Genomic DNA, 109,634 nt, shown 5'->3' with positions numbered 1-109,634 from the left:
TCGGCGACCTCGGCTCCCCCACCTCGGACCAGATCGACGACGGCGAGGGGCGGTCGTTCCAGGCCTTCGAGGACGGCCGGATCTACCGAACTCCCGAGCACGGCCCGGTCGCCGTCTCCCGGGTCGTCGCCGGCGCGCTCGCGACCAACCCCCGGCTGGCCCGCGAGATCGGCTTTCCGATCGCGGCTGCGCAGGCGCTCGCGGGCGGGGAGGACGACCGGGTGCAGCTGTTCGAGCACGGCGTCGTCACGGTCCGGGGCGGGGTCGCGCAGGCCTACCGGCCGACGCCCACGATCAACAGCCCGGACCGGATCTGGCTTTCCGACCACGTCGGCTACGGCTGGGCCGTCTCCCCCGACGGCCGGCTCGCCGCCGTCTCGACCGGCGAGACCGTCACCGTCCTGCGGGCCTCGGACGGCGAGCACGTCGCCGCCAGCAGCCGCCACCGGGTCCTCACGGCCTGCGTGGCGTTCCGCGCCGGCGGCCGGCTGCTCGCCATGGGCGCCGGGGGGATCATCAGACTCTGGGACCTCGACGAGAAGCTCTCGGGCGACCACCTGACCACCGGCGACGACGGCAGCCTGCGGGCGCTCGCCTTCGCACCGGACGGCACCCTCGCCGCCGCGACCAGCATGCGGCCCGCACCCGGGCCGAAGAAGCTGGCCAGCCTCGTCCGCGTCTACGACCCCGGGTCCGGTCGCCAGGTGGCCGAGCCGATGATCAGCCGGGACAGCGAGATCACCGCGCTCGCGTACGACCCCGGCCGCGCGACCTGGGTGCTCGGGCACAGCGATGGCACCGTACGCGTCGCCGGCCGCACCTTCCCGGCCCACGCCAACGCGGTGCCGGCCCTGGCGTTCACCGCGGACGGCCGGCTCGCCACCTCCGGCGACTGGCGGGTGCGGCTCTGGGACCCGGAAACGCTCGAGCCGGCGGGCGAGGTGGCCACCGGGGTGAGCGTCTACGCCATGACCTTCGAGCCCGGCGGTGACCTGGTCGCCGTGGTCCCGTCGATCGAGGAGAGGGGCGAGACCCAGCGGCTGACCGGCACCGAGCTGCGCCGGTTCCCCGCGATCTGAGCCGGCCGGCCGCTCGCTTGCGTCCGCGGGTCACCCTGGGCGCATGACCGACGAAGCCCGGCGGGCCGCGCGCCGCCAGATGCTGATGTCGGGCCTGTTCGTGGCCTTCGTGACGCTGACGACCGGCCTGCTCGACCTCTGGGTGAAGCAGCGCTGGCTGTGGCTGCTGCTCTTCGCGGCGCTCTGCTATCCCGGCCTGCGCGCGCTGGGCCGGGCGCGGGCCACGAAGCTGTCGTGGCGGGCCGAGCTCATCCCGGCGGTGGTCAGCCTCGCGGTGCTGGTCGCGCTCCTCCCGTTCCTGCCGACCGGCCTGCTGGCGGCGTCGGTGGCCGCGGTCGTGGTGCTCGCGGTATGGCTCATCAGTGCCTGGTGGTATCCCGGTCACCGGCCCTAAGCTGCACCGATGGCGCACATCGACCTCGGGGTGGACGAGAACACGTTCCCCGGCATCCAGGGCTTGCTGCAGTACCGTCCGGAGACCGCACGGCCGCTGATGATGCTGGCCGAGGTGCTGCTGCGCGGCCCGAACACGCTGTCCCCCGGCGAGCGCGAGCTGATCGCGGCCTACGTGTCCGACCTCAACGACTGCGCCTACTGCACGGCGTCGCACGGCGCGTTCGCGGCCGCCCAGCTGCCGGAGGGCATCCGCCTGGTCGACGAGGTGCGAGCGGACCTGGAAACGGCCCCGATCACCGCCAAGCTGCGTGCGTTGTTGCGCATCGCAGCGGCCGTACGCGAAGACGGCCGCGCCGTGACCGCCTGGCTGGTGGCCGACGCCCGCGCCGAGGGCGCCACCGACCGCGAGGTGCACGACACGGTCCTGATCGCGGCCGCGTTCAGCATGTTCAACCGCTACGTGGACGGGTTGGCGACGCTGGCCCCGGACGACCCGGACGCCTATCTGCGCGGGGTGGACCGCGTCGTGAACGGCGGCTACCTGGCGGGCCGCCCACCGGGCGCCTGAGCCTGTGGACTTCGACGGGAAAGTGTCATACCCGGCTGCTCTGATCGGCCCCACCCACAACGGGTGGGGTGGGGTGGGGTGGGGTAACCGCGGCATCGGGTCAGGTGCGGCGCCGGATGACCACGACCGCGGCGGCGACCACCGTGGCGACCAGCGCGACGAACACGCCGGCCAGGCCCGCACCGCTCGGCGTGACATCCGCATCGGCGGCCAGCAACGCGACGAAGACCAGCCCACACACGATTGCGCCGGCCAGCGCCACCACCGCGCGCACCGGCCGGCCCGCGACGAACCGGCGGCGGCCCGCAACCGACGGCGCGCGGGACTCGACCGACGGCGCGGGGGACCCGGCGGACGGCGCGCGGGACCCGGCGGACGGCGCGCCGGGCTCGGCGGACGGCGCGCCGGGCTCGGCGGACGGCGCGCCGGGCTCGGCGAGCCGGGTCAGGGCCAGCGCCAGCAGGGCGGCCGTCACGGCGCAGACGGCCGTGACGAAGGCGGCGTGATACCAGCCGGCGGCGGTGAAACGGTGCGGGCTGGGGAGGGTCCAGTTGGGGTGGGGGTGGTCGTCGGCCAGCCACAGGAGCTGCGACGCCAGACCGAGGGCGGCCCCGAGCACGGCGGCGAGGACGGCGAAACGGCGGTCGGCAGCGGCCGGCGGGAGGGCTCTGGTCGCGTACACCAGGAAGGCCGTCATCAACGGCAAAGCCAGACCGTCCCCCCAGGTTGCGCTCTTGAAAGCGCAGAGGCCGGGCAGGCCGGGAGGGGTGGCGCCGAGTGTCCACAATGTGGAGAGGACGCCGAAGCCGGCGGCCAGCACCAGGAGCGCGGCGGCGGCCGGTGCCTTTATCTCACCTTCTCGAGGCGCGGGGGACGCGGCCACGTGGTCAGGATCGCACACTTCACGGACGCGGCGGCGGACGGCGTGAACGGCATCGCCACGTCGATCCGGCTGCTGCGCGGGGAAATGGCGCGGCGCGGGCACGACAGCCTCGTGGTGAGCACGAGCCCGCTGTGGCGCGGCGGGCACGGCGACGCGATCGGGGTGCGTTCGGCGCCGACCGGGATGGGCGACTTCCGGTTCGCGCTGGTTCCGCTCTGGGCAATGCGTTCCCGCGTACGCGCATGGCAGCCCGATGTCGTGCATGTGCACACCCCGGGCCCGTTGGGCGCGGCCGGGCTCACGGTGGCGCGGGAGCTGGGCGTCCCGGCGGTCTACACGTATCACACGGACGTGCACGGGTACTCGGCGTTCTACCACTTCCCGCCGCTGGTGATCCGGATCGGGACGGCGGTGTACGCCCGCTCCCTGCCCCGCGGCGAGCGGGTGACGCGGCGCGGGATGTACGGCGCGGTCGAGGCGGCCAACGCGCGGGTCTTCGAGTCGGCGCGCCTGATCGTGCTGCCGACGGCCAACGCGATGCGGCATTGCGACACGGCGGCCGCCTACGCGGGGAAGACGCGGGTGATCGCCACCCCGCCCGGCAACCCCGGCGATGAGACGCTATTTCCGGACCAGGCGGCGATTCTGTTCGTCGGTCGCGTGTCGGCGGAGAAGGGCATGCCGCTGCTGCTGGACGCGTTCGCGCTGGTTCGGCAGGCGCGGCCGGAAACGACGCTCACCCTGGCCGGACCGGTCGCGCGGGGAATGCGGCGGCAAATTCGGCACAGCGGGGTACGGGCGACGGGCGTGCTGGACGGTCCGCAGGTCCGGGCCGCCTACCGGGAGGCGAGCGTCTTCGTCTTCCCGTCCACCACCGACACCCAGGGCATCGTGCTGCACGAGGCGGCCCTCGCCGGCCTCCCGATCGTGCTGGTCGACCGTGAGCTGGCCGCCGCTCACCCCCTCGGCCAGGCGGCCCGCCTGGCCGACCCCGAGCCACGCTCGCTGGCCGAGGCCCTGCTCGCCACCCTCGACGACCCGGGCGACCGAGGCAAGCGCGCCCGGGAGATCGCCCTGAGTCTGACCCCCGCGCTCTTCGCCGAACGCATGCTCGGCGTCTACCAGGAGGCGATCAGCGGCGGTCGAGGATGAGCTGATGGACGTCGATCTCGCCGGAGACGAAGCCGGCCTCGCAGTACGCCAGGTAGTACTCCCACGTGCGACGGAAGATGTCGTCGAAGCCGAGCGCGGCCACCCGGTCGGCGTTGGCCAGGAAGTTCCGCCGCCACGCGCGCAGCGTCTGGGCGTAGCTCGAACCGAACGCCCGCTTCTCGGCCAGCCGCAGACCGGTGCCGGCCGCGAGCTGCCGCTCGACCTCCTCGACGGACAGCAGGACCCCGCCGGGGAAGATGTACTTCTGGACCCAGGTGTACGTCTCCGCGTACGGCATGCGGTGGTCGGGCAGGGTGATCGCCTGGATCCCCGCCCGGCCGCCGGGCGCCAGCAGACGGTCGATCGTGCCGAAGTACGCGGGCCAGTACGAGCGGCCGACCGCCTCGATCATCTCGACGCTGACGATCGCGTCGTAGCCCTGCTCGCTCTCGAGGTGGCGGTAGTCGCGCAGCTCGATGGTGACGCGGTCGGCCACACCCGCGTCGACGACCCGCTGCTGGGCCAGCGCCGCCTGCTCGGTCGAGATGGTGATGGTGTGCACCCGGGCGCCGCGGCGGGCGGCCCGGATCGACAGCTCGCCCCAGCCGGTGCCGATCTCGAGGACCCGGGCGCCGTCGCCGACGCCGGTCAGGTCGAGCAGGCGGTCCACCTTGCGGCGCTGGGCGGCGGCGAGGTCGGTGTCCTCGGGGCCGGTGAAGATGCCCGAGGAGTACGTCATGGTCTCGTCCAGAAACAGCGCGAACATCTCGTTCGACAGGTCGTAGTGGCGCTGGATGTTGCGCCGGGCGCCGTCGACCGTGTTCTCCTCGTCGGCCTTGGGCGCGGCGCCGTGCAGCGACCGCAGCCACGGCACGTGCCGCATCTTGGCCAGCTTCCGGAAACCGCCGAGCGAGCCGCTCATCGCCGCCGCGGCCGCGGTGAGCAGGCCGGCCAGGTCGTCGGCGTACCAGTCGCCGGCCTGATAGCCCTCCCCCAGCCCGATCAGGCCGGTGGTCCCGATCCGGCGGTGGAACGCCTCCGGCCGGCGCAGGCGCAGCACGGGCGGCCCGGGCGGCATCGGCTCGTCGTGGGTGACGACGCGGATCGGCATCCGGCCGGCGATGAACCGCAGCGCGGCCGCGGCGGCGGTCCCCCGCAGCGGCGCGCGGGGCACAGTGTCCACATCGGGCCAGCGGCTTTCCCGGCTCGTGACGTCGGTGTCCGTCATAATCAGCAGCTTCGCGATCGTTGGGGCGCGGCGCAAGACCCACGGACGCAATCAGATGTTGAACTTGTCGATGCGGGAGGTGGCCGATTTGTGGAAGAGGCTGTGGCGTGCGGCGGGCACGTGGAAGGGCTTCACGCCGCTGGCCAAGAGTCTGGTCGGCGTCGACCGATGGCTGGGCCGGCTGACCGGCGGGCGGGTGGTGGCGCTGGGCATGGCGCCGTCGCTGCTGCTCACCACCGTCGGGCGCCGCAGCGGGCAGGATCGCACGGTGCCGCTGCAGTACGTGCGGGACGGGGCCGACTACGTCGTCATCGCCTCGAACTGGGGCGGCGAGAGCGACCCGGCCTGGGCCCATAACCTGCGGGCCGAGCCCACGGCCCGCATCACGCTGGGCGGCCGCGAGCTGCCGGTGCGGGCCCGGGAGACCGACGGCGACGAGCGGGACCGGCTCTGGCGGCTGATCGTCGAGCAGTGGCCGGGCTACGAGCGATACCGGGAACGGGCCGCGCATCGACGGCTGCGCATCTTCCGGCTGACGCCCTGATGCGGGCGATCATGGCCGACCTGTCGGTCCCCCGCTACCTGGCGACGGCCGCGGCCCGGCGGATTCCGGGCGGCGGCCGGGTGAGCCCGCTGCTGTCCCGGCGCGACGATCTGCCCGCGCCGGAGCTGCCGCGCGCGCCGGGATGGGTGCTGCTGCGGACCGAGCTGGGCGGCATCTGCGGCAGCGACACGGCGGTCGTGCACGCCAAGTCGTCGACGGTGCTCAGCGCCTTCTACACGGCCCGGCGGCAGATCCTCGGGCACGAGATCGTGGCGGTCGTCGACACGGCCGGTCCGGGGGTGACGGCGGTCCGCGAGGGCGACCGGGTGGTGGTCGATCCGGTGCTCTCCTGCGTCCACCGCGGGTTCGAGCCCTGCCGTTCGTGCCGGGAGGGTTTCCCGTACGTGTGCGAGCGTTTCGACCAGCCCGGGCTCACCGGGTGCCGGTCGCCGACGCAGGGGTTCGACGCGGCGCTCGGCGGCGGCTGGGGTGAGCTGGTCGCGGCCCACGAGTCGCAGCTGCACCCGGTGGCCGGGATTCCGTCGCGACGGGCCGTGCTCGCCGAGCCGGCCTCGATCGGGCTGCACGCGGCCCTGCGCTGGCACCGCCGCGGCGACCGGGCCGTGGTGCTCGGGCCGGGCACGATCGGGCTGCTCACCACGGCCGCGCTCCGCCGGCTGCACCCCGACCTCGACATCACCGTCGTCGGCCCGGGCGCGTTCAGCCACGAACGGGCGCTGGCGGCCGGCGCGACCCGGGTGATGGACCCCGGCCCGCGGGTGGTCGAGGCCCTGGCCGAGCTGCACGGCGGGCGGGTGATCCGGCCGCGGCTGACCCGCACGCCCATCCTCGAGCGGGGCGTCGACGTCGTCTTCGACTGCGTGGCCCTCACCGGCACCATCGACCTGTCCCTGCACCTGTTGCGCCCGACCGGGATGCTGGTGCTGGTCGGCGGCGCGGGCCGGCAGCGGGTGGACTGGTCGCTGGTCTGGAACCGGCAGCTCACCGTCCAGGGCACGGTGAATTCCGGGCCGGAGGAGGACGGCCGCACCACGATGGCCCGGGTCACCGAGTGGCTGGCCGACCCCGCCTACCCGGTGGACGACCTGGTCACCCACACGTTCTCGCTCGACGCGTGGCGGGCGGCGCTGGCCACCGCCACCGCCGGGCCGCGGGCGAGCGCCGTCAAGGTGGCGTTCCGGCCCGATCCGGGCGTGCCGCTGGTGGAGTGATCCCATGGCAGGGCTGCCGGTCGAGCTCGCCGTGCCGCGGAACGCCAGGAAGTCAGGCGGCGCCGGAGCTGTCCGGCGCTTGTCCGGAATTGATTGATCGGGGCCTGCCGGCCCGCCGATCTGCGCCGGAAGACCCGATCCTGTGACGGATGTGGCGCTTCTTCCGGGAGGACCTGTTGAGACGCATTCTGTTCCCAGCCCTGGCATTGGTCGTCGCGACCTGGGCGGCGGTCTTCGCCGGCCCGGTGGCGGCGCAGGCCACCACCGCGGGCGCGGCCACCCTGGCCGCCGCGAACATCGGCAAGAGCGCGGGCACCTGCGCGCAGAGCCCGACGACGAACTCGCTCGGCGGCTCGCAGTACGAGCACAGCTGCGCCGGCGGCTACTCGGGCGGCCCCGAGTACTGGTGCGCGGACTTCGCGAAGTGGGTGTGGCGCAACTCGGGGCTCAACGTCTCGGGGCTCACCGCGGCGGCGCAGAGCTTCTACACGTACGGCCAGTCGCACGGCACGTTCCACAGCAAGGCCGAGCCCGGTGACGCGGTCGTGTTCTCGTCGAGCCGCGGCGGCTACGCCAACCACGTCGCGATCGTCACCGCCGTCAACTCCGACGGCTCGGTGGTGACCGCGAACGGCGACTGGGGCGGCGACAGCGGCAGCATGGCCCACTTCGCCGTCACCTCGTCGGTCGTCCGGATCACGATCCCGGCCGGGTCGGCGTCGACCGGCTCGTGGGTGGCGGCGGAGAGCTACTACATCACCGGCTTCGTGGGCGCCTCGGGCAGCGGCGGCTCGTCGCCGCCGGACACCTCCGGCAACCCGTACTCGGCGGTCACGCTGTGCGGCAGCGGCTACGGAGTGGTCGACTCACACGACCTCGGCTCGGCGACCGTCTTCCTGCTGTACGACGACGACTCCGGCAAGAACTGCGTGGTGACCCTGGCCGACGCCGACGGCGGGGCGGTCGCCATGAACGCGACGCTCACCGTGCAGGGCGGGTCGGCGGTCTCCGATCCGGGCACCTACCACTGGTATGCGGGGCCGGTCACCGCGTACGCGCCGAACTCCTGTGTGAAGTGGGGCGGCACCTACAAGACCGCCTCGTGGACCAGCGACTACGGGCACTGCGGCAGCGGGGACGGCTCGCCGGCGCCGTCCGGCTCGAACCCGTACACCGCCAACCAGGTCTGCGGCGACGGCTACGACGTGGTCGACCACCACGCGCTTTCCGGGGCCACGGTCTACCTGCTCTACAACGGATCCAGCGGCAACAACTGCGTGGTGACGCTCTACACCGACATCGCCGGGGCGGTCGCGGGCAAGGCGACGCTCGCGGTGCAGGGCGGGGCGTCCACCAGCGACGCCGGCTCCTACACCTACTACGCGGGGCCGATCTACGAGTACGCGCCGAGCTCGTGCGTGAAGTGGGGCGGCGCGTACAAGACGTCGTCGTGGACCAGTGACTACGGGCACTGCGGGTCGGGGTCGTCGACGGCCAACCCGTACACGCCGGCCGGGGTCTGCGGTTCCGGCTACGGTGTCATCGACTCGCACAACCTCGGGCCGGCGACCATCTACCTGCTCTACAAGCCGGGCTACAACTGCGTGGTCACCATGGCGCACAGCGGCAACGGGGCGGTCGGCCTCAACGCCACGCTGTCGGTGCAGGGCGGCTCGTCGGCCGGCAATCCGGGCCTGTTCCAGTGGTACGCCGGGCCGGTGCGGCTGGCGGCGGCGAGCGCGTGCGTGAAGTGGGGCGGCTCCTACCAGAGCACCTCGTGGACGAGCGACTGGAGCCACTGCGGCTGAGCGACCCCCGTCGATGGCATGATGCTCCCGGATCCCGGCGGCGGGCCGGGAGCATCATGCCGGGAGGGCCGCCGTGGCACGCCAGGAGAGGGCGGTGGATCCGCTGGGCGGACCACTCCCGGCGTTCGCGTTCGAGCTGCGGAAGGTGCGGGCCGAGGCCGGGAACCCGACCTACCGGGTCCTGGCCAAGAAGGCCGGTTACAGCGCGACCACCCTGTCCGAGGCGGCGGGCGGGGTGCGCAAGCCCACGCTCGACGTGGTGCTGGCCTATGTGGGCGCCTGCGGCGGCGACGTCGATTCCTGGCGTACGCGGTGGATCGCGCTGTCCGAGCCGACGCCTCCCGCTCCCCCGCCTCCTTCCGCCCCGCCGCCTTCCGCCCCGCCTCCGCCCCGGCGGCGGTTTTTGATCCCGATCGCCGCCGCCCTGCTGCTGATCGCCACCGTCGGCGGGTTCGCGCTGCACCGCCACGGCGCGCACGGGTGCCCCGCCGGGCCGAGACATCCGGCGTTCACGGCGCTCACCTACGGCGCCGGCGCGCGGGTCCACGATGGAGCCGCCCGGGACGCGCCGGTCCTGCGCACGATCCCGGCCGGCTGCACGCTCGGGTTCACCGGCTACTGCCTGGGCGAGAAGATCCACGACAACACCGGCGGCACCCCCGATGTGCGCTGGTTCAAGCTCTCCGGGGCCGAGGTCGTCGCGTCCGGCATCGTGCACGGCAACCCGCCGGCCGGGCTCGCGCCGTCGCACTGCACCGACGACCACCCCGGGCCCGGCGCCGTCGCGCTGACCGTCTCCGGGACCGGCCGCCTGAGCCTGACCGCGACCGGGCAGCGCCTCGACGTCGTGGGGTTCGCGGCGCTCTACGACCCGGACGGCGCCGGGCCGGGCGAGCGGCGATGGCGGCAGATCGGCTTCACCGAGCGGACGGACGGCCATCCGGCCTTCGCGGTCCGCTGGACGCCGGTCGGCGGCGGCTCGGCGGTGCTGGCGGCCGCGGCCTGCTTCGGCGGCGACGGACCGGCCGGGATCGTGGCCGCGCGGGCGGCCGGCGCCGGCTTTCCGGGGGCCGCATTGAGCGTCGCGGACCGGAAAGCGGCGGCCGCGGCGGCATGTTCGTACCCCGCTTGATTGTCCCACCGGGCGCGGCCGCGCCGTGCCGAAACGCCGGTTCGCCAGACTCTTCGGCCGGCGCGTGATGGCCTGGTTCAGGTCATGACATCAGCGGGGAGGAACGACATGAACACCACGGCACGAATCACGGTGCTGCTCGGTGCCGGCCTGCTGGCCGGCGCGGTGGCGGCGGGACCGGCGCAGGCGGCTCCGGCGCCGCCTCCGCACAACCAGGGAGACGTGGTAGGCGTCTTCCAGAGCAGATCCGACTGCGACTGGGCCGGCCGTGCGGGCGAGGCCATGCACCGGTGGAACGACCCGAGCTGCGACCCGGTCGACTTCGGCCCCTACCGGGGCTGGTGGATCCTGCGCGTGGAGCGGTTCGGCAGCACCGGCTGGCCGGGCGACGACCACGGGCACGGTCACGGGCACGGTCACGGCGGCGGCCACGGCCACTGAGTTTTTCCGACGGTCGAAGGCCGGGCGCGGGCGCGCCCGGCCTTCGCGCTAGGCGGACGAGCCTCGCACGATCGCCGCGTAGACGCCGGCGCTGGCTTTCGGCGTACGGGCGAAGGTCTCTCGATCCACCGCATGCAGGCCGAGCTTGGGTCCGTAGCCGAAGACCCACTCGAAGTTGTCCATCAGGGTCCAGTGGATGTAACCGAGCACCGGCAGCCCGCCGGCGACCGCCTCGGCCAGGCCGTCCAGGGACGTCTCGATGAACTCGGCCCGGCGGGCGTCGTCCTCGGTGGCGATGCCGTGCTCGGTCACCAGCACCGGCACGCCGGTCTCGTCGTGCGCGTAGCGGGCCGCACCGGCGAGCGAGCGCGGGTCGACGCCGGAGAACAGGCCCTGCTCCCCCACCGGGCCGTTGCCGTCGTAGTAGAGCCGCTCGTAGTTCTGCACGCCGATGAAGTCGTCCTCGCGGGCGAGATCGAGCCACCGCTGGTAGACCTCGGCGCGCTTGCGGTCGCGGACCGACGGGTCGTCGCCCTCGACCTGGTCGTCGACGAGGGCCAGCGAGAAGCCGACCGGCAGATCGGGGCGGCGGGCCTTGATGGCGGCCCGGGCGGCCCGATGCCCGGCGGTCATGCCGTCGCCCATGGCGTCCATGTCCTCGGGCAGGATGACGTTCGCGAGCCGGTAGCGGGGCACCCCGGCGTCCTTGGCGGCGGCTTCGAGGGTGGCGCGCTCCAGATCGCGTACGAAATCGGGAATTGCCACCCAGGTGAGCAGGCGCGGCAGATTGGGCTCGTTGAGGGTGACCGCCACCGCGATCTTGTCGCCGAACGCGGCCATCACCCGGTCGCAGTAGCGGGCGAACTGGGCCGGCGCCTCCGGGTCGAGCCAGCCGCCGCGGGCCGCGAACCAGTGCGGCGAGGTCATGTGGTTGAACGTCACCACCGGCGCCATGCCGCGCTCGCGGGCCCGGTCGGCGATCGCCTCGTAATGGGCGAGCTCGTCGTCGTGGAACTCGCCCTCGCGCGGCTCGACCCGGGCCCACTCGACCGAGAACCGGTAGGCGGTCAGGCCCATCGCGGCGGCCAGGTCGACGTCCTCGCGCCAGCGGTGGTAGCCGTCGCAGGCCATGCCCGACGGCTCGCGGAAGACCGTCGGCGTGACGTTCTCGGCGAACCAGGTGTCACTGCTCGTGTTGCCGCCCTCGGTCTGGTGTCCGGCGCTCGCGACGCCCCAGAGAAAGCCGGCCGGGAAGATCCGTGGCATCCGCACATTCCCTCAGTCCGGGGCGGCGCGGTCAAGAGCGACGTTTTAGTCTGACCAATCATGATGACCGGGGACGCACAGCACGACGCCTGGCAACGCCGGGTGCTGCCGCCGGTCGAGGAGCCGCGCCCCGGGGTCTGGTCGATCCCGGTGCCGATCCCCGACAACCCGATGCGATACACGATCTCGTACGCGTTCGTGGACGACGCCGGCGTGACGGTGGTCGATCCCGGCTGGGACACCCCCGACGGCCGCCAGATCCTGACCGACGGGCTGGCCGCGGCCGGGGCGACGCCGGCCGACGTGACCGGGATCGTCGTCACCCACATCCACCCCGACCACCACGGCATGACCGGCTGGCTGCGCGAGGCCGGCGACGCGTGGGTGGGCATGCACCCGGTCGAGGCGGCGACGCTGCCCGGGCGGGCGTGGCGCGGCCGGCATCCCGGCACCGACCCGGCGTGGCTGGGCCGGCACGGCGTGCCCCCCGACGAGGCGGCGAAGCTGATGGTGCGCCCCGAGCGGCTGGCGGCCCTGCTGGCGATGGCCGAGCCCGACCGCGACATCGAGGACGGCGACCTGCTGCCGCTGGCCGGGCGCACGGTGCGGGCGATCTGGACCCCCGGTCACACCCCCGGCCACCTGTGCCTGCACGACGATTCGGCCGGATTCCTGCTCACCGGGGACCACCTGCTGCCCCGCATCACCCCGAACGTCGCGGTGCTGCCCACGTCGGCCGGCGACCCGCTCGGCGACTACCTTGCGTCGCTCGACCGGGCGGCCGCGTTCGACACCGACGAGGCGTTCCCCGCGCACGAGTGGCGTTTCCGCGGCATCAAGGACCGGGCCGAAGCGATCGTCGCCCACCACGCGGAGCGCTCGGCCGAGATTCTGGCCGCGGTCGACCGGCTGGCGTCGCCGACCGGGTGGGCCATCGCCGGGGCACTGACCTGGTCGCGAGGCTGGGACTCGCTGCAGGGCATCCTGCGGCGGATGGCGCTGGCCGAGACGCTGGCCCATCTGCGCCACCTGGAGGCGGTCGGGGAGCTTCGCCCAAGCGGTGACGGTCCGGTCCTGTGGCGGCGCCCCGGCGCCTGACGCACCGGCCGGCCTGGCGATCGATGTCGGCGGGCGGCGCGCCCGTGACGTGGCATTCTCGTCGGTTTCATTTGCGTGTGCGGCCGTTTCCGCGTTGCCTTTCCGGGCAGCGTTCGGTGGTGGCGATCGCGGCGAAATAGCGCGGTCCGGAAAGGCGGGAATGCACGCCCCGGCGGCGAATTGTGGTGCGGCGATCTGGTGGGGGTCGCCGATTCGGCCGTCGCTGTTGCCGTCACCGTCGCTGTTGCCGTCACGGACGCTGTTGCCGTCACCGTCGCTGTTGCCGTCACGGTCGCTGTTGCCGTCACCGCGGCCGTCGTCGTCGCCGTGGCCGTGGAGGTTTGTGGCACCGTGGCCGGCGGCAGTTGCCCATCCGGCATGGATGCCGCGGCGGACTCAGCCTGCGCCGCGACCGCTGTCGGCGCCGATCCTGCGGGTATCGCGGTGGGCGTGGGCACGGTCGCCGAGCTGTCCACTCGTGGCCGGGACTCCGCCCGCCCGGCAACGATCAGCGCACGGCTCACCCGCGATTCACCGTCGACGCCGACCGACCGGCAAGTATCACGCTCAACCACCCCGCCAGTCTCAGCCGCCCGGCGCAGACGGGCGGCATGCCGGCGCGCCAAACCCCACTCGCGATCCCGCTCATGCACACGCCGAAACCGGTCACTCACCGGCGACCAGGCCCGAGATCTGCGGCGGTCACGCATCGCGGCCAATTCAACTGAACTGAACAATTGCATCTGCCGCATACCTGAATTATCCCGCCTCCCAGCACCGCGCGGTAAGTATTCGATCATGCCATTCGCTGAACTCGCGAAGCATCTCCCGAATACGCGATCGGAACATTTCGCCGGCGCCTCGGAGGGCATGCTCCCGGGCATCGACCGAGCACGTGCCGGCACCGCTTTGGCACCATCCGTGAGCGATGCGCGGATCGAGCACGAACGCAGCCGGCAAAGTCCCGGCCTCGGACGGCCCACCCGATGCGGCTCGCGGGGACGGCTCGCGGGGGCGAATTTCGGCGCGGGCGCGTTCTCGTCCGGGCGGGTCGGCGGGCGTATGGTCGGGCGATGCCCATCGACGATCGTCTCGACACACTCGACGCGCTCTGGGCGGTGTGGGCCGCCATCGGCAAGGGCCTGAGCGGCGATGACTGGGCGCGTGCCACCCGCCTCGACGGCTGGGACGTGCGCGCGCTGTGGGCGCACGCCGCCGGCTGGCCGTTCGGGTTCTCGATCCTTGTCGGCCGGGTGACCGACGCCGTGCCCACGCACGAGACGGCCGCGGCGCTGCTCGCCGAGTTCAACCACCCCACCGGCATCGCCAACACGATGCGTGACCGGGTGGCCGACTCCGGCCGCGAGGACGCCCGCAAATACACCCTCGACCAGCTCGTCGACCAGTTCAGCGGCACCGGCCCGGCGGCCATCGCGGTGGCACGGGAGCTGGGCGACGTGACGGTCGACTACTTCGGGCGGGCGGTTCTGCCGCTGGCCGAGGCCGTCAGCATCGGCATCTCCGAGGCCGTGATCCACCTGCTCGACCTTCAGCAGGCGCTCGGCCGGGAGCCGGAGGTGCCGGCCGCCGGGCTCGCGCACACCGCCGTCGTGCTGGCCCAGATCGCCCCGCCGATCGACTTCATCGAGGCCGCCACCGGGCGGGCCTCGACCGACCTGTTCCCGGTGCTCTCCTGATCTCGCCCGAAAGGTCCCTTCAAAGAGGACACACCGCGAGCGCGAAGAGCGTAATGTGCCCCCGTGCCTTCGTCGTGGAGGTTGTTCCTCACGTACGCCGGGGCCAGCCTGATCCCGGTGGTGCTGCTGGGGCTCGTGTTGTCGATGGCGCTGTCGATGGAGGCCCGCGATCGGGGCGTCCGCGAGGGGCAGGCGCAGGCCTCGCTCGTCGCCCGGACGGCGATCGAGCCGCACCTCGACGGCCGGCCGCTGAGCCGGCCGATGCCGGCCGACGAGCTCGACGGCCTGCGTAAGCTGACCGATCGCGTGATCGGGTCGGGTTCCGTCGTACGGCTGCGGTTGCGTGATACCGCCGGTCAGGTGATCTTCTCCGACGACGGCTCCGGCTTCAGCGAGGAGACCGAGGACGAGGCGATGGAGGCCGCCCGCGGCGAGGTGGTGGCGCATCTGACCCGCCTCAACACCGACCGCAACGACTCCGGGCCGGTCGGGCAGCGCGTGGTCGAGGTCTACCTGCCGATCAGCGTCGGCGGGCCGGTGCTCGGCGTACTCGAGGTCTATTTGCCGTACGCGCCGATCGCCCGCGATGTCAGCTCGGGCCTGCGCACGCTCTCCGTGGTGCTGAGCGTGGGCCTGGCGGCACTCTGGGTGATCCTGGCTGCGATCTCGGCCTCGACCATCCGCCGGATGAGCCACCAGGCCGGGCACGACGCCCTGACCGGCCTGCCGAACCGGGCTCTGTTCCAGCGGCGGGCGGCGGCGGCCATCCAGGCGGCCCGGCGCGACGGCGGCACGGTCGCGGTGGTGCTGGCCGACGTCGACCGGTTCAAGGAGGTCAACGAGACGCTCGGCCACCACAACGGCGACGCTCTGCTGCGCGAGCTCGGCGCCCGGCTGGCAGCGGCCGTACGGTCGAGCGACACCGTGGCCCGGCTCGGTGGCGACGAGTTCGGCATGGTCCTGCCCGCCGTCACCGAGGACGAGATCCCGCCCCTGCTCGAGCGGATGCGCGAGGTGTTCGAGGGCGAGGTCGTGGTGGACACGCTGCCGCTGTCGCCGGAGGCCAGCTTCGGCTACGCGCTGGCGCCCGCCGACGGCACCGACGTCGACACCCTGCTGCGGCGCGCCGACATGGCGATGTACCTGGCCAAGGGCAGCCGCAGCGGCACCGCCCGGTACGACCGGCGCCGCGACCATTTCGACCCGGCCCAGCTGGCCCTGGTCGCCGAGCTGCGGCGGGCCGTCGAGACCGACGAGCTGGTCCTGCACTACCAGCCCAAGGCCGAGCTGCGGACCGGCCGGGTGTGCGCGGTCGAGGCCCTGGTCCGCTGGCGGCACCCCGAGCGGGGCCTGGTGCCGCCCGACGCGTTCCTGCCGGTCGCCGAGCAGACCGGGCTGATCGACTCGCTCACCCGCTGGGTGCTGGCCGCCGCCCTGGCCCAGATGGTCGCGTGGGGCGACACGTGCGACCGCCTGACGATGGCCGTCAACGTGTCGGCCCGCAACCTGGCCCGCCCCGACTTCGCCGACACCGTGCTGGCGGCGCTCGACACCGCCGGGATCCCGCCCGCCCGGCTCGTCCTCGAGATCACCGAGACCGCCCTGATGACCGATCCCGAGACCGCCGCCGACGTCCTGGCCCGCCTGTCCGAGGCCGGCGTCCGGATCAGCGTCGACGACTTCGGCCAGGGCCAGACCTCGCTGGCCTACCTGGCCACGCTCTCCCTGCACGAGTTGAAGATCGACAAAAGCTTCGTGGGCGACCTGCCCGGCAATCCCGCCCACGCGGCGATCGTCCGCTCGGTGATCGACCTGGGCCACAACCTGGGCCTGCAGGTGGTGGCCGAGGGTGTGGAGAACCGCGAGATCACCGCCATCCTGACGGCGGCCGGGTGCGACATCATCCAGGGGTATTTGCTGGCCCGGCCGATGCCGGGGGATGACCTGCCGTCGTGGCTGGAGGGGCATCGGACGGGGGCGTTGGCGGTCGATCGGTAGGCGCCCGGGGGCGTGGCTGTGGATGGCCGGGATGGAATTGTCGTACCGGCGGGCTAATCTCGCCCCACCCAGTCACGGGGTGGGGTCGCGTCGGCCGGCGGCGCCGGGTCGGTGGGGGCCCTGGGCGCGGGCGGATCGAACGGATCCGGAGCGGCCGCGCTGGGCGGCGAAGGGAGCGAACCGGGAACGGCCGCGCCCGGAGACGCGGGCCACGGATGCGCACCCGGAATGGCCGCGCCCGGAGACGCGGGCCACGGGACTGAGCCTGGAACGGCCGCGCCCGGCGGCACGGCCCACGGGAGCGCCCCGGACACGACCCGCGGAGGCGGCGGCGACGGAAGCGGCCCCAGACGGGCCTCCCCACGGCGACGGCGCAAAAGGACGATGACGGCCGCATAGGCCAGCAAAACCACGAGGTCGACCGCCGCGTACTGCCACGGCATGTCAGCAGCAGTCTCGTCGACGGTGAGAGCGCCGGACGCGGCGGCCAGCATGCTGGCGATCACGTTCGTGGCCACGTGCAGGGCGATCGACGCCTCGAGGCCGCCCGTGCGGATGGTCAGCCAGCCCGTCACGACGCCGAAGACGACGAGGTCGGCGAAGCCCCACGGAGTGCCCCAGCCGTGCAGCGCGGCGAAGATGACGGCCTGCACGGCGATCGGCAGCCACGGGCGGCGGGTCCACGAGCCCACGGCCTGGAGGAGCCAACCCCGGGTCAGGTATTCCTCGGCGGCGGCCTGCGCCGGGACGACAAGAAGCAGCAGCGCGGCGGTCAGCAGAAACGGGCCCCACCCGGCCGTGAACGAACCGCCCGCGGACGAGCCGGACGCCAGCGAACCGCCGGCGATCAGCAGCACCACCGCGACGGCCGCGGGCGCCAGGCACGTGGCCAGCCAGCGCCGGCGCAGGCGGCCGGTCACCGAGGACAGGGTGCCGGGCGGGCGGCGCTGGATCAGGCGGGCGGCGAGCAGCGTGATCGGCAGGAAGACGGCGATCGCCAGGAAGGTCAGCGCCAGGTCGCCGCGTGGACCGAACGACGGCAGGCCGTCGGGACCGGACGGGCGGCCGGCGATCACAGCCACCGCCGCGACGACGCACGCCCCCGCCAGGCCGGCCGGCACGATGGCCAGCGTGGCCAGCACCGTGCGGTGAGCGGGAACGGCGGCGGCGAGGCGGTGGTACGCGACGTCCTGCATGCCGACGATGGTGACGGGTGAGCGCCAATGAACCAGCCGGCAAGCTAGGCGGAGCTCAGGTCCGACCCGTGCCACGAACGCCACAGGGCCGCGTACTCGCCGTCCGCGGCCACCAGCGCGTCGTGGGTGCCGAGCTCGGTGATCCTGCCGTCGCGCATGACCGCGACCTCGTCGGCGTCGTGGGCGGTCTGCAGCCGGTGGGCGATCGCGATGACCGTGCGCGAGTGCAGCACGGCGGCCAGCGCCCGCTCGGCCGTCCGCGCCGCCGTCGGGTCGAGCAGGGCGGTCGCCTCGTCGAGGATCACCGTGTGCGGGTCGGCCAGCACCACCCGGGCCAGCGCGAGCTGCTGCGCCTGCGCACCGTCGAGCGGAGAAGCGCCGAGGTCACGGTCCAGGGCAGAAGGGTCGGCGGCCCAGTCGGCGCCGACCGTACGCAACGCTTGCCGCAGTTCCTCGTCGGGCGCGCCCACCATGAGGTTGTCCCGCAGCGTCTCGCGGAAGACGTGGTGCTCCTGGGTGACCAGCACGACCTGGCGGCGCAGCTGATCGGGCGGCAGCTCGGCGATCGGCACCCCGCCGACCGTCACCGAGCCGGACGAGGGCCGGTCCACCCCCGCGATGAGCCGCCCCAGCGTCGACTTCCCGGCGCCGGAGAGGCCCACGATGGCCAGCCGCTCGCCCGGCCGGACGGTCAGCGTGACGTCGTGCAGAACATCACGTCCCTGGTCGTACGCGTACCGCACGTCCCGGATCTCGATCCGATCGTCGGCCGGCGACGCGGAGACGAACACCGGCTCCGGGATCGCGGCCAGCCCCTCCAACCGGGCGAAGGAGGCGCTGCTCGACTGGAGCTGCTCGATCCAGATGAGCAGGGTGTCCAGCGGCCCGACCAGCTGCCGCAGGTAGAGCACCGCCGCCCCGACCGTGCCGAGCGTGATGTGGTCGCCGAGGTAGAGCAGGCCGCCGAGCGTCAGCACGAACACGGCCGGCACCGCGTACGACGTCTCGACCACCGGGAAGAAGACGCTGCGCAGCGCGAGGGTGGCCATCCGGGTCCGGCGCGTCTCGGCGATCGCCTCGTGGCCGGCGTCGAGGCGGCGCTGCCGCAGGTCGAGTGCCTCGACCGTGCGGGCGCCCTCGGTGGTGGCGCCCAGCTCGTCGGCGAGCCGCGAGTTCGCCGCGCCCTCGGCCAGGTAGGCACTGCGGGCGCGCCGCAGGTACCACCGGGTGACGAACACGATCCCGGAGAGGCCGACCACGCCGACGCCGCCGAGCAGCGGGTCGAGCAGGAACACCGCGGCGATGATGAAGATCATCTGGACGAAGCCGATGAGGATGTTCGGCAGGATGTCGCGCAGCGTGGTGGCCACGGCGTCGACGTCGGTGGTGCCGCGGGCGGCCAGGTCGCCGGCCGGCACCCGCTCGATGACGGCGGCGGGCAGGGCGAGCGCCCGGCGCAGATAGTTCTCCCGGATGCGGGCCGCCGTGCGCTCGCCGAACCGGTAGGCGATGGCCAGCGCGAACCGGGAGAGGATCATCTGGGCGACGGCGCAGGCGAGGACGCCGGCCGCGAGCTTGTCGATGTCGCCGGGCCGGCCGCCGGTGACCGCGTCGATGACCCGGCCGAGCAGCCAGGGTCCGCCGAGGGCGGCGAGCGCGGCGAACGCGTTGAGGATGGTCATGGCGACGATCGAGGGGCGGTCGGCGGCGATCAGCCGGAGCGCGGCCCGGCCGACGGCCCGCTGGTCGGCGATCGGGAGGGTGGTGGTCACTCGTCCGCCCCGAAGGTCCGGGCGACGAGATCGCGATATCCAGGCTGACCGGCCAGCAGGGAAGAATGCGTCCCGGTCGCGACCACGCGACCGTCCACCAGGTAGTGCACGACGTCGGCCTGGTCGAGCAGCACGGGCGAGGTGGTGACCACGACGGTGCCGCGGCCGGCCCGGGCCGCAACGAGCCGGGACGCGATCGCCGACTCGGTGTGCGCGTCGACGGCCGAGGTCGGCTCGAGCGCGAGCAGCATCTCCGGGTCGGCGTAGACCGCGCGGGCGAGCCGCACCCGCTGCCGCTGCCCGCCGGAGAGGTTGCGCCCGCGCCACTCGATCTCCCGGCCGAGGTCGGTGGCCGCATCGTGGGCGACCGCGGTGTCGATCGCGTCGCCGACCCGGGAGTCGTCGGGATCGGCGGGCCCGGCCACCACCGACCGCAGCGGTCCGGCGAACAGGTCGGCGTCCTGCTGGGCGACCAGGATCCGCCGCCGGATGGAAGGCTGGGCGATCTCGGCGAGCGGCACGCCACCCCAGGTCGCGTCCGTCGGCCCGTACGCGCCGAGCCGGTCGACGATGGCCGCGAGATCACCCGTCCCGGCCAGCGCCGTGAACCGGCCCGGCTGCACGGTCACGCCCGACGAAGGATCGGCGAGCGGCGCCGGAGAAGCCGGCCCGGCAAGGCCCGACGGCGAGTCGAGCGGGATGCGCAGGAAGTCGGTGACCCGCCGGGCGGCGACCAGCCCGTGCGCCACGTCGAACCCGCAGAAGATCAGCACGTTGGCGGGGATGACCAGCATGGCCGTGTAGCCGTAGACCGCGATGAGCTGACCGACCGTGATCTCGCCGGTGGCCGCGAGCCGGGCCGCGAGCCAGACGACGACCGCGAGGAAGACGACCGGCAGGCCGTCACCCAGCGCGCCGATCCAGCTGGACGGGGTGCCGACCCGGTATCCCTGGTCGCGCAGGGCCGCGGACTCCCGCTCGTACCTCCGCTGATGGGTCTCCTTGCCGCCGAGGCCGTTGAGAATGCGCAGGCCGCCGAGCACGTCGACGAGACGGGCGTTGAGCTCGCCCTGCCGTTCCCGGTAGCGCGACCCGGCCTTCTGGGTGCGCCGCAGCAGCGGGCCGACGGTGAGCGCGAGCACCGGCGCGCCGATCACCACGACGGCGGCGAGCTTGGGCGACGTGTGGTCGAGCAGGGCCGCGATGACGATGAAGGCCAGGGTGGACGCCACGCCGACGCCGCCGACGTTCATGGCCCGGCCGATCGTCCAGACGTCGGAGATGCCGATGGTGACCACCTCGCCCGCGGTGACCCGCCGGGGCAGCGCCGAGCCGAGCCGGGTCGCGTGGGTCATCACCAGGTCGGCCGTCTGCAGGGCCGCGGCCAGCCGCAGCTTGGTCATGCTGCGGTGGCGCATGATGCCGAGCACGGCGCTGGCGACGCCGGTGACCAGCACGGCGGCCGACCACAGCAGCAGCGGTTCGAGCTGGTGGGGACGCAGGCCGCGGTCGATCGCCTGGGCGATGAGGTACGGGGTGAAGGCGAGGCTCATGAACCAGACCGACCCGAACATGGCGCCGAGCCCGACCCGCCTCCGGTTCTCCCGCGCCAGCCACCACAGATATCGAACCGGTCCCCGTGTCATGTGGCAATGCTGCCAAATCGGGCCGGTCCGGTGTCACCCGATTTCCGTGGCGTCGGCCACCCCGGGTTAACGGACTGTTTCGAAAACTCTTCGGAATTCATCGACAGGCTTCATAGCGTACGGGCATGGTCCCCCGCCTCCTCGCCATCCTCGCCCTGCTTACGCCCGTTGCCGCCGCCCCCGCGGCGACGGACGGCCGCCTTCTGCTGGTCGGTCAGTCGACCACGGCGGCGTGGAACGACTACACGTCCGTGGCCCCGGCGCCGGCCGGCGGCTCGGTCTACTACGAGCTCAAGTCCGGCGACTGGGTCTCGCCCGGGCACCGCGACTACGCCACCCTCCTCGCCCGCCGCGGCGGCACGATCGAGGTCGGCATCTCCTGGAAGGACAACCCGCCCGGCTTCACCGGCGGCGACGAGAACGCCAAGGCGGCCCGCTCGCGCCAGGTGACCCAGGAGCTGGCCCAGGGGGCGTACGCGTCCCAGTTCGCGAAGGTGATCGGTTTCGTGAACGCGTACCCGCAGCAGTACGTGTTCCACCCGGTGCGCGGCGAGTTCGAGCAGCTGTACCCGGCGGCAAACCGATGATCGCCGAGTCGGGAATGATGAACTTCACCGCCGACGGCTCGGACACCCGCGGCCTCGAGAGCGCCCGCGGCGACCTCTGGGTCCGGCGGCTGTTCGCCCTGATGAACTACCGCGGCCCGATCCCCGACCTGGCCGGCACGTACGACCTGAGCCGCGTGATCCGCGCCGCCGTCTACATCGACCTGGACTTCCGGTACGGGTGGGACGGCGTGACCGACGGCAGCTTCGACTTCCCGGTCAACTCGACCTGGTTCGTCGACGGCCGGCTCTCCCAGTACCCCACGGCCCGCGCGTCCTTCTGTCAGGGCCTGCGGGACCGGGGCTTCACCACTCCCTGTTGAAAGGTCCCCTCCCCCATGCTCAAGAAGACCTTGCTCACCCTGGCGGCGGTGACCGCGACGGCCGTCCCGCTCGCGGTCGTCGCCGCCCAGGCCGACGCCGCCATCCCGGCCGGCCGGATCACCTTCGTGGCCGGCCAGAGCACGCCCGACCTGTCCGCGTTCAAGCAGCAGGTCCTCGACGCCGACGCGAGCTTTCCCCGGCCCGGCGGCGTCACCCTCTACACCAACATCACGCCGGGGGTCTGCAACGGCCTGACCTCGACCTGCAACCTGAACGGGAACGTCAACAACTTCAACCAGACGCTGTCGGAGTACCCGGGCGCGGCGGTCGCGGCCGGGCTGTACCTCGCCGACGGTCCGGGCTGCAACAACCAGCCGCTGCGGGCCGTCATCGGCCGGCCGGACGCGGACATCGCCGGCGCGCTCGGCCAGCAGTACCGGACGAACCTCGACAACACCATCACGTACCTGAGGAACACCGGCCGGACCGTCTACCTGCGCGTCGGCTACGAGTTCGACGGGCCGTGGAACTGCTACAACATCGACTTCTACAAGCAGGCGTTCCGGGTGGTGAAGCAGCGGATCGACGCGCTCGGCGCCGGCAACGTCAAGACGGTCTGGCAGAGCGCCACCTACCCGAAGGACGGCGCGGCCCAGTACAAGTACGACTACAGCAGCCCCAGCCACCTGACCGACTGGTATCCGGGTGACGACGTCGTCGACTACGTCGCCCTGAGCACGTTCTACTGGGACGCCACGTTCCGGCAGTACCAGTGGGCGTGCGACACCCCGACCAGCCAGCCGACCGTCCTCTACGACCGGGTGCTGAACTTCGCCCGGCAGCACGGCAAGCCGGCCATGATCGCCGAGGCGACCCCGCAGGCGTACCGGACCGCGAACCTCGACGCCTCCTGCACGGTGACCAACAACCGGGTCTCGCTCAACGGCGACTGGACCAGGATCGGCTCCTGGTACGACCAGTACTTCGGCTACATCAACCGCAACGCCGACGTGCTGCGGGTGGCCGCCTACATCAACAGCAACTGGGAGGCGATCGCGCAGTTCGCCTGCCCGCCGGGCGCGACCGCGGGCCAGCCGAACTGCACGGACGGCTACTGGGGCGACAGCCGGGTGCAGGACAACCCGAACATCTACGCCAACTTCAAGCGCGAGCTGCAGAACTCGGTCTTCGTGAACGGGACGCTGTCCGGCCGCGGCGCGAACTGGGGCGGTGGTAACTCCCCGACCACCGCCCCGACGACCACTCCCCCGGTGACGCCTCCTTCCGGCGGGGGCAATCGGAACGCCTTCTCGACGATCGAGGCCGAGTCGCGCGACAGCCAGAGCGGCACGACCGTCGTCTCCGCGAGCGGGGCGAGCGGCGGGCGCGAGATCGGCGGCTTCGGCTCCGGTGACTGGGCGCGCTTCGATCAGGTCGATTTCGGCGGCCGTACGGCGAACCAGGTCGTTTTCCGGTATTCGTCGGCGCGTTCGACCGGGCAGGCGTTCACGCTCGAGTTCCACGCCGGGTCGGCGACGGGCCCCGTGATCGCGGCGCCCGGTCTGCTCGGCACCGGCTCGCTCACCGCGTACCGGGAAATCGCCTTCAATGTCTCGAACCTCCCGGCCGGCACCTCGTCGATCACCGTGGTGCCGCGGGCGAACGACACCGCCGACGTGCTGGACCTGGACTGGTTCCGGTTCGTCTGATGACCACCAACGGCCGGCCGACGCTGGCGGCGATCGCCCGGGAGGCCAACGTCGCGATCTCCACCGTGTCGAAGGTGCTCAACGGGCACACCGACGTCGCCGCGTCGACCCGCCGGGACGTGGAACGGCTGCTCGCCGACCGGGGCTACCAGCGGCCCCGGTCGTCGCGCCGGTCGGCCCGCCCCGACCTGATCGACCTGGTGATCAACGAGCTGGACAGCGTGTGGGGACTGTCGATCCTGACCGGGGTCGAGGAGGTCATCGAGGCGGCCGGGCTGAGCCTGGTGGTGTCCTCGGTGCACAACCGGCAGTCGCTCACCCGCCGCTGGCTGGAGTCGCTGCTGGCGCGCGGCTCGTCGGGCGCGATCCTGGTGCTCAGCGAGCTCAGCGACCGCCAGCGCGGCGACCTCGACCGGCGCGGCATGCCGTTCGTGGTGGTCGACGGGGTGAGCGCGCCGCCGCCGGACGTGCCGTCGATCGGGGCGACGAACTTCGCCGGCGGGTACGCGGCGACGGCGCACCTGATCGCGCTGGGGCACCACCGGATCGCGATGATCGGCGGCCCCGAGCAGCTGGAGTGCACCCGGGCCCGGGTCGCCGGCTACCGGGCCGCGCTCGAGGCGGCCGGCCTTCCGATCGGCCGCGACCTGGTGCGCTACAGCAACTTCCACCACGACGGCGGCCTGCGCGCGGCGTCCCGGATGCTCGCGCTGCCGTACCGCCCGACGGCCGTCTTCGCGGGCAGCGACCAGCAGGCCACCGGCGTCTACGAGGCCGCGCGCCGGGCCGGCCTGACCATCCCCGGCGACCTGTCGGTGGTCGGCTTCGACGACCTGAACTTCGCCGAGTGGACGGCGCCCCCGCTCACCACGATCCGCCAGCCCCTGCACGAGATGGGCGTGGCCGCCGCCCGTACCCTGTTGCGCCTGGTCAACGGCGAGCGCCTGGAGTCGGCCCGGATGGAGCTGGCGACCCGCCTGATCGTCCGCGCCAGCACCTCCCCCTTCTCCGAGGATCATCGATGCGGTTCCTGAGCCTGCTCGGGCGCGGCGGTCAGTCGCGCGGCGCGTAGGCGGCGCACTGCTTGCGCATGATCTCGCGCATGTTCGTGCCGCGCGGCACGCCGTAGGCGGTGCCCGGGAAGTCGAGGCCCTTCTGCACGGCCCACAGCTCGTCGTGACGGTCGGGCGAGAAGAGCTCGGCCGGGTCGCCGGCCGCGATCCAGCCGATCGGCACCACGGTCTCCGGCGCCAGCACCGAGTTGACGTGCAGGACGCTGTTGATGCGCAACTCGCTTCGCGCGCCGGCGCGCGAGCCCGGGAACAGCGAGGCCCCGGTGGCGATGAAGACCTCGTCCTCGACGGTGGCGCCGTTGAGGTGGGTGTGCGGGCCGATCAGGACGAAGCTCCCGATCCGCAGCGGGTGGTCGGCCCGGCCGCGCAGCAGGGCGTGCTCCATCACGAGCACGTTCTCACCGATGGTGATCGGGCCGTGGTCGCCGTTGAGGACGGCGCCGGCGAGCACCCGCGAGTTCGGCCCGATCGTGACGTCGCCGGTCACCACGGCATGGGGATCAACTGTCGGTTCCATGTGTGTGGTCTACCCGATGCGGGCTCGGCAATAAAGGGCATCGGGCGTACGCGATCGGCCGATCCTTCCGGTGTAGGCGATGCCGGCGGCGTACTCGTCGAGGTTGCATTGGCCCTTGTAGTTGCCGGTGGCGAAGTCGCCGCCCGGATTGCCCGCCGGACGGCTGTCGCCGCGGTCGAACCAGACCGTCCGCCCGGCGCCGCCGAGCTCGGTGGCCGGGATCGCGCAGAGGACGCTGGACATCGCCGCGCCTCGCACCGCGTATCCGGTCAGGTAGCCGCCGTCGGGGCATTGCAGTTTCGTGTAGCCGCCGGCCCAGTCGGTCGTTACGTAGCGCTCGTCCGTCACCGCGACCGTCTCCGTCCGCACCCCCGTCACCGCGCCCTCTCCCTTGCCCGACATTTCTGGAATTTCGGTACAAAGGCCCCGATTGCCGGCGTGGGCGATGCCGGTCAGACCCTCGCCGTCGGGGCAGGCCGCCTTGCGCGCGCCCACGTCCCAGTCCGGCTGGGCGGACGACTCGATGAAGTCGCCATGATCGGGGCTGAGCATGTCCCAGGTTCGGACAATGGGGGCAATGCTCTGCTGCGGCGCGCTCACCAGGCGGGACCAGATGTCGGCCTTCCACTGGTCGGCCGTGCTCCGGTTGCCGGCGCGGTCCCAGAACAGCAGCGCCCAGTTGTTGCCTCCCCGCGTCTCGCCCCAGCCGACGACCGGCCAGTACGCGAAATCGGCGTCCTGCCGGATCAGGTAGTCGGTGAAGTTGACGAACCAGTCGCGCTGCCTGGTGCCCACCGCGGAACCGCCGTCGATGCCGAACTCGCTGATCCAGACGGGCGCGGTGAAGTGCTGACCCCCGTCCTCGACGAAGAACGCGTCCCGGTAGAGCACATCGAACAGATCGGCTCGGTCGAAATCGCGGTACCGCGGGTCGCTCGTCTCGCCGATGCCGGTGGCGCCGCTGTGGTTCGGGCCGGTGTAGTCGTAGAAGTGGGCCGAGTAGACGAGCTTGTTCGACGCGACCAGCGTGTGCGACAGGGTGCGGGCCGGGGTCAGCGTCGGGCGGCCGTGCGGGAAGCCGTCGACCGGGATCCCGTACCAGTTGATGCCCTCCACGATGATCAGCAGGTTCGGGTTGGCCTCGCGCAGGATGCGATCGCCGAGATGTTGCGAGGCGGCGAACCAGTCGTGCTCGTCGCCGCCACCCCAGTTCGGGTCGTCCCAGACGTCGCGGCGCACCTCGTTGTACAGGTCGGCGCCGACCACGCGCGGGTTGTCCCGGTAGCGGCGGACCATGGTCAGCCAGTTCTCCTCCCACTGACCGGTGGACTGGCTCGCGTTCCAGCGCTCGTTGCCGTCGACGCCGCAGCACCAGCGGGTCGTGTTCGTGTGGTTGTTCAGGATGACGGCGAGTCCCTGCGCGGTCAGTTCGGCGACCACCGCGTCGTACACCTGAAGTGGTGTTCTGCCCTTGAGTTGCGGGTTGGCGGCGACCGCGTCATCGGTGACCGGGACGGCGTCGGTGAGCATCTCGTCGGAGAACGGCAGGCGCACGCTGTTGAGGCCGATCTCGCGGAAGCTCGCGGCGATGCCGGCCAGGGGCGCGCGGTCGAGGCCGAGCGGGATGCGGTGCGCGTTCTCCCCGGCGTGGTGGTTCGCGTCGGCGGCCGGATCGCCGTCGCCGTTCCAGGTGCCGCTGGCGCCGTGCCAGTTGCCGGACTTGAGCTTGAAGCGCTTGCCGTCGGCGTCGACGATGTAGCGGCCGCGGGTGCTGAGCGGCGCCGCCCAGGTCTCCGCCTGCTGTTTCGCCGGGACCGCCGGGATCACCAGGAGCAAGGCCACGAGGAGCGCACGCATCATTCATCGACCTCCGCCCATATCTAAGCGCCCCACCCCGGCCTTTGGCGAGACTTATTCACGTTTTCCCGCACGGCTAGGGTGATTCCGTGAACCCACGCGAGGCGGTGGCGGCCGTGGTTGCGGCCGGCTATCGCGTCCACGACGTCGCCCCGCTCGGCGAGGGTCAGGACAACCAGGCCTTCCAGATCAACGGCGATCTGGTCGTACGGTGCGGAAAGGCCCCTTCCCCGACGGCGCTCGACCGCGAGGCCCGCCTCCTGACGTTCGTCGCCGCGATAGCCCCGGTCCCCGTGCCGGCGCCGGTGTTCGTCGACCTCGAGCGGGGTTGTCTCGCCTATCGCCGCCTGCCCGGCACGCCTCTTCTCGACCTGCCGCGCCCGTTCCCGGTCGCGCCGATCGCCCGCACTCTGGGCCGTCTGCTCGCCGCCCTGCACGCCGTGCCACCGGCCGAGGTTCGCGACCTGGTCGAGGTGGACGACCAGCCCCTGCCGGAGTGGCTGGAGGAGGCCGCGGCCATGTATGCCGAGGTCGCTCGGGTCGTCCCGCCGCGGTTCCGCCCCCGGGTCGAGGAGTTCCTCCGGTCCGCTCCCCCACCGCGCGGCGACACCATCGTGTTCTCCCACAACGACCTGGGCATCGAGCACGTGCTGGTCGACCCGTCATCCTTCACCGTCACCGGCGTGATCGACTGGACCGACGCCGCCCTGGCCGACCCCGCCTACGATTTCGGCCTGCTCCTCCGCGACCTGGGCCCCGCCGCCCCCGTCCCGGCCGCCCTGCTGGAGCGCGCGACCTTCTACGCCCGATGCAGCCTGCTGGAGGATCTCGCCTACGGTGTGCCGCGCTACGTCAGCAACGCCCTCGCCGGCTTGGAGTGGCTCTTCCCGGAGTGACCCGCTTCCGGCCCCGCGCCGCCCCGGCCCCGCGCCGCCCCGGCCCGGCCCCGCGCCTCCCCGGCCCCGCGCCGCCTCGGCCCCGCGCCGCCTCGGCCCCGCGCCGCCTCGGCCCCGCGCCGCTTCCGGCCCCGCGCCTACGCCGCTCCAGGCGCGCGCCCCTCCGCTTAGCTCGGCGGAGCCGGTAGCTCGGCGAGCACCTTCTCCAGCGCCTTGGCCACCGTCCGCCCCTCCGCCCCCGTCATCCGCTCGGTGAAATGCCGCCGGATCCCCGCCAGATAGACCGGCGCCGCCGCCCGCAGCCTCGCCCGCCCCTTCTCGGTCAGCACGGCATAGGCGGACCGGCGGTCCTCCGGGTTGCTCTCCCGCGTCACCAGCCCCTCCGCCGCCAGGTGATCGACCACCCGGCTGACCCGGGTGCGGCTCACCACCGCGACCTGCCCCAGCTCACCCATGCTCAGCCGCTTCTGCGGCGCCGCGTTCAGCTCGAGCAGCACGTCATACCAGGTCAGCGGGAGCCGGCAGGCCGCCTGCAACTCGCGGTCGAGCAGCGGGACCAGCCCCGCGTGCACCCGCAGCAGCGCGGCCCAGGCGGCGGTATCGGTGTCGCTCATCACGTCATCGTACCCAACTCTTGTGCGTGCGCACGCATCCGACTAATAATGTGCGTGCGCACGCATTCTTCCTACCTAAGTCTGGAGTTCCGATGGGCAAGCTGCTGCACATCTCCGCTTCCCCGCGCGGCCCGCGTTCCGAGTCGCTCGCGATCGCCACGACGTTCCTCGACGCCGCCCGCGAGGCCGACCCGCACCTGCCGATCGAGCAGTACGACCTCTGGGACGGCACGCTGCCCGCCTTCGGCCCCGACGCCGCGGCCGCCAAGATGGCCGTCTTCGCCGGCGAGCAGCCGCGGGGCGCGCAGGCCGTCGCCTGGCAGGCCGCCATCGACACGTTCCGCCGCTTCGACGAGGCGGACCGCTATCTGTTCTCGGTCCCGATGTGGAACGCCGGCATCCCGTACATCCTCAAGCAGTTCATCGACGTGATCAGCCAGCCCGGCCTGGTCTTCGGCTTCGACGCGGCCGAGGGATACACCGGCTTGCTGCGCGGCAAGCGCGCCGCGGTCATCTACACCAGCGCCGTGTACGGCCCGGACCGCGCCCCCGCCTTCGGAGCCGACTTCCAGGCACCGTACGTCGAGGACTGGCTGCGCTGGGCCGGCGTCACCGAGATCAGCACCATCCATTTCCGCCCCAACCTGGCCACCGCCGACGCCGAAACGCCCCGCCGCCGGGCCCACGCCCAGGCCCGCGACGAGGCCAAGCGTTTCGTCTCCTGAGCCGTCAGCGATCGCCCACCGGACGCCCCGCCACCGGGCCCAGGCCCGACGTTTCGCCTCCTGAGCCCGTCAGCGATCGACCACCGAGACGCCCCGCCGCCAGGCCAAGCGTTTCGTCGCCCGAGCCGTCAGCGATCGCCGACACCGACACGCCCCGCCGCCGGGCCTACCGTTTCGTCTCCCGAGCCGTCAGCGATCGGCCGGGACGTGCTTGCCCAGGAACGCCCTCATCAGCTCCGCCACCTCGGCCGCCGCGGTCTCCAGCAGGAAGTGACCTCCCTCCAGCAGGTGGATCTCGGCGTCGGGGAGGTCGCCGGCGAAGGCCTCCGCACCCGCCGGCCCGAAGATCTGGTCGCCGCGGCCCCAGACCGCCAGCAGCGGGACCTGTGACGTGCGGAAGTACTCGTGCAGGCGCGGGTACAGCGGCGGGTTAGTCGCGTAGTCCGCGAACAGGTCGAGCTGCACCGCATCGTTTCCGGGCCGCGACACCAGCGCGAAGTCGTGCCACCAGGTCGTCGGGTCGACCAGCGTCTCGTCGGCGACGCCGGTCAGGTACTGCCAGCGAATCGACTCCAGCGACAAGGCCTCGCGCATCGCGTCCTCCGTCGTGCGATTGCGATTGCGGTGGTACGCCCACACGCCCGCCCAGAAATCGGGCTGGAACCCGGCGTCGTAGCCGTTCCCGTTCTGCGTCACGATCGCGGTGATCGCGCCCGGGTCGCGCAGCGCGAGCCGCCAGCCCACCGGCGCGCCGTAGTCCTGCACGTAGATCGCGTACCGCTCGACGCCGAGCTCGGCGAGCAGACCGGCGGTGAGATCGGTGAGGGCATCGAAGGTGTACGCGAACTCGTCCGCGCCCGGGGCATCAGACAGCCCGAAGCCGAGATGGTCCGGGGCGATCACGTGATAGTCGCCGGCCAGAAGCGGAACCAGGTTCCGGAACATGAAGGAACTCGTCGGGAAACCGTGCAGCAGCACCAGCGCGGGCCGCGCCGGGTCGCCCGCCTCCCGGTAGAAGATCCGCCGGCCGTCGACCGTCGCGTAGCGGTGATGAATCTCGATCATGACCTAACCTCCTTGAGTGGTTTTGATGGTTAGCATCCTGGCGTGCGATCCTATAACCTGTCAAGCGAGCTTCGGAGGTTAGGCATGATCGACGAGACGGCCCTGCTGGCGTTGCTCAACAGCGCGCCCGTGATCGACGGCGTGCGCACCGACGAGCTCGGCGACCCCCAGGCCGCCGAGCGATGGCTACGGGCCCACAAGATCCCCGCGAAGGGCACGGACGCGGCGATCCTGCGCGAGGGCCGCGACCTGCTTCAGGCCGTGATCCGCGGCGCCCGCCCCGCGACCGCGCTGAAGCCGCTGCTGGAGGGCGTCGTCTCCCGCCCGTCGGTCACCGCCGCGGGCCTGACCTGGACGGTCGACCTGACCGGCCCCCGCGCGGTGCTGGTCGACGCGGTGATCGCCTGGGACGAGCTCGCCCGCACCCGCCCCGGCCGGCTACGCCCGTGCGCCAACGACGAGTGCGCGCTGTTCCTGCTCGACCGCAGCAAGTCGAACAGCGGCCGCTGGTGCTCGATGTCCGCGTGCGGCAACAAGCTCAAGGCCCGCCGCCACTACCAGCGCGCGAAGACGACCGAGGGCTGAACAGCAAGCGACCCGGTCACTCCAGGCGGGGAGCAACCGGGCCGCGCTCGGGGGACCTGACACACCGCGCCGGCGCGGTGCTCGATCAGGGCGCTTCGGGGAACGGTGCTGCGGGAACTGCGCTTCGGGGAACGGAAACTCTTCATTCCCGCCGGGCCCAGGGGCAAAACGCCACCCAAGCAGAGCGCCCCACCCGGTCAGCGCGCCCCACCCGGTCAGCGCGCCCCACCCGGTCAGCGCGCCCCACCCGGTCAGCGCGCCCCACCCGGTCAGCGCGCCCCACCCGGTCAGCGCACCCCACCCGGTCAGCGCACCCCACCCGGTCGGCGCGCCCCACCCGGTCAGCGCGCCCCACCCCGTTTAGTGGGTGGGGCGACTTTACGGCGCCGGTATGACACTTTCCGCCAGCAATCCACAGGCCGCCCGCCCGGGTACGAGCAGACAGGCGTTCCAGCGGCGGCCGGTGTTCAGACGCCCGGCGAGGAGGTCGGCGGTCCCGCATCCGGGGAAGACGCGGACGACCCCGACGAGGTCGTCGCGCCGCCCGAGGAGGCAGGGCCGGCGGGTGCGGCAGCAACGGCGGGGGCGGCGCCAGCAGCGGGAGCGGCGGCGGCAGCGGGGGCGGCGCCAGCGGCGGCAGGAGCAAGCGAAGAATCCGCGTCATCGTCGAGCATGGTGGACTCGTCGAAGGGGAAATCGCCGGCCAGCACCGCAGTAACGCGGACTCGGTCGATCTCGCCGGTCCAGGTGCCGATCAGGACCGTGGCCACCGCGTTGCCGGCGAAGTTGGTCAACGCCCTCGCCTCGGACATGAAACGGTCGATGCCGACGATCAAACCTACGCCGTCCACCAGGTCGGGACGGTGGCTCTGCAAGCCGCCGGCCAGGGTGGCCAGGCCGGCGCCGGTGATGCCGGCGGCGCCCTTCGAGGCGATGATCATGAAGACCAGCAGGGAGATCTGCTCGCCTACCGACAGTGGGTCGCCCATCGCCTCGGCCACGAACAACGATGCCATCGTCAGGTAGATGGCCGTGCCGTCCAGGTTGAACGAGTAGCCCGTCGGCACCGTGATGCCGACCACCGACTTGCTCACGCCCAGGTGCTCCATCTTGGCGATCAGCCGCGGGAACGCCGACTCCGACGACGACGTGGACAGGATCAGCAGGAACTCGCGGGCCAGGTAGCGCAGCAGCAACAGGATGTTGACCCGGGCCACCTGCCACAGGATCGTGGCCAGCACGACGAAGACGAAGATCGCGCAGGTGACGTAGAAGCCGAGCATGATCTGGGCCAGGCTCTTGAGCGCATCTACGCCGGTGGCGCCGACCACGGCCGAGATCGCGCCGAACGCGCCGATCGGGGCCAGCCACATGATCATGGCGAGGATGCGGAAGACGATGCGCTGGGTGGTCTCGATGGCGCGCAGCACCGGCTCGCCGCGCCGGCCCAGCGCCTGCACCGCGAAGCCGACCAGCAGCGCGATCACCAGCGCCTGCAACGTGTCGCCGCTGGTCAGCGCCGAGAACAGGGTGTCCGGGATGATCTTCAGGAAGTAATCGCTGACGCCCTCGGTGGCCGTCGCGCTGACCTGCTTCTGGCCGGCCGCCGCGACCGCGTCGCTCAGGTGCAGGCCGGCGCCGGGGTGGATGATGTTGCCGACCACCAGGCCGATCGCCAGCGCGACCGTCGACATGACCAGGAAGTAGCCGAGCGTCAGGCCGCCGACCCGGCCGACCTTGGCGGCCTGCCGGATCGAGCCGATGCCCAGCACGATCGTGCAGAAGATGACGGGGGCGATCATCATCTTGATCAGCCGCACGAACCCGTCGCCGATCGGCTTCAGCTCGACGGCCACGTCGGGGAACAGCAGGCCGACCGCGATGCCGGCGGCGACGGCGACGATCACCGCCAGGTAGAGGAAATGGGTCCGGTCCCGCCGGGATGGCGTCTGGGTGTCCATGACGGAGAATGTGTCCCACGTCTCACCGAGAGGGCACCATTGCGTTCATTCTGGTCACCGAAACGACGACACAGCAGCATCGCCCGCCAGCTCTTCGTGCTCCAGGTGCTGGTCGTGACGATCCTGGTGGCGATCGGCACCACGGGCGCCGTCCTGCTCGCCCGGGACGACGCCGAGCAGGCCGCGATCGGCCAGGTCACCGGCATCGCCGAGGCGGTCGCCCGCTCCCCCACGGTGATCGCCGCGGTCCGCACGCCCGACCCCACGACGGTGCTCCAGCCGTACGCCGAATCGATCCGCATCGCGACCGGAACCGACTTCATCGTGGTGATGGCGACCGACCGCACCCGCTGGACCCACCCGACCGCCGGCCTCATCGGCAAGCCGTTCATCGGGTCCATCGACGCGGCGCTGGCGGGCGGCCGCGTCGTCGAACACCACATGGGCACCCTGGGCGAATCGGTGCGGGCGGTTCTTCCCGTACGGGATGAAACCCGCGCCGTGATCGCGCTGGTGTCCGTGGGCATCACCACCGAAGCCATCAACCAGCGCCTGCTGAGCCGGGCGCCGGCCGTCCTCGTGCCGACGGCTCTGGCCCTGCTCCTGGCGGCGGCCGGCTCGTGGCTGCTCAGCCGCCGCCTGCGCCGCCAGACGCACGGCCTCGGCCCGGCCGAGATGACCCGGATGTACGAGTACCACGACGCCGTCCTGCACTCGGTGCGCGAGGGCCTGCTCGTGGTCGACCGCGCCGGCCGCGTCACGCTGGTCAACGACGACGCCCGCAAGCTGCTGGGACTGCCCGGGGACGGGACGATCGACGAGGCGGGACTGCCCGCCGAGGTGCGCCGCCTGCTCGCCTCGGGCGCCGTCGTCGCCGACGAGCCGATCCTGGCCGGCGACCGGGTGCTGGTCGCCAACCAGCGGGTGATCCGCTCCGAGGGCCAGCGGGTCGGCGCCGTGCTCACCCTGCGCGACCACACCGAGCTGCGGGCGCTGACCGGCGAGCTCGACTCGGTCCGCGGCCTCACCGAGGCGCTGCGGGCGCAGGCGCACGAGGCCGCGAACCGCCTGCACACCGTGCTCACCCTGGTCGAGCTGGGCCGCGGCGGCGAGGCCGTCCGGCTCGCCACCGCCGAGCTCGCGGTCGCCCAGCAGCTCACCGACCAGGTCGTCGGCGCCGTCGGCGAGCCGGCCCTGGCCGCCCTGCTGCTCGGCAAGTCGGCCCAGGCGGCCGAGCGCGGCGTCCAGCTCGTCGTCGACGACGCGTCCCACCTGGACGGCACGCCGGTGCCGAGCCGGGACCTGCTCACGGTGGTCGGCAACCTGGTCGACAACGCGCTCGAGGCGGTCGCCGCCACCGAGCCGCCCCGGGTCGTACGCGTGCTGATCGCCGAGGAGAACGACGAGGTGCGCATCCGGGTCAGCGACAACGGCCCCGGCATCGCCGACGGTGACGCCGCGTTCCGCCGGGGCTGGTCGACCAAGCAGGAGGGCCGCGGGGTGGGATTGTCGCTGGTGCGGCAGGTCGCCGACCGGCACGGCGGCAGCTACGCCGTGTCGGTCGCGGCCGGCGGGGGCGCCGAGGTGTCGGTCCGGCTGCCGGTGCCGTCGTGAGCGCGATCCGGGTGCTCGTGGTCGAGGACGACCGGCTGATCGCGGAGGCGCACGCGGCGTACACGGAAAGGGTCGAAGGTTTCGAGGTTCTGGCCGTCGCGCACACCGCCCAGCGCGCGCTGGCGTCGCTGCGGGTGACCCCGGTCGACCTGGTGCTGCTCGACCTGCACCTGCCGGACATGCACGGGCTCGAGCTGTGCCGTTCGCTGCGCGCCGCCGGCATCGCGACCGACGTGCTGGTCGTGACGTCGGCCCGCGACCTGGCCGTGGTGCGCGCGGCGGTGTCGCTGGGGGTGACGCACTACCTGCTGAAGCCGTTCACGTTCGCGGCGTTCCGGGAGAAGCTGCTCGGCTACGCCCGCTACCGCCGCCAGGTGCTGGGCGCCTCGCCGGTCGCGGCGCAGCACGAGATCGACCGGGCGTTCGCGGCGTTGCGCGGGGCGCCCCCGGACTCGCTGCCGAAGGGGCTGGACCAGTCCACGCTGGATCTCGTGCTGGGCGTCCTGCGGTCGGCGTCGGCGGGGCTGTCGGCGGCCGAGGTGGGCGCGCGGATGGGCGCGTCGAGGGTGACGGCACGGCGGTACCTGGAGCATCTCGCCGATGCCGGCCGGGTGGCTCGAAGCCCGCGCTACGGCGGCCCGGGCCGCCCCGAAGTGGAGTATCGCACCGTGTGACCGGCGGCTCCGCCGCTACGGCATCCTAGGAGGCTAGGTTGAAGACCGTGCCGGGGTGACGTGTTGCTGCTCACATGAACACGCACCGGGGTCGATCCGGGCGAGAATCGCGGAGGTGGCAACCGGGGGCGGCGGCGCGGCGTTGATCGGGCGGGACGAGGAGTGCCGGGCACTCGACGGTCTCGTGGACGACGTCGTGTCCGGCACGAGCCGCGTCCTGGTGCTGCGCGGCGAACCGGGCGCCGGCAAGAGCGCGCTGCTCGCCCACCTCGAGTCGCGCGTCGACGGGTGGCGCCGGACCACCGCCGTCGGCGTCGAGTCGGAGATGGAGCTGGCCTACAGCGGCCTCCAGCAGCTCTGCGCTCCCCTGCTCGACCACCTCGACCGTCTCCCGCCGCCGCAGCGGGATGCGCTCGCCACCGTCTTCGGCCTGGCCGGCGGCCCGGTCCCGGACCGGCTCATGGTCGGGCTGGCCACGCTCTCGCTGCTGGCCGAGGTGGCCGAGCCGGGGCCGCTGGCCTGCGTGATCGACGACGCCCAGTGGCTCGACCAGGCCTCGGCGCAGGTGCTCGCGTTCGTGGCACGGCGGCTGCTGGCCGAACGGGTCGCGCTGGTCTGCGCCGCCCGCACCGGCCGCGGCGACGACTTCCTGCCCGGCGCCGACACGATGAGCGTGACCGGGCTCGGCGAGGGCGACGCCCGGCGGCTGCTGCTGACCCGGATGCACGGTCCCCTCGACGCGGCGGTCACCGATCAGATCGTGATGGAGAGCCACGGCAACCCGCTCGCCCTGCTCGAGCTGCCGCGCACCTGGTCGGCGGCCGACCTGGCGGGCGGCTTCGGGGTTCCGGGCAGTCACCACGTGGCGGGCAAGATCGAGCAGAGTTTCGTACGCCGATTGGCCCAGCTCCCGGCCGGGACCCGGCTCCTGGTGCTGGCCGCCGCGGCCGAGCCGCTCGGCGACCCGGTGCTGCTGAACCGGGCGGCCGGCGCCCTCGGCCTGGAGATGGCGGCGGCCGCCCCGGCCGGGGACGCCGGCCTGTTCCGGGTGCGCGGCCGGGTCGAGTTCGCCCATCCGCTGGTGCGCTCGGCCGCGTACCGGGCCGCCACCACCGCCGACCGCTACCGGGTGCACGCCGCCCTGGCCGCGGCCACCGACGAGCGGGCCGACCCGGACCGGTACGCCTGGCACCTCGCCCACGCCACCGCCGGCCTCGACGAGGAGGTCGCCGCCGAGCTCGAGCGCTCGGCCGGACGGGCCCAGTCCCGCGGCGGGCTCGCGGCGGCCGCGGCCTTCCTCACCCGGGCCACCGAGCTCACCCCGATCCCGGCCGCCCGGGTGCGCCGGGCGGTCGACGCCGCGTTCGCCAACGTGCGGGCCGGCGCGTTCGAGGCGGCGCGCGACATGCTGGCCGTGGCCCGCGGCGGTCCGCTCGACGAGCGCGAACGGGCCCGCACCGAGCTGGTCCGGGCCCAGCTCGCGTTCGCCATGAGCAAGGGCAACGAGGCCACCCCGCTGCTGCTGGCCGCCGCCCGCCGGCTCGAGCCGGTCGACCCCGAGCTGTCCCGCGCCACCCATCTCGACGCGCTGCTCGCGGCCCTGTTCGGCGGCCGGCTCAACGACCCCGCGCTGACCCCGGAGGCGGCCCGCGCGGCCCGAGCCGCCCTCCGCCGGCACAAAAGCGGGCAAAAGGCGGAACAAGAAGCCGGGCGCGAGGGCGCGCGAGAAGGCGGACGCGAGAGCGGGCAAGCGGCGGCGCGGGAAGCCGATCCCGACGCCGGCGACCTCCTGCTGGAGGCGTTCGCGGCGCTCGCCGACGACTACGCGACCGCGGTCCCCCTCTGCCGGGACGCGCTGCGAGCCCTCCGCGACGACGACGGGACCTGGCTGCGCCGGCTGTGGCAGGGCGTCGTGCTCGCGCTGGAGGTGTGGGACGACGAGGACTGGCACGCGCTGGCCGGCGAGCACCTGCGACTCTCCCGCCAGGCCGGCGCGCTCACCGACCTGCCGATGGCGCTCGGCTCGCAGATTCACGTCCTCGCGCTCTGCGGCGAGCTGGGTGCGGCCGCCCGGCTGGTCGACGAGGCGCGCTCGGTGCTGCACGCTACCGGCAAGAACCTGGAACCCAACGGCGCGCTGCTGGTCGCCGCGTGGCGAGGGCAGGCGGGCGAGGCCAGCGAGCTGATCGAGTCCGGCATCGCGGACGGGACGGCCCGCGGCGAGGGCATCGCGGTCGGGGTCGCCCACTACGCGCACGCCCTGCTGTGCAACGGCCTCGGCCAGTACGAGGAGGGCCTCGCGGCGGCGACCCTGGCCACCGCCCACCCGCGGGACCTGGCCGCGCCGAACTGGGCGCTGCCCGAGCTGGTCGAGGCCGCGGCGCGGCACGGCCGGCCGGACGTGGCGGCGGACGCCCTCGACCGGCTGACCGAGCGCACCAAGGCGAGCGGCAGCGACTGGGCGCTCGGCATGGACGCCCGCTGCCGGGCCCTGCTGGCCGAGCCGGCGGAGGCCGAACCCCTCTACGCCGAGGCGATCGACCGGCTCGGGCGCACCCGGCTGCGGCCCGAGCTCGCCCGGGCCCACCTGCTCTACGGCGAGTGGCTGCGCCGGGCGGGCCGCCGGGTGGACGCGCGGCGGGAGCTCACGAAGGCGTACGAAATGCTGAATGTCATGGGTGTCGATGGTTTTGCCGAGCGAGCCCGTCGCGAGCTGCTGGCCACCGGCGCGTCCGTGCGCAAGCGCAATGCCGAGAGCCGCAACGACCTGACCGCCCAGGAGACGCAGATCGCGCGGCTGGCCCGGGACGGCCTGTCGAACACCGAGATCGGCGCCCAGCTGTTCATCAGCGCCCGGACGGTCGAGTGGCACCTGCGCAAGGTCTTCGGCAAGCTCGGCATCAGCTCACGCCGGCAGCTGCGCGGCGCCACCCTCCGATAGCGGGCGGCGGTCGTAGCCGTGGAACAGCGAATAGTCGCCGGCCTCCCACGCCTCGCGCAGCCCCGGCGCCGACAGGTCCCAGTCCGGGCGCGTCTCCCGGGTCGCCGCCCGCAGGTCCAGCCACAGGTCGTCGGTCGAGGGCCGCCCCCAGAACCAGTAGCCGTTGTAGATCGTGTGGATCACCAGCCCGGGCTTGAGGACCAGGGTGTGCGGGATCATCGGGTTGTTCCCGGGATCGGTGTACTCCTGGATGTCCAGGTCCTGCTGGACGGTCCGGCCCGGGTCGGACAGGAACGGCCACTGGGCGCCGACCGAGGCGCGGAACTCCTGCGACGTGTGGTGGTCGTCGGTGGAGATCGTCGCGATCTGGGTGTAGGCCACCGCGACCTTCGGCTGGAAGGCGGCCAGCGCCAGGTGCTGCTGGTGCTCCTTGGGGCAGTAGTGCCCGCGGGCCAGGGTGAGGATCATCGGGTCACGGCCCTGGATCTCACTCAGCCGGCGGACCGTGCCGGTGTGGTCGGGCAGCGCGTAGTCGGGAAAGATCCCGCCGGGAACGATGTCGGAACGCATGCCACGACTCTGGCTCCCGGGCAAGCCCCATCGCGCCCGTGAGATCCCCTGGTGTGGGACCAGTGCTTTTCCCTGGGTCGAAGGGCGCCGCGGCCGTGCGAGGTTGTTGGGGCGGCGCCGACCAAGCGCCGACCATCCGCGAGAGGTGCTCCGATCATGGACTTCAAGCTCGAGGTCATCGTCCTGCCGGTCTCCGACGTCGACCGGGCGCTGGCGTTCTACCAGAGCCTGGGCTGGCGGCTGGACGCCGACTTCAGCACCGACGCCAAGTTCCGCGTCATCCAGCTGACCCCGCCCGGGTCGCCGGCCTCGGTGATCTTCGGCACCGGGCTCAGCAATGCCGCGCCGGGCAGCTTCCAGGGTCTGCACCTGGTGGTCGACGACATCGCGGCGGCTCGGGCCGAGCTGGCCGGCAAGGGCGTCGAGATCAGCGAGGTCTTCCACGACGCCGGCGGCGTCTTCCACCACGCCGGCACCGACGGCCGGGTGGCCGGTCCCGCCCCGGACAACGCCAGCTACGGCTCGTTCGCCTCGTTCCGCGACCCCGACGGGAACGAGTGGCTTCTGCAGGAGATCACCACCCGGCTCCCGGGCCGGTGACCGGATGACCGCCGACTACGACGTGATCGTGCTGGGTGGCGGCGCCCCCGGCGAGCACTGCGTCGGCGACCTCGTCGACGGCGGCCTGCGGGTCGCCGTCGTCGAGCGTCGCCTGGTGGGCGGTGAGTGCTCGTACTTCGCGTGCATCCCGTCCAAGACGCTGCTGCGGCCCGGCGAGGCCGTACAGGGCGCCCGGGAGGCGGCCGCCACCGCCGAGGTCGACGTCAAGGCCGCGCTGGCCTGGCGCGATTTCATGGTGTCCGACTACAACGACGCCGGGGCGGCGCGCTGGCTGGAGAACAACAACGTCGATCTCGTACGGGGTCACGGCCGCCTCGCCGGTCCGGGAGCGGTCGAGGTCGACGGCGCCCGCTACACCGCCGAGCACATCGTGCTGGCCACCGGCTCCGACCCGGCCATCCCGCCGATCCCGGGCCTGGCCGCGCTGGAGGGCGTCTGGACCAACCGGGAGGCCACCGCGATGCGGGAGGTGCCGTCCCGGCTGATCGTGCTCGGCGGCGGCCCGGTCGGCGTCGAGCTGGCCCAGGCCGTGCGCCGGTTCGGCGGCGAGGTGGTGATCGTGCAGTCCGGCGATCACCTGCTCTCCCGCGAGCCGGCCCCGCTGGCCGACGCGCTCGCCGGGGCGCTGCGCAAGGACGGCATCGAGATCGAGCTCGGCGCCCGCGCCACCGCCGCCCGCAAGGACGGCGACGAGTTCGTGCTGACCCTCGGCGACGGCCGGGAGCTGCGCGGCGACCGGCTGCTGGTGGCCACCGGCCGCAAGATCCGCATCGAGGACATCGGCCTCGAGACGGTCGGCGTCACCGCGAGCCCCCGCGGCATCCCGACCGACGCCCGCCTGCGCGCCGCCGACAAGCTGTGGGTGATCGGCGACGCCACCGGGAAGTTCCTGCTCACCCACGTCGGCAAGTACCAGGGCGAGGTGGTCGCCTCGAACATCCTCGGCGAGCCCCGCGAGGCCGGCTACGAGGCCGTCCCGCGGGTGGTCTACACCGATCCGCAGGCCGCCGCCGTGGGCGCGGTCGAGGCGCGGTTCAGCGCCACGGTCCCGCTCAACGAGATCGCCAAGACCGAGACCTACACGCGGGCGTACGCCGAGTCGACCGGCTTCCTCACGCTGCTGAGCGACGGCGAGCGGCTCACCGGGGCGTACGCGCTCGGTCCGGAGGCCGGCGAATGGCTGCAGCAGGCGACGCTGGCGATCCGGGCCAAGGTGCCGCTGGACGTCCTGCGCGACGTCATCCAGCCGTTCCCCACGTTCTCGGAGATCTTCGTGGGCGCCCTCAAGGCGTTGCGGCGCGAGACCACGCGATGACCACGACCCCACTGCGCAGCCCGGTCGGGTACGCCCTGATCGCCGCCACCGTGCTGTCCTCGATGGTCGGCTTCCTCGACGCCAACGTGGTCAACGTCGCGGTGCCGGCGATCGGCGCCGACCTGGGCGCGGGGGTGGTCGCGCTGCAGTGGACGCTGACCGGCTACCTGCTGACCGTGGCGTCGCTGCTGCTGCTCTCCGGCGCGCTGGCCGACCACTTCGGCCGCAAGCGCATCCTGGTGATCGGCCTGCTGGTGATGCTGGTGTCGTCGGTGCTGTGCTCGCTGGCGCCGACCCCGGGCGCGCTGATCGGGGCCCGGGTGCTGCAGGGTGTCGGCGCGGCCCTGGTGGTGCCGACCAGCCTGGCGGTGCTCAACGGCACGCTGCGGCGGGAGGACCGGGCGCGGGCGATCGGGATCTGGGCCGGCCTCGCCACGATCGGGACGACCGTCGGCCCGTACGCCGGGGGATGGTTGATCGATCATGCCGGCTGGCGCTGGATCTTCCTGTTGAACGTGCCGCTGATCCTGCTGGCCCTGCTCGCGCTGTGGCGGGTGCCGGAGAGCGACGACGAGCCGCGGCCGCTCTCGCTGGACCTGGCCGGGGCGGTGCTGGCCGTGCTCGGCATCGGCGGTGTGATCTTCGCGCTGACCCGCGGGCCGTCCTCGGGCTGGGCCGACACCGCGGTGCTGGTCGCGGCGATCGTCGGGGTGGCCTCGCTGGTGGCGCTCACCCCGGTCGAACGCCGGGTCCGCGCGCCGATGGTCCGGCTCTCGCTGTTCCGGTCGCGGCAGTTCGACGCGATCAACGCGACCACCGTGCTGTTCTACGGCGCGCTGGCCGCCTCCGGCTACCTGCTGGTCATCCAGTGCCAGCTGGTGCTCGGCTACTCGGCCGCCCAGGCCGGCGCCGTCTCGATCCCGAACTCGATCCTGTTCCTGGCGCTCTCCCCGGTCAGCGGCGCGCTGGTGTCCTGGATCGGGCCGCGCTGGCTGATGACGGCCGGGATCGTCGCGACCGGGATCGGCTTCGTCTGGGTGTCGGGGGTGGGCGCCGGCGATCACTACGCGACCGCGCTGCTGCCCGGGATCCTGCTGCAGGGCCTCGGCCTCGGGCTGACCGTCACCCCGCTGACGGCCGCGGTGCTGGCCGCGGTCGACGACGCCGACCTGGGCGAGGCGTCGGCCGTGAACGACGCCGCCTCCCGGATCGGCGGGGCGGTCGCGATCGCCTGCGTCCCGCTGCTGATCGGCGCCGGCAGCGGGAGCCTCGCCCCGGCCCTGGTCGACGGCTTCCGCCCGGCGATGCTCGTGCTGGCCGGCCTCTGCGGGCTGGCGGCCCTGGTCACCGCCGTCTTCGTCACCGATCGCAAGCCCGCCGCCGAGGTGCCCATGCTCGCCCCGCCGGCGCCACACCGCGGCTGCGCCCTGCCCGCGACCACCTAGGAGGTTCTCATGCCCCAACTGGACGGCCAGACCGTCGTCGTCATCGGCGGCAGCGCCGGGATCGGGCTCGCGACGGCACGCCTCGCCCGCAAGGAGGGCGCCGACGTCGTGCTCACCGGCCGCGATCCCGATCGGCTCAAGCAGGCCGCGGCCGAGGTCGACGCGCTCAGCACCGCCGCCTTCGACGCCGATGACCCCGTACGGATGGAGGAGTTCTTCGCCGGTCTTCCCGGCCCGGTCGACCACGTCCTGCTGACCGCGGGGCGCCCGTTCTACGGCCCACTGTCCGAGATGGACTTCGAGGAGGCGCGGACATACGTGGCCAACGAGCTCGTGCAGCCGCTGGTGATCGGCCGCGCGGCGATCGGCAAGGTGAACCCGGGCGGCACGCTGCTGTTCGTGAGCGGCACCGGCGCCCGCCGGCCCGGGCTCGGCCTGATCCTCACCACCGCGATGAGCGTGGCGCTCCCGCCGGTGATCGCGGGGCTGGCGCTGGAGATCGCGCCGATCCGGGCCAACGTGATCGCCCCTGGTTTCGTCGACACCCCGCTGTCGGCCCGGCTGCTCGGCGACGACCTGGAGAAGCGGCGGCAGCAGCTGCGCGACACGCTGCCGATCGGGCGTGTCGTGCAGCCCGAGGACGTGGCGGCGCTGGCCGTGCACATCATGGCCAACACGGCCCTCAACGGCGCCACGTTCGACATCGACGGCGGTCAGCAGTTCGTGCGGGGAGCGTGAGCGCCGTACCGATCGCGTCGCACGCGATCCTCTCCGACTGCCACTCGGCGGCGCTGGTCACTTCGGCCGGGTCGGTGGATTGGCTGTGCTGCCCGCGATTCGACAGCCCGTCGGTGTTCGGGCGGCTGCTCGACGACGACGCCGGGCACTGGTCCATCGTCCCGGCCGGCTTGATCGACTCCAGCCGCCGCTATCTCGACCGGACGCTCGTGCTGGAGACGACCTTCGTGTGCGCGGACGGGACGGTCGTGCTCACCGAGGCGCTCGCGATGGGTGAGGGCAACCGCGGCCACGCCCTCGGCCGGGGCGCGCCGCACCTCCTGATTCGTTCGCTGACCTGCACCACCGGATCCGTCGAGGTCAACCTCGAGTACGCGCCCCGGCCGGAGTACGGCATCCTGCGGCCCCTGCTGTCGGCCGTCGACGGCGGGGTGACCGCCCGGGGCGGCGCCGAGTGGCTGGTCCTCAGCACGCCGGTCCCCCTGGTGCTGGGCCAGAGCACGGCCGCCGGCAATTTCACGATCACGGCCGGGCAGACGTACGCGTTCGGGATGCACCGCTCGACGCTGGAGCAGACGCCGGCGCACGTCTGGGAGCAGGCCGCGCTGCGGGACCGGCTGGCCGGGACGATCGAGGCGTGGCGGTCGTGGTCGGCGCTGCACCAGAAGTACGACGGGCCCTGGCGGGAGATGGTCCACCACAGCGGGCGCGTGCTCCAGGCGCTGACGTTCCAGCCCAGCGGCGCGATCGTCGCCGCCGCCACCACGTCCCTGCCGGAGTGGCCGGGCGGCGAGCGCAACTGGGACTACCGCTACTCGTGGGTGCGCGACGCCAGCTTCACGATGGACGCGCTCTGGGTGGCGGCCTGCCCCGACGAGGTGAGCGACTTCTTCGCGTTCATGACCACGGCCGCGGCCGCCGAGATCGGGCCCGGCTCGCCGTTGCAGATCATGTTCGGCGTCGGCGGCGAGCACGACCTCACCGAGCGCACGCTGCCGCACCTGAGCGGCTGGCGGGACAGCCGCCCGGTGCGGGTCGGCAACGGCGCCTGGCGGCAACGGCAGATCGACGTGTACGGGGAGCTGCTCGACGCCGCCTGCCTGCTGGACGACAAGATCACCGAGATGGACGAGGACATGCGCGCCTTCCTGGTGGCGCTCGCCGACACCGCCGTGTCGCAGTGGCGGGAGCCGGACCAGGGCATCTGGGAGGTCCGCGGCGAGCCCCGGCACTTCCTCTACTCGAAGGTGATGTGCTGGGTGGCCGTCGACCGGGCGATCCGACTCGCCGACCGGCTCGGCGCCGCCGGCCGCGTGGACGACTGGAAGCGCACCCGCGACGAGATCCGGCAGACCGTCCTGGACCGGGGCTGGAGCCCGACGGCCGGCGCGTTCACCCAGTCCTTCGGCGCCGACGTGCTGGACGCCTCGGCGCTGATGATGCCGATCGTCGGCTTCCTGCCCGCCGGCGACCCGCGGGTGCTGGCCACCGTCGACGCGATCGCCGCCCGCCTCACCGACCGGCGCGGCCTGGTCTACCGCTACCTGGCCGCCGACGGCCTGTCCGGCGGCGAGGGCACGTTCCTGCTCTGCACGTTCTGGCTGGCCCAGGCGCTGGCGCTGGCCGGCCGGGTGGACGAGGCTTCGTCGGTGTTCGAGCGGGCGGCCGCCCACGCGAACGACGTGGGCCTGCTGGCCGAGGAGGTGAACCCGGAAACCGGCGAGGCGCTCGGCAACTTCCCCCAGGCGTTCAGCCACATCGGCCTGGTCAACGCCGCGTGGGCGATCAGCCAGGCCCGGGCCTGACGCTTGCGAGGGTCGCCGGCAGATCGAGCCGGTAGGCGTCGGTGGTGAACCTCGCCACTACGCTGATCACCCAAGACGTCGCATGGAGGAGCCGCCGATGCCCAGGAGGAAGGGGAACGCCCAGCGGAACAAGCGCCGGGCCGATTCTCCGGCCAGGGGCGCCGCCCGGCCGGGGAAGCAGGGCAGGACCGGACCGGCCATGGCGAAAACCGGAGCGAAAACCGCCAGGAGCCGAGAGGGTCGATTCCGGCCCGTTCCGCTGACGAGCTATTTCTCCTACGGCTTCGACACCAAGGATCTTTCCAGGACCGTCACGCTGCTGGACGACGAGTCGATGACCCTGCGATGGGCAAGAGTAGGGGGAGACAGCCTCCAGGCGTCCTTCCGGCTCGGTCCCTACTCGGTGGCGGATCGGGCCACCTGCGTACGCCAAGCGGGCCAGTATGCGCAGTCTTCCTGTGGGACGACCCGCGGATCAGATCGCTCGGGATTGCCCGGGAGTCGATCACCTTGCAGTACCAGGGACGCTTCGCCGCGGACCCCGCCGGACGATTCGTCCCGGCGGACGCGGTGGACGTCAAATACGACACCTCCCGATCGAGCCGGCGGTCGGGCCTGGATCAGGGCGTCTATCTCGGCTACCAGTCGCGCGACGACGAGCAGGTCACCGAGGCAGCCCCGGAGCCGGACGCCGTCAGCGAGGAACAACGGACCTGGGTCTCCGATGCCGGCCATCCCACCTACATCGTGACCGTGCACAGCGAGGACACCCGATGGCGCCGGACGTTCGATTGGCTCGGGCAGGGCTGGTTTCTGGTGCTCGGCGGGGCCATCGGCGCCGTTTTTCCGCGACTGCGGCGGTCCCGGACGCCCACGGACGAGGACTCATGACTTCTCCCAGGACAACGAGCGGCGCCGGCGAGGACTGCCCGATCTGCGCGAAGCACCGGGGTGCGGGCCCGCTCCTGGGCGGGCCCCTCATCTGGCAGGACGACCACGTCCTCGTCTTCCACAAACCGCCCGGCGCGGACGGCCGGGCCTTTCCCGGCCACCTGTTCGTCGAGACCCGCCGGCACGTCCCGGCCATCGACGAGCTGACCGACACCGAGGCGACGACCGTGGGCTGGGCCGCCGCCCGGGCCGCCCGGGCGCTCCGGCACACCCTCGACCCCGAGGCCGTCTTCTCCGCGGTCGTCGGCCGCGCGGTGCCCCACTTCCACCAGCACGTGTTCGCCCGCCACCGGGGCACGCCACCCGAGCTCGACTGGATGGCCGGCGATCAGTGGGCCGGCGCTCCGCACGGCGACGCCGCCGGGCTCGCGCACCTGGCCGACCGCCTGCGCCGCCACTTCACGGCCTGACGTTCACCCCTGCGTGCCGGGCGGCACGCGCCGGGTCTTGCTCCGGCGTGGGAGGATGCCTGTCGCCTGACCGCACTGGGGAGCGAGGACGATGCCGTCGCTGTATGTGGCCTACGACGACAAGCTCGTCATCGTCTCGACGCTGCCGCTCGAGGTCGTCGGGGGTCCGGCGGATTCGTTCGGCTGGGGCAGCGTCCTCGAGGTCACGCCCGCCGAGCCGCCCCGGGACGGGAGACCTCTGACCGGTGTTCTCTACGGCCTCGGCCTGATCTTCGGCCTGATCGGCGGACTCCTGCTCCTGGGCGACGCCGTCGCGGGTGGCTTCCTCCTCCTCGTGGGCATCGCCTGCGCCGGCGGGGGTGCCCTGCACGGGCGGCGGCGGCAAGGCGTCATCTCGGCGCCGCGGCTGCAGAGCGATCGGCAGCAGCACCGCGTGCTCGTCGAGGACCGGGACCGGATGGTGTTCTCGGACGCCATCGATCTCGGCCAGCGCGCCGCGGAGACCTGGCCGGCACTCGGGGCGCTGGTCGACGTGCCGGTCGCGGAGCGGCAGCTCGCGCAGGCCTTGTTCGATCTGGCCGGAGCGCTGGAACGGCGGCAGGAGCTGCGGGAGTTGCACGCCGACCTGGCCGAGCACGACGGCGCGTTCGAGCTGGCGCCGAGGATGGTGAAGGTGAGCTCGGCACTGGCCGAGCTGGACGGCGAGGTGAGCCGGCGGCTGGCCACCCTGAGGGCCGTCGCGGTGGCCGGTGCGGAGTTCCTTCGCGAACAGCAGATCGACGCGCTCGGCCGGGAGGCCGACGAGGTGCTCGCCCGGCTGACCTCGACGGGGCTGCCGGCCACGCCGGATGCCGGCTCGGAGCTGGCCGAGCGCACCGACGCGGTGCTGCGCGCCTATCGCGAGCTCACCTGAGGTCGCGGGACGGGAGTCAGGACGCCCGGGTCAGGCGGGCGACGGCCCGCTGCCGTAGGGCGAACGCCTCCTTGGCCGCGTCGCGCAGGCCGGCCACCAGCGGCGAGCGCGAGCGCCGCGCCCACGGGACCGGGACCTCGGTGGTGCCGTATTTCTGCTTGTATGCGTTGCCCCCGACGAAGTCGAACTCGGTCACGCCGCGGGCCCGGGCCGCGCGCAGCGCGTGCCAGATCAGCGCCTCGTTGGGGCGCAGGTGCTGGTCGGGGCGGTAGCTCGCGCCGCCCCAGAAGTACATCGTCCGGTGGTACCAGGGCAGGACCGCGGTGGCTATGCAGCGGCCGCCGGGATCGCGGGCCCGCAGCAGCAGCAATCGGCCGGGCGGCTCGAGGTTTCGGATGAGGGACCGGACCCGCTCGATCGAATATGTCGGCACCAGATTCTGTTTGGCGAATACGTCGCGCAACTGATCGTAGAATTCGCCGGCGAATTCCGGATCATCGTGTGCCTCTTCGACGACGACGCCGGATTTCGCGGCCTTGCGGATGTTGCGGCGGCAGGCCGGGGCCATCGCGGCGAACAGCGAGTCCTCGGGCGGGGTCAGGTCGATGACCGCGGTGGGGGCGTCGGACCAGCGCAGGCCGAGCCCGCCGAGGTCGGCCGGCGCGCACCCGCGGTCACGGATCTCCAGGTGGGCGCACCCCAGGTCGCCGAACGCGAACGGCATCAGCGCCTGGACGGCGGACCGGCGTGAAACCCCGGGGCGCAGGCAGAATCCCTGGTAGGAGGTGGTCCAGCCGGCCATCGGGCTGCCCAGGATGCGCAACCCGAAGCGGCGCGTCACGAGGCCGGTGAAGTGGCCGACCACCTCGTCGCCGTCGTGCACGGTGGCCAGCACGGGCTCGGCGTGCTGCGCCTCGGCCACGAAATCCAGCCACGCCCGGGTATGGAAGATCAGGCGATCGTCGTACGTCTCCCGGTCGCGCCAGAGTGCGTCGGACGGCCTGGCCCGTTCCAGTCGGAGCATCCCCAGTCCCCTCGGAAAGAAGTCCCGCAAGCCGGATGATGCGCCACGGTAAGTCCATTCCGCAAGGACGTCATATTTGATGTGAATTTCCCTCACATTCAAGATGACAATTGCTACTGACGCCGCCCGCCTCGCCTTTGTCAGCCTGAATGACATGCGGCCGCCGACGGAGATGAAACGACGCCTGAACGAGCTCGGGCTGCGCAGCCGGCTGCGAGCGAACCCTCGTCTGCAGGGCCGCATCCTGGCCCCGGCCGGGATCTTCCGGCGGCTGCCGGCCACCGCGGGCCTGTACTTCCCCTTCTACCACGACGTGCCGCCGGAGTACGCGTCCGGCCTGCGCCGCCACCTGCTGGCGTTCCGCCGGCTCGGCCCGATGGTCTCCTGGGACGCGGCGCTGGAGATCCTGGCCGGCCGGCGCCCGCTGAACGGCCCGATGTTCTGCCTGTCCTTCGACGACGCCCACCGCAGCTGGCGCGACGTGGTCGCCCCGGCCCTGGCCGACCTCGGGGTGCCGGCCACGTTCTTCGTCACCACCGCGCTGGTCGGCCGGCCCGGCAACCTCACCTGGGACGACTGCCGGGAGCTGCTCGCGGCCGGGCACGGCATCGGCTCGCACTCGGTCACCCACCCCCGGCTCGCCGACTGCGACGACGACACCGCGCTGCGGGAGATCGCCGAGTCCAAGCGGGAGCTGGCGGACGAGCTCGGGTCCGAGATCCGGGACTTCGCCGCCCCGTACGGGCATCCGGCCGTCGATTTCACCCCGCGCGACGTCGCCTTCGCCCGCGAGGCCGGCTACCGCAGTTTCGCCACCACCCTCCGCCCGGCCATGCACGCCGGCGGGCCGCCGATGGCCATCCACCGGCAGGGCCTGCACCCGGCGTGGCCGCTCCGGGCAGTCAGGACCCGGGTTCATGAGTGACACGCGCATCTTCCTCTCCCCGCCCGACGTCAGCGACATCGAGCGCAAGCTGCTGCTGGCCGCGTTCGACTCGAACTGGGTCGCGCCGGTCGGCCCCGACCTCGACGCGTTCGAGGCGCAGGTCGCCGAGCTGGTCGGCGTGCGGCACGCGGTCGCGCTGGCCAGCGGCACCGCCGCGCTGCACCTCGCGCTGGTGGCGGCCGGCGTGCGCCGCGGCGACACCGTGCTGGTGCCGTCGTTCACCTTCGCCGCGACCGCGAACGCCGTGATGTACCTCGGCGCCCGCCCGGTCTTCCTGGACAGCACCCCGGACAGCTGGAACGTCGACCCCGGCCTGGTGGCCGAGGAGCTGCGCGCCCGCGCGCAGCGTGGACAGCTCCCCCGGGCGGTCGTCGCCGTCGACATGTACGGCCAGTGCGCCGACTACCAGCCGCTGCTCGACGCCTGCGACCGCTACGGCGTGCCGCTGATCGAGGACGCGGCCGAGGCACTGGGCGCTTCCTACCGCGGCCGCCCGGCCGGGTCCTTCGGGCTCGCCGGAGTGCTCTCGTTCAACGGCAACAAGATCATTACGACCGGCGGGGGCGGCATGCTGCTCACCGACGACGGCCGGGTCGCGACCCAGACCCGGCACCTGGCCAGCCAGGCCCGCGAGCCGGTGGCGCACTACGAGCACCGGACCGTCGGCTACAACTACCGGCTGTCCAACCTGCTCGCCGCCGTCGGGCGGGGCCAGGTGCAGCGGCTCGACGAGATGATCAAGGCCCGGCGGGAGACCGCCCGCTACTACCGGGAGGCGCTCGCCGACCTGCCCGGCGTCACGTTCATGCCGGTGGCCGGGTACGGCGCGCCCAACTGGTGGCTGACCTGCCTGCTGGTCGACCCGGACGAACGCGACCCGATGCTGGCCCGGCTCGCCCGGCACAACATCGAGGCCCGGCCGGCCTGGAAGCCCATGCACCTGCAGCCGGTCTTCCAGGACTGCGTCATGCGCGGCGGCGAGGTCAGCGCCGGCCTCTTCCGCCGCGGCGTGTGCCTGCCCAGCGGATCCGCGCTCACCGCGCGCGACCGGGAACGCGTCGTCGAGGCCGTGCGGGAGGCATGAGCGGGATGCGCATCGTCTACATCCATCAGTACTACTGCAACCCTCGGATGACCGGCGGGATCCGGTCGTACGAGCAGGCCCGCCGGCTGGTCGGGCGCGGTCACACGGTCGACGTCATCACCACCGACATCGCCGGCGGCCCGCGACGGGTCACCGACGACGACGGCGTCACCGTCCACTGGTTCCCGGTGCCGTACTCGAACCACATGTCGTACGCCCGCCGCCTGCGCGCCTTCGCCGAGTTCATGGCCCTCGCCGCGGCCAAGGCCGCCCGGCTGAGGGCCGACCTGGTCTTCGCCACCAGCACCCCGCTCACCGTCGCCGTCCCCGGGGTGATCGCCGCCAAGCTGCGCGGCGTGCCGTTCGTCTTCGAGGTGCGCGACCTGTGGCCCGAGGTGCCGATCGAGATGGGCGCCCTGCGCAACCCCGTCGCCCGCCGGCTCGCCTGCGGCCTCGCCAACTTCGCCTACCGCAACGCCACCGAGGTGGTCGCGCTCTCCCCCGGCATGGCGGCGGGCGTGGCCGCCCGCCGTCCACAGACCCGGGTCACGATGATTCCCAACGCGGCGGACATGGCCATGTTCGAGTCCGTACGCCCGGAAGCCGTGCACCGCTTCCGGCAGGAGCACCGCTGGCTCGGCGACCGGCCGCTGATCGTCTACACCGGAGCGCTCGGCCAGGTGAACGGCGTCGAGTACCTCGTGCGCGCCGCCCGCCGGATGCGCGAGACCGACCCCGAGTGCCAGGTCCTCATCGTCGGCCACGGCAAGGAGTGGGCGTCGACCAAGGCGCTCGCCGCCTCGGCCGGCCTGCTCGACGTGACCGTGCGCATGTGGGAGCAGGTGCCCAAGGCCGACCTGCCGGTGATCCTCGGCGCCGCCACCATGTCGTCGAGCTTCGTGCGGCCCATCCGCGCGCTCTGGGACAACTCGGCCAACAAGTTCTTCGACGCCCTCGCCGCCGGCCGGCCGATCGCCATCAACTACGGCGGCTGGCAGGCCGACCTCATCGAGGAGTCGGGGGCGGGGCTGGTCCTCGACCCGTACGACGCGGACGCGGCCGGGGCGCTGCTGGCCACCCGCTGCCGGGACGAGCCGTGGCTGCGCCGGGCCCGGGCGGCCGCGCACTCGCTGGCCGTCGAGCGCTTCTCCCGCGACCTTCTCTTCGAGCGTTTCGAGGCGGTACTCACCCGGGCCGCCGGCCTCACCACTCCCGCGGGAGCCGACATTGGAACTGCGTGAATACGTACGGGCATGCCGCCGCCGATGGCTCTGGCTGCTCGTCCCGGTGCTGATCGCCACCGCGGCCGCGGCCGGGCTGAGCCTCTCCTCGCCGCCGGCCTACCGCTCGTCGATGGTCCTGTTCATCACCACCGCCTCCGGGGACCCGGACTCCAAGGCGAGCCGGCTCAACTCGTACATCGCGCTGCTCACCGGCCCCCGCGTGGCGCAGGGCGTGGTCGCCAAGCTCGGCCCGCCGCTCACCGCCGACCAGGTCGAGCAGAGCCTCTCGGCCCAGGTGCAGGACGGCACCGACCTGCTCGTGGTCACCGCCAAGGACCCGTCGGCCGCCCGCAGCCGGCAGATCGTCACCGCCGCCACCGCCGCCCTGGTGCAGCTGGCCAAGCAGCTCGACCCGCCGAGCGCGGCCGCGCCGGACGGGCCGAAGCCGTCGGTCACCATCGCCCAGGACCCGGTCACCACCCGCGAGCCCGGCAACCTGGTGCGCAACCTCGCCTTCTCGGCCGTGCTCGGCCTGCTGGTCGGCGCGATCGCGGTCGCCGCCCGGGAGGCCACCCGCAGGACCGTCAACGAGGAGGACGACCTGCGCCGGCTCGGCCTCGGCACGGTCGGCGTCATCGCGCTGCCCCGCGCGGCCGGACCGCCCGGCGAGGTTCTGGCCGAGGCGTTCCGGCGCCTGCGCAGCCTGCTGCCCGAGGTGACCGGGGGCGGGCCCGGGGACGGGCGCGGCTCCTCGCTGCTGCTCACCGGCAGCCACCCCAAGGAGGGCACCACCGCGATCGCCTGCGGGCTGGCGATCGCGATGGCCGAGACCGGGGCCCGGGTCGTGCTGGTCGACGCCAACCTGCGTACCCCCGGCGTGGGGCGGTACCTGGCCATGGACGCCGGCCCGGGCCTCGCCGACGTGCTCGCCGGTCGCTCGTCGGTGCGCGAGGTCCTGCGCGACTCGCTCGACGGGCGGCTCACCGTGCTGCCCTGCGGCCGCAGCGGATCCGACCCCGGCGAGCTGCTCGCGTCACCCCGACTGGGCGCGGCGATGAGCGCGCTCACCGAGACGTTCGACGTCGTGCTGGTGGACGCGCCGCCGCTGGCCGGCGTCGCCGACCCGGTGGTGCTGAGCAAGGTGACCGACGGCGCGCTGCTGGTCGTGCGGGCCGGCCGCACCCGGGTCGCCGACGTCGAGCGGTCGAAGGACCTGCTCGAGCGGGTCGGCGCGCGGCTGGCCGGCGCGGTGCTCAACGCGCTGCCGCGAAAGCTGCCGACCGGGACCGGTCTGCAGCCGCCGCCGTCGCTGGAGAACTCCGTCGGACTCGGGCTGGTCGCCGAGACGATGGTCATCGTGCCGCCGGAGACGAAGCCGGAGACCAGACCCGTGCGCGCCACCGCCACCGTGCGGCCGCCGCGCGGGCAGGCCAAGGTGATCAACCTCGAGCCGGACGGCGAGCCCGAGCCCGAGAACCTGCCGGTGCCACGGCCGGAGGACGACGATGAGTGAGCTGGCCGAACGGCGCGCCGACCCGATCGCCTGGCTCGGCGACCGGCTGCGCGAGCCGTACGTCCAGCTCGTCGCCTCGCAGCTCCTGGTCGGCGCGGTGGCGCTGGCCGCGAACATCATGATGGTCCGGGCCCTCACCCCGACCCACCGCGGCGAGGTCGCCCTGATGCTCCAGGTCGTCTACCTGGCCACCCAGGCGCTGCTGCTGGGCACCGAGCGCAGCTTCGTCGCGGCCTACCACGAGGCGCCGCCGGCCGCCGCGGTCCGGGCCTACGGCAAGCTGCTGATCGTCCCCTTCGGACTCGGCGCCGCCGTCGCCGCCGCCTACGTGCTGATCGCCGACGAGCCCGGGCCGGTGATCGTGGTGCTCATTGCCGCCTACGCGATGGTCGAGGCGGCCAGCCTCGCGAGCCGGGCCGTGGCCATCTCGATCGGCCGGGTGCACGACTTCCTCGCCAGCCGGGTGGTCGAGTCGATCCTGCTGCTCGCGGTCATGGCGGTCCTGTTCACGGCCCGGGTCGACAGCCCGGCGCTCTGGCTCGTCGCGTACCTCATCGCCTGTCTCGTTCCGACCATCGGCTATCTGGTCTTCTGGCTGCGGCTGCCGGGCGGGACGCTCGACGACCAGAACCGGCTGGTGCGCCGGCAGGGCGCGGCCCTCTTCCCGGCCGCCATCTCCAACATGGCGATGCTGCGCTCGGACCGGCTCGCACTGCCGGTGCTCGCCTCGACCACCGCGCTCGGCCTCTACGCCAGCGTCGCCACCATGACCGAGCTGCTGGCCTGGCCGCTGCGGGCGTACGCCGACTCGCGGCTGGGCCGGTGGCGGCAGGCGCACCAGGAGGGCCGGCTGCGGTCCCGGTCGATCGTCGCCGGAACGATCCTCTACGTGCTGGTCGTCGCCCCGATCGCGGCCGCCGCCCTCTACCTGCTCATCGTCCCCGTCTTCGGGCACGCCTACGCGCCGGCCAAGGCGGTCGTGGTCCCGCTGATCGCCGCCGCCGGGCTCTACGCCATCTCCCGGATCATCCTGGGCCTGCTCGTCGCCCGCGGGCACGGCACGCTGGTGTCGGCGGCCGAGATCGCCGGGTTCGCGGTCAGCTTCGCCGCCTACGTGCTGCTGATCCCCGGCCACGGCATCGCCGGCGCGGCCTGGGGCTCGCTGTTCGGCTACGGCGCCGGGCTGATCTTCGCGCTCGCGGCCACCCGGTTCGCCCGGGCCCCGCTCGAGGCGGCGACGGCATGACCTGGTGGCGCACTCCGCGCGTCTTCCTCGCCCCGGCCATCGTGCTGATGCTGGTGGCGATCGGCGGCCGGTTCACCCTCGACCGGGCCGGCTTCCCCGACCTGGCCTGGGTCGACCTGCGGGTGGTCGGCCTGGCCGGCGCGCTCGCCCTGCTCGTCGTCGACATCGCCCGGCGGCCGCCGGTGGAGACCGCGACCGAGCGGCGCGAGGGCTGGCTGGTCGCCTCGGCGCTGTTCTTCCTCTACCAGATCGCCTCCGGGCTGTGGGCGCCGCACGCGGCCCGGGTCGGGCCGCAAACGCTCGACCTCGTGCTGATGGCGGCGCTGACGATCGCCTTCTACCTGTACGCGATCGGCGACCCGGACACGGTCGTGCGCACCACCTTCCTGCTGTTCTACGTGGCCGGCATCGTCTTCGCCCTGGCCGCGCTGTTCGTCAACGGGCCGGGCGAGCAGGGCCGCTACTCGGCGTTCGGCGGCGGCCCCAACGTCTTCGTCCGCGTCCAGATCCTCGGCATCATCAGCGCCGTCGCCCTGGTGATCACCCGCCGCCGCAAATGGCCGCTGCTGGCCGTGCCGCTGTTCGTCCTCGCCGCCGTGCTCTCCGGCTCCCGCGCCGGCCTGCTCGCCGGGCTGGCCGTGGGCGCCGCCGCCCTGCTCAAGCTGCGCCACCGCCTCAAGGCCGGCCCGGTCGTCGCGGCGGCTCTGCTTCTGACAACGGCCGGGGCGGTCATCTGGCAGTTCGCGCCGCCGCAGTTCACCAGCCTGTTCCAGGAACGGTTCGTCCAGCAGACCGTTCAGCAGCACTACCTCTCCGACCGCACCAGCATCTGGCAGTCGGCGCTGAAACTGGCCGTGGACCACCCGTTCACCGGCGCCGGGCTGGACGGCTTCTACGGCCTCATCGGCGTCAACCAGGGCGTCGAGTACCCGCACAACTACCTGCTCGGGGTGGCGGCCGAGGGCGGCCTGATCGGGATCGGCCTGCTGGCGGCGGCGGTCGTGCTCTGGTCGGCGACCGTGCGCGGCGGCGGGGCCCGTCCCCAGCTGACCGGGCTGGCCGTGGCCGCGGCCATCTTCGTGGCGCTGAGCAGCCTGTTCTCCGGCGACTACTACGACGCCCGGCTCGCCTGGCTGTTCGCCGCCATGGCCGCGGCCGCCGCGACGGTGCCGTCGGTGCGCAACGAAACCCGGGAGCTGGTGCCAGGATGACCCGCCGCCGAACCGTTCTGCTGCTGGGCGCGGCCTCGCTGCTCGCCGCCTGCGGGCACGACGACGACGTCCCGGCGATGATGAAGCCGCTGCCCGCGCCGCCCGCCTCGACGCCGCCGCAGGCGAAACTGCGGCCGGTCGCCGACTGGACCGGCGTCTTCCAGCAGAGCTGGGACTACCAGTGGCAGAACAGCCTGCCGCTGAGCCGCTCCGACGACAGCTGGGACCACTACGACCTGTCCTACTCGGTCGACTCGTGCGTGGCCATGTTCCGGGCCACCGACGAGGGCCGCTACCTCGACCGGGCGCTCACCTTCGTGGAGAACGTGGCCACCGCTGCCCGGCCGTCCTCGTCGCTGCCGCACTCCGGCTTCCACGACCGCTACCTCGGCTGGGCGTCGTCGAAGTCGGGCGAGGGCGGCGACGAGGTGCCGCTCTACGAGAGCTACTTCTGGCGGTACGGGACGGCGCTGCTGGTGGCGATGCGGGACGGCCGCGTGCAGAACGACCGCTACCGGCGGCTGCTCGAGTTCGCCGAGGTCAACGTCTTCGAGAAGTGGTACGCGCGGGGCACCGACAACCTCAACCGCGAGCGCACCCACATGGCCGCGCACTGGGCGCTCATCGCCGACAACCTGGCCCAGGTCACCAACGACGCCGGCCGCAAGGCCCGCTACACCGAGGTGGCCGGGAGCATCGACACGAGGCTGCGCAAGCAGATGCGGCGCAACCCGGCCGAGCCGACCGCCTACTTCTGGTCGGACAAGTGGGGGTCGGCGAAACGGCCGGGACAGGACGTCAGCCACGGCAACGGCGTCATGGCGTACGTGTCCGAGTCGCCGAACTGGTCCACCACGGACATGACCGCGTTCTGCTCCCTGCTCACCCACGTGGTCTGGCCCGGCGGCACCACCTACCGGGCGTACGTGGACGGCACCGGCGCCGACAACGGCTGGCTCTCGGACGGGTTCGTGAAGCTGGGCCGCTTCGACCCGGCCACCCAGATGCGGCTCGACGGCCACCGCGTCGTCAACGACCAGTTCGCCGCGAACATGGCGCTGAACGCCCGGATCCTGAAGTCGGGGCGGAAAGAGGGGGGACGATGACCGCATCGCTCGTGGACCCGGCATCTTCGGCGTGGGCCGGGGCGCTGGGCCGTCTCGATCACGACATGTATCACTCGCCTTCGTATGTGGCTCTGGACGCCGAGCTCTACGGCGGGTCTCCACGGGCGTTCGTCTTCGAACGGTCCGGGCATGTTTTGCTGATGCCGTTGATCGTGCGGGACATTCCGGACATTTCTCTGCGGGACGCGCTGTCTCCCTACGGCTACCCGGCGCCGGTCGCCGACACGCTCGACCCCGCCTTCTGGTCCGACGCGTGCGATGCGCTGGTCGAGACGCTGCGCGAGGCCGGGATCGTCAGCGCCTTCATCCGGCTGCACCCGCTTCTCGCCGTACCCCTGCCGGTGTTGTCTTCGAAGGGCGGGCTGGTGCGGCATGGCGAGACCGTCTCGATGGATCTGACCGTCCCGGTCGAGGAAATGTGGCGCCAGACGCGGTCCGACCACCGCAACCACATCAACCGGGCCCGCCGCGCCGGCACCAAGGTGGTTTTCGACGACTGGGACCGGCTCGGCGAGTGGGTGGCCGTCTACCACGACAACATGCGCCGGGTCGGCGCCGGCGACTACTACTTCTTCACCGAGAGGCACCTGGCCACGCTGCACGACGCGGTCGGCGACCGGATGCACCTCGCGGTGGCCCTGGAGGGCGACGAGGTGGTCGGCGGCAACACGTTCTTCGAGCACGACGGAATCGCCACCGGCTACGTCTCGTCGACCCGCCGCGCCCGCAACCGGTACGCCGACGAGATGCTCTACGACGAGGTGCGCCGCTTCTGCAAGGCCCGCGGCGACCGGGTCTTCCACCTCGGCGGCGGCAAGGGCGGCAGCAACGACTCGCTGTTCTTCTACAAGTCGGGCTTCTCGCCGAGCCGGCACCCGTTCCACACCTGGCGGGTGGTCGCCGACCCGTCCGCGTACCGGGGGCTGGTCTCGGCCCGCCGGCCCGGCGCCGACCCGGACGACCTGACCGCCACCTTCCCGAGCTACCGCTGAGGAGCCACCATGCGGATCACCTGCGTCGGCGGCGGACCCGCCGGTCTCTACTTCGCGGTGCTGGCCAAGCTGGCCGACCCCGATCACCAGGTCACCGTCCTCGAGCGGAACCCGGCCGGGGTCACGTACGGCTGGGGGGTCGTCTTCTGGGATGACCTGCTCGACGACCTGTTCGCGCACGACCCGGTCAGCGCCCGGCGCATCTGGGACGCGGCCTGCAAGTGGGACGAGTACGAGGTGCGCGCCACCGGCAAGGCCACCACCCACCAGGCCGGCTACGGCTACAGCCTGGGCCGCCACAAGCTGCTCGACATCCTCGCCGAGCGGGCCGTCGAGCTCGGCGTCGACCTGCGCTACCGCGCGCCGCTGGACGTGATTCCCGACGCCGACCTGGTCGTGGCCTGCGACGGCGCCGGCAGCCATTTCCGCGCCGAGGAGGCCGGCCACTTCGGCGCCGAGGTCGCGGAGGGCGAGAACAAGTACATCTGGATGGGCACGCCGTTCCGCTTCGGCACGTTCACGTTCGGCTTCGAGAAGACCCCGGCCGGCTGGATCTGGTTCCACGCCTACCCGTTCAGCGACGAGGCCAGCACGTTCATCGTGGAGTGCCGGCCGTCGACCTGGGCCGCGCTCGGCTTCGACCGGTCCGGCGGCCGGGAGAGCTCCGACCGCCTGGCCCACATCTTCGCGGCCCACCTCGACGGCGCCCCGCTGATCGACCAGCGGGCCGAGACCGGCGGCACCGGCTGGCTGAACTTCCGCCGGGTGACCGCCCGCCGCTGGGACCACGGCAACGTGGTGCTGATGGGCGACGCCGCGCACACCACGCACTTCGCGATCGGCTCCGGCACCAAGCTGGCCATGCAGGACGCGATGGCGCTGGCCGCGGCGATCGGCGGGGGTGGCGACCTGGCGGCGGCGCTCGAACGCTACGAGGACACCCGGAAGGCGGCGCTGGCGCCCCTGCAGCGAGCGGCCAAGGCGAGCAGCGAGTGGTTCGAGCGGATGCCGGCGTACGGGGACCTGCCCGCGAAGCAGTTCTCCTACGCCCTGGCGAACCGCCGTGGCGAGTACCCGCTGTGGCGCTATGCCCTGCACATGACGACGCAGTTCCCGCCGTCGCGGGCGATGCTGCGGCGGGCGCTGACGCTGCGCCGCGCGCTCCGGGCCCGGCGCCGGGCCAAGGCCTTCCCGCCCGGCCACCCGGGCGCCGCCACGGTCAGCGGTCAGGCCACGCCGGCCGCGACCGGCTGACGATCCCACCCGGCGGGCGGCAGGGCGGGCACCGGCCAGCCGGGATCGGGGCGAAAGTCGCGCCACGTCCCGTCGAAGGGGAACGCGGCGGCCTCGATGTCCGCGACGACCCGCTCCCCCTCGGCGCGAATGCCGGCCGCCTCCTCGGCGGTCCAGTAGCCGGGGTGGCCGACGCGCTCGAGGTACTCGCCCTCGTCCTTCCACCGCCACGCGCGGCCGGGCGTGACCACGATGTCGAGGGCATGGTCGAACGTGTCGACACCGACCAGGCCGTCGGCGGCCCAGAGCGCGGGCGGCGCCTCGAGATTGACGTACCACCGGTCGAGGGCGAAATCGCGGTCGAACATCCACCACACCGAGTGCGCGCGGCCGGGCCGGAACAGGTGCAGCACATGAAGGCCGCTCCACGTCAGCGGGGCGAGCCGCCATTCGACGGTGTGCCGCAGCCGGAACGGGATCTCCCGCCGGTCGCGGCCGTCGGCGGTACGGCGGAAGAGCCACGGCGTGCCGATCGGCCGCCACGTCAGCAGCCCCCGCTCGTCGTGGGAGACGACGCGCTGCGGCATGACACCGACGAGTTGCCCGTTCCCGCGGAAGTCCCGATAGAGCACGTCGCGCCCGGCACTGAAGTTCATGACCGCCGACCGTATCGGGGGTTGTCGAGCGCGAAGGCTTGACGTTGTCGCAGCGTCAAGGTGTCTGCTGGACGCATGCGGATCGGAGAACTCGCCGACCTGGTCGGTATCAGCACCCGGGCCATCCGGCACTACCACCGGATCGGCCTGCTGCCCGAGCCCGCGCGCCGGGGGAACGGCTACCGCGAGTACTCGCTGCGGGACGCCGTCGAGCTGGCCCGCGTGCGGCGCCTCGTCGAGGTGGGCCTGAGCCTGGGCGAGGTCGGCGACGTGCTGGCCGGCGACGCCGAGCGGGATCTCACCGAGATTCTGCGCGAGCTCGACGCCGATCTGGCCGGCCAGGAAGCCGACATCCGCAAGCGCCGGGCTCGGCTGGCCCAGCTGCTGCGGCAGGCCGAGGACGGCATGCCGTCCGAGCAGGCGCCGGTCTCGCCCGGGCTGGCCGGGTTCTTCCACGGCATGCCCGAGGGGGACGGGCCGGGCCCGGCGGCGGGCTCGGCGGCGGCGAAGGACCGCGAGGTGATGGCCCTGCTGGAGACCGTCTCCACGGCCCACGGCGCCGACTGGATGGACATGCTCACCGGGACGCTGGAATCCGACCCGGCCGCCGCGGAACGCGCCTACGGGGTCTACGCGCTCCTCGACGAGCTGGCCGACGCGGAGACCGACGATCCGCGGGTCGAGGCGGCGGCCCGGGCGGTCGTGGCGGCCATCCCGGAGCCGGCCCGGCAGGCCATCCAGATCCCGGACGGCTTTTTCGACGCACCCGGCGAGGGCTTCGCGGCCGCCTTCTTCGCCGATTTCACCCCCGCCCAGGCGGCCGCGATCCGACGGGCCACCGAGTTGATGAGGAGACCATCATGACCAACATCGAGCTGGTACGCGCCGCCTTCGACGCGTTCAACGACGGCGACGGCGACGCGTGCATGGCGCTCACCGCCCCGGATCTGATCATGAACCTGGCCGAGATGCCGGAGCCCCGGCACGGGAGCAAGGAGTGGCGGGAGGGCTTCGAGCTGATGCGGCGGGCCTTCCCCGACCTGCGGGCACAGATCGAGGACATCGTCGCCGACGACGACAAGGTCGCGCTCCGGCTGCGGTTCCGCGGCACCCACTCCGGCGAGTTCCTGGGCATCCCCGCCACCGGCCGCGCCATCGACTACGTCAGCTTCGAGTTCTATCGCATCGCCGACGGGCTCATCGCCGAGGAGTGGATCTGCTCCGACATGGCGACCCTGTTCCGTCAGATCAGCTGACGGGGCCGGATCGGGGCCCGGCGCGCGTCAGATCAGCTGACGCGGCCGCACCGGGGCCGGGGCGCCGGCGGCGAGCAGGACGGCCGCGAGACGGCGGACGTCACTGGGCGAGCAGCGGTGGTCGACGGGGACGGTGAGCATGCGGGCGGCCAGGCCGGCCGCCTTGCCGTCCCCGCTCCACAGGCCGCCGCGGTCCTGCCGCCAGTGCACCGGCGCGTAGATGCCGTGCGCGGCCAGGTGGCGCACCAGCGCGTCGCGACCGGGCTCGGACGGGCAGACCAGCTGGAGACGGAACGAACCGGCGCCGAGCACCCGCCACGCCGACGTCGAGGGCGGCAGCAGGGCGCGGAGCGAGGCGGCGTTCGCGGCGGAGCGGTCCCGCAGGCCCTGGGCGTCCAGCAGCGGGAGCACGGCGGCGGTGAAGGCGCTGGCCGGGCCGGCACTGCCGAGCAGCGTGTGCTCGCCGTTCCGCTGGAGAGCCCGGAAGTCGTCCTTGGGCACCGGTCGGCCGTCCAGCCAGGCCGACTTGAGCAGCATGGCGGCCAGCTTGAGCTGGGCGCCACCGCTCTCCTCGCCGGCCGGCCGCGGCAGCTCCTGCGACTGCGGCGACCACAGCAGGCCGCCGTCGGGCACCGGCAACGTCTTGCGGAGCGAGGCCACGGCGTACGCGGCGCGGCTGTCCGAAGCCCACGCGCTCAGCGGGTCGTGGGAATGGTCCTCGATCACCACCACCCCGGGATCGGCGCCGGCGAACGGGTCGTCACGGCCGAACAGGTTCTGCACCAGCACCACGTCACCGGGGATGGCGCGCAGCGTCGGCCGGCGCGGGCCACCGTCGTCGGGCAGGTGGCGGTACCAGGCGATCGGGACCTCGGCCGAGAGCGCCTCGGCCACGCCCATGCAGAAGTACGACGGGAGGTGCAGCCGCCCCCGCGGGCGCAGCATCCGCAGCAGCGAGATCAGGGCGCCGCAGCCGGTGGCGAACAGCTCGTGCCCGGCCGGCAGCCACGGGGCGGCCGCACCGACCGAGGCCGGATCCCAGTGGAACTCCGAGCCGATCTCAGGCGGCATTGCGCTGGACGTTGAGCTGGTCGACGTGGACCGGCGGCTCGCCGCGGTGCAACGAGGTCGCCGTACGCCACAGGATGCGCAGGTCGAGCGCGGGCGACCAGTGGTCGATGTACCAGCGGTCGAGCACGAACCGCTGCTCCCAGTGGATGTCCTCGCGGCCGTTCACCTGCGCCCACCCGGTGATGCCGGGCCGGACCTCGAGCCGGCGGCGATCGTCCGGGGAGTAGTGGGCGACCTGCGGCAGCACGTCCGGGCGCGGGCCGACCAGGCTCATCCGGCCGGTCAGCACGTTCACCAGCTGCGGCAGCTCGTCGAGGCTGGTGCGGCGCAGGAACCGGCCGCAGCGGGTGATCCGGGGGTCGTTCTCGAGCAGGCCGAACGGGTCGGCGAGGCCGATCTCGCGGGCCATCGCCACCGAGTCGTGCACCATCGTCCGGAACTTCCACATCCGGAACGGAACGCCGTCCTTGCCGGCGCGCTCCTGCTTGAACAGCACGCCCCGGCCGTCGGCGACCCGGATCCAGGCGGCGATGACCAGGATGACGGGGGCGAGGACGAGCAGCGCGACGGCGGCGGTCATCACCATCAAGAGGTTCCAGGTCTTGCGGGTCATAGCGACTCCACATTCGGTCCGGTGAGGCGGCGCCGGGTGTCGAGCACGTACCCGGCGTGCTGGAGGACGAGGTCGAGATCGAAGGCGTCGTGGTCGGCGAGCAGCAACACGGCGTCGGCGTCGGCCAGCTGCGAAGCGGTCGGCTGGACGCGGGCGACCCGGCGGTCGACGTGCGCGTCCTCGACGACGTGCGGATCGGCGGCGCGGACGTCGGCGCCCATTTCCAGGAGCAGCGCGGCGATCCGGCGGGCGGGCGACTCGCGCGCGTCGCCGGTGTTCTTCTTGTACGCGAGCCCGAGCAGCAGAATCGTGGACCCGTTGACCGCTTTCCGCCGCGAATTCAGGGCCGCGACCAGGCGGCGTACCACGTAATCGGGCATGTGGTTGTTGACGTCGTTGGCGAGCTCGACGAACCGGAAGCTCTGCCCGAGCGTCCGCTGCACGCGCCAGCTCAGGTAGGACGGGTCGATCGGCAGGCAGTGCCCGCCGACGCCGGGGCCGGGCACGAACCGCATGTAGCCGAACGGCTTGGTCGACGCCGCACCGATCGCCTCCCAGACGTCGATGCCGAGGTCGTGCGCGAACACCGCGAGCTCGTTTACCAGCGCGATGTTGACGTGCCGGAAGGTGTTCTCGAGCAGCTTGGCGAGCTCGGCGACGCGCGTGTCGGAGACCGGGATCGTGCGGTCGACGACGGTGTCGTAGAAGGTCTGCACCGCGCGCAACGAAGGCTCGTTGATGCCGGAGACGACCTTCGGGGTGGTGACCAGGCTCCACTCGCGGTTGCCGGGGTCGATGCGCTCGGGGCTGTAGCCGAGGAAGAAGTCCGTGCCCGCGAGAAGCCCGGAGCCCTCCTCGAGCAGCGGCGCCACCAGCTCGGCGGTGGTGCCGGGATAGGTGGTGGACTCCAGCGCGACGGTGGCGCCGGGGCGGAGGAAACGGGCGAGGGTGCGGGCGGACTCCTCGATGTACGTGAGGTCGGGCGTCCCGTCGCGCAGCGGGGTGGGCACGGCGATGACCGCCACGTCGAAGCCGGCGCACGAGCGGGGATCGGCGGTGGGATGGAAGGAGTCCAGGGAGCGCAGCACCGACGAGGGGACGTCGTCGACATAGGACTCGCCGGCGGCGAGGCGCTTGATGCGCTCGTCGTCGATGTCGAACGCCACCACGTCGTGGCCCACCTGCGCGGCCCGCACGGCGAGCGGCAGGCCGACGTAGCCCTGCCCGCAGACGACGACCTTGGTCATGTCAGTGCCTTCCGTTGCTGGTGTGGGCGGCGGACAGGGCCGGGCTCTCGGCCAGCCAGCGCAGCACCGCGATGAGGTCCTGGCGCGGGGCGGTGGGGTCGAGCAGGGAGAGGACCGCGCCGTCCAGCGGCGGCACCGGCACCTGGGACAGCAGCGGGTGGTGGGGCCGGCGGTCCTCCTCGCCCGGGCCTAGCAGCACCTCGCAGAGCTTCTCGCCGGGCCGCAGCCCGGTGTAGACGACCCGGATGTGCCGGTCGGCCGCGTCGGCCAGCCGCTTGGCGACGTCGGCGATGCGCACCGGCTCGCCCATGTCGAGCACGAGCACCTCGCCCGCGCTGTGCACGGCGCCGGCCTGCACGACCAGCCGCACCGCCTCCTGGACGGTCATGAAGAAGCGGGACACGTCGGGGTCGGTGACGGTGATCGGGCCGCCCTTGGCCACCTGCGCCTCGAACGCGGTCAGCACCGAGCCGCGGCTGCCCAGCACGTTGCCGAAGCGGACGCTGCAGTAGGTGCCGCCGGCCGACTCGTCGGCGGCCGCGGTGAGCCGCTCGGTGATGCGCTTGGAGTAGCCGAGCACGCTGCACGGGTCGGCGGCCTTGTCGGTGGAGATGTTCACGAACCGCTCGACGCCGTGCCGCAGCGCGGTCTGGAGCATCTGGTAGGTGCCGATGATGTTGGTCTTGAGCGCCTCGGACGGGTGCATCTCCAGCAGCGGCAGGTGTTTGAGGGCGGCGGCGTGGAAGACGACCTGGGGCCGGTGCTCGCGGAACACCTCGTCGAGGCGCTGCTGGTCGCGGATGTCGGCGACGACCAGGTTGCGGTCGTCGAGCAGGCCGCGGCCGTCCATCGAGAGCTGCACCGCGTGCAGGCCGGACTCGTCGCGGTCGAGCATCACGACCCGCTCCGGGCGGAACTGGGCGATCTGCCGGCACAGCTCGGAGCCGATCGAGCCGCCGGCCCCGGTGACCAGCACCCGGCGGCCCTCCAGGTAGCCGGCGACCGCGGCCAGGTCGATGCCGATCTCGCGGCGGCCGAGCAGGTCGGCGTGGCTGACCGGGCGGATGTCCTCGATGCTGACGGCGCGGCCGAACAGCTCGACCACCGGCGGCACGACCTGCACGCCGACGTTGAGCGCGCCGGCCAGGTCGCTCAGCTCGCGGACGAGGTCGGCGCTCGCGCTCGGGATCGCGATGAGCACGGCGTCGGCGTCGTACCGGCTGATCACCTGGGCCAGCGCGTGCCGGTTGCCGGTCACCGGCACCCCCATGATCCGCAGGGCGCGCTTGCGGGGGTCGTCGTCGAGCAGGGCGACCGGGACGTACGGGCTGGACGGCGTCCGCAGCATCGCGCGGACCACCTGGGCCGCCCCCTCGCCGGCGCCCATCACCACCACCCGGGTGCCCTCGTCCGGCGACGGCCGCAGGCGCTGGTCGTGCAGCAGGCGCACGGCGTAGCGCACCCCGGCCGCGAGGACGAGGGCGATCAGGCCGGACCCGATGATCGCGGCGCGCGGCACGAGCCGGCCCAGGAGGGTGTCGAGGACGAAGACCACCGGCGTGGTCACCGCGGCGGTCTTGGCCAGCGCGGCGATCTCCTCGAAGCAGCCGTACGACCACCGGCCGGTGTAGAGGCCGAAGTGGATGCCGGCGAGGGTCTGCACCACGGCGGCGACCGCGGCCAGCTCGAGCAGGCCCGAGCAGTTCAGGTACTGCAGGTGGCCGTCGTGGCGCAGCAGCGTCGCGATCAGCATGGCGGCCGCGAGCGCCAGCGCGTCGGCGCCGGCCCGCGCCGCTCGTCCGGGGAGGGCGGCCCAGAGCCATGGCGTGGGCCATGAGCCGCCCGGGCGCCAGTCGCCGGGCGTAGTTTCGTCCATGGTTCCGCCGGACACCGGCCGAGCCTCCATGGTCCCCCCTCGCGACAATTTCCGTCCCTTTTCCGGAGGGTGTCAGTCGCGCCGGGCAGGCCACAGTAGCAATTGTCATCAGCAACGCGAGGAAGCCTCATGTTGCCTATGACATGGCCTTCACCTGGTGTTTTGCCGTCCGAAAAAAGTGAATGACCATCGCATTACCCGTGACATTTGCTTCTTTTATTGGCACCGCACCGTTTGGCAGCGTCGAATTCCGGGTGTGCCGGAATGGAGTCCGCGATGAGAGTGCTGCACGTCATCACCGCGCTCGACGAGGGCGGCCCCGAGCACCAGCTGCGCCTTCTGGTGGACCGCCTGCCGCACGAGAGCGAGGTCGTCACGCTGTCCCCGCCGGGCGCGGTCGCCGACGCGCTGCGGGCCGGGGGCACCACCGTGCACGAGGTCACCGGCCGCCGCGGGCTGGCCGTCGTCGGCCCGCTGCGCCGCCTCATCCGGCACGGCCGGTTCGACCTCGTGCACACCCACGTCCACCGGGCCTGCGTGCCGGGCCGGTTCGCCGCCCGCCTGGCCGGCGTCCCCCGGGTCGTCGCCACCGAGCACCGCCTCGGCGACACCGCCGGCCGCCTCTACCTGGCCGGCGAGCGGCTCGGCCAGGTCACCATCGCCGCCTCGGCCGCGGTCGCCCGCCGGCTGGCCGACTGGGGCGTGCCGGACGAGCGCATCGAGGTGATCCCCAAGGCGGTCGCGCCCGGCGAGTTCCGCTACGACCCGCGCCTGCGCGCCGCCGTCCGCTCCCGGCTCGGCATCGCCCCCGGCGCGGCCGTGGTCGGCGGCGTCGGCCGGCTCGAGCCCGGCGAGCGCTTCGACCGGCTGGTCCGGGCCGTCGCCGAGGTGCCGGACGCGACCCTGCTGCTGGTCGGCGACGGCCCCGCCCGCGACGCCCTGGAGAAGCTGGCCGCGATCGAGGGCATCGCCGGCCGCGTCGTGTTCGCCGGCCCGGTCGGCCACGCCCGCGAGATGCTCTGCGCCATGGACGTCTTCGCCTCCCCCTGCGAGGACACCTTCGGCCTGGTCGTGCTGGAGGCCATCGCCGCCGGGCTGCCCGCGCTCTACGCCCGCTGCCCGCCGCTGGAGGAGCTGGCCGCGGCGCGGGCCGCGGTCGAGGGCGCCCAGCGGCTCACCCCGCACGACCGCGAGTCGCTCCCCCGCGGGCTGCGGGCCGAGCTGCTCTGCGTGGCCGAGCGCCGGGGCGCGCGCCTGCCCGCCCGCACGGCCGGCCCCCGCTATGACGCCGATCACCTGGCCGACGAGGTGGACCGGGTCTACTCGCGCACCGGCCGGTGAACAATGGCGGCATGGCGACGCTGCGGTCGGTGAATGTCGGCAAGCCCAAGGACGTCGAGTGGCGCGGGCGCACGGTCTTCACCGGCATCTGGAAGTCACCGGTCGCGGGACCGGCCATGGTGCGGCGGCTCAACATCGACGGGGACGGGCAGGGCGACCTCGGCGGGCACGGCGGCGAGATGCGGGCCGTCTTCGTGTACCAGCTCGACTCGTACCGGTACTGGCAGAAGTTCCTCGGCCGCGACGACTTCACGTACGGCCAGTTCGGCGAGAACTTCACGGTCGACGGCCTGCCCGACGACGAGGTACGCATCGGCGACCGCTACCGGATCGGAGCGGCCCTGTTCGAGGTGACCCAGCCGCGCGTCACCTGCTACCGGGTCGGCATCCGGATGGACGAGCCCCGCATGCCGGCCCTGCTCGTCCAGCATCACCGGCCCGGCTTCTACTTCCGGGTGATCGAGGAGGGCGAGGTCCGGGCCGGGGACGAGATCGTCAAGGTCGCCGACGGCCCCGAGCCGCTGACCGTGTCCGAGGTGGACGCCCTGCTCTACCTGCCCGGCCACCCGCGCGAGCGGATCGAGCAGGCGCTGCGCGTCCCCGCCCTCAGCCCCGGCTGGCAGGGCTCGTTCCGGGCGATGCTCGACGAGCCGGAGTCGGCCACCGGCAACGCCGGCCTGGTCGCCGCCGCGCCGCCGCCGGCCTGGGCCGGGTTCCGGCCGCTGCGGGTGACCGCGGTCGAGGCCGAGAGCAGCACGATCGCCTCGGTGCGGCTGGCCGACCCGGACGGCGCGCCGATGCCGGCGGCGCTGCCCGGGCAGTTCCTCACCGTGCGCCTCGGGGCCGGCCTCATCCGCAGCTACTCGCTCTCCGGGCCGCCCGGCGACGCCGGGTACCGGATCAGCGTCAAGCGCGAGCCGCACGGCCGGGCCAGCGGCTACCTGCACACCCACATCCACCCGGGCGACCTGGTCGAGGCGGCGGCGCCGCGGGGAACGTTCGTCCTCACCCCGGGGACGGCGCCCGTGCTGCTGGTCAGCGGCGGCGTCGGCGCGACGCCGGTGCTGGCCATGCTCCACGCCCTCGCCGCCGGGAAGTCGCCGCGCGAGGTGTGGTGGTTGCAGGCCGCCCGCGACGGCGCGGACCGCCCGTTCGGGGCCGAGTCGGCCGCGTTGCTGGGCGGCCTGCCCCGGGCGCACTCCTACGTGGTGCTCAGCCGGCCCGGGCCGGACGACCGGGATTTCGACGGCACCGGCCGGCTCACGGCGGACCTGCTGCGGACGCTGCGGCTGCCGGCCGGCGCGGACGCGTACCTCTGCGGCCCGGCCGCGTTCCTCACCGACGTCTCCGCGGCGCTGGCCGGGTTGGGCGCGCGGGTGCACACCGAGATCTTCGGCGCCCGGCCCGGCCTGACCCCGGGCATCGGGGCGACCCCGTCCCGGCCGCCGCACCCGCCGGCCGGCGAGCCCGGCGCCGGGCCCGCGGTGTCGTTCGCCCGCAGCGACCTGACCGTGCCCTGGCCCGCGGACGCCGGCAGCCTGCTCGACCTGGCCGAGGCGTGCGACGTGCCGGTCCGCTGGTCGTGCCGGGTCGGGGTGTGCCACAACTGCGAGAGCGGCCTGCTCGCCGGCGACGTGGAGTACACGACCGAGCCGGTCGATCCCCCGGCCGAGGGAAGCGTGCTGATCTGCTCCAGCCGCCCGCGCGGCCCGGTCGTGCTCGACCTCTGAGCCTGTCGGTTTTCGGACAATCCTCGGCCTTGCCGCCGTCCCGCGGTCCTGATCGGATCACGTGATGGCCGCAGCGGACCACCTCCTCGGCCTCCTGACGGAGTGCGTCGTCAAGATCGTCGGAGCCCGGGGCGTCTGCGGAAGCGGCGTGCTCGTCGCGCCCGGACACCTGGTCACGTGCGCCCACGTGGCGGAGTCCGACGACCTCGTGGCGATCGAGTGGAACGGCCGCGCGTACGACGGCTTCAAGGTGGAATTCGTGTCGCCCGAGACCGCGGCGCGGACGGCCGTGCGCGGCTTCCCCGACCTGGCGATCATCTCGGTCGACATCCCCGGGCACCCCTGCGCCAAGCTCGACTTCCGCGTCCCCCGGCTCGGCGACGACCTGCACGCCCTCGGCTACGCCGACCGGTACCGCCAGGGGTGGTCGATCGTCGGCGCCACGCCCGCCTACGACGGGCGGGACGGCCGGTTCCTCCAGGTGGCCACCGGCGAGCTCGCCCCCGGCATGTCCGGCGGGCCGGTGCTCAACCTGCGCACCGGCGGCGTCTGCGCGCTGGTCAAGACCACCCGCGACGACCGGGCCTCGCGCGGCGGGCTGCTGACGCCGCTGGCCGGGCTGCGGACCGCCGACGGCGATCTCTACCGCCGGGTCGTGCGCGGGCACGACCGCCACCACGCCGACACCACCCGGCCCTGGTCGCGCCTGCTCGACGAGCTCGGCGAGGACGAGGAGGGCGCCGCCGGGCGGCACCGCCGCCGCCGCTGGGAGCTCACCCCGGCCGAGGACCGCACGCTGCGCGGGCTGCTCGCCGGCCTGCCGGTGGCGGGCGGTCACGCGGCCCGGCTCGAGGCCGCCCGGCCCTGGCCCGCGCCCCCGGACCACCTGCCGCTGCACGACCACGGCGACGTCGCCACCGAGCTGGCCGAGCTGATGCCCGGCGACGGCCTGCCGTACCTGCTGCGCTACGTCGCGGGCCTGGTCGCCGACGCCGCGCCGGGAACCGCCGAGCCCCTCAACCGGTGGCTGCTGCTGACCGCGGGCGCCATGCGGCGCGGCGACGAGATGACGGCCTGCCTCGCCGCCCCGGAGCGGCCGGCCGAGGTCGAGTCGGTGATGATCCGGCTGCGGCCGTCCGGGCGGGACCACGCCCGCTACGAGCTCACCATCTGGCACCGGCTCGCCTCCGGCGAGGTCGTCGCCCGCGTCACCGACCCGCGGGCGCTGCCGTTCGACGAGGTCAAGCGGCGGATCTTCGAGGTGCTGCCGGAGCAGATCGAGGCGCTCGCCGAGACCGCCGGCGACCTGCCCGTCATGATCGAGTTCCTGGTCCCGGCCGAGCTGATGGACGAGGCCTTCGAGGCGTGGAACCCCTGGCCGCAGCCGTGGTCCCGGCTCGGCCGCCGCCACCCGACCGTCATTCGCGACGTCGACCGCGCCGCGCCCGGCCGCCGCGCCGGGGCCTGGGAACGCCGGTTCCAGGCCCTCCAGCGCGACCTCGTCGGCTCGGTGATGGACGTGGTCGGCTGCGACGACGACGCCGACCACGAGGCGATGGAGGGCCGGCTCCAGCTGCGCGGCGACCTCGCCGTGCTCGCCCTGTCCAGCTCGCCGCTGCGCTCGGGCACCGGGCCGGCGCTGGAGGTCGGGCTGCACGCCGGGGTGCCGGCCGTGCTGTGGCAGCGGGTCGGCTGCGCCGGGCCGGCCGACTGCGCGTGCGACGGGCGGCGCTTCCTCGACGCCCTGGGCCGCGAGGTGGCCGGTATCCGCGGGCCGGAGCTGCCGCGGCGGGTGTGGGAGCTGCGCAACGAGGCGGCCGGCCGGCGCGACGACGGGCACTGCGGCGCGCGGCTCGTGCTGCTGTGGGACGACCCGCGCCGCCGCCCGCCGCACGATCGGATGGTCGACCCGCAGGAGGGGACACGGGATGTCTGACTGGTGGATCTACCGCGGCACGGCCGAGCCGCACGACGGCATCGACCGGCTGCCCGAGCCGCCGCCGTGGCGCACCTTCGACGGCGGGCCGCCGCTCGCCGTCGACCGCGACGCCATCGCGTCCCGCCGGCGGCGGCTGTCGATCGCCACCACCTACCGGGTCGACGAGAAAGCCGTCGACCAGGTCAACACGGCCCTCTACCTGCGCCGGCCGCTGCTGGTGAGCGGCGATCCGGGCACCGGCAAGTCCACCCTGGCCTACGCCGTCGCCCGGGAGCTGCGCCTCGGGTCGGTGCTGCGCTGGCCGATCAGCAGCCGGTCGACCACCCGGGACGGGCTCTACCGCTACGACGCGGTGGGGCGGATCGAGGAGGCCAGCGCCGGGCTCGAGGTGGAGGCCGACCCGGGCCGGTTCATGCGCCTCGGCCCCCTCGGGACGGCTCTGGCCCCGTACCACCTCCCCCGGGTCCTGTTGATCGACGAGATCGACAAGAGCGAGATGGACCTGCCCAACGACCTGCTCGACGTCTTCGAGGAGGGCGAGTTCGAGATTCCAGAGCTGGCCCGGATCGCCGACACCCACCCGGAGGTACGGGTGCGGCCCGCCGACGACGGACCGCCGGTGACCGTGGCCGGTGGCCGCGTCGAGTGCCGCGCGTTCCCCCTGGTCATCCTCACCAGCAACCGCGAGCGCGAGTTCCCGCCGGCGTTCCTGCGGCGGTGCGTGCGCCTGGAGCTCGAACCGCCCGACCAGAGCCGCCTCGAGGCGATCGTCACCGCGCACCTGGGCCGCGCCGAGGCGGCCTCGGCGGCCGACATCATCGACCGCTTCCTGGCCCGCCGCGACCACGCCGAGCTCGCCACCGACCAGCTGCTCAACACCGTCTACCTGATCGCGAGCGCCAACGGCCACGCGCCCGGCACCCGCGAGCACCTCGCCGAGCTGGTCCTGCGCAGCCTCGACGCCGAGGGCTGAGGTGGACGCCGACCGGCTGCAGGCGGCGCTGTCCGCGGCCGGCTGCCCGCTCACGCCGCTGGAGATGTCGGAGGCACTCTGGCTCGCCGCCCGCATCCCCGGGCATCCGGGCGCCCGTCCGCGGCCCGCTCCCGCGCCGGTCGCGCCTCCGCCGGAGAATCGACCCGCGCCGGTACGGCTGATCCCCGTCCCGGAGCAGGCCGGCGACGACACCCCGCTGCACGTCCCGCAGGCGAGCCCCCGGCCGGCGGTGACCACGGCCGAGCGCCCGATCACGGCCGACTACGTGCGCGCCCGCACCGGCAGCGCCCTCCGCTCGGCCCGCGAGGTCATGCGCGCGATCCGCCCGCTCAAGCGCACCGTCACGTCCCGCCGCGACGTGGAGTTCGACGAGGACGCGACGGCCGAGCGGTTCGCCGAGTGCCGGCGCTGGCTGCCGGTCATGCGCCCGGCCGTCACGCCCGCCTTCGACCTGCTCCTGGTGGTCGACCGCGGCGAGGCGAGCCGGATCTGGGAGCAGACGGCGGCCGAGCTCGCCCTGGCGCTGGCCCAGAGCGGCACCTTCGGCCGGGTCCGGGTCCGCTACCTCGCCTTCGCGCCCGGCGGCGAGCCGCGCGTCACCGCCGTCCGCGATCCCGGCCGCCGCCCGGCCCCGGACGAGGACGTCACCGCCCGCGACCTGGTGCTGCTGCTGACCGACGGGGTCGCCGCGGCGTGGCAGGCCGGCCCGGCCCGGCGGGTGCTCGCCCGATGGGCCCGGCACGGCCGGCTCGCCATCGTGCAGCCGTTGCCGGAACGACTCTGGGGCCGGACCGGCCTCCCGCCCGTGCGCGGCCACCTGATCGCCCGGCGGACCCTTCAGTTCCGCGGCTACGGGTCGCCGGGCGGCGCGCCGGTCACCGGGGTCGTGCCGGTGCTCGAGCTCGACCCCCGCTGGCTGGCGCGGTGGTCCGGGCTGATGGCGGAGTCCGCCCCCGACGGCGTCGACGCCGCCGTGGTGATCCTCGACGCCGCCCGCACGCCGGACCCGGCCGACCCGGCGCCGGCCGGCCTGACGCCGCCCGAGCGGCTGCTGCGGTTCCAGGCCGAGGCCAGCCCGGAGGCGTTCCGGCTCGCCCGCTACCTCGCCGCCGTCCCGCTGACCCCGGCCGTGATGCGCGTGGTCCAGGCCGCGATGCTCCCCGAGGCCCGCCTGTCGCACCTGGCCGAGGTGTGGTTCAGCGGCCTGCTGACCCAGATCGGCGCCCTCGGCCAGCCGGTCTACTCGTTCGCGCCGGGCGTGCACGACATCCTGCTGGGCATGCTCCGGGAGTACGAGTACGAGGAGATCCAGCACCGCGTCTCGCAGTACCTGGAACGGCAGGCCGGGATCGGCCGCGGGAGCCTCCTGCTGGCCCGGCCGTCGAGCGGCGGCGCGCACCGGCTGCTGCCGATGAGCCGGCCGTTCGCCCGGATCCGCGCCCGCGCCCAGGCCCGCGGCACCGGCGAGCCGGACATCGTGGAGACGGTGCCGCGCCCGTCCGGAACGCTGGTGCTGACCGGCTCCGGCGTGCACGATCCGCTCTGGGGCCCGACCGTGCTCAGCAGCTCCGACGACCACGCCCTGCTGATCGGCCTGGACGGCGACGCCCGGTCGACGACGCAGGGCGAGCTGGTCGCGCTGGGCGAGGCGCTGGTGACCGCGTCCGGCCTGCCGCCCGCGAACCTGCGCGTCGTCATCAACCCCGACCGTCCCGAGACGCTCCTGCGCGAGGTCACCGAGGCCGCCGGGCGCACCACCGGGACGCTGCTGCTCTACTACTACGGCCACGGCGAGCGGACGGAGCCGGGCGAGCTGCGCCTGGCCGCCGCCGAGGGCTCGATCGCCTACGCGGATCTGCGGGCGGCCCTCGGCGACCTGAACCGGCCGGCCATCGTCATCCTCGACGCCTGCGTGCCGGGCGGCGCGCCGCTGCCGCCGGAGGGCGGGGCACTGCTCTATCTCGACACCCCGCCCACCGCCGCGCACCAGGCGCACGAGACCTTCGCGGACCGGATCGCCGACCTGCTCCGCGGTCCCCCGCCGGGCGCGGCGAACTGCTGGACCCTCCGGCAGCTGCAGGCCGTGCTGCCGATGAGCTTCGCCACGACCGACCAGGCGAGCCGATGGCTGCCCGCCGACCTGAACCTGACGCCGGTGACCGAGCCACCCCCGCCGCGTCCGTCGCCGGCCGCGCCGAAGCCGTCCGACCACGCGGTCACCTCGGCCAAGATGATCATCAGCGGCGGCCCGGCCGACGCGAAGGCGTCCCTGATCGGCACCGTCTCGGAGATCACGCCGCTCACCACCGAGGCCGTCATGACCGGGACCGGCGGCGGAAGCACCACGACCGTCGCGATGGACTTCGGCCGGATCACGGTCGCGCCCGAGATGGTCCTCTATCTGTTCGCCACCCCGAGCCAGACCCGGTTCTGGTTCATGTGGGACGAGCTGATCCGGGGCGCGATCGGCGCCATCGTGCTGGTCGACACCCGGCGCCTGGCCGACTGCTTCGTGCCGCTGGACTACTTCGAGAACCGCGGGCTGCCCTACCTCATCGCGCTGGAGGCGGCCGACGCCGACATCGCGGACGTGCGCAACGCCCTCGCCGTGGGAGCGGACGTCCCGATCGTCCACGTCGACCCGCGCGACCGGGAGTCGGTGCGGTCCGCCATGGTCGGCCTCGTCGAGCACGCGATGGCCACGATTCTCCGGCGGGTAACTTGACCACATGCGTCTGACGAAACACGGCCACGCCTGTGTGCGCCTCGAGAGCAGCGACGGAGTGCTCGTGATCGACCCGGGCACCCTGTCCGGCACCGGGTTGCTGGCCGGCGCCACCGCCGTGCTCATCACCCACGAGCACGACGACCACATCGATGCCGACGAGCTCCGGGCGGCGCGGGACGCCGACCCCGCCCTCGCCGTCTACACGCACGCCGAACTGGCGGCCACCCTCGGGGTGACCGCCGTCGGCGTCGGCGACACGTTCACCGCGGCCGGCTTCGGCGTGCGTGTCGTCGGCGGGGAGCACGCCGAGATCATCGACGGCCTGCCCGGCTGCCCCAACGTCGGCTTCATCGTCGACGGCCTCTACCACCCGGGCGACTCGTTGTTCGTGCCCGCCGAACCGGTCGACACCCTGCTGGTTCCGGCGTCCGGCCCGTGGCTGAAGCTCGGCGCGGCGATCGAGTTCGCCCGCGCGGTCAAGCCGGGGCGCGCGTTCCCCATCCACGACGCCCACCTCAGCGAGGTCGGCGTCGACTCCTTCGACTGGTGGCTGGACGCGAAGGGCGGGACCGACTACGCCCGCGTCCCCCTCGGCGAGTCGGTGCGCATCTAGCTCATCGCCTCATCGTCGCGAAGCGGCCACGTCCGGGGGCAGGACCACGTTCTTGACCTCGGCCATGTAGTCGTCGGCGGCGGCGACCGCGGCCTGCGGGGCGCCCCCGCGCTGCCGGGCGTCCAGGTAGGCGGCGTACCAGTCCCACCAGTCGTGTTTCGGCGCGGCCGCCTCGAAGGCGCCGTGCCGCTCGGAGGTCTCGTGCAGGAGCTCGGCGAGCTCGGCGACGTCCTTGCGCGTGTCACTCATGGGAACACCTTCGCGCACGTACGCCGGGCATCGCACCCGTGGGAGACCCTGGCGATCACCCGGGGGCGGCCGGTCCTGACTCGGCGTGCTCACGTGCCCGAAGCCACGAGGGCCGGATGACCGTCACGTGACCGGGCGCGGACGCCGACGATCAGCAGGTACCCGATCATCCAGAACTCGCCGATCGACGCGGGCACGGCGAGCACGTCCTTGACCGGGCCCGGCAGCAGATAGGCGGCGAAGGCGCTCAGCACGTACCCGACGCCGCCGGCGATGAGCACCCAGCCGAGCGCCCGCGGCATCCAGCCCGTGCTCAGCACGCTCTGTCCCATCGGGATGAGCCACAGCCCGAAGAAGATGCCGCCGGCGGTCCACAGGTGGCCGCTGATCAGATAGAGGAGCTGCACGCTGGTGGCGGCGTCGCCGAACGGGTCGGCGGCCACCGCCGCGGCGGCGCCGAGCAGGGCCGCGCTGACCAGGATGACCGCGGCGTTGACCAGCCCGAACGCGGCGATCCACGGTTCGCGGAACAACCGGTGGAAGGACAACGCGGCGAGCGCCTGGGTCAGCACGACGAGCAGCTCGACCGCCACGATGACGCGGGCGAGGGAGGCGTGGTCGGTCAGGTGCTGCAACGTGGCGACGGGGCTGTCGGCCGCGTACAGCATGGGCCGGAGGGTGAGGAAACCGGCCGCGCCGGAGATGGCGAGGCCCAGATAGAGAAGTCCGGTGATGCGTGCCTTACGTTGTAAGGTAGCCATACGTTGTAAGGTAACGCACGATGTCAAGGGAACCGCTGAGCCGGTCGCGCACCCTCGCGGCCGCCGTCGCGCTGGCCGACGCCGAGGGCCTCAAGGCGCTCACGATGCGCCGGCTGGCGGCCGAGGTCGGCGTCGAGGCGATGTCGCTCTACTACCACCTGCCCGGCAAGGAGGGCCTGCTCGACGGCCTGGCCGAGTCGGTCATCGGCGAGATCACGGCCGCCGTCGGAGAAGATCAAGTTCCCGATTGGCGTACGAGCATCCGGCGCCGATTCCTGACGGCGCGCGAGGTGATGCTCCGCCACCCGTGGGCCCCCGGCCTGATCTCGTCGCGGCCCTCGATCCCGCCCGCCGTCTACGCCTACTACGACGCGATCATCGGCACCCTGCTCGAGGCCGGCTTCCCGGCGAGCCTGGCCCACCGGGCGATCCACGCGTTCGGCACGATGACGCTGGGCTTCGTGCCCGAGCTGTTCGGCGTGAGCGCCGGCGACACGGCCGACGAGGAATTGGCCGCCCTGGCCCCGACGCTGCCGCACCTGACCGCGATGGTCGCCGCCGAGCTGCACGCGGCCGGCGACCCCACCCTCGGCTGGTGCGACAGCCAGACCGAGTTCGAGTTCACCCTCGACCTGCTCCTCGACGGCCTCGCCCGCGCCCGCGAGGGCTGAAAGGGCCGGTCCGCTGCCGGACATGAGCGAAGGTGGACCTTGTGAACGTGGACGCGCGCCGGCGGCGGTTCGAGGCGCTCGCCCCCGGGGTGATCGACGCCGTGCGCCGCTATCTGGCCCGGCGCACCGACCCGGCGACCGCCGACGACGTGCTCTCCGAGACGCTGCTGGTCTGCTGGCGGCGGCTCGGCGCGATCCCGGACGACCACCTGCCCTGGGTCTACGGCGTGGCCCGCCACTGCCTGGCCAACGCCGAGCGCGGCCGCCGTCGCCAGCAAAGGCTGGCCGCCCGCATCGCGGCCGCCGACCCGCCGCCGCGCGCCGTCGACGGGCCGGCGCCGCCCGACGACGACCTGGCTGTGGCGCTGGCCGCGCTGCGCGCCGAGGACGCCGAGCTGCTGCGGCTGTGGGCCTGGGAGGACCTGGCCGCCGGGCAGATCGCCGTGGTGCTGGGCATCTCGGCGAACGCGGCGAGCATCCGGCTGCACCGGGCCAAGGGGAGATTGCGCGCGGAGCTGCGAAAGGTGACCGACCCGGCCGGACATGACGAGACGAGAGAGGGGAGGCGGCCATGAGCGACGACGACCTGCGTTCGCGTCTGCGCCGTGCGGATCCGGCGGCGTCGCTGCCGCCGGCGCCTCCCGCCCGCGTCACGCATCTGATCGGAGAGACCATGAGCAGCAGCGTCACCGCGGTGCCCCGGAGCCCGGCGCGATGGCCGCTCGCCGCGGCCGCCGTCGTGCTGGTCGTCGCGGGCGGCGGCTGGTGGCTGGCCCGTCCGCCGTCGTCGTCGACGGCGCCGATCGCGGCGGCCTCGACCCCGGCCGCCGGCCCGTCCACCACGGTCGGGCTTCCCGGCGTACGGGCGAAATGCCGTGAACCGGAACCGGCGCTCCTGGCCGCCACCGCCGATGTCGCCGTCGAGGGAACGGTGACCGGCATCGCCCGCGGGATGGTCACACTGCGGGTGACCACGGTGTTCAAGGGCGCGCGGTTCGCCGAGATCACGGTGGCGCAGGTCGACGACAGCTCCGAGCAGCTGCTCGGCGGCAGCCCCTTCGCGGTCGGCCGGGCCTATCTGATCGCCTCGGCCCAGGGGAACGTGATGATCTGCGGCTACAGCGGCGAGGCTGCCACTCCCGGCCTGCGGGAGCTCTACGACGCGGCGTTCTAGCCCCAGACCTCCTCGGCCGTCTCGACGATCAGGCGCAGCTTGGCGACCTCCTCGTCGTAGCTGAGCACGTTGCCCTCGACGGTCGAGGAGAAGCCGCACTGCGGGGAGAGGCAGAGCTGCTCGAGCGGGACGTACTTGCTCGCCTCGTCGATCCGGCGCTTCAGCGTGTCCTTCGACTCGAGGACGCCGCGCTTGGTGGTGACGAGGCCGAGCACCACCATCTTGCCGGGCGGCACGAAACGCAGCGGGGCGAAGCCGCCGGAGCGGTCGTCGTCGTACTCGAGGAAGAACCCGTCCACGGCGAGCTCGCTGAACAGGGCCTCGGCCACGAAGTCGTACCCGCCCTCGGCCGCCCACGACGAGCGGAAGTTGCCCCGGCACATGTGGGTCGTGACGTGCAGCCCGGCCGGCCGGTCGGCGATCGCCGCGTTGATCTGCTTGATGTAGCGCAGGTGCTGGTGCTCGGCGTCGTCGCCGCGCTCGGTGAGCAGCCGCCGCTGGGCCGGGTCGTTCAGGTAGGCGAGGCTGGTGTCGTCGAGCTGGAGATAGCGGCAGCCGAGCGCGGCGACCCGGCGCACCTGCTCGGCGTAGGCGGCCGACAGGTCGGCCCAGAACTGCTCGTGGTCGGGGTAGACGGCCGGGTCGATCGCCGCCATGCCCCCGCGGTAATGCACCATGCTCGGCGACGGGATGGTCAGCTTGGCGGTGACATCCGGGCCGACCGTGTCGGCGAGGAACGCGAAGTCGTCGCCGAAGATGGTCTCGTTGAGCCGCACCGGCCCGTCGATCGCGAGCGCCGCCGACTCGAAGTCGAGCTCGCCGTCGGCGTTGCGGAAATGCACCTGGATCTTGTCGTCGGTCGGGTGCACGCCGCCGAGGCGGTAGATGAAGTCCATGTGCCAGGAGGTGCGCCGGAACTCGCCGTCGGTGGCCGAGCGCAGGCCGGCGTCGCGCTGCATGCGGACCACGTCGCGGATCGCGTCGTCCTCGATCGCGCGCAGCTCGCCGGCGTCGATCTCGCCGGTGGCGCGTCTGCGCCGCGCGTCGAGCAGCCGGGCGGGCCGCAGCAGACTGCCGACGTGGTCGGCCCGGAACGGGGGATTCTCGCGGGGCGCCATGCCGGGCAGCTTACGCCCGGGACCCGGCCGTCTGTCCACGATGTCGCAAGAGGCAATCGCCGAAACACTGTTCCGCGTCGAATTCGATGCCATTTCGGCTGGGCGACGCGAAGATCCGCTAAATCTGCCTCGGTCGATCGGCTATCGATCGTGTCGGGCTTGCTTCCGAACGGTAAGTTGAGCAGGTGCGGCGGCGTCGACAATTGATCCGCACAAATCTCTGCTGAGCAGGAACAACGGCGTACCCATCCGGGCTCGCCCCGGCTCCGAAGCACACGTGGGCGGTAGAGAGGGGTGGTGTCATGATCCGGGTTCTGGTGGTGCGGGACGAAGGATATTTCGGGGTCCCGGTGCGCGCCCTCATCGAGTCTCAGCCCGGCATGCACTACGTCGCGACCCTGCCGCTCGCCGGCGACCTGGTCGAGCGGGCCGCCCAGCTCTGGCCCGGCGTCATCGTCTTCGACACCGAGTACATGGTGAGCCAGCTGCTGCCGTTCGCCGCCGACCTGCACGCCGCCATCCCGTCCTGCGCCATGCTCGTGCTCTCCGACCCGGCCAAGCGCGGCATGCTCCCGCCCCGGCGCCGGGCCAACGGCCTAAACTTCCTGGTCAAGGGCGCCTCCGAGACGCTGCTCGCCGACTCGGTGCGCCGGCTGGCCAACGGCGAGCGGATCGTCTCGCCGATGCTGCAGGCCGCCTCGCTCAACGCCGAGCGCTCGCTGAGCACCCGCGAGCTGGAGGTGCTGGGGCTGGCGGCCGAGGGCGAGTCGGTGAAGGACATCGCGAACCGGCTCTACCTCTCCGGCGGCACGGTCCGGAACTACCTGTCGGCGATCATCTCGAAGACCGGCGCCCGCAACCGCCTCGACGCGATCCGCATCGCCCGCAAGGATGGCTGGCTGCACTAGGGCCTGTCCTGGGCACCCGGGTGGCGAGCGGCCGACGTACCGTTGGCCGGGATGCGAGACGATCCGGTCGTCGTGCCCGCGCTGCCGATCCTGCTGCCGCTGGGCGTACTCCTCATGGTCGTTTCCTGGTTTCTCCTGCGCCGCCGCGGCCTGCTGACCCCCGTCCGGCTCACGGCCTGCTGGCTCGCCGGCTGGTACGCGGTCGCCGTCCTCGGCGCGACGTTCCTGCCGATGCATCTGTCGCCCGGGTCCGCGCCCCAGCTTTTCCGGATCAACCCCATTCCCCTGTACGACGTCCGCCCCAGCGATTTCGTGCTCAATGTCGTGATGACGCTGCCCTTCGCCGGCGTGCTGCACGTGCTTTTCGGCATCCGCGACAAGGCCCGGGTAATCCGTCTCGGCCTGTTACTGAGCGCAAGCATCGAAATCACCCAGTCCGTGCTGATTCTGACCATGCACGACAACCGCTGGGCCGAGGCGAATGACCTGATCTCCAATGTGCTCGGGGTTTACCTCGGTTATCTCGCTTTGACCAAACTATTACGGTCAGACAATTTCCGGGCCTTGATCGAACGGGCCGAGCTGCACCCGGACCTCGAACGCCTCCCGGGCTAGACCCCCAGGACCGAAGCAAAGTCTGCGGCCAGCGGTGATCCGCTCGGACAGCCAGCCGCCGATGAGCTGGTCGAGCACGTCCGCCTCAGCCGAAGGTGAAGCTGTAGAGCTCGGCTCCCGGCGTGAGGAACGTGATCTCGGCGGTGCGGTCGGCGACCCGGCCCGGGTGGCGCAGCAGCTGGTAGAGCCGGCGGTCGCCGACCGTGCCGTAGCCCTCGGCGTCGAGGTCCGCGCCGGCCGCCTCGCCCGGGGCCGCGCCGTCGAGCTGGACGCGGAAGCGGACCGGGGTGGCCGCGCCCATCACCGCGTTGAGGTCGCGGGCGTGGAAACGGTACGCCACGCTGCCCGCCGCCGTGTTCAGCGTGGTGGCCTGCTCGCCGACCGTCCAGTCGCCGTTGAGCGCCCACGCGTTCAGGCCGAGCCGGTCGGGGACGCTGTAGAGGCCGGGCTTGTCGTACTCCACGCCCTCGGGCGACGCCAAGCGCTCGCCCCGCGCGTAGCCCGCGTAGTTCTCCGGCGACCGCAGCGTGTTCCAGTCGGCGGCGACCTCGGCGCCGGCCGGGGCGACGGTCACCAGGTCGCGCGCGGGCGAGCCGAGCAGCTCCTGGATCACCATCTCGGTCATGCCGTACTCGCCCTCGCCGAAGTGGTGGTACCGGATCCGGCCCTCGGTGTCGGCGGCGTAGAGGGCGGGCCAGTAGTGGTTGGCGAACGCCGTCCAGATCGCATAGTCGTTGTCGAGCGGGACCGGCCAGTCCACGCCGCGCGCCGCGGCCTCCCGGCGCACGTTGCCGGAATCGTGCTCGAACGGGAACTCGGGGGTGTGCACGCCGACGACGACCAGGCCCTCGGCGGCGTACTTGCGCGACCACGCCCGCAGGTACGGGAGCTGCCGCAGCCAGTTCACGCAGGTGTAGGTCCAGAAGTTGACCAGGACCACCTTCCCGCGCAGGTCGTCCGGTGCGAGCGGCGACGAGTTGAGCCACGTGGTGGCGCCGTCGAACTTCGGCAGGTGCCCCTCGACCGGGAGGCGGTCGGATGCCCGGTGCCGCCGGGCCGGCATGGGCCAATGCGCTGTCATGCCTCCACCTTCCCGGCCCGGGCCGCGCATCGCACCCGTGATTGACCCTGGCGTGCCCGCGGTCTCAGCCCCGGCACAGCCCCGCCGGGCGAGGATGCGGGCATGACGACGCTGGCACAACGTCCCGCGGCCCTGCTCGTCGCCGTGTCCCGCCCGTGGTTCTGGCCCGTCTCCTGGGTGCCGGCCTACCTCGGCACCGTCCTCGCCGGCCGGTCCTGGTTCCCCGCCGACCCGTTCCGCTCGGTCGTGGCCCTGCTGGTGCTGGGCCCGCTCATCTGGGGCGCGGTCCTGGCCCAGAACGATCTGCACGACCTGCCCAGCGACCGGGCCAACCCGCGCAAGGCCACCGCGCCCCTGGTCACCGGCGCGGTCACGGCCGCGCGCCTGCGCCGGTGGTACGCGTACCTCGCGCTCGCCTCGCTCGGCACGGCCCTGCTGGTCGGCCCCCTGTTCGTGCTGGGCGTGGCCGGCGTCCTGGCGCTGGGCTGGGCCTACAGCGTGCCGCCGCTGCGCCTGAAGACCCGCCCCGGCTGGGACGTCGCCGTCAACGCCCTGGTGGTGGGCCTGGTCTCCCCCGCCGCCGGCTGGTCGATCACCCGCGCCCCCTGGGAGTTCCCCTGGCCGTTCGCGGTCATCGGCGTCCTGTTCGCCGCCGCCCTCTACGTGCCGACCACGGTGACCGACCTGACCGCCGACGAGGGAGCGGGAGACACCACGTTCGCCGTACGCTTCGGCGCCCGCCCGGCCTACCGGCTCGGTGTCGCCCTCTGGTCGTCGGCCCTGGCGTTCTCGGTGCTGTGCGCCGCGCTCGGCCTGCTGGTCCCCCGCTCGACGCTCGTACCGCAGCTCCTCACCGTCCCCGTGCTGCTGGCCGGCTACGCGCTGCTGACCCGCCGCCCGACGATCACCCGGATGGCGGCCGTCTCCGTCCTGTTCGGCATCCCGACGATCGGTTTCGCCCTGGCCTACATCGGGTCGTGACGCCCGGAAACTCGGTGGGCTCCCCGGCTCGTGCCGCCTACCATGGGTCCATGGACGTCAGCATGCGGACCACCACCGCGACCGCGCGAGCTACCGGCTCGACGGTCGCCGCTGCCTGACTTCATTCATCCGCCGGCGGACCGGGAACGGGCCTGCCGGCCGATTTCCGTCCCAGGCCCCTTTCCGGTCGCTTCCGACCCGAAAGGTCCACTGCCATGTCCATCGACGACACCGTTCGCACCTTCGTCGACTTCTACTCCGATCGCGGCCACGTCGAGATTCCCGGCCACTCGCTCGTGCCCCCGTCCGGGGACCCGGTCCTGTTCACCACCTCGGGCATGCACCCGCTCACCCCGTACCTCCAGGGAAAGCCCCACCCCCGCGGCCGCCGCCTGGTCGACGTGCAGCGATGTCTGCGCACCACCGACCTCGACGAGGTCGGCGACGACACCCACCTCACCGTCTTCGAGATGCTCGGCTCGTGGTCGCTCGGCGACTATCCCGGCACGCAGAGCCTGACCTGGGGCTACGAACTGCTGCGCGACGGCTTCGGCATCGAGCGGGACCGCCTGCACGTCACCGTCTTCGACGGGGACCGGGAGTCGGAGCGGACGTGGCGGGAGCTCGGCGTCCCGGTCGAGATCACCACCGACGACAACTGGTGGTCGAACGGGCCGACCGGACCCTGCGGCCCGGACTCGGAGATCTTCGTGTGGACCGGCGACGGGCCGCCCGGCGGCACCCCGACCACCGACGACCGGTGGACCGAGGTGTGGAACCACGTGATGATGCGCTACCGGCGCCTCGGCGACGGCACCCTGATTCCGGTCGAGCCGGAGAACATCGACACCGGGATGGGGCTGGAGCGGCTGCTCACGGTTCTGCAGGGAAAGCGGTCGGTGTTCGAGACCGACGTCTTCGAACCGTGGACGAACCTCTGGGAACTGGACGAGCCCGACCGGCGCCGCGTCGTCGACCACCTGCGCTCGGGCATCGTGGTGATCGGCGACGGCGTCCGCCCGTCCAACACCCGCCAGGGCTACGTGCTGCGGCGCCTGATCCGCCGCGTCCTGACCACCCTGTGGCGCACCGATCCGACCCGCACCCTGGGCGACCTCCCGCCGACGCCGATCGAGCACACCATCGACCACTTTCACCTTCAAACCCTTCCCTCGCCCGTACGCGATGTGCTCCGCACCGAGGAGAAGACCTTCCGCGAGCTGCTGCGGCGGGGCCGTCCCGTGGTGTCGCGGCGGCGCGAGCGCGGGCCGCTGACCGAGGAGGACTACCGCTTCCTGCACGACACCCACGGGCTGCCCCGCGACCTGGTCGACCAGATTCCGGGTTGACGGCTTTTACTCAGGCGAGTAAAACTTTACTCATGCGAGTAAACGATACGGTGACGCTGGCCCGCCGGGCGCAGATCGTCACCGCCGCGATCGACACGATCGCCGAGCTCGGGTACGGGCACGCCTCGTTCGCCCGGATCGCCAAGCGCGCCGGGATCAGCAGCACCCGCCTGATCTCGTACCACTTCGACGACAAAGCCGAGCTGGTCCGGGCCGTCGTCGCCGCCGTGCTGTCGGAGGCGGCCGAGCACATGGGCAAGCGGCTGCGGGCGGCCACCACCCGCCCGGAGCGGCTGGCCGCCTACATCGAGTCCAACCTCGAGTTCATCGCCGAGCACCCGACCGCGATCCGGGCGGTCATCGAGATCGCGCAGAACGCCCGCACCGAGGACGGCGCTCCGCTGGTCCGCACGCAGGACGTCGACGACCCGGTGTCGCGCCTGGCCGCCGAGTTCCGCGACGGCCAGGCGGCGGGCGACTTCCGCGCGTTCGACCCGGTCGTCATGGCGGTGACGCTGCGGGCGGCCATCGACGCGGCCGCCTCGGCGCCCGAGCTCGACCCGCACGCGTACGCCGCCGAACTGGTTTCGATCTTCGCCCGTGCCACCGGGAAGGACCCGTCGTGACCGTGACCGCTCCCGCCCGGACCCCGAGCCGCGCCTCGATGCTCCGGCCGCTGATCGTCGACTTCGGGCTGCCGATCGCCGTCTACTACGGGCTGAGAGCCGCCGGCGTCGACCAATGGTGGGCGCTGCTGCTCTCCGGCGTCGTGCCGGCGGCCGCCGTCGTGGTCCGGCTCATCCGCAGCCGTACGGTCGACTTCCTCGCCCTTTTCGTTCTGTCGATCGTGGCGCTCAGCCTCGGCATCTCCGCGATGACCGGGGACGCGCGCACGATGCTGATCCGCGACGCGTGGGGCGGCCTGTTCGGCGGCCTGATCGCGGTGTGGCTGCTCGCGTCAGTCTTCGTCGGCCGGCCGGCGCTGCTCTCGCTGTACCGGACGTTCGTGCTGGCCAAGGTCGGTCCCGAGGGCCTTCGCGCGTGGGCCGGCCGGTGGGACACCGACCCGGGGTTCCGGCACGGCGTGCGGGTGCTCACGTTCGTCTGGGGGTGCGCGGGACTGCTCAACGTCGTGGTCACCGTCGTCGCCGCGTACGCGCTGCCGATCGATCTCGCCACCGGCGTCCTGAACGTCTCGTGGCCGGTGATCCTGGTGCCGGCCCTCGCGTTCCACCTCTACTACACCAAGAAGTGGGACCTGCGCGCATGAGCGACCCCGACGTCATCGTCGCCGGGGCCGGCCCGACCGGCCTGATGCTGGCCGGCGAGCTGGCCCTCGGCGGCGCCCGGGTGGTCGTCCTCGAGCGGCTCGCGGCCCGCACCGGCCAGTCCCGGGCGCTCAACCTCCAGCCCCGCTCGGCCGAGGTGCTGGCCTCCCGGGGACTGCTCGACGACCTGCTGCGGGTGGCGCCGGCGCTGCTGCCGCGCGGGCATTTCGCCGGCATCCCGCTGGACTACTCGGAGCTGCCGACGCCGTACCCGTACCAGATCGGGATTCCGCAGGCGCGGGTCGAGGAACGCCTGGCCGACTGGGCGCGCTCGCTCGGCGCCGAGATCCGGTACGGCGTTCCGGTCACGTCGTTCGCCCAGTCGGCCGGCGAGGTGACGGTCGACGGCCTGCGCGCCCGGTATCTGGTCGGCTGCGACGGCGCCCGCAGCGTCGTCCGCACCGGGCTCGGGGTGCCGTTCCCGGGCCGGGACGCGCGGGTCTGCGCCCTGGTCGCCGACGTCACCCTGCACGGCGAGGGACCGGCCGGCTGGGAGCTGCCCGCGCCCGAGGGAGACGGCCTGCTCACCGTGCTGCCGCTGGGCGACGGCGTGTTCCGGGTGCTGGCCGCCGGCCCGGTGCAGATGGCCGCGGGCCGGGACGACCCGATTCCCGACGCCGAGATCGCCGATGCCCTGTCCCGCGACGGCCTGACCCTGGACACGGTCCGTTGGGCGAGCCGGTTCACCGACACGACCCGGCAGGCCGCGCGGTACCGGACCGGTCGCGTCTTCCTGGCCGGCGACGCCGCCCACGTGCACTCACCGGCCGGCGGGCAGGGCCTGAACCTCGGCCTGCAGGACGCCTTCAACCTCGGCTGGAAGCTGGCGTCCGTGCTCCGCGGCGCCGGCGACTCGCTGCTGGACACCTACCATCTCGAGCGGCATCCGGTCGCCGCCCGGGTGCTGGAGTCCACCCGCGCCCAGGGCGTCCTGCTGGTGCCGGACGAGGACGTCGCCGCCCTGCGCGAGGTCTTCACCTCGCTGGTCGACACCCGGGCGCTCGCCATGCGGGTGGCCGGCCTCGACCACGGCAACCGCATCCCCGGCCTCGACTTCTCCCTGCTGCACGACGGCCGCCATCACACGGTCGGCGGTGTCACCGTCCGCCCCGACGGTTTCGCGGCCTAGTCCTCAGCCGACCTCGATGCGCATCACGCAGTTCTTCGTTCCTTTCGGGCGCACGTACGCGAACCCGGCCCGCTCGAAGAGACTCCGGGTGCCCGTGTAGAGCACCGACACCTTCTTGCCGTCGTTGTCGTGCGGATAGCCCTCGACCGTGCCCCCGCCGGCCCGCGCGATCAGGTCGAGGGCCCCGCCGAGGGCGACCGCCAGCACGCCCTTCCGCCGGTACTTCTTGTCCACGAACATGCACGTGATCCGGTAGTCGGGCACGAGGTCGGCCTCGGCGTCGTACTGCTTGCGGTGATAGATGTTGGGCAGCTCGGCCGGCGACCCGTACTGGCACCAGGCGACCGCCTCGTCCCCGTCGAACACCAGCGCCGCGTGGGCCCGCCCCTCCCCCACCAGCCGCCGCTTCAGCTCCCGATTGGCCTCGGCGCTGAAGGTCTTCTCCTCGTGCAGGGTGTGGAAGTAGGTGCACCAGCACCCGCCGAAGACGCCGTTGTGGCGCTCCATGAGCCGGGCGTAGGCGTCCCAGGTGTCCGGGCCCAGCGCCGCGATCGTGTAGTCCATCGCCCCTCCTCCACGTTGCGATGATCGACAATATCGGCCGCCGCATAACTGGCAAAAAATACACCTAAATTGCTGTTCGATGGCCGCCATAACATGTCCGTTCAGCACGGCAGAGGCATCGAACGAGCGATTGCCGGCGATGTTGCCACGGCGTTACGCTCCATTCTCTACCCGGCGGAGGGGGATAGTCGTGGCCGATGAATCGGTGGAATCGCGCATTGCCGAGCTGGAAGCGGAAATCGCTCAGCTCCGGCAGGGCCAGGACGTCAGCGACGGCATGCGCAGCCTCAACCTGACCGTCGAGAAGGCGCGTTCGCGGGACGAGGGACCGCTCGAGGCGGCGGCCTCCACCTGGTCGTCGTTCTGCTGCGTGGCCACGCTGTCGAGCGCGTCGTCGTACTGCGTCGCGCAGGAAGTGGCCGAGTCCGACCCCGAGCTGGCGCAGGCGTTCGTCATCCTGCACCGCCGGGCGGTCGAGGTAATGGGCGACGACGGCGCCGCGGATGCGCTGATCGCACAGGCGAACAACCACGAGGTCCTTCAGGTCAAGCCGTCCGTCAGTTGACGGATGGAACGGATGAGCAACCGCGATTTGCTCGAACGGCTCGCCCCGATTATGGACCCCGAGTGCGGTCTGTTGAGCGGGCTCGAACCACTTACCTTTCCGGCCGGATACGAAGGCCACATGCATGGCTTCTCGGCCGCCGTCGGCCGCGTCGCGGCGCTTCACCCCGGACCGGTGAGCGCCGACGCGGATCTGGCCGGATACGGCACCTCGTGGGACGAGACCACGGCCCGGATCCGGGCGTGCTGCGAGGGCGTGGAGCGATATTGCTCGACGATGTACCCCGTCTCCGGCGTTCGCGTGGCGACCGCGGCCGAGCTGGGCGACCGAGCCCTCGACCCACGGCGGCTGCCGCAATGCTCGGCCCGCGAGCGACGGCGGGCCGACCCGGCGCACCGGCTGCGGGCGCCCGACCCCGGCGCCGAGGAGCGGTGGGTCCGCGGCTTCTCCCTCACCCGCGGCGAGGAGGCATGGATTCCGCTGACCGCCGCCTATCTCGGCCTGCCCGAGCCGCTCACCGCTCACCTGGTCTTCCCCGAGTCGACGGGGTTCGCCACCGGGTCGAGCTACGAGGGCGCCATCCTGTCCGCCCTGTGCGAGGTGATCGAACGCGACAGCCTGGCGCTCTGGTGGCTGCATCAGCTGCCGCTGCCCCGGATCGAGCTCGGCGCCCCGCCGGATCCCGTCCTGGCCGACCTGCTGGATCGGGCCCGCCGGGTGGGGATCCGGACCCATCTCCTGGACCTGACGAGCGATCTCGGCGTTCCGGTGGTCGGGCTGGTGCAGACGTCGGAGTCGGGCACGCCACGCCTCGTCACCATCGCCGCGTGCCGGCCGACCGGGACCGCCGCCGCCGTCCGCGTCGTCGAGGAGGCGGCCAGTCTCCGGGTGGCGCTGGCCTGGTCCCGCGGGCCGGTCGACCGGGCCGCCCTCCGGGCCGGCGCGCCGCATCCGCCGATGGCGTTCGGGCTGCTCTACGCGGACGAGGAGGGACCGGGACGGTTCTCCTTCGCCACCGACGACAATCGCACCCGGCCGGCGCTCCCGGCGCCGGTCGGCGACGAGCGTCCCCTCGAGGCGATCGTCACGGCTCTCGCCGACCGGGACGCCGAGGTGTTCGTCGTCGACGTGACCCAGCCCGAGGTCCGCGAGGTGGGCCTGGTCGTGGTGCGGGTCATCGTGCCCGAGCTGATGCGGATCAGCTTCTGCCACAGCATCCGGTACCTGGCCCACCGGAGGCTCTACACGGCGCCCGAGGCGATGGGCCACGGGGCACGAACCGAGGCGATGGTCACCGATGACCCGATCCCCTTCGCCTGACCGGCCCGGCGTGCTGGTGATCGGCGCCGGCCCGCTCGCCGATCGCGTCGTGGCGCTCCTGTCGGACGGCGTGGCCGTGACGGCGATGCCCCGGCCCGAACCGGCATTCGACGATCCGGCGCGCTTCGCCACCGTCGCGCTGGTCGGCGAGCGCCCGCTACCGGCGTTCGAGGCCGCGATCGACGAGGCGTCCTGGCGAAGCGGCACGCCGTGGACGTCGGCCCTGCTGCTGGCGCAACGGTTCCGCGTCGGTCCGGCGATCGTGCCCGGACGCACTCCCTGCCACGACTGCTGGCGCCGGCGCGTCCGCTCCCAGGCGCCCGACATCGCCGTGCACGACGCGATCGACCACCACGGCGCCACGACCGGCGCCGGCCCCTGGTTCGCCGGGGCGCTCCCGGCGCTGCGCGAACAGATCGCGGCGCTGCTGGCGGCCGAGGTGCTGTCGGTGGCGACGGGCCGCTACCCGTTCCCGCCGGCAAACCGGGGACGGTACTGGCAGGGCGACGCCGTCTACGGGGGCCTGCGCGCTCATCAGTTCGCCGGCGTCGGCACCTGTCCGCGCTGCGTGACCGAGGAAACCCGCGCGGCCGGCGCGGCGGCGCTGGGACGTTTCGTGGCCGGCCGCTTCCCGGCGCGGACCCGGTCGGCCGCCGGGCGGGAAGGCTAGCGGATGCGCCGGGACGTGGAGCGCTACGACGCCGAGGGCCTGGGGTTGCGGACGGGGCAGATCTGGGAGATGCGGCTGCCCCGGCGCCCCCGGTTCGTCCGCGATCTCGTGGCCATCCCGGTCGGCGGCGGCTTTCATCTGCTCGGCGCCGAGGGACTGACGCTCGGCGGCGAGTCGGCGGGATGGATCCTGCGCCATCTCGTGCCGCTGCTGGACGGCACGAGGACGCCGGCCGGCCTGATCGCCGAGCTGCCCGGCGTGGCCGGGAGCTCGGTGCGGGACGTCCTGTCCCTGATGCACATGCACGGCCTGCTGGAGGACGGCGAGGACCCGTCCACGCCGGACTGGCGGGCCGAGGCCGATCGGCGGTTCGGCCCGCAGCTGGAGTTCTTCAGCCGCTATCTCCGGGTCACCGGGTACTGCCGCAATCGCTACGAGGCGCAGCGGGCGTTGCAACGGGCGCGCGTGAGCGTCGTGGGCGACCCGGAATGGACGTCGCTGCTGGCCGGTCAGCTCGACGCCGCCGGTGTCGGCCTGGCCGCCGGCGGGGGCGACCTCGTCGTGCACATCGGCGGCGGACCCGGCCCGGACGCGACGGCGCGGGAATGCCGGGACGCCGGCGTGGCGCTGCTGTGCGTCGACCCGGTCGCCCTCTCGCTCGGACCGCTGACCTATCCCCGGGAGTCGGCGTGCCCGCGGTGTGCCCGGGGCCAGCTGCCGCCCGCGGAGAGCCACACCGGGGCGCCGCCCGAGGTCCGCCGGCTCTGGGCCGTCGCCCTCGTGAGCCGGGCCGCGCAGCACGTCGTGGGGCACCTGACCGGGCTGATCCCGTCACCGGTCGTCGGCGGCGTCGAGACCTGGTCGCCCGGGCGGGGCGAGGCGGTCAAGCAGGAGGTGCTCCGGCTGCCGTCGTGCGACCTGTGCGGCGACGACGCCGCGCCGCCGACCGTCACCCTGCCCGGCGGCACGCGCGAGAACATGACGCTGCTCTACCACCGCAACGTGGCCGTGCAGCCGTGGCACCTCCGGCAGCCGGCGGGCATGCAGCATCACCTGAGCGCGGGCGTGCGGCGGCTGACCCGCGGCGCGTACCTCGGCCATTCCTGGGCCGCCCGGCTGCCGCTGCCGGACCCGGCCGGCGGGCCGGCGGCGGAGCCGGATCTCCGGGCGTTGTCGTACCTGCTGCACTACAGCGTCGGCGGCCGGAGCACACCCACCGGCGACGGCGGACATCACCTGACACGCCACATCGCGTCGGGCGGAAACCTGGGCTCGACCGAGATCTACGTCGTCGCCGCAAAGCAGCCGGGCCTCTACCACTACCTGATCGTCGGCCACTCGCTGGAGGTGCTGCGAAGCGATGACCGCGCCGGAGCGCTGGCCGGCTGTCTGCCGGACGCGGGCGACGCGGGGGTGTTCGTCGTGCTGGTCGGCGCCGTCGGCCGCCTCCGGGCGAAGTACGCGGACCGGGGATACCTCTACAGCCTGCTCGACGCCGGGCTCGTCGCCCACCGGCTGGAAGCGCTCGCGGCCCGGATCGGCCTGCCCCTGCGGATGATGTGGGAGTTCGACGACGAACGGCTGGCCGGGGTTCTCGAGGTCGACGGCGTCGGCCTCGCGCCGGCCGTGGTCGTCGCCCTGGGCCGGGCCGGGAGCCGTCCATGACGCACGACCCGCCGTGGCCGGCCGGTCTCGCCGCGCGCATGGTGGCCGCCACCCGGGCCACCCCGGAGGCCGTGCCGGCGCAGCCGGCTCCACCGCTGCCGGGCGACCGCGGACGCCCCTGTCCACTGCCGCGCCCGCGCGAGTTGCCGGACCCGGACGGAGCCTTGACCGACGTCATCGTTCGCCGGCGGAGCCGCGGACCGCGCCCCGGCCCGCTCGGCGACGCCGACCTGAGCACCCTGCTGGCGTCGACCGCGGCTCCGCTGCCCGAGGCCCTCCTTCCGCATCCCGGCCTGGCCCCGATCGTCTTCGCGCTCGTTCTGGACGTGGCGAACCTTCCGCCGGCCGTGTACCGGCACGTCCCGGCCGGCCACCTGCTTCTGCCGGTGAGGGACGTGGAGCGGGAAGCGGTGCGCGACCGGTTGCTGCTGCAGCGGGACCACGGCGACGGCGCGGTGATCCTGCTCGTCGCCGTGCCGATGGCCCGGTGGCTGCACCGGTTCGGCGACCGCGGGTACCGGGGTGCGGCGTTGCAGGCCGGATATCTCACTGATCGCCTCTACCTGGCGGCCGAGGCGCTGGAGCTGACCTACACGGCGTCGGGCGGGTTCGCCCCCGCGCGCGCCGACGAGCTTCTCGGGCTGGACGGCTACCACCACACCGCGATGTTCTCGTTCGTGGTCGGCGCGCGGCGGGCACATGACCGGTGAATGGCACATCGAGCCGTGGGCGGTCCTCCGCGTGGCGGGGCTGCCCGCCGAGGTGCTGTCCGGGCTCCGGCTGACCCGCAGCGCGGAAGCGGCGACGAGGCTGGACGAGGCGGAGAGCCGCCGGGCCGCGCTCTGCGCCGGGCACGTGCCGGATCTCTTCGCGGCGATCGGCGGATGCGCGGACGTGCCCGAGCGCCGCCTGCTGCTCGCACTCAAGCGCCGGATGCACAACGGGCAGCCGATCGCCGCCCTCGTCGGCAAGCACCGGCTTCCGTCCCGGGTTCGCGACGGGCTGGAGCTCGTCGTGGCCGCCGAGACCGAGGCCGGCGCCCTGGCCGACGCCTATGAGGCGACCTATGCCGACGAGCGGCGGGCGATCGGCGCGGCCCTGCGCCGTCGCGTGGCCGGCACCGGCTGGAGGAGCGAGGTCCTGCTGTCGAGCGGCGACCTCTACCGGGCATCACGATGGATCGAAGAAGCCCCGGACACCCCACCGGCCGACGCGCGGCAACGGCGGCAGGAGGCGGCGCTCGCCCGGTATCTCTACCGCTCGGCCACCCGCACGGCGCCTTTCGGCGGGTTCGCCACCGTGTCCCACGTGGTCCTTCCGGCGCAACCGCAGCTCCCGCCGGCTGGCGAAGCGCCCGTGCGCCGGCAGGACTTCACCCAGGTCAACGTCGGAGCACTCCGGCAGTGGATGCTGCGACACCTGGACGACACCGCGGCGCGGAACCTCCCCCTGCGGGTCGCGCCGCTGCGGAAGACCACCGAGGACGCGCTGATCTTCGTGCCGTTCCCGCCGGGCGGAGACGTGCGGACCGCGCCCCGCGGCTCGTTCGTCGAACAGGTGCTGACCGTCGCCGAGGGCCGGTCGACCGATCAGGTCGGCGAGCTGCTGTCGGCGACCGCCGGCGAGCGCGACACCTGGCGACGGCTCGTCGATTCGATGGTGGCGATCGGGCTGATCACCCGGGACCTCCCGCACTTCGCCGCCGACCGGGCCGGCCTGGAGGAGCTGGCCGATCAATGGGCGCGCCTCGGCGATCCCCACCTCGCCCGGCGGGTACGGGAGATGGCCGGCCAGATCGCCTCCGGGCAGCGCGCCGAACGGGTCGAGAAGCTGCACCGCCTCCTGGAGAGCCCGGCCGGCACGACGCCGATCTACGTCGACCGGACCCTGCACGGGATCACCGGCGAGGCGCTGGGAGTCGGCCTCGACCAGCTCCTGGAGGACCTCCGGCCCGCGTTGACGCTGGCCGCCGCGAGCCTGTCCGATCGCCCGCACCGGTGGGTGCGCGACGCGTTTCTGCGGCGCTTCGGCCCGGAGGGTGTCTGCACCGACGTTCCCGCGTTCCTGACCGACCTGCGGCGGGACGCGCGCCTGATGGCCGGCCTCGGCATCGTCGACGACCCGATTGCCTGGATCGACTCGCCGGTGGGCCGGGCGATCGGGGACGGCGACGGCGGCCGGGTGGCCCTCGACGCCGCGCTCTTCGCGACGCTGCCACCACCGGACGGTCCGCTGGCGTTCGCCGTCTTCGTCCAGATCTCCGCCCGGGATCGGCGAGCGGCGGCGGCCGGCGACTACCGGGTGGTGCTGAACGACATCCAGAGCGGCCGGCACAAGTACGTCTCGCGGTACCTCGGGGCGCCGGACCCGGTGACCGCGTCGGCGCTGGCCGAGGCCCGGCGGACGTTCGCCGCGCCGGCCGGCCCGGAACCGGTGGAGATCATGCCGGTGCTGGGCCTCAACTTCCAGCTGCACCCGCGGCTGACGCGATGGACCCTCGAGACCCCGGGAGAGGCCGGCCCCGATCCGGAGAAGACCATTCCGCTGTCCGATCTGGTCGTGCGTCTCGACCGCGCGACCGGCCGCCTGACGGTCGCGTCGGCCCGGCTCGGGCGCGCCGTCGAGCCGGTCCACCTGGGGTTCCTGCGTGACCTCAACCTGCCCGGCGAGCTGCTGCTGATCCGCGCCCTGTCGCCGCGGATCGCCGAGGACACCGTCTCCGAGCGTGCCGACGTCTACGGGGTCCTCGACCGGTCGGACGCGTTCCGCCGCCGCCCGCTGCGACGCTTCCGCCCGCGCGTCGAGGTGGGCCGGCTGGTGCTGGCGCGAGCGCGCTGGGCCCTCCCCCTGGCCGAGGTGCCGGCGCCGGGCCCACGCGAGTCCGATGCCGCGCACTTCCGCCGGTTGTCCACGTGGCGCCGGGACAACGGGCTTCCGGAGCGGGCCTTCGTCCGGCGCCTGCCGGCCGGCGGGACGGGCCCGGAGGCGTACGAACCCCGGCAGTACCTCGACTGGGCCGATCCCCTGGCCCTCGCCGCGCTGCATCGGCTGCCGGCCGGCGGGGAGGGCTGGCTGCTGGTCGAGGAGCTGCTGCCGCTGCCCGAGCACGCCGTCCTCGGCGTCGGCGGCCGGCGACACGTGTCCGAGCTGCTGATCCAGGTCCGCGGGGAGCCCGGCCATGGCCGATGACCACTGGCTCTACCGGAGGCTGTTTGTACGCCCGGAGACTGCGGACGACGTCGTGGTGCGCCACGTCGGGCCGGCGTCCGACGCGCTGCTGGCCCGAGGCTGGATCGACCGCTTCTTCTTCCTCCGGTACGGCGAGGGCGGCTTTCATCTCCGCCATCGCGTCCGGCTCACGGGCGCGGCCGGCGCGGCCGACGTGCGCGCCGCCCTGCGGATCGGGGAGGACGACGGGAGCGTCGTCCGGGTCGAGGACGCCACCTACGAGCCGGAGACGGACAAGTACGGCGGGCGTCGCGGGCTGGACGTCTGCGAGCGGGCGTTCTGCTCGTCGAGCCGGTTCGCGGCGGCGTGCCTGGGACGGACCGCCGGGCGTCCGCACCTCCGGATGATCGCGGCGGTCCTGGCCTTCGAGTCGCTCCTCGCCACCGCCGGGCTGCGCGCGTCCGACCGGGCGACGCTGCTCGACGCGTACGCCCGCTACTGGGACCGCCTCGTCGGTGGGACGACCGGGACCGAGCCGAGCCCGAGGCTGGTCGCGATGCTCGCCGATCAGATGGCCGCGCCGAACCTGTTCGGGCCCGAGCTCGATCGGTGGCGGGCCGATCTGCGCGACCACGTCGCCGAGCTCGACGCCCTGGCCCGGGACGGGCGGCTCACGGCATCGCGCGCCGACATCCTGTGCAACCTGGCGCACACGACGAACAACCGGCTCGGGATGAGCCCGAGGGACGAGGTCCTGGTGGCCGGCCTGCTGCGGCGGATCGACGGACATGGCGCCTGACGTGCTCGGCTGGCCGGCGGTCTCGGCGGCGCTGGCGGCCGGCGAACCGATCGTCGTCGCGCTGGAGGGCGATGCCGCGCGCGAGCTGCCGGCGTGGCGTCCCGCCGCGCGGGAGACCGGCGTCCGCTGGCTGGAGCCGGCCGCCGAACCGGACGAGGAGACGCCGTTCCGCCTCTGGGTGCGGCTGGCCGGCGCCGATCCGTCGGGTGCTTCGCTCGCGCGCCGGCTCCGGCACGGTCCGGGCCGCCCGGACGACCCGGACAGTCCGATCCTGCCCGGCCCGGCGGGCGCCTACCGTGCGATCCACCGGTGGCTCGCCGACCCGGCGCCCCGCCCGGTGGTCGCCGTCCTGGAGGCCGTCGACCGGGCCGACGACGATTGCCTGGCGGCGCTGGCCTACGTCGTCCGGGCGCTGAGCAACGTTCCCGTGGCGCTGGTCCTGACGACGGCGGGCCCCGGCCGGCCCGGGCCGTGGGCGGAGCTGCGCGACCGCCTGGTCGACGAGGGCCGGCTGACCCGGGTCTGCGGCCGCGGCGACGAGCCCGCTCCGGCCCGGGGTTCGGCCTCGGCGGCGTACGGGATGGCCTGCTGCCGGGCGGGAGCGCTCCGCGAGGGCAGCCGGGTGCTGGCGCGGGCGCTCGCGGCGGGCGACGCGCCGGTGGCCGGGTGGACGTACCTGGCCATGGCGTTGCTCAACACGCGCCGGTTCGGCCTGGTGCCGGAGGTGGTGACGGCCGCCCTGCCGCGGACGACCGACCCGCGGCGGCGTCGCCTCCTTCGCCGCATCCAGATGATGGCGCTGCACGGCGACGGCGACGCGGCCGGTCTGTCCCGCCTCGGCGCCGAGGCGGGACAGGAGCTCGCCACCGCCCGGCTCGAACCCGGCGAGGAGGCCTGGCTGCGGCTCGATGCCGCGCTCGGCTGTTCGCGGGACGATCCGGAGCGGTGGCACGAGCGCCTCCTGCGGGAGATCCTCGACCTTCCGGACGGCCTCGCTTCCGCGCAGTGCCGGGTGGCCGCCCACCTGTGGCTGGCCGCGTTCCTGACCGTCGAGGGCGACCCGGCCGGCGCCCTCCCCCACCAGCGGTCCGGGCTGGCCCTGCTGGAGGCGCTGGGCGACGAGGCGCGCGACACCGGGACCCGGGCCCGGCTCGGCGTGTCGCTCTTCGGGCTCGGGCACTACGCCGAGTCCGTCGTGCACCTCGAGGCCGCGGCCGAGCGGGCCGCGCGATCCGGCGACCGGGCGACGACCGCCGAGTGCCGGTGTTACGCCGCCCGGGCGTACGCGGCCCTGGGCCGGACGACCGATGCCAGGAACCTGCTGGCGGAGCCGGACCGGGCCCGGGCCGTGGTCTGGGCGAGCCGGAAGGCCGGCCTGCTCCGGCGGCACGCGCGTGGCGTGGTGGCCCTGGCGAGCGGGGATCCGCGGGCGGCCGAGTCGGCGGTCGCGGCGTTGCTGAGCGACATCGACGTCGCCCGCGAGGGCCGGATCGACTGGGTCGCCCGGCTCGTCAGCGAGTGCGCCTACCTGCTCGCCGACGCCGCCGCGGCGCGCGGGGACACCGAGGGAGCCCGGCGACGGGCCGAGCAGGGCCTGCGGATGGCGCGGGACGCCGCCGCGGAGGAACGGGCGATCCTGGTGGCGATGGGGCGGCGACGGCTCGAACCAGCCGGAAAAGAATGTGGCGGCCGTGTCGATCGGGGCCGGGACCGTTCGACCTTGGGATGAGAGGGTCGGACGACGACCCGCGAACCGAGGAGAAGTTTCATCATGGCGAAGTACATGCTCATCATGCGCGGCACCGACGAGGCGATGGCCACGATGATGGAGACGCCGTTCGAGGAGATGCTCGAGACCATGGGCCGCTTCAACGACGAGCTGATCCGGGCCGGCGTGCTGGTGGCGGCCGAGGGGCTGGACGACCCGTCGCAGGGCGTGGTGGTCGACTACACCGGCGAGGCCCCGATCGTCACCGACGGGCCGTACGGGGAGACCAAGGAGCTGTTCGGCGGCTTCTACATCCTCGACGTCGCCTCCAAGGAGGAGGCCGTCGAGTGGGCCAAGCGCCTGCCGGCGCTGCCGGGCACCAAGACCGAGATCCGCCGGGTGCCGAGCATCGAGGAGTTCCCGCAGGACAACAAGTGGGTGCAGAACGAGAAGGCCTGGCGCGAGCGGACCGGCCAGATCTGATGCACCCGGTCGAGGCCGTCTGGCGGATGGAGTCCGCGCGGATCGTGGGCGCGCTCGCCCGCTACACCAAGGACTTCGCGCTGGCCGAGGACGTGGCCCAGGAGGCGCTGGCCGAGGCGCTGGTCTCCTGGCCGCGCGACGGCGCGCCGGCCGACCCGGTGGCCTGGCTGCTCTCGACGGCCCGGCGGCGGGCGATCGACAGCTTCCGCCGCCGGTCGGCCCTCGACGACCGGTACGCGACGCTCGCCGCGACGAACGAGACGGTCCTGGACGACGATCTCCCGTGGGACCCGGACCGGATCGACGACGACGTCCTCGCCCTGATGTTCGTGGCCTGCCACCCGGTGCTCTCCCCGGAGGCCCGGGTGGCCCTCACCCTGCGCGCGGTCGGCGGCCTGACCAGCGAGGAGATCGCCCGCGCGTTCCTGGTGCCGGTGCCGACCGTGCAGGCGCGGATCACCCGGGCCAAGAAGACGATCGGGGCGGCCGGCGTCCCGTTCGAGCTGCCGCCGGCCGAGGAGCGGCGGAACCGGCTCGGCGGGGTGCTCAGCGTGCTCTACGTGATCTTCACGGAGGGCGCGACGGCGACGGCCGGAGATCAACTGCTGCGGACCGATCTCGCGTACGAGGCGATCCGTCTCGCCCGGATGCTCGGCTCGCTGCTGCCGGCCGAACCCGAGGTGCACGGCCTGCTGGCCCTGTTCGAGCTGACCGCCTCGCGGTTCCCGGCGCGCACCGGCCCGGACGGCGACCCGATCCTGCTCGAGGACCAGGATCGCCGGCGCTGGGACCGGTCGGCGATCCGGCGTGGACTGGCGGCGCTCGGGCAGGCGGCGAAGGCCGGGCGCGGCCTCGGCCCGTACGGGCTGCAGGCCGCGATCGCCTCCTGCCACGCCGCCGCCCCCTCGGTCGCCGAGACCGACTGGGAGCGCGTGGTCCTGCTCTACGAGGCCCTGGGCCGGGTGGCGCCGTCGCCGGTGGTCGAGCTCAACCGGGCGGTGGCGGTCGCGATGGCGAGCGGCCCGCGGCCGGCCCTGGAGATCGTCGACGAGCTGGTCGCCACCGATCGGCTGGCCGGCTCGCACCTGCTGCCGACCGTCCGCGGCGAGCTGCTGACCCGGCTCGGCCGCCGCGCCGAGGCCCGGGCCGAGCTGGAGCTGGCCGCCCGCCTGTGCGGCAACGCCCGCGAGCGCTCGGTGCTGCTGCGGAAGGCCGCCGCGATCAGCGACGGTTGAGCGCGACCACCGGGATCTCCCGGCCGGCCGCCTTGACCTCGTGGTCGGCGAAGAACGGGTACGCCGCCTTGATCTCGTCCCACGCCCGGGCGCGGTCGTCTCCGGTCAGCGGCGCGGCGGTGGCGTCGTAGGAGGAGTCGCCGATCTCGACGGTGACCTCCGGGTCGGCGACCAGGTTGCGGTACCAGTCGGGGTCGGCCGGCGCGCCCGCGTTGGAGGCGATCACCAGCAGCCGGTCGCCCGAGCGGTGGAACATCATCGGCGTCGTGTGCCGCCGGCCGGTGCGGGCGCCGGCGGTGGTGAGCAGCAGCAACCGGTCGCGGTGCATGCCCTCGATCTCGCCGCCGGCCCGGAACTGCTCCACGACCCGCTTGTTGATCGCCCGGACGTCCATCAGCCGAGCGCCTTGAGCTGCTCTTCGAGGCGCTCGCGGCGCTGGGTCAGCACGTCGATGACGGCCTCGTTCTCGGCGATGCCGGTCAGCTCGGTGGCGATCTCCTCCGGCTCGATGTAGCCCTCGGAGGTGTCGGAATCCTGCCCCCGGCGTGCCTGGGCGTCGCCGCCGAGCCGCCGGAGCTCCGCGATCTCCGCGTCGACGTCCTTGATTTCCTGCCGGAGCTGCTCGGCCGTGGTCTCGTCGCTCATTCCGACATCCTAAAACCTTGATGATCCGGTACGCGGCGCAGGTGCCCGGAACGGCGGACCGGTCCCGCGCCGACGGCCACCGCGTTGGCCGTCACCACCAGTGCCATCCCGGCCCACTGGTGCGGGCGCAGGGGCTGGCCGAGCAGCGCCACCCCGGCCAGCGCGGCCATCACCGGGTGCACGCTCATGAAGACGCCGAACAGTCGCGCCGGCACGTGCCGCAGGGTGATCAGGTCCGCCGCGTAGGGCACCACCGAGCTGAGCACGCCGGCCACCACCGCGTACCCGATGCCGGCGAGATCGAACGGTCGCAACGCGACCACCGGCAGATAGAGCAGGGCCGAGAGGGTGGTCGCGGCGGCGGGACCCTGCAGGCCCGCGAGGCGGGCGCCGACCAGACGATTCAGGAGGATGTACGCCGCCCAGCACGCGGCCGCGAGCAGACCGAGACCGACTCCGGCGTAGTCGCTCGACGGTCCCGGGCGGACCAGAACGTAGACGCCGAGGCAGGCGGCCGCGGCCGCGACCAGGTCGAGCCGGGTGCGCGACCCGGCGATCGCGACGCTCAGCGGCCCGAGGAACTCCAGCGTCACCGCGAGGCCGAGCCCGATCCGGTCGATGGCCGTGTAGAGGCTCAGGTTCATGGTCGCGAAGACCAGCGCGAGCAGCAGCGCCGGCCACCACTGGGCCCAGGTGAAACGGCGCAGCGACGGCCGGGCCACGGGCAGCAGGACGGCGGCGGCGACGAACTGGCGCACCGCGACCACGCCGGCCGGGCCGATCATGGGGAACGCGTGCGCGCCCACGGCGGCGCCGACCTGGTTGCTGGCCGCGCTGCCGAGCATGGTGGCGATGCCGGCGGTGGTCCGGGCGTTCATGCTCCCAGCGTCGGCGCGGGCCGCGGCGAAGAGAAATGCACCGGCCGCGCCACCTATACGCTGCACGCATGAATGTGCGGCTGCGGCAGCTCGAGGCGCTGGTCGCGGTGGCCGACGCCGGCACGTTCACCGACGCGGCGGCGGCGCTCGGCCTCTCCCAGGCCGCGGTGTCGCGGTCGATCGCCGCCCTCGAGGAGACGCTCGGCGCCCGCCTGCTGCTGCGCACCACCCGGCACGTTTCGCTCACCGCCACCGGCGCCCGGGTGCTGCCGGCCGCCCGCCGGGTGCTCGAGGAGGTCGCCCACCTGCGCCGGACCGTCGAGCGGGCGGAGACCGAGCTCCGGGTCGGCTACGCCTGGGCGGCGCTGGGCAAGCACACGAGGCGGTTGCAGCGTTCCTGGGGGACGGCGCATCCCGGCGTACCGCTGATATTCGTGCAGTCGGGAACCGTGACCGCCGGTCTGGCCGAGGGTGTCGCGGACGTCGCGGTTCTCCGGAGGCCGCTGGCCGACGGGCGTTTCGAGAGCGCGCCGATCGGGTCCGAGGCCCGCTGCGCGGCGGTGGCCACCGACAACGCGCTCGCCCGCCGCCGCTCGGTGCGGATGGCCGACCTGGCCCGCTACACGGTCGCGCTGGACAGCCGCACCGGCACCACCACGCCCGAGCTGTGGCCGCCGGGCGCCGGGCCGGCCTCGACCCGCGAGTCGCACGGCGTCGACGAGTGGCTCACGCTGATCGCCGCGGGCCAGGCCGTCGGCGTGACGTCGGAGGCGACCGCCAACCAGAACCCGCGCCCGGGCGTGGCCTACCGGGCGGTCCGCGACGCCCCACCGATCGAGGTGACCCTGGCCTGGTGGCGCGACGACCCACCCCGCCACCTGCCCGAGCTGCTGGCCCTGGCCCGCGCCGCCTACGCCTGACCCTGCGGCGGCGTCGGGTCCGGCCGGCCGGCGGCGGCGAACGCGGCCCGCACCTCGTCCGCGCCCTCGGTGAAGTGCGCCCAGCTGTCGATGTGCGCGGCGTGCACCTCGCGGGCGCCGAGGATGCGGGCGGCCTCGACCATCCCGGCGGCGTCGAGCGTCAGGTTCGCGCCGGGGATCAGCGGAGTGCGGGCCGCGCCGCCGAACAGGATCGCCACGTCGATCGACGGGAACCGGGCGGCGATCTCCCCGACCACCCGCAGCGAGGCGTTGTCGCCGCTCACGTACACCGTCGGCAGCCCTTCGCCGTGCAGCACGAAGCCGGTCACCGCCCCGACCAGGTGCTCGGAGCCGTCCGGACCGTGCTGGGCCGGCACCGCGGTCACCGTCACGCCGCCGTCCACATCGACCGCCTCCCACGGCGACAGCCCGCGCGCCCCCATCCGCGCGGCCGCGGCCGGCGTGCTCAGCACCAGCGGCGCCGACGCGGCGAACGCGCGGCCGGCCCGGTCGAGGTTGTCCGGGTGCTGGTCGTGCGAGAGGAGCACGACGTCGACGGTCCCGGCGTCCGGGGGCGGCAGCAGCGGTGGGGCGGTCCGAGTCAGCTTGCGGTCGCCGATCGGGTAGTCGCCCGGCTCGTCGAACGTCGGGTCGGTCAGGAACGTGACGCCGCCTACCGCGAACTGGACGGTCGGGCCACCGTACCGGCGAATCTGGAAGGTCATGCTCCTCATTTTGTGCCCCTCGCCCACCGCGCGGCCTTCAAGATCGACTGGCCTCGCTATGATCGCGCTCACATCGGCCGATGCAGGGAGGCGCGGGCTATGGGCGACACGGGGACTCCGGGCACGCTGGACACGGGCGTGCCGCACGGCGCTCGCATCTGGAACTACTGGCTCGGCGGCAAGGACAACTTCGCGGCCGATCGGGCCGTCGGCGACCAGGTCAAAGAGGTCTACCCGGACGTGGTCGAGGTGGCCCGGGCGTCCCGGCAGTTCCTCGGCCGGGCCGTGCGGTTCCTGGTCGGCGAGGCCGGCATCCGCCAGTTCCTCGACGTCGGCACCGGCCTGCCCACCGCCGACAACACGCACGAGGTGGCCCAGGGCATCGCCCCCGAGTCCAAAATCGTCTACGTCGACAACGACCCGCTCGTGCTCGTGCACGCCCGCGCCCTGCTCACCAGCAGCCCCGAGGGCGTGACCGACTACGTGGACGCCGACGTCCACGACCCCGAGAAGATCCTCCGCGCCGCCGCCGGCACGCTCGACTTCTCGCAGCCGATCGCCCTGATGATGCTCGGCATCCTCGGCAACGTGGCCGACGAGGACACTCCCGGCCCGGCCGAGATCGTCAATGCTTTCGTGAGCGCCGTGCCGTCCGGCAGCTACCTGATCCTCAACGACAGCGTCATCACCGCCGAGACCGCCGAGGCGGTGAGCACCGCCCGCAGCGGCGGCGCCGACTACCACCTGCGCACCCCGGCCGAGATGACCGGCTTCTTCGCCGGCCTCGAGCTGGTCGAGCCGGGCGTGGTCTCGACCCCGTTGTGGCGCCCCGGCGCGGGCGAGACGCCCCAGCACCTCAACGTCTACTGCGGGGTGGCCCGCAAGCCGTGACGCGTCCGCTCACCCGGCCGTTTCGCACGTCCCCCGTCCGGACACGCCGCCGGACCGGGCCCGCGATCGGTCGCGATGTCACGGCCGAGGGCTCACCCGCTTGAGGTAGGCGTGGACGAGAGCGTTCCGCTGCTCGTAGGTGACCGTCCCCTTGAACCGGTCACCGTCGATCTCGATCTCGACGTCGGCCGGTTGCCGGCGCAGCCAGGAGGCGATCACCTCGAGCACGGAGGTCACGACGATCGGCGCCAGCGTCACCACCAGGCTGCCGACGGCGATCACCTCGCCGGCCTTCGCCCCGTCCGGCCGTTCCCGGGCCGGCGCCATGGCGATGTCGTCGACGTCCAACTTGATCAGTTCCGCGCGGAGGTCCCGGGCCAGCTCCGCCACCTGGGAGTCGTCGAGTCCGTCGCCGTGCAGGGTCAGCCGCAGATCGTTCGCGCTCACGTTTCCTCCGGCCGTCAACGGGTGCTCGATGCCAGGGCCGCGAAGGCGGCGGCGAACGCGGCGCGTCGACGATTCATGGCCTTCACGATGGCGGCGCGCGCCGAGGTCCGGGCATCACCCGGACGGATCGATCCGCCCGCCCGGACGCCCCATTGCGCCGCGCCGGGGTGGTTACGGCGCCGGCGCCCGCAGCTGGAAGACCGACCAGCGATCCACCGGCTCGAAGCCGAGCAGCGCGTTGACCGCTCGCATGTGGATGTTCTCCTCGGCGTTCCACGCGTCGATGACCCGCAGCGAGGGCTCGCCGGCCCGGGCGTACGCGTGGTTGGCCGACTTCACGCTCAGGCCGAGACGCCGGCCCCGGTGGGCGGGCTCCACGATCGTGGTCCGCTGCCGCGCGTGGGTGTCGTCGTCGGTCTCGAACGCCAGCTTGGTGCGGGCGACGATCCGGCCGGTCGCGTCGTGCCGGGCCGCCGTCGAGTACCAGTGGTGGCCGCGACCCCGTTCGGCCGCCTCCTGATCGCGGATCCGGCCGGCGTCGTACGGCTGCTGCTTGACCTTCAGGTTGCCGGTCGGCGCGTCGAGCATGAGGCGGCTCTGCAGGGCGGCGACGTCCTCGATGATCTCCTCCGGCACGGCGTCCCGCCACCGGACCAGCGAGTAGCCGTCCGCGGTGACCGGGCCCGGGACGTCGCCGACGCGGCACCGGGAGCGGATGCTGGTGAGGCCGGGCCGGTGGCCGCGGCAGGTGAGGTAGCGGTAGCCGGCCTCGTCGCGGACCGTCTCGATCTCGAGCAGGCGCCGGCGGTGGGCCGCGTAGACCTCGTCCAGCAGCGCCGTCCCGACGCCGCGACGCCGGTGCCGCGGGTCCACGATCAACTCCACCTGGATGTTCTCCACCCCGGTCAGCAGGCACGACGCCGCCCCGATCACCCGGTCGCCGTCCCGGGCCAGCAGCACCTGCTCGGTCGACGCCGGCCACGGGTGCTCGAAGCGGGCCAGGTGCGCCCGCCGGCCGGGCGCCGGGAAGTCGGGCCGATCATGGCGGGTGACCGCGACCGTCAGCTCGTACCACCGGGCCATCGCCCCGGAGTCGGCCGGATCGAGCCGCGTGATGGTCATGCCCGCATCGTAGGGCGGGCATGACCGATCATCGCGTCTCAGGCCGGGACGGCCGGCAGGCCGGCCAGCGCCGCGGCCACCGCCTCGTCCGACAGCTCGTGGTCGACCATGTCGCCGGCCAGGAACTTCCCGTAAGCGGGCAGATCCAGGTGGCCGTGGCCGCACAGCGCGGTCAGGATCACCTTCTCCTCGCCGGTCTCCTTGCAGCGCAGCGCCTCCTCGACGCAGGCGGCCAGGGCGTGCGTCGGCTCGGGGGCCGGGATGATGCCCTCGCTGCGGGCGAAACGGACGCCCGCCTCGAAGCACTCCTTCTGGGTCTTGGCCACCGCCTCGATCAGGCCCAGCTCGTAGACGTGCGAGATCAGCGGGGACATGCCGTGGTAGCGCAGCCCGCCGGCGTGGATCGGGTCGGGAATGAACTCGTGGCCGAGCGTGTGCATCTTCATCAGCGGCGTCATACCCGCGGTGTCGCCGAAGTCGTACGCGTACGTGCCCTTGGTCAGCGACGGGCAGGACGCCGGCTCGACGGCGCGGATCGTCGGCGCCATCCGGCCGGCCAGCTTCTCGCGCAGGAACGGGAACGCCAGGCCGGCGAAGTTGGAGCCGCCGCCGGTGCAGCCGACGATCACGTCCGGCACGTCGCCGGCCTGGGCCAGCTGGAGCAGCGCCTCCTCGCCGATGATCGTCTGGTGCAGCAGCACGTGGTTGAGCACGCTGCCGAGCGCGTAGTTGGTGTCCGCGTTCTGGGCGGCGACCTCCACCGCCTCGCTGATCGCGATGCCGAGCGAGCCGGGTGACGCCGGGTCGTCGGCGAGCACCTTGCGGCCCGCCGCCGTCAGCGGGGACGGCGACGGGTGGATGGTGCCGCCGAACGTCTCGATCATGATTTTCCGGTACGGCTTCTGGTCGTACGACGCGCGGACCTGCCACACCTCGCACTCCACCCCGAACTGCGCGCAGGCGAACGCGAGGATCACGATGTGACGTGTCTAGACACAGTGTTACATTGCCTGGTCGTTGGCACGTCGGTACAAGAACTTGAGGTAGTCGATCCACCGATCGCGGTCTTCGGGCGGTAGGCGCGGGTCCTCGAGCATGGCTAGGACTTCCTCGACTTCTGGGCGCATGTGCGGCCCGTCGACCTCGTCCGCCGCCAGGTAGCCGAGTGCGACAGCGGCGCGCCTCGGGTCGACGCCGAGTGCCTTGCAGACGATGCGCACATGCAGGGGCTCGGGCCGGCCGGCCTGTCCTCGCTCCCATCGGGAGATGGTGCTGACGCTGATTCGTTCGCCGCCGTTGTCGGCGATGGCTTGTTCCAGTTGTTCCTGGGACCACCCTTTTGCTTCTCTGGCGTTGCGGATCAGGCTGGCGAAGGTCTGCGTCGACGCCGCGTCATTCATGACGTCATCGTAGGGGTTTGGCAGAGGCTCGATTGCAGGCAAGTGTGTTCTGGTCACATGTGACATGCGCTGCCTCCAGCAGCCTGGGGCCGAACTGTCGCCCCCGCCAACGGTCATCATAGACAGAGGTAAATTTACACCCCCAAGGCGTCGTCGCTCGCACGTCACTATTGACGTGCGGCGGATCCACTGCCAGTATTTCCGTCATGAGTGACGTGAAGACCGGCCCGAAAGCCGCCACATATGGCGCCGTGCCGGTGAACCGCGACCTCTTCGTCGAGGCATGCGCGGCCAAGGGTGCAACCACCGATGCCGCCCGAGCCGAACTGCTCGGAACGACCCCGAAGATGGTCTACCTCTACCAGTACGGCCACACCGCGCCCAACCTGTTCAAGGCCCGGCACATCGCTAACCAACTCGATGTCGACGTCGACGACCTTTGGCCGGCCGCATGACCGGGGACAAAGCCGCGCAGGCGCATATCCGGCGGCGAACGCTGGCGGCCCCTCCGCTCACCGAGGACCAGATCTCGCGCCTGCGCCTGCTGTTGGCTCCGACCGACACCTCGGCGGCAGTACGTCAGGCGGGAACCTCCGCTCGCAGGACAGCCGCGTGACCGCCCGCCCGGAGGCCGACCGGATGCGCGCGGCAGCCGACAGCGAGGTGGACGGCTGGGCGAAGTTGTCGCCTGAGCAGCGCCGCGAGCTGAAGGCGCTGTCCCGGAACCAGCCGTCGATCACCCCGCTGAAGTCGGGTGGGGCGATGTTGAGCGTGAACGGTGTGGACCGCTGGTTCCCGTCGCATCGCGACGCGCTCGAGGAGCTGAACTCGCGCAACCCGTGAACGTGCAGGAGCCCCAGATGTCGCAACCACCTGGGGCTCGCTTCCTGATTCAACACCACGACCCGACCTTGGGAGCGACGTTGATCGATACACACTCTAACGGTGCCGTGCTGGCATCGACTACCCCCTCCCCTGCTTCTGACACGGCGGTCACTCTGAAGCTGGACCCGGAGGTGTTCGCCCGGGCCTGGCACGCCGAGCACGTCCACTCCCTGGACAACCCGGTTCCCGGGTGTGTGCTGTGCGGTCCGCTCCAGTCGTCCTACCTGCTGCCGACCTGCGCGTGTGGTGCCGGCCTGCTGGGTGAGTGCTGCTGCGAACCCGAGCCGGGCGATGACGTATCCGGCCTGTTCGCCCAGCCGCTCGTGCTTGACCTGCGCGGCGAGGTAGCGGCCTGATGCTCACGATCAGCGACTACTTCTGCGGCGGCGGCGGCTCCAGCCAGGGCTTCCACCAGGTTCCTGGCGTACGTGGCATCATGGCCGCGAATCACTGGGACTTGGCGATCGAAACCCACAACCAGAACTTCCCCGACATGGATCACGACCGGGCCGACATCGCCGAGATTGACCCGCGCCGGCACCCCAAATCAGACCTCGCCTGGTTCTCCCCCGAATGCACAAACTGGTCCATTGCCCGGGGCAAGAAGGTCGACTACGACGGCAAACCGGTCCAGCTCGAGCTCGGCGAGGAGTACGCGGAGCCACTGCCGGACGAGGCCGCCCAGCGGTCCCGGATGCTCATGCAGGACGTGCCCCGGTTCACCGAAGTCCACCGGTACCGGGCCGTGCTGGTGGAGAACGTCACCGACGTTCTGATGTGGGAGCACCTGGACGAGTGGCTCCTGCGCATGGACAAGCTCGGCTACGACCACCACATTCAGGTGCTCAACTCGGCGTTCGCCGGCGCACTCGGCCCTGGTGCCCCGCAGCTACGCGATCGCGTGTACTTCGTCTTCTGGCGCAAGCAGTACAAGCGGCCGGACTTCGCCAAGTGGTGCCGACCGCTCGCGTGGTGCATGACATGCGGTGATGTGCGCGGCGTGATGATGACGAAACCCGGCAAGCGGCGCGCGATGCGGTACGGCCAGCAGTACCACTTCGTCTGCCCGTCGCTGAGCTGCCGCGGGGCGAAGGTGCACCCGTATGCTCTGCCCGCGGCCTCGGCGATCGACTGGTCGATCATCGGTCAGCGGATCGGAGATCGGACGAAGCCGTTGCAGCCGAAAACGGTCGCCCGGATCGAGGCCGGCCTACGGCGCTACTCGCGGCCCGTCACGCTTGAGGCCGCGGGGCACACGTTCGAACGTCGTCCGGGTGTTCGTTCGTGGCCGGCGGACCGGCCGTTGACGACGCTGCACACGTCGATGTCTAAAGCGGTGGCCTGTCCGCCGATGCTTGTGCCTTCCGGTGGCACCTGGAACGACTCGGCTATGCCGACGGATGCGCCGATGCGGGCGCGGACGACCCGCGAAACCGAGGGTGTTCTTTGCCCCCCGTTTCTCGCGCCGCTGCGTTCGGGTCGTCCAAGAACGTCGCTGGCTGGCTCAGATCCGCTGGCGACGATCGTGGCGGACGGCGGCAATCATGCGCTGATCGAGCCGATGCTGGTGCCCATGGAGGGCCGGGAAGGCAAGCAGGCCCGGCCGGTATCTCAGCCGCTGCGAGCGCAGACCGCCCGGCACGAGAACGCCCTGGTGATCCCGCTGCGCAACAACGGTGTGGCGAAGCCCGCAGCCGACCATCCGCTGTTGACGTTCGCGGCGAACGGCACCCACCAGGCGTTGCTGATGCGCAACAACACCGCTCGCGGCGACCAAGGTCAGATGTCCACGCCGCTGGACGAACCGATGCGGGTGCTCCTCGCGGAGGGTCCGCGGCAGTCACTTGTCCGCTGGGATCACGTGCTGTTCCCGTACGACGGCCGGTCGCTGCGTCCCCTGGATGTGCCGATGCCGGCGCAGACGACGGTGCAGGGCGACGGTCTGCTGGGTGCGGCGATCGCGGTGGAGGACTGCACGTTCCGGATGCTCGAGGTCGATGAGATCCGGTCGGGGATGGCTTTCGCCGACGGCTACATCCTGCTCGGGACGAAGCGGGAACGCGTCCGAATGCTTGGGAACGCCGTTACTCCGCCGGCCGCCCGCGACCTGGTCGCCGCTGTTGTTGAGGCGATCACCGGCGACGATCTGGAGCTGGCCGCATGACCCGCTCGCGCCTTCTGACTGGCCTGGCATCTGCCGCTTTCATCTCGCTGGTCGTCGCGTCCAACTGGCTAACCGCCCGGTTCGGCCTCGTCGGCGGGTTCGTCACCGCCGGCACTTTCACCGCCGGGCTCACCCTCGCCGCCCGCGACATCGTCCGCGAAAGCGCCGGCCGCACCTGGCGGCTGTGGGTGCTCGGCTGCATCACCGCCGGCGCCAGCTTGTCGGCGCTGATGACGTTCGCCGCGGGCAGTTTCCCCGGCGGCCCATCACCGCTGCGCCTCGCCCTGGCATCAGGTGCCGCGTTCCTGCTGTCCGAACTGGCGGACACAGCGGTTTACGAGCCGCTGCGGGCGCGGAATCGGCTGCGGGCGTTGGCTTGGTCGAACCTGGTCGGCTCGGTCGTCGACAGCCTGCTGTTCCTCGCCCTGGCTGGGTTCGCGATTTGGCCGGCGGTCGTCGGGCAGGTCGCCGTCAAGTGGGTGGTCTGTGTAGCACTGCCCCTGCTCGCCCTGGGGGTGGCCCGTGCGGTACTTCGCGACCGCGTCCGGACCGAGGGTGCGTGAAGCGATGCGTAACGGACTCCTCGACCAGATCACCACACCGGCGTCGCAGAACCTCCTCGAGCCGGGAACCACCTGGTGCGCCGACAACGGCATCTACTCCAACGCCTACCCCGGCGACGGCCAATATCTGGGCTGGCTGTCCCGGCTGCCCGACCCGTTGCGTTGCCGGTTCGCGGTCGCCCCGGATGTGGTGGCCGACCACAACGCCACCCTGCAGCGGTCGTGGCCGATGCTGCGCCGCATCCGCGAGGCGGGTTTGCCGGCTGCGTTGTGCGCCCAGAACGGCGCCACCGCCGACGACCTGCCGTGGGACTACCTAGACGCGGTTTTCCTTGCTGGCATCGTCGAATGCGCCACGTGCGGCTATGTCCCCGATGTTGCTGACCTGCCGCTCGAGACGTGCCCGTTCGGTCACCAGCTCGCCGAGTGGAAGACCAGCGAAACCGCTGCGGCGATCACAGCGGAGGCGAAGGCCCGCGGTAAGTGGGTGCACATGGGCCGGGTGAACACCCGCAGCCGGATGCTGGCGGCTAAGCGGATGGGTTGCGACTCCGCTGATGGCACGTTCCTGGCGTTCGGCCCGGACACGAATCTTCCGCGGTTGTTGTCGTGGCTGTGTGAGCCGGTCGATAAGCCGGCGGTTCAGGCCGAACTGTTCCCGCTCCCGGCGCCGTCTTCTTTCATGTCCCGAGAGGTGGTGCCCGCGTGAAGCCGTCGAATGAGCGT

106 protein-coding genes and 1 pseudogene (1 of these 107 running past the window's edge) are annotated in these 109,634 nt (G+C 72.9%); 76 read left to right on the top strand and 31 right to left on the bottom strand.

Annotated features, from left to right (window positions below):
• The 3 genes in view from ACZ6TB_RS40825 to ACZ6TB_RS40815 are tightly spaced (at most 43 nt apart) and all read left to right on the top strand, a layout consistent with a single transcriptional unit that may run on beyond the window.
• Window positions 1-1,079, top strand: the 3' portion of a protein-coding gene (locus ACZ6TB_RS40825; RefSeq protein ID WP_465564589.1) for a hypothetical protein. 757 nt of this gene lie to the left of the window's left edge; the window shows 1,079 of its 1,836 coding nt (coding positions 758-1,836); the start codon falls outside the window, past its left edge; it ends in the stop codon at window positions 1,077-1,079.
• Between the two features lie 43 nt (window positions 1,080-1,122).
• The gene (locus ACZ6TB_RS40820; RefSeq protein WP_465564586.1) at window positions 1,123-1,473 is read left to right on the top strand and encodes a hypothetical protein; all 351 of its coding nucleotides are present in this window, start codon (window positions 1,123-1,125) and stop codon (window positions 1,471-1,473) included.
• Between the two features lie 9 nt (window positions 1,474-1,482).
• The gene (locus tag ACZ6TB_RS40815) at window positions 1,483-2,043 is read left to right on the top strand and encodes a carboxymuconolactone decarboxylase family protein (protein WP_465564584.1); all 561 of its coding nucleotides are present in this window, start codon (window positions 1,483-1,485) and stop codon (window positions 2,041-2,043) included.
• Between the two features lie 100 nt (window positions 2,044-2,143).
• On the opposite strand, the gene ACZ6TB_RS40810 is transcribed toward ACZ6TB_RS40815, so the two are convergent.
• A complete protein-coding gene (locus ACZ6TB_RS40810) occupies window positions 2,144-2,926 on the bottom strand; it encodes a hypothetical protein (protein WP_465564581.1) in 783 nt (260 codons plus the stop codon).
• Between ACZ6TB_RS40810 and ACZ6TB_RS40805 the strand changes: the two genes are divergently transcribed.
• The gene (locus ACZ6TB_RS40805) at window positions 2,927-4,078 is read left to right on the top strand and encodes a glycosyltransferase (protein ID WP_465564578.1); all 1,152 of its coding nucleotides are present in this window, start codon (window positions 2,927-2,929) and stop codon (window positions 4,076-4,078) included.
• On the opposite strand, the gene ACZ6TB_RS40800 is transcribed toward ACZ6TB_RS40805, so the two are convergent.
• On the bottom strand, window positions 4,059-5,306 hold the full coding sequence (locus ACZ6TB_RS40800) for a class I SAM-dependent methyltransferase (protein WP_465564575.1): 1,248 nt from the start codon (window positions 5,304-5,306) through the stop codon (window positions 4,059-4,061). The genes ACZ6TB_RS40805 and ACZ6TB_RS40800 overlap by 20 nt on opposite strands.
• 55 nt (window positions 5,307-5,361) lie before the next feature.
• Between ACZ6TB_RS40800 and ACZ6TB_RS40795 the strand changes: the two genes are divergently transcribed.
• From ACZ6TB_RS40795 to ACZ6TB_RS40775, 5 genes are all read left to right on the top strand, one after another.
• Entirely contained in the window at window positions 5,362-5,850 is a 489-nt protein-coding gene (locus ACZ6TB_RS40795) for a nitroreductase family deazaflavin-dependent oxidoreductase (protein ID WP_465564572.1), read from the top strand.
• Window positions 5,850-7,082: a zinc-dependent alcohol dehydrogenase gene (locus tag ACZ6TB_RS40790; RefSeq protein WP_465564570.1), complete on the top strand. Its 1,233-nt coding sequence runs from the start codon at window positions 5,850-5,852 to the stop codon at window positions 7,080-7,082. Before ACZ6TB_RS40795 ends, ACZ6TB_RS40790 begins: the two co-directional genes overlap by 1 nt.
• A 176-nt stretch (window positions 7,083-7,258) precedes the next feature.
• Window positions 7,259-8,890, top strand: coding sequence for a CHAP domain-containing protein (locus ACZ6TB_RS40785; RefSeq protein WP_465564567.1), 1,632 nt, complete (start codon window positions 7,259-7,261; stop codon window positions 8,888-8,890).
• Window positions 8,891-8,984: 94 nt separating this feature from the next.
• Complete coding sequence (locus ACZ6TB_RS40780; RefSeq protein ID WP_465564564.1) at window positions 8,985-10,022, top strand: helix-turn-helix domain-containing protein; 1,038 nt, start codon at window positions 8,985-8,987, stop codon at window positions 10,020-10,022.
• A gap of 108 nt (window positions 10,023-10,130) precedes the next feature.
• Window positions 10,131-10,463: a hypothetical protein gene (locus ACZ6TB_RS40775; protein ID WP_465564562.1), complete on the top strand. Its 333-nt coding sequence runs from the start codon at window positions 10,131-10,133 to the stop codon at window positions 10,461-10,463.
• Window positions 10,464-10,511: 48 nt separating this feature from the next.
• Here ACZ6TB_RS40775 and ACZ6TB_RS40770 read toward each other — a convergent pair whose 3' ends face one another.
• On the bottom strand, window positions 10,512-11,729 hold the full coding sequence (locus ACZ6TB_RS40770) for a family 1 glycosylhydrolase (protein WP_465564560.1): 1,218 nt from the start codon (window positions 11,727-11,729) through the stop codon (window positions 10,512-10,514).
• A 60-nt stretch (window positions 11,730-11,789) separates the two neighbouring features.
• Between ACZ6TB_RS40770 and ACZ6TB_RS40765 the strand changes: the two genes are divergently transcribed.
• The 3 genes from ACZ6TB_RS40765 (at window position 11,790) to ACZ6TB_RS40755 (ending at window position 16,522) form a co-directional block, all read left to right on the top strand.
• On the top strand, window positions 11,790-12,827 hold the full coding sequence (locus tag ACZ6TB_RS40765) for an MBL fold metallo-hydrolase (protein WP_465564558.1): 1,038 nt from the start codon (window positions 11,790-11,792) through the stop codon (window positions 12,825-12,827).
• Between the two features lie 1,073 nt (window positions 12,828-13,900).
• Window positions 13,901-14,524, top strand: coding sequence for a maleylpyruvate isomerase N-terminal domain-containing protein (locus ACZ6TB_RS40760; RefSeq protein ID WP_465564555.1), 624 nt, complete (start codon window positions 13,901-13,903; stop codon window positions 14,522-14,524).
• A gap of 63 nt (window positions 14,525-14,587) precedes the next feature.
• Window positions 14,588-16,522: a putative bifunctional diguanylate cyclase/phosphodiesterase gene (locus tag ACZ6TB_RS40755; protein ID WP_465564553.1), complete on the top strand. Its 1,935-nt coding sequence runs from the start codon at window positions 14,588-14,590 to the stop codon at window positions 16,520-16,522.
• Between the two features lie 53 nt (window positions 16,523-16,575).
• Here ACZ6TB_RS40755 and ACZ6TB_RS40750 read toward each other — a convergent pair whose 3' ends face one another.
• From ACZ6TB_RS40750 to ACZ6TB_RS40740, 3 genes are read right to left on the bottom strand one after another with little or no spacing between them, the layout of a single operon-like run.
• Window positions 16,576-17,718 (bottom strand): lysostaphin resistance A-like protein, encoded by a 1,143-nt coding sequence (locus ACZ6TB_RS40750; RefSeq protein WP_465564551.1) that lies wholly within the window; start codon window positions 17,716-17,718, stop codon window positions 16,576-16,578.
• A 44-nt stretch (window positions 17,719-17,762) separates the two neighbouring features.
• Window positions 17,763-19,490 carry an ABC transporter ATP-binding protein gene (locus tag ACZ6TB_RS40745; RefSeq protein ID WP_465564548.1) on the bottom strand — a complete coding sequence of 576 codons (1,728 nt, stop codon included), beginning with the start codon at window positions 19,488-19,490 and terminating at the stop codon, window positions 17,763-17,765.
• A complete protein-coding gene (locus ACZ6TB_RS40740) occupies window positions 19,487-21,064 on the bottom strand; it encodes an ABC transporter ATP-binding protein (protein WP_465564790.1) in 1,578 nt (525 codons plus the stop codon). Before ACZ6TB_RS40740 ends, ACZ6TB_RS40745 begins: the two co-directional genes overlap by 4 nt.
• A 197-nt stretch (window positions 21,065-21,261) precedes the next feature.
• On the opposite strand from ACZ6TB_RS40740, the gene ACZ6TB_RS40735 reads away from it, so the two are divergent.
• The 4 genes from ACZ6TB_RS40735 to ACZ6TB_RS40720 are packed head-to-tail and all read left to right on the top strand — an operon-like array spanning window position 21,262 to window position 24,808.
• Window positions 21,262-21,723, top strand: coding sequence for a hypothetical protein (locus ACZ6TB_RS40735; protein ID WP_465564545.1), 462 nt, complete (start codon window positions 21,262-21,264; stop codon window positions 21,721-21,723).
• Entirely contained in the window at window positions 21,720-22,064 is a 345-nt protein-coding gene (locus tag ACZ6TB_RS40730) for a hypothetical protein (protein ID WP_465564543.1), read from the top strand. The genes ACZ6TB_RS40735 and ACZ6TB_RS40730 overlap by 4 nt, the downstream gene beginning before the upstream one ends.
• 15 nt (window positions 22,065-22,079) lie before the next feature.
• A complete protein-coding gene (locus ACZ6TB_RS40725; RefSeq protein ID WP_465564540.1) occupies window positions 22,080-23,774 on the top strand; it encodes a carbohydrate-binding protein in 1,695 nt (564 codons plus the stop codon).
• A complete protein-coding gene (locus tag ACZ6TB_RS40720) occupies window positions 23,774-24,808 on the top strand; it encodes a LacI family DNA-binding transcriptional regulator (protein WP_465564538.1) in 1,035 nt (344 codons plus the stop codon). Before ACZ6TB_RS40725 ends, ACZ6TB_RS40720 begins: the two co-directional genes overlap by 1 nt.
• Before the next feature lie 19 nt (window positions 24,809-24,827).
• Here ACZ6TB_RS40720 and ACZ6TB_RS40715 read toward each other — a convergent pair whose 3' ends face one another.
• Both ACZ6TB_RS40715 and ACZ6TB_RS40710 read right to left on the bottom strand, forming a co-directional pair.
• Window positions 24,828-25,364 carry a gamma carbonic anhydrase family protein gene (locus ACZ6TB_RS40715; protein ID WP_465564535.1) on the bottom strand — a complete coding sequence of 179 codons (537 nt, stop codon included), beginning with the start codon at window positions 25,362-25,364 and terminating at the stop codon, window positions 24,828-24,830.
• 9 nt (window positions 25,365-25,373) lie between these two features.
• A complete protein-coding gene (locus tag ACZ6TB_RS40710; protein ID WP_465564532.1) occupies window positions 25,374-27,224 on the bottom strand; it encodes a glycoside hydrolase family 5 protein in 1,851 nt (616 codons plus the stop codon).
• An 86-nt stretch (window positions 27,225-27,310) separates the two neighbouring features.
• Between ACZ6TB_RS40710 and ACZ6TB_RS40705 the strand changes: the two genes are divergently transcribed.
• Window positions 27,311-28,117 (top strand): phosphotransferase family protein, encoded by an 807-nt coding sequence (locus tag ACZ6TB_RS40705; RefSeq protein WP_465564529.1) that lies wholly within the window; start codon window positions 27,311-27,313, stop codon window positions 28,115-28,117.
• Between the two features lie 167 nt (window positions 28,118-28,284).
• On the opposite strand, the gene ACZ6TB_RS40700 is transcribed toward ACZ6TB_RS40705, so the two are convergent.
• A complete protein-coding gene (locus tag ACZ6TB_RS40700; protein ID WP_465564527.1) occupies window positions 28,285-28,731 on the bottom strand; it encodes a MarR family winged helix-turn-helix transcriptional regulator in 447 nt (148 codons plus the stop codon).
• Window positions 28,732-28,823: 92 nt separating this feature from the next.
• On the opposite strand from ACZ6TB_RS40700, the gene ACZ6TB_RS40695 reads away from it, so the two are divergent.
• The gene (locus ACZ6TB_RS40695; RefSeq protein ID WP_465564525.1) at window positions 28,824-29,456 is read left to right on the top strand and encodes an FMN-dependent NADH-azoreductase; all 633 of its coding nucleotides are present in this window, start codon (window positions 28,824-28,826) and stop codon (window positions 29,454-29,456) included.
• A gap of 189 nt (window positions 29,457-29,645) precedes the next feature.
• Here ACZ6TB_RS40695 and ACZ6TB_RS40690 read toward each other — a convergent pair whose 3' ends face one another.
• The gene (locus ACZ6TB_RS40690) at window positions 29,646-30,521 is read right to left on the bottom strand and encodes an alpha/beta fold hydrolase (protein WP_465564522.1); all 876 of its coding nucleotides are present in this window, start codon (window positions 30,519-30,521) and stop codon (window positions 29,646-29,648) included.
• 84 nt (window positions 30,522-30,605) lie between these two features.
• On the opposite strand from ACZ6TB_RS40690, the gene ACZ6TB_RS40685 reads away from it, so the two are divergent.
• Complete coding sequence (locus tag ACZ6TB_RS40685) at window positions 30,606-31,106, top strand: CGNR zinc finger domain-containing protein (RefSeq protein ID WP_465564519.1); 501 nt, start codon at window positions 30,606-30,608, stop codon at window positions 31,104-31,106.
• A gap of 467 nt (window positions 31,107-31,573) precedes the next feature.
• Here ACZ6TB_RS40685 and ACZ6TB_RS40680 read toward each other — a convergent pair whose 3' ends face one another.
• Complete coding sequence (locus tag ACZ6TB_RS40680) at window positions 31,574-33,067, bottom strand: cation:dicarboxylate symporter family transporter (RefSeq protein ID WP_465564516.1); 1,494 nt, start codon at window positions 33,065-33,067, stop codon at window positions 31,574-31,576.
• A 39-nt stretch (window positions 33,068-33,106) separates the two neighbouring features.
• Here ACZ6TB_RS40680 and ACZ6TB_RS40675 point away from each other — a divergent pair, with 39 nt between their 5' ends.
• The 3 genes from ACZ6TB_RS40675 to ACZ6TB_RS40665 all read left to right on the top strand — a co-directional run bounded on the left by ACZ6TB_RS40675 (window position 33,107) and on the right by ACZ6TB_RS40665 (window position 38,296).
• The gene (locus ACZ6TB_RS40675) at window positions 33,107-34,681 is read left to right on the top strand and encodes a sensor histidine kinase (RefSeq protein WP_465564513.1); all 1,575 of its coding nucleotides are present in this window, start codon (window positions 33,107-33,109) and stop codon (window positions 34,679-34,681) included.
• Entirely contained in the window at window positions 34,678-35,355 is a 678-nt protein-coding gene (locus ACZ6TB_RS40670) for a response regulator (protein ID WP_465564510.1), read from the top strand. Before ACZ6TB_RS40675 ends, ACZ6TB_RS40670 begins: the two co-directional genes overlap by 4 nt.
• 115 nt (window positions 35,356-35,470) lie before the next feature.
• Window positions 35,471-38,296, top strand: coding sequence for a helix-turn-helix transcriptional regulator (locus tag ACZ6TB_RS40665; protein WP_465564507.1), 2,826 nt, complete (start codon window positions 35,471-35,473; stop codon window positions 38,294-38,296).
• On the opposite strand, the gene ACZ6TB_RS40660 is transcribed toward ACZ6TB_RS40665, so the two are convergent.
• Window positions 38,261-38,866, bottom strand: a complete 606-nt coding sequence (locus ACZ6TB_RS40660; protein WP_465564504.1) for a redoxin domain-containing protein — start codon at window positions 38,864-38,866, stop codon at window positions 38,261-38,263. The genes ACZ6TB_RS40665 and ACZ6TB_RS40660 overlap by 36 nt on opposite strands.
• 156 nt (window positions 38,867-39,022) lie before the next feature.
• On the opposite strand from ACZ6TB_RS40660, the gene ACZ6TB_RS40655 reads away from it, so the two are divergent.
• The 8 genes from ACZ6TB_RS40655 (at window position 39,023) to ACZ6TB_RS40620 (ending at window position 47,064) form a co-directional block, all read left to right on the top strand.
• The gene (locus tag ACZ6TB_RS40655) at window positions 39,023-39,466 is read left to right on the top strand and encodes a VOC family protein (protein WP_465564501.1); all 444 of its coding nucleotides are present in this window, start codon (window positions 39,023-39,025) and stop codon (window positions 39,464-39,466) included.
• Window positions 39,467-39,470: 4 nt separating this feature from the next.
• The gene (locus tag ACZ6TB_RS40650) at window positions 39,471-40,802 is read left to right on the top strand and encodes a dihydrolipoyl dehydrogenase family protein (RefSeq protein ID WP_465564499.1); all 1,332 of its coding nucleotides are present in this window, start codon (window positions 39,471-39,473) and stop codon (window positions 40,800-40,802) included.
• Window positions 40,799-42,247: a DHA2 family efflux MFS transporter permease subunit gene (locus ACZ6TB_RS40645; RefSeq protein ID WP_465564497.1), complete on the top strand. Its 1,449-nt coding sequence runs from the start codon at window positions 40,799-40,801 to the stop codon at window positions 42,245-42,247. The genes ACZ6TB_RS40650 and ACZ6TB_RS40645 overlap by 4 nt, the downstream gene beginning before the upstream one ends.
• Window positions 42,248-42,256: 9 nt before the next feature.
• Entirely contained in the window at window positions 42,257-42,985 is a 729-nt protein-coding gene (locus ACZ6TB_RS40640; RefSeq protein ID WP_465564494.1) for an SDR family oxidoreductase, read from the top strand.
• On the top strand, window positions 42,982-44,790 hold the full coding sequence (locus ACZ6TB_RS40635) for a glycoside hydrolase family 15 protein (protein WP_465564491.1): 1,809 nt from the start codon (window positions 42,982-42,984) through the stop codon (window positions 44,788-44,790). The genes ACZ6TB_RS40640 and ACZ6TB_RS40635 overlap by 4 nt, the downstream gene beginning before the upstream one ends.
• A gap of 510 nt (window positions 44,791-45,300) precedes the next feature.
• A complete protein-coding gene (locus ACZ6TB_RS40630; protein WP_465564489.1) occupies window positions 45,301-45,681 on the top strand; it encodes a hypothetical protein in 381 nt (126 codons plus the stop codon).
• Window positions 45,678-46,151, top strand: coding sequence for an HIT family protein (locus tag ACZ6TB_RS40625; protein WP_465564486.1), 474 nt, complete (start codon window positions 45,678-45,680; stop codon window positions 46,149-46,151). The genes ACZ6TB_RS40630 and ACZ6TB_RS40625 overlap by 4 nt, the downstream gene beginning before the upstream one ends.
• A 91-nt stretch (window positions 46,152-46,242) precedes the next feature.
• Window positions 46,243-47,064 carry a hypothetical protein gene (locus ACZ6TB_RS40620; protein WP_465564483.1) on the top strand — a complete coding sequence of 274 codons (822 nt, stop codon included), beginning with the start codon at window positions 46,243-46,245 and terminating at the stop codon, window positions 47,062-47,064.
• Window positions 47,065-47,080: 16 nt separating this feature from the next.
• Here the strand turns inward: ACZ6TB_RS40620 and ACZ6TB_RS40615 are convergent, their stop codons facing one another.
• Window positions 47,081-48,088 (bottom strand): GNAT family N-acetyltransferase, encoded by a 1,008-nt coding sequence (locus ACZ6TB_RS40615; protein WP_465564480.1) that lies wholly within the window; start codon window positions 48,086-48,088, stop codon window positions 47,081-47,083.
• A 154-nt stretch (window positions 48,089-48,242) separates the two neighbouring features.
• On the opposite strand from ACZ6TB_RS40615, the gene ACZ6TB_RS40610 reads away from it, so the two are divergent.
• The 9 genes from ACZ6TB_RS40610 to ACZ6TB_RS40570 are packed head-to-tail and all read left to right on the top strand — an operon-like array spanning window position 48,243 to window position 58,684.
• On the top strand, window positions 48,243-49,013 hold the full coding sequence (locus ACZ6TB_RS40610) for a polysaccharide deacetylase family protein (RefSeq protein ID WP_465564477.1): 771 nt from the start codon (window positions 48,243-48,245) through the stop codon (window positions 49,011-49,013).
• Complete coding sequence (locus tag ACZ6TB_RS40605) at window positions 49,006-50,118, top strand: DegT/DnrJ/EryC1/StrS family aminotransferase (protein WP_465564474.1); 1,113 nt, start codon at window positions 49,006-49,008, stop codon at window positions 50,116-50,118. Before ACZ6TB_RS40610 ends, ACZ6TB_RS40605 begins: the two co-directional genes overlap by 8 nt.
• Complete coding sequence (locus tag ACZ6TB_RS40600) at window positions 50,115-51,359, top strand: glycosyltransferase family 4 protein (RefSeq protein ID WP_465564471.1); 1,245 nt, start codon at window positions 50,115-50,117, stop codon at window positions 51,357-51,359. Before ACZ6TB_RS40605 ends, ACZ6TB_RS40600 begins: the two co-directional genes overlap by 4 nt.
• A complete protein-coding gene (locus ACZ6TB_RS40595; protein WP_465564468.1) occupies window positions 51,346-52,854 on the top strand; it encodes a tyrosine-protein kinase domain-containing protein in 1,509 nt (502 codons plus the stop codon). Before ACZ6TB_RS40600 ends, ACZ6TB_RS40595 begins: the two co-directional genes overlap by 14 nt.
• Window positions 52,847-54,100, top strand: coding sequence for a lipopolysaccharide biosynthesis protein (locus ACZ6TB_RS40590; protein WP_465564466.1), 1,254 nt, complete (start codon window positions 52,847-52,849; stop codon window positions 54,098-54,100). Before ACZ6TB_RS40595 ends, ACZ6TB_RS40590 begins: the two co-directional genes overlap by 8 nt.
• On the top strand, window positions 54,097-55,311 hold the full coding sequence (locus tag ACZ6TB_RS40585) for an O-antigen ligase family protein (RefSeq protein WP_465564464.1): 1,215 nt from the start codon (window positions 54,097-54,099) through the stop codon (window positions 55,309-55,311). The genes ACZ6TB_RS40590 and ACZ6TB_RS40585 overlap by 4 nt, the downstream gene beginning before the upstream one ends.
• The gene (locus tag ACZ6TB_RS40580) at window positions 55,308-56,417 is read left to right on the top strand and encodes a hypothetical protein (protein WP_465564461.1); all 1,110 of its coding nucleotides are present in this window, start codon (window positions 55,308-55,310) and stop codon (window positions 56,415-56,417) included. Before ACZ6TB_RS40585 ends, ACZ6TB_RS40580 begins: the two co-directional genes overlap by 4 nt.
• Window positions 56,414-57,430 carry a GNAT family N-acetyltransferase gene (locus ACZ6TB_RS40575; RefSeq protein ID WP_465564459.1) on the top strand — a complete coding sequence of 339 codons (1,017 nt, stop codon included), beginning with the start codon at window positions 56,414-56,416 and terminating at the stop codon, window positions 57,428-57,430. The genes ACZ6TB_RS40580 and ACZ6TB_RS40575 overlap by 4 nt, the downstream gene beginning before the upstream one ends.
• 9 nt (window positions 57,431-57,439) lie before the next feature.
• Window positions 57,440-58,684 carry an FAD-dependent monooxygenase gene (locus tag ACZ6TB_RS40570; RefSeq protein WP_465564456.1) on the top strand — a complete coding sequence of 415 codons (1,245 nt, stop codon included), beginning with the start codon at window positions 57,440-57,442 and terminating at the stop codon, window positions 58,682-58,684.
• On the opposite strand, the gene ACZ6TB_RS40565 is transcribed toward ACZ6TB_RS40570, so the two are convergent.
• Entirely contained in the window at window positions 58,657-59,319 is a 663-nt protein-coding gene (locus ACZ6TB_RS40565; protein WP_465564454.1) for a ribonuclease FAU-1 family protein, read from the bottom strand. The two genes, ACZ6TB_RS40570 and ACZ6TB_RS40565, sit on opposite strands and share 28 nt — an antisense overlap.
• A 75-nt stretch (window positions 59,320-59,394) precedes the next feature.
• Here ACZ6TB_RS40565 and ACZ6TB_RS40560 point away from each other — a divergent pair, with 75 nt between their 5' ends.
• Window positions 59,395-60,183, top strand: coding sequence for a MerR family transcriptional regulator (locus ACZ6TB_RS40560; protein WP_465564451.1), 789 nt, complete (start codon window positions 59,395-59,397; stop codon window positions 60,181-60,183).
• Window positions 60,180-60,575 (top strand): ester cyclase, encoded by a 396-nt coding sequence (locus ACZ6TB_RS40555; RefSeq protein WP_465564448.1) that lies wholly within the window; start codon window positions 60,180-60,182, stop codon window positions 60,573-60,575. The genes ACZ6TB_RS40560 and ACZ6TB_RS40555 overlap by 4 nt, the downstream gene beginning before the upstream one ends.
• A 27-nt stretch (window positions 60,576-60,602) precedes the next feature.
• Here ACZ6TB_RS40555 and ACZ6TB_RS40550 read toward each other — a convergent pair whose 3' ends face one another.
• From ACZ6TB_RS40550 to ACZ6TB_RS40535, 4 genes are read right to left on the bottom strand one after another with little or no spacing between them, the layout of a single operon-like run.
• The gene (locus ACZ6TB_RS40550; protein WP_465564446.1) at window positions 60,603-61,646 is read right to left on the bottom strand and encodes a hypothetical protein; all 1,044 of its coding nucleotides are present in this window, start codon (window positions 61,644-61,646) and stop codon (window positions 60,603-60,605) included.
• Window positions 61,636-62,259 carry a sugar transferase gene (locus tag ACZ6TB_RS40545; protein ID WP_465564444.1) on the bottom strand — a complete coding sequence of 208 codons (624 nt, stop codon included), beginning with the start codon at window positions 62,257-62,259 and terminating at the stop codon, window positions 61,636-61,638. Before ACZ6TB_RS40545 ends, ACZ6TB_RS40550 begins: the two co-directional genes overlap by 11 nt.
• Window positions 62,256-63,506: a nucleotide sugar dehydrogenase gene (locus ACZ6TB_RS40540; RefSeq protein WP_465564441.1), complete on the bottom strand. Its 1,251-nt coding sequence runs from the start codon at window positions 63,504-63,506 to the stop codon at window positions 62,256-62,258. The genes ACZ6TB_RS40545 and ACZ6TB_RS40540 overlap by 4 nt, the downstream gene beginning before the upstream one ends.
• 1 nt (window position 63,507) lies before the next feature.
• Entirely contained in the window at window positions 63,508-65,412 is a 1,905-nt protein-coding gene (locus tag ACZ6TB_RS40535) for a polysaccharide biosynthesis protein (RefSeq protein WP_465564438.1), read from the bottom strand.
• A 246-nt stretch (window positions 65,413-65,658) separates the two neighbouring features.
• Between ACZ6TB_RS40535 and ACZ6TB_RS40530 the strand changes: the two genes are divergently transcribed.
• The 7 genes and pseudogenes from ACZ6TB_RS40530 (at window position 65,659) to ACZ6TB_RS40500 (ending at window position 74,727) form a co-directional block, all read left to right on the top strand.
• On the top strand, window positions 65,659-66,723 hold the full coding sequence (locus tag ACZ6TB_RS40530; RefSeq protein WP_465564435.1) for a glycosyltransferase: 1,065 nt from the start codon (window positions 65,659-65,661) through the stop codon (window positions 66,721-66,723).
• 11 nt (window positions 66,724-66,734) lie between these two features.
• Complete coding sequence (locus ACZ6TB_RS40525) at window positions 66,735-68,453, top strand: MOSC domain-containing protein (RefSeq protein ID WP_465564433.1); 1,719 nt, start codon at window positions 66,735-66,737, stop codon at window positions 68,451-68,453.
• 64 nt (window positions 68,454-68,517) lie between these two features.
• The gene (locus ACZ6TB_RS40520) at window positions 68,518-70,389 is read left to right on the top strand and encodes a VMAP-C domain-containing protein (RefSeq protein ID WP_465564430.1); all 1,872 of its coding nucleotides are present in this window, start codon (window positions 68,518-68,520) and stop codon (window positions 70,387-70,389) included.
• Complete coding sequence (locus tag ACZ6TB_RS40515; RefSeq protein ID WP_465564428.1) at window positions 70,382-71,365, top strand: AAA family ATPase; 984 nt, start codon at window positions 70,382-70,384, stop codon at window positions 71,363-71,365. The genes ACZ6TB_RS40520 and ACZ6TB_RS40515 overlap by 8 nt, the downstream gene beginning before the upstream one ends.
• 64 nt (window positions 71,366-71,429) lie before the next feature.
• Window positions 71,430-72,722 (top strand): annotated as a pseudogene (locus ACZ6TB_RS40510) (SAV_2336 N-terminal domain-related protein); the annotation flags it as partial.
• A gap of 894 nt (window positions 72,723-73,616) precedes the next feature.
• Window positions 73,617-74,111 (top strand): GTP-binding protein, encoded by a 495-nt coding sequence (locus ACZ6TB_RS40505; RefSeq protein ID WP_465564788.1) that lies wholly within the window; start codon window positions 73,617-73,619, stop codon window positions 74,109-74,111.
• 4 nt (window positions 74,112-74,115) lie between these two features.
• On the top strand, window positions 74,116-74,727 hold the full coding sequence (locus ACZ6TB_RS40500) for an MBL fold metallo-hydrolase (protein WP_465564425.1): 612 nt from the start codon (window positions 74,116-74,118) through the stop codon (window positions 74,725-74,727).
• Between the two features lie 9 nt (window positions 74,728-74,736).
• On the opposite strand, the gene ACZ6TB_RS40495 is transcribed toward ACZ6TB_RS40500, so the two are convergent.
• Window positions 74,737-74,976 carry a bleomycin resistance protein gene (locus tag ACZ6TB_RS40495; RefSeq protein ID WP_465564422.1) on the bottom strand — a complete coding sequence of 80 codons (240 nt, stop codon included), beginning with the start codon at window positions 74,974-74,976 and terminating at the stop codon, window positions 74,737-74,739.
• A gap of 89 nt (window positions 74,977-75,065) precedes the next feature.
• Window positions 75,066-75,737 carry a DUF4386 domain-containing protein gene (locus ACZ6TB_RS40490; protein WP_465564420.1) on the bottom strand — a complete coding sequence of 224 codons (672 nt, stop codon included), beginning with the start codon at window positions 75,735-75,737 and terminating at the stop codon, window positions 75,066-75,068.
• Window positions 75,738-75,757: 20 nt separating this feature from the next.
• Here ACZ6TB_RS40490 and ACZ6TB_RS40485 point away from each other — a divergent pair, with 20 nt between their 5' ends.
• From ACZ6TB_RS40485 to ACZ6TB_RS40475, 3 genes are read left to right on the top strand one after another with little or no spacing between them, the layout of a single operon-like run.
• Entirely contained in the window at window positions 75,758-76,408 is a 651-nt protein-coding gene (locus tag ACZ6TB_RS40485; protein WP_465564417.1) for a TetR/AcrR family transcriptional regulator, read from the top strand.
• Window positions 76,409-76,449: 41 nt separating this feature from the next.
• Window positions 76,450-76,983 carry an RNA polymerase sigma factor gene (locus ACZ6TB_RS40480; protein ID WP_465564415.1) on the top strand — a complete coding sequence of 178 codons (534 nt, stop codon included), beginning with the start codon at window positions 76,450-76,452 and terminating at the stop codon, window positions 76,981-76,983.
• Window positions 76,980-77,582, top strand: coding sequence for a hypothetical protein (locus ACZ6TB_RS40475; protein ID WP_465564412.1), 603 nt, complete (start codon window positions 76,980-76,982; stop codon window positions 77,580-77,582). Before ACZ6TB_RS40480 ends, ACZ6TB_RS40475 begins: the two co-directional genes overlap by 4 nt.
• Here the strand turns inward: ACZ6TB_RS40475 and ACZ6TB_RS40470 are convergent.
• Complete coding sequence (locus ACZ6TB_RS40470; protein ID WP_465564409.1) at window positions 77,579-78,700, bottom strand: 5-methyltetrahydropteroyltriglutamate--homocysteine S-methyltransferase; 1,122 nt, start codon at window positions 78,698-78,700, stop codon at window positions 77,579-77,581. The genes ACZ6TB_RS40475 and ACZ6TB_RS40470 overlap by 4 nt on opposite strands.
• Before the next feature lie 302 nt (window positions 78,701-79,002).
• Here ACZ6TB_RS40470 and ACZ6TB_RS40465 point away from each other — a divergent pair, with 302 nt between their 5' ends.
• On the top strand, window positions 79,003-79,608 hold the full coding sequence (locus ACZ6TB_RS40465; RefSeq protein ID WP_465564407.1) for a response regulator transcription factor: 606 nt from the start codon (window positions 79,003-79,005) through the stop codon (window positions 79,606-79,608).
• A gap of 51 nt (window positions 79,609-79,659) precedes the next feature.
• A complete protein-coding gene (locus tag ACZ6TB_RS40460; RefSeq protein ID WP_465564404.1) occupies window positions 79,660-80,223 on the top strand; it encodes a VanZ family protein in 564 nt (187 codons plus the stop codon).
• A gap of 85 nt (window positions 80,224-80,308) precedes the next feature.
• Here the strand turns inward: ACZ6TB_RS40460 and ACZ6TB_RS40455 are convergent, their stop codons facing one another.
• Window positions 80,309-81,304, bottom strand: a complete 996-nt coding sequence (locus tag ACZ6TB_RS40455) for a redoxin family protein (RefSeq protein WP_465564401.1) — start codon at window positions 81,302-81,304, stop codon at window positions 80,309-80,311.
• Window positions 81,305-81,406: 102 nt separating this feature from the next.
• Between ACZ6TB_RS40455 and ACZ6TB_RS40450 the strand changes: the two genes are divergently transcribed.
• The 5 genes from ACZ6TB_RS40450 to ACZ6TB_RS40430 all read left to right on the top strand — a co-directional run bounded on the left by ACZ6TB_RS40450 (window position 81,407) and on the right by ACZ6TB_RS40430 (window position 86,091).
• Window positions 81,407-82,285: a UbiA prenyltransferase family protein gene (locus tag ACZ6TB_RS40450; RefSeq protein ID WP_465564398.1), complete on the top strand. Its 879-nt coding sequence runs from the start codon at window positions 81,407-81,409 to the stop codon at window positions 82,283-82,285.
• Window positions 82,286-82,500: 215 nt separating this feature from the next.
• Entirely contained in the window at window positions 82,501-83,634 is a 1,134-nt protein-coding gene (locus ACZ6TB_RS40445) for an alanine--tRNA ligase-related protein (RefSeq protein ID WP_465564395.1), read from the top strand.
• A gap of 32 nt (window positions 83,635-83,666) precedes the next feature.
• Window positions 83,667-84,260 carry a TetR family transcriptional regulator gene (locus ACZ6TB_RS40440; protein WP_465564392.1) on the top strand — a complete coding sequence of 198 codons (594 nt, stop codon included), beginning with the start codon at window positions 83,667-83,669 and terminating at the stop codon, window positions 84,258-84,260.
• A complete protein-coding gene (locus tag ACZ6TB_RS40435) occupies window positions 84,257-84,904 on the top strand; it encodes a VC0807 family protein (RefSeq protein WP_465564390.1) in 648 nt (215 codons plus the stop codon). The genes ACZ6TB_RS40440 and ACZ6TB_RS40435 overlap by 4 nt, the downstream gene beginning before the upstream one ends.
• Entirely contained in the window at window positions 84,901-86,091 is a 1,191-nt protein-coding gene (locus ACZ6TB_RS40430; RefSeq protein ID WP_465564388.1) for an FAD-dependent monooxygenase, read from the top strand. Before ACZ6TB_RS40435 ends, ACZ6TB_RS40430 begins: the two co-directional genes overlap by 4 nt.
• A 3-nt stretch (window positions 86,092-86,094) precedes the next feature.
• On the opposite strand, the gene ACZ6TB_RS40425 is transcribed toward ACZ6TB_RS40430, so the two are convergent.
• Window positions 86,095-86,655: a GNAT family N-acetyltransferase gene (locus ACZ6TB_RS40425; RefSeq protein ID WP_465564385.1), complete on the bottom strand. Its 561-nt coding sequence runs from the start codon at window positions 86,653-86,655 to the stop codon at window positions 86,095-86,097.
• A 190-nt stretch (window positions 86,656-86,845) separates the two neighbouring features.
• Here ACZ6TB_RS40425 and ACZ6TB_RS40420 point away from each other — a divergent pair, with 190 nt between their 5' ends.
• The 10 genes from ACZ6TB_RS40420 to ACZ6TB_RS40375 all read left to right on the top strand — a co-directional run bounded on the left by ACZ6TB_RS40420 (window position 86,846) and on the right by ACZ6TB_RS40375 (window position 98,268).
• Window positions 86,846-87,220: a hypothetical protein gene (locus ACZ6TB_RS40420; protein WP_465564382.1), complete on the top strand. Its 375-nt coding sequence runs from the start codon at window positions 86,846-86,848 to the stop codon at window positions 87,218-87,220.
• Window positions 87,221-87,340: 120 nt separating this feature from the next.
• Window positions 87,341-88,540: a YcaO-like family protein gene (locus ACZ6TB_RS40415; RefSeq protein ID WP_465564380.1), complete on the top strand. Its 1,200-nt coding sequence runs from the start codon at window positions 87,341-87,343 to the stop codon at window positions 88,538-88,540.
• Window positions 88,518-89,210, top strand: coding sequence for a TOMM precursor leader peptide-binding protein (locus tag ACZ6TB_RS40410; RefSeq protein ID WP_465564378.1), 693 nt, complete (start codon window positions 88,518-88,520; stop codon window positions 89,208-89,210). The genes ACZ6TB_RS40415 and ACZ6TB_RS40410 overlap by 23 nt, the downstream gene beginning before the upstream one ends.
• 3 nt (window positions 89,211-89,213) lie before the next feature.
• On the top strand, window positions 89,214-90,875 hold the full coding sequence (locus ACZ6TB_RS40405) for a SagB family peptide dehydrogenase (RefSeq protein ID WP_465564375.1): 1,662 nt from the start codon (window positions 89,214-89,216) through the stop codon (window positions 90,873-90,875).
• Entirely contained in the window at window positions 90,872-91,585 is a 714-nt protein-coding gene (locus ACZ6TB_RS40400) for a nitroreductase family protein (RefSeq protein ID WP_465564373.1), read from the top strand. The genes ACZ6TB_RS40405 and ACZ6TB_RS40400 overlap by 4 nt, the downstream gene beginning before the upstream one ends.
• Window positions 91,575-94,064 carry a lantibiotic dehydratase gene (locus ACZ6TB_RS40395; RefSeq protein WP_465564370.1) on the top strand — a complete coding sequence of 830 codons (2,490 nt, stop codon included), beginning with the start codon at window positions 91,575-91,577 and terminating at the stop codon, window positions 94,062-94,064. Before ACZ6TB_RS40400 ends, ACZ6TB_RS40395 begins: the two co-directional genes overlap by 11 nt.
• Entirely contained in the window at window positions 94,054-94,842 is a 789-nt protein-coding gene (locus ACZ6TB_RS40390) for a thiopeptide-type bacteriocin biosynthesis protein (protein ID WP_465564368.1), read from the top strand. Before ACZ6TB_RS40395 ends, ACZ6TB_RS40390 begins: the two co-directional genes overlap by 11 nt.
• Window positions 94,832-96,571 (top strand): hypothetical protein, encoded by a 1,740-nt coding sequence (locus ACZ6TB_RS40385; protein ID WP_465564365.1) that lies wholly within the window; start codon window positions 94,832-94,834, stop codon window positions 96,569-96,571. Before ACZ6TB_RS40390 ends, ACZ6TB_RS40385 begins: the two co-directional genes overlap by 11 nt.
• 42 nt (window positions 96,572-96,613) lie before the next feature.
• Window positions 96,614-97,033, top strand: a complete 420-nt coding sequence (locus tag ACZ6TB_RS40380; RefSeq protein WP_465564363.1) for a YciI family protein — start codon at window positions 96,614-96,616, stop codon at window positions 97,031-97,033.
• Window positions 97,033-98,268, top strand: coding sequence for an RNA polymerase sigma factor (locus ACZ6TB_RS40375; RefSeq protein ID WP_465564361.1), 1,236 nt, complete (start codon window positions 97,033-97,035; stop codon window positions 98,266-98,268). Before ACZ6TB_RS40380 ends, ACZ6TB_RS40375 begins: the two co-directional genes overlap by 1 nt.
• Here ACZ6TB_RS40375 and ACZ6TB_RS40370 read toward each other — a convergent pair.
• The 3 genes from ACZ6TB_RS40370 to ACZ6TB_RS40360 are packed head-to-tail and all read right to left on the bottom strand — an operon-like array spanning window position 98,255 to window position 99,791.
• The gene (locus ACZ6TB_RS40370; protein ID WP_465564358.1) at window positions 98,255-98,662 is read right to left on the bottom strand and encodes a nitroreductase/quinone reductase family protein; all 408 of its coding nucleotides are present in this window, start codon (window positions 98,660-98,662) and stop codon (window positions 98,255-98,257) included. The genes ACZ6TB_RS40375 and ACZ6TB_RS40370 overlap by 14 nt on opposite strands.
• The gene (locus ACZ6TB_RS40365; RefSeq protein ID WP_465564355.1) at window positions 98,662-98,913 is read right to left on the bottom strand and encodes a hypothetical protein; all 252 of its coding nucleotides are present in this window, start codon (window positions 98,911-98,913) and stop codon (window positions 98,662-98,664) included. Before ACZ6TB_RS40365 ends, ACZ6TB_RS40370 begins: the two co-directional genes overlap by 1 nt.
• Window positions 98,910-99,791: an EamA family transporter gene (locus tag ACZ6TB_RS40360; RefSeq protein ID WP_465564352.1), complete on the bottom strand. Its 882-nt coding sequence runs from the start codon at window positions 99,789-99,791 to the stop codon at window positions 98,910-98,912. Before ACZ6TB_RS40360 ends, ACZ6TB_RS40365 begins: the two co-directional genes overlap by 4 nt.
• A gap of 68 nt (window positions 99,792-99,859) precedes the next feature.
• Here ACZ6TB_RS40360 and ACZ6TB_RS40355 point away from each other — a divergent pair, with 68 nt between their 5' ends.
• Window positions 99,860-100,711: a LysR family transcriptional regulator gene (locus ACZ6TB_RS40355; protein ID WP_465564350.1), complete on the top strand. Its 852-nt coding sequence runs from the start codon at window positions 99,860-99,862 to the stop codon at window positions 100,709-100,711.
• Here ACZ6TB_RS40355 and ACZ6TB_RS40350 read toward each other — a convergent pair.
• Window positions 100,702-101,436, bottom strand: coding sequence for an MBL fold metallo-hydrolase (locus ACZ6TB_RS40350; RefSeq protein ID WP_465564348.1), 735 nt, complete (start codon window positions 101,434-101,436; stop codon window positions 100,702-100,704). The two genes, ACZ6TB_RS40355 and ACZ6TB_RS40350, sit on opposite strands and share 10 nt — an antisense overlap.
• Window positions 101,437-101,535: 99 nt before the next feature.
• Here ACZ6TB_RS40350 and ACZ6TB_RS40345 point away from each other — a divergent pair, with 99 nt between their 5' ends.
• Entirely contained in the window at window positions 101,536-102,327 is a 792-nt protein-coding gene (locus ACZ6TB_RS40345) for an SAM-dependent methyltransferase (protein ID WP_465564346.1), read from the top strand.
• A gap of 78 nt (window positions 102,328-102,405) precedes the next feature.
• Here the strand turns inward: ACZ6TB_RS40345 and ACZ6TB_RS40340 are convergent, their stop codons facing one another.
• The 4 genes from ACZ6TB_RS40340 to ACZ6TB_RS40325 all read right to left on the bottom strand — a co-directional run bounded on the left by ACZ6TB_RS40340 (window position 102,406) and on the right by ACZ6TB_RS40325 (window position 105,296).
• A complete protein-coding gene (locus tag ACZ6TB_RS40340) occupies window positions 102,406-102,774 on the bottom strand; it encodes a hypothetical protein (protein ID WP_465564343.1) in 369 nt (122 codons plus the stop codon).
• Window positions 102,775-102,945: 171 nt separating this feature from the next.
• A complete protein-coding gene (locus tag ACZ6TB_RS40335; protein ID WP_465564341.1) occupies window positions 102,946-103,896 on the bottom strand; it encodes a GNAT family N-acetyltransferase in 951 nt (316 codons plus the stop codon).
• Between the two features lie 38 nt (window positions 103,897-103,934).
• Complete coding sequence (locus ACZ6TB_RS40330; RefSeq protein WP_465564339.1) at window positions 103,935-104,873, bottom strand: TrpB-like pyridoxal phosphate-dependent enzyme; 939 nt, start codon at window positions 104,871-104,873, stop codon at window positions 103,935-103,937.
• Window positions 104,874-104,897: 24 nt separating this feature from the next.
• Window positions 104,898-105,296, bottom strand: coding sequence for a helix-turn-helix domain-containing protein (locus ACZ6TB_RS40325; protein ID WP_465564337.1), 399 nt, complete (start codon window positions 105,294-105,296; stop codon window positions 104,898-104,900).
• Between the two features lie 206 nt (window positions 105,297-105,502).
• Here ACZ6TB_RS40325 and ACZ6TB_RS40320 point away from each other — a divergent pair, with 206 nt between their 5' ends.
• The 6 genes from ACZ6TB_RS40320 (at window position 105,503) to ACZ6TB_RS40295 (ending at window position 109,617) form a co-directional block, all read left to right on the top strand.
• Complete coding sequence (locus ACZ6TB_RS40320) at window positions 105,503-105,751, top strand: hypothetical protein (protein ID WP_465564334.1); 249 nt, start codon at window positions 105,503-105,505, stop codon at window positions 105,749-105,751.
• Between the two features lie 157 nt (window positions 105,752-105,908).
• The gene (locus tag ACZ6TB_RS40315; protein ID WP_465564331.1) at window positions 105,909-106,139 is read left to right on the top strand and encodes a hypothetical protein; all 231 of its coding nucleotides are present in this window, start codon (window positions 105,909-105,911) and stop codon (window positions 106,137-106,139) included.
• Between the two features lie 107 nt (window positions 106,140-106,246).
• Window positions 106,247-106,537: a hypothetical protein gene (locus ACZ6TB_RS40310; protein ID WP_465564329.1), complete on the top strand. Its 291-nt coding sequence runs from the start codon at window positions 106,247-106,249 to the stop codon at window positions 106,535-106,537.
• On the top strand, window positions 106,537-108,345 hold the full coding sequence (locus ACZ6TB_RS40305; protein WP_465564326.1) for a DNA cytosine methyltransferase: 1,809 nt from the start codon (window positions 106,537-106,539) through the stop codon (window positions 108,343-108,345). Before ACZ6TB_RS40310 ends, ACZ6TB_RS40305 begins: the two co-directional genes overlap by 1 nt.
• The gene (locus ACZ6TB_RS40300) at window positions 108,342-108,908 is read left to right on the top strand and encodes a VUT family protein (RefSeq protein WP_465564323.1); all 567 of its coding nucleotides are present in this window, start codon (window positions 108,342-108,344) and stop codon (window positions 108,906-108,908) included. The genes ACZ6TB_RS40305 and ACZ6TB_RS40300 overlap by 4 nt, the downstream gene beginning before the upstream one ends.
• Window positions 108,909-108,912: 4 nt before the next feature.
• Window positions 108,913-109,617, top strand: coding sequence for a hypothetical protein (locus ACZ6TB_RS40295; RefSeq protein WP_465564321.1), 705 nt, complete (start codon window positions 108,913-108,915; stop codon window positions 109,615-109,617).
• Window positions 109,618-109,634 lie beyond the last annotated feature (17 nt).

It is taken from the genome of Actinoplanes sp. NPDC051537, from assembly GCF_055586105.1.
Note: the sequence above shows the minus strand (reverse complement) of the source record. Positions and strands in the feature narration are given on the sequence as shown.

Coding starts and splice junctions, on each gene's coding strand:
- ACZ6TB_RS40795 (WP_465564572.1), top strand. CDS start 5,362: ATGTTGAACTTGTCGATGCGGGAGGTGGCCGATTTGTGGAAGAGGCTG.
- ACZ6TB_RS40600 (WP_465564471.1), top strand. CDS start 50,115: ATGAGCGGGATGCGCATCGTCTACATCCATCAGTACTACTGCAACCCT.
- ACZ6TB_RS40355 (WP_465564350.1), top strand. CDS start 99,860: ATGAATGTGCGGCTGCGGCAGCTCGAGGCGCTGGTCGCGGTGGCCGAC.
- ACZ6TB_RS40380 (WP_465564363.1), top strand. CDS start 96,614: ATGGCGAAGTACATGCTCATCATGCGCGGCACCGACGAGGCGATGGCC.
- ACZ6TB_RS40685 (WP_465564519.1), top strand. CDS start 30,606: ATGATCGACGAGACGGCCCTGCTGGCGTTGCTCAACAGCGCGCCCGTG.
- ACZ6TB_RS40720 (WP_465564538.1), top strand. CDS start 23,774: ATGACCACCAACGGCCGGCCGACGCTGGCGGCGATCGCCCGGGAGGCC.
- ACZ6TB_RS40625 (WP_465564486.1), top strand. CDS start 45,678: ATGACTTCTCCCAGGACAACGAGCGGCGCCGGCGAGGACTGCCCGATC.
- ACZ6TB_RS40425 (WP_465564385.1), bottom strand. CDS start 86,655: ATGGACTACACGATCGCGGCGCTGGGCCCGGACACCTGGGACGCCTAC.
- ACZ6TB_RS40525 (WP_465564433.1), top strand. CDS start 66,735: ATGGCGACGCTGCGGTCGGTGAATGTCGGCAAGCCCAAGGACGTCGAG.
- ACZ6TB_RS40300 (WP_465564323.1), top strand. CDS start 108,342: ATGACCCGCTCGCGCCTTCTGACTGGCCTGGCATCTGCCGCTTTCATC.
- ACZ6TB_RS40345 (WP_465564346.1), top strand. CDS start 101,536: ATGGGCGACACGGGGACTCCGGGCACGCTGGACACGGGCGTGCCGCAC.
- ACZ6TB_RS40770 (WP_465564560.1), bottom strand. CDS start 11,729: ATGCCACGGATCTTCCCGGCCGGCTTTCTCTGGGGCGTCGCGAGCGCC.
- ACZ6TB_RS40645 (WP_465564497.1), top strand. CDS start 40,799: ATGACCACGACCCCACTGCGCAGCCCGGTCGGGTACGCCCTGATCGCC.
- ACZ6TB_RS40640 (WP_465564494.1), top strand. CDS start 42,257: ATGCCCCAACTGGACGGCCAGACCGTCGTCGTCATCGGCGGCAGCGCC.
- ACZ6TB_RS40370 (WP_465564358.1), bottom strand. CDS start 98,662: ATGGACGTCCGGGCGATCAACAAGCGGGTCGTGGAGCAGTTCCGGGCC.
- ACZ6TB_RS40790 (WP_465564570.1), top strand. CDS start 5,850: ATGCGGGCGATCATGGCCGACCTGTCGGTCCCCCGCTACCTGGCGACG.
- ACZ6TB_RS40580 (WP_465564461.1), top strand. CDS start 55,308: ATGACCCGCCGCCGAACCGTTCTGCTGCTGGGCGCGGCCTCGCTGCTC.
- ACZ6TB_RS40495 (WP_465564422.1), bottom strand. CDS start 74,976: ATGAGTGACACGCGCAAGGACGTCGCCGAGCTCGCCGAGCTCCTGCAC.
- ACZ6TB_RS40465 (WP_465564407.1), top strand. CDS start 79,003: ATGATCCGGGTTCTGGTGGTGCGGGACGAAGGATATTTCGGGGTCCCG.
- ACZ6TB_RS40390 (WP_465564368.1), top strand. CDS start 94,054: ATGGCCGATGACCACTGGCTCTACCGGAGGCTGTTTGTACGCCCGGAG.
- ACZ6TB_RS40765 (WP_465564558.1), top strand. CDS start 11,790: ATGATGACCGGGGACGCACAGCACGACGCCTGGCAACGCCGGGTGCTG.
- ACZ6TB_RS40655 (WP_465564501.1), top strand. CDS start 39,023: ATGGACTTCAAGCTCGAGGTCATCGTCCTGCCGGTCTCCGACGTCGAC.
- ACZ6TB_RS40485 (WP_465564417.1), top strand. CDS start 75,758: ATGTCAAGGGAACCGCTGAGCCGGTCGCGCACCCTCGCGGCCGCCGTC.
- ACZ6TB_RS40445 (WP_465564395.1), top strand. CDS start 82,501: ATGTCCATCGACGACACCGTTCGCACCTTCGTCGACTTCTACTCCGAT.
- ACZ6TB_RS40540 (WP_465564441.1), bottom strand. CDS start 63,506: ATGACCAAGGTCGTCGTCTGCGGGCAGGGCTACGTCGGCCTGCCGCTC.
- ACZ6TB_RS40735 (WP_465564545.1), top strand. CDS start 21,262: ATGGTCCCCCGCCTCCTCGCCATCCTCGCCCTGCTTACGCCCGTTGCC.
- ACZ6TB_RS40320 (WP_465564334.1), top strand. CDS start 105,503: ATGAGTGACGTGAAGACCGGCCCGAAAGCCGCCACATATGGCGCCGTG.
- ACZ6TB_RS40815 (WP_465564584.1), top strand. CDS start 1,483: ATGGCGCACATCGACCTCGGGGTGGACGAGAACACGTTCCCCGGCATC.
- ACZ6TB_RS40605 (WP_465564474.1), top strand. CDS start 49,006: ATGAGTGACACGCGCATCTTCCTCTCCCCGCCCGACGTCAGCGACATC.
- ACZ6TB_RS40715 (WP_465564535.1), bottom strand. CDS start 25,364: ATGGAACCGACAGTTGATCCCCATGCCGTGGTGACCGGCGACGTCACG.
- ACZ6TB_RS40820 (WP_465564586.1), top strand. CDS start 1,123: ATGACCGACGAAGCCCGGCGGGCCGCGCGCCGCCAGATGCTGATGTCG.
- ACZ6TB_RS40470 (WP_465564409.1), bottom strand. CDS start 78,700: ATGGCGCCCCGCGAGAATCCCCCGTTCCGGGCCGACCACGTCGGCAGT.
- ACZ6TB_RS40775 (WP_465564562.1), top strand. CDS start 10,131: ATGAACACCACGGCACGAATCACGGTGCTGCTCGGTGCCGGCCTGCTG.
- ACZ6TB_RS40415 (WP_465564380.1), top strand. CDS start 87,341: ATGCATGGCTTCTCGGCCGCCGTCGGCCGCGTCGCGGCGCTTCACCCC.
- ACZ6TB_RS40505 (WP_465564788.1), top strand. CDS start 73,617: ATGATCATCAGCGGCGGCCCGGCCGACGCGAAGGCGTCCCTGATCGGC.
- ACZ6TB_RS40430 (WP_465564388.1), top strand. CDS start 84,901: ATGAGCGACCCCGACGTCATCGTCGCCGGGGCCGGCCCGACCGGCCTG.
- ACZ6TB_RS40650 (WP_465564499.1), top strand. CDS start 39,471: ATGACCGCCGACTACGACGTGATCGTGCTGGGTGGCGGCGCCCCCGGC.
- ACZ6TB_RS40405 (WP_465564375.1), top strand. CDS start 89,214: ATGCGCCGGGACGTGGAGCGCTACGACGCCGAGGGCCTGGGGTTGCGG.
- ACZ6TB_RS40520 (WP_465564430.1), top strand. CDS start 68,518: ATGGCCGCAGCGGACCACCTCCTCGGCCTCCTGACGGAGTGCGTCGTC.
- ACZ6TB_RS40295 (WP_465564321.1), top strand. CDS start 108,913: ATGCGTAACGGACTCCTCGACCAGATCACCACACCGGCGTCGCAGAAC.
- ACZ6TB_RS40730 (WP_465564543.1), top strand. CDS start 21,720: ATGATCGCCGAGTCGGGAATGATGAACTTCACCGCCGACGGCTCGGAC.
- ACZ6TB_RS40690 (WP_465564522.1), bottom strand. CDS start 30,521: ATGATCGAGATTCATCACCGCTACGCGACGGTCGACGGCCGGCGGATC.
- ACZ6TB_RS40615 (WP_465564480.1), bottom strand. CDS start 48,088: ATGCTCCGACTGGAACGGGCCAGGCCGTCCGACGCACTCTGGCGCGAC.
- ACZ6TB_RS40545 (WP_465564444.1), bottom strand. CDS start 62,259: ATGACCCGCAAGACCTGGAACCTCTTGATGGTGATGACCGCCGCCGTC.
- ACZ6TB_RS40410 (WP_465564378.1), top strand. CDS start 88,518: ATGACCCGATCCCCTTCGCCTGACCGGCCCGGCGTGCTGGTGATCGGC.
- ACZ6TB_RS40535 (WP_465564438.1), bottom strand. CDS start 65,412: ATGGAGGCTCGGCCGGTGTCCGGCGGAACCATGGACGAAACTACGCCC.
- ACZ6TB_RS40325 (WP_465564337.1), bottom strand. CDS start 105,296: ATGAATGACGCGGCGTCGACGCAGACCTTCGCCAGCCTGATCCGCAAC.
- ACZ6TB_RS40760 (WP_465564555.1), top strand. CDS start 13,901: ATGCCCATCGACGATCGTCTCGACACACTCGACGCGCTCTGGGCGGTG.
- ACZ6TB_RS40385 (WP_465564365.1), top strand. CDS start 94,832: ATGGCGCCTGACGTGCTCGGCTGGCCGGCGGTCTCGGCGGCGCTGGCG.
- ACZ6TB_RS40590 (WP_465564466.1), top strand. CDS start 52,847: ATGAGTGAGCTGGCCGAACGGCGCGCCGACCCGATCGCCTGGCTCGGC.
- ACZ6TB_RS40350 (WP_465564348.1), bottom strand. CDS start 101,436: ATGACCTTCCAGATTCGCCGGTACGGTGGCCCGACCGTCCAGTTCGCG.
- ACZ6TB_RS40530 (WP_465564435.1), top strand. CDS start 65,659: ATGAGAGTGCTGCACGTCATCACCGCGCTCGACGAGGGCGGCCCCGAG.
- ACZ6TB_RS40565 (WP_465564454.1), bottom strand. CDS start 59,319: ATGAACTTCAGTGCCGGGCGCGACGTGCTCTATCGGGACTTCCGCGGG.
- ACZ6TB_RS40750 (WP_465564551.1), bottom strand. CDS start 17,718: ATGCAGGACGTCGCGTACCACCGCCTCGCCGCCGCCGTTCCCGCTCAC.
- ACZ6TB_RS40620 (WP_465564483.1), top strand. CDS start 46,243: ATGCCGTCGCTGTATGTGGCCTACGACGACAAGCTCGTCATCGTCTCG.
- ACZ6TB_RS40460 (WP_465564404.1), top strand. CDS start 79,660: ATGCGAGACGATCCGGTCGTCGTGCCCGCGCTGCCGATCCTGCTGCCG.
- ACZ6TB_RS40710 (WP_465564532.1), bottom strand. CDS start 27,224: ATGATGCGTGCGCTCCTCGTGGCCTTGCTCCTGGTGATCCCGGCGGTC.
- ACZ6TB_RS40305 (WP_465564326.1), top strand. CDS start 106,537: ATGCTCACGATCAGCGACTACTTCTGCGGCGGCGGCGGCTCCAGCCAG.
- ACZ6TB_RS40475 (WP_465564412.1), top strand. CDS start 76,980: ATGAGCGACGACGACCTGCGTTCGCGTCTGCGCCGTGCGGATCCGGCG.
- ACZ6TB_RS40400 (WP_465564373.1), top strand. CDS start 90,872: ATGACGCACGACCCGCCGTGGCCGGCCGGTCTCGCCGCGCGCATGGTG.
- ACZ6TB_RS40700 (WP_465564527.1), bottom strand. CDS start 28,731: ATGAGCGACACCGATACCGCCGCCTGGGCCGCGCTGCTGCGGGTGCAC.
- ACZ6TB_RS40375 (WP_465564361.1), top strand. CDS start 97,033: ATGCACCCGGTCGAGGCCGTCTGGCGGATGGAGTCCGCGCGGATCGTG.
- ACZ6TB_RS40680 (WP_465564516.1), bottom strand. CDS start 33,067: ATGGACACCCAGACGCCATCCCGGCGGGACCGGACCCATTTCCTCTAC.
- ACZ6TB_RS40555 (WP_465564448.1), top strand. CDS start 60,180: ATGACCAACATCGAGCTGGTACGCGCCGCCTTCGACGCGTTCAACGAC.
- ACZ6TB_RS40395 (WP_465564370.1), top strand. CDS start 91,575: ATGACCGGTGAATGGCACATCGAGCCGTGGGCGGTCCTCCGCGTGGCG.
- ACZ6TB_RS40610 (WP_465564477.1), top strand. CDS start 48,243: ATGCGGCCGCCGACGGAGATGAAACGACGCCTGAACGAGCTCGGGCTG.
- ACZ6TB_RS40440 (WP_465564392.1), top strand. CDS start 83,667: ATGCGAGTAAACGATACGGTGACGCTGGCCCGCCGGGCGCAGATCGTC.
- ACZ6TB_RS40740 (WP_465564790.1), bottom strand. CDS start 21,064: ATGTTCGGGTCGGTCTGGTTCATGAGCCTCGCCTTCACCCCGTACCTC.
- ACZ6TB_RS40500 (WP_465564425.1), top strand. CDS start 74,116: ATGCGTCTGACGAAACACGGCCACGCCTGTGTGCGCCTCGAGAGCAGC.
- ACZ6TB_RS40550 (WP_465564446.1), bottom strand. CDS start 61,646: ATGCCGCCTGAGATCGGCTCGGAGTTCCACTGGGATCCGGCCTCGGTC.
- ACZ6TB_RS40575 (WP_465564459.1), top strand. CDS start 56,414: ATGACCGCATCGCTCGTGGACCCGGCATCTTCGGCGTGGGCCGGGGCG.
- ACZ6TB_RS40515 (WP_465564428.1), top strand. CDS start 70,382: ATGTCTGACTGGTGGATCTACCGCGGCACGGCCGAGCCGCACGACGGC.
- ACZ6TB_RS40490 (WP_465564420.1), bottom strand. CDS start 75,737: ATGGCTACCTTACAACGTAAGGCACGCATCACCGGACTTCTCTATCTG.
- ACZ6TB_RS40725 (WP_465564540.1), top strand. CDS start 22,080: ATGCTCAAGAAGACCTTGCTCACCCTGGCGGCGGTGACCGCGACGGCC.
- ACZ6TB_RS40560 (WP_465564451.1), top strand. CDS start 59,395: ATGCGGATCGGAGAACTCGCCGACCTGGTCGGTATCAGCACCCGGGCC.
- ACZ6TB_RS40585 (WP_465564464.1), top strand. CDS start 54,097: ATGACCTGGTGGCGCACTCCGCGCGTCTTCCTCGCCCCGGCCATCGTG.
- ACZ6TB_RS40660 (WP_465564504.1), bottom strand. CDS start 38,866: ATGCGTTCCGACATCGTTCCCGGCGGGATCTTTCCCGACTACGCGCTG.
- ACZ6TB_RS40695 (WP_465564525.1), top strand. CDS start 28,824: ATGGGCAAGCTGCTGCACATCTCCGCTTCCCCGCGCGGCCCGCGTTCC.
- ACZ6TB_RS40365 (WP_465564355.1), bottom strand. CDS start 98,913: ATGAGCGACGAGACCACGGCCGAGCAGCTCCGGCAGGAAATCAAGGAC.
- ACZ6TB_RS40335 (WP_465564341.1), bottom strand. CDS start 103,896: ATGACCATCACGCGGCTCGATCCGGCCGACTCCGGGGCGATGGCCCGG.
- ACZ6TB_RS40450 (WP_465564398.1), top strand. CDS start 81,407: ATGACGACGCTGGCACAACGTCCCGCGGCCCTGCTCGTCGCCGTGTCC.
- ACZ6TB_RS40570 (WP_465564456.1), top strand. CDS start 57,440: ATGCGGATCACCTGCGTCGGCGGCGGACCCGCCGGTCTCTACTTCGCG.
- ACZ6TB_RS40360 (WP_465564352.1), bottom strand. CDS start 99,791: ATGAACGCCCGGACCACCGCCGGCATCGCCACCATGCTCGGCAGCGCG.
- ACZ6TB_RS40455 (WP_465564401.1), bottom strand. CDS start 81,304: ATGACAGCGCATTGGCCCATGCCGGCCCGGCGGCACCGGGCATCCGAC.
- ACZ6TB_RS40800 (WP_465564575.1), bottom strand. CDS start 5,306: ATGACGGACACCGACGTCACGAGCCGGGAAAGCCGCTGGCCCGATGTG.